General features: G+C 47.6%; 114 protein-coding genes, 1 tRNA gene, 3 pseudogenes and 1 other annotated feature (2 of these 119 running past the window's edge). Of the genes and pseudogenes, 85 read left to right on the top strand and 33 right to left on the bottom strand.

The features are described from left to right. Positions 1-1613, bottom strand: partial view of a PEP/pyruvate-binding domain-containing protein gene (locus ABDB98_RS16695; protein ID WP_438420731.1) — the 5' portion only. The gene continues 889 nt to the left of window position 1, outside the view; the window shows 1613 of its 2502 coding nt (coding positions 1-1613); it begins with the start codon at positions 1611-1613; the stop codon falls past the left edge of the window. Between the two features lie 298 nt (positions 1614-1911). Between ABDB98_RS16695 and ABDB98_RS16690 the strand changes: the two genes are divergently transcribed. From ABDB98_RS16690 to uvrA, 3 genes are all read left to right on the top strand, one after another. Continuing rightward, positions 1912-2148, top strand: a complete 237-nt coding sequence (locus tag ABDB98_RS16690; RefSeq protein ID WP_003151438.1) for a CsbA family protein — start codon at positions 1912-1914, stop codon at positions 2146-2148. A gap of 174 nt (positions 2149-2322) precedes the next feature. Continuing rightward, positions 2323-4308, top strand: a complete 1986-nt coding sequence (gene uvrB / locus ABDB98_RS16685) for an excinuclease ABC subunit UvrB (protein ID WP_438420729.1) — start codon at positions 2323-2325, stop codon at positions 4306-4308. Positions 4309-4315: 7 nt separating this feature from the next. Further along, on the top strand, positions 4316-7189 hold the full coding sequence (uvrA, locus tag ABDB98_RS16680) for an excinuclease ABC subunit UvrA (protein ID WP_049627485.1): 2874 nt from the start codon (positions 4316-4318) through the stop codon (positions 7187-7189). Positions 7190-7234: 45 nt separating this feature from the next. On the opposite strand, the gene ABDB98_RS16675 is transcribed toward uvrA, so the two are convergent. Further along, positions 7235-7474, bottom strand: a complete 240-nt coding sequence (locus ABDB98_RS16675) for a hypothetical protein (RefSeq protein WP_016937799.1) — start codon at positions 7472-7474, stop codon at positions 7235-7237. Between the two features lie 200 nt (positions 7475-7674). On the opposite strand from ABDB98_RS16675, the gene ABDB98_RS16670 reads away from it, so the two are divergent. From ABDB98_RS16670 to ABDB98_RS16645, 6 genes are all read left to right on the top strand, one after another. Then, entirely contained in the window at positions 7675-8001 is a 327-nt protein-coding gene (locus tag ABDB98_RS16670; RefSeq protein WP_016937800.1) for a hypothetical protein, read from the top strand. A 24-nt stretch (positions 8002-8025) separates the two neighbouring features. Further along, positions 8026-9123 carry a DUF4097 family beta strand repeat-containing protein gene (locus tag ABDB98_RS16665; RefSeq protein WP_328220950.1) on the top strand — a complete coding sequence of 366 codons (1098 nt, stop codon included), beginning with the start codon at positions 8026-8028 and terminating at the stop codon, positions 9121-9123. Between the two features lie 4 nt (positions 9124-9127). Further along, the gene (locus ABDB98_RS16660) at positions 9128-9322 is read left to right on the top strand and encodes a PspC domain-containing protein (protein WP_003151448.1); all 195 of its coding nucleotides are present in this window, start codon (positions 9128-9130) and stop codon (positions 9320-9322) included. Continuing rightward, the gene (locus ABDB98_RS16655; protein ID WP_014418984.1) at positions 9323-9682 is read left to right on the top strand and encodes a phage holin family protein; all 360 of its coding nucleotides are present in this window, start codon (positions 9323-9325) and stop codon (positions 9680-9682) included. 93 nt (positions 9683-9775) lie between these two features. After that, a complete protein-coding gene (locus ABDB98_RS16650; protein WP_438420728.1) occupies positions 9776-13645 on the top strand; it encodes a metallophosphoesterase in 3870 nt (1289 codons plus the stop codon). Between the two features lie 165 nt (positions 13646-13810). Further along, a complete protein-coding gene (locus ABDB98_RS16645) occupies positions 13811-14386 on the top strand; it encodes a TetR/AcrR family transcriptional regulator (RefSeq protein WP_438420727.1) in 576 nt (191 codons plus the stop codon). Between the two features lie 133 nt (positions 14387-14519). Here the strand turns inward: ABDB98_RS16645 and ABDB98_RS16640 are convergent, their stop codons facing one another. Genes ABDB98_RS16640 through nagA form a run of 3 tightly spaced genes read right to left on the bottom strand, consistent with a single transcriptional unit; the run spans position 14520 to position 17177 of the window. Then, entirely contained in the window at positions 14520-15251 is a 732-nt protein-coding gene (locus ABDB98_RS16640) for a GntR family transcriptional regulator (protein WP_438420726.1), read from the bottom strand. Between the two features lie 13 nt (positions 15252-15264). Then, a complete protein-coding gene (gene nagB / locus ABDB98_RS16635; RefSeq protein ID WP_438422164.1) occupies positions 15265-15990 on the bottom strand; it encodes a glucosamine-6-phosphate deaminase in 726 nt (241 codons plus the stop codon). After that, on the bottom strand, positions 15987-17177 hold the full coding sequence (nagA, locus tag ABDB98_RS16630; RefSeq protein WP_438420725.1) for an N-acetylglucosamine-6-phosphate deacetylase: 1191 nt from the start codon (positions 17175-17177) through the stop codon (positions 15987-15989). The genes nagB and nagA overlap by 4 nt, the downstream gene beginning before the upstream one ends. A gap of 169 nt (positions 17178-17346) precedes the next feature. Here nagA and hprK point away from each other — a divergent pair, with 169 nt between their 5' ends. Genes hprK through ABDB98_RS16610 form a run of 4 tightly spaced genes read left to right on the top strand, consistent with a single transcriptional unit; the run spans position 17347 to position 20307 of the window. Beyond that, positions 17347-18279 (top strand): HPr(Ser) kinase/phosphatase, encoded by a 933-nt coding sequence (gene hprK / locus ABDB98_RS16625; RefSeq protein WP_013353746.1) that lies wholly within the window; start codon positions 17347-17349, stop codon positions 18277-18279. 14 nt (positions 18280-18293) lie between these two features. Next, positions 18294-19109: a prolipoprotein diacylglyceryl transferase gene (gene lgt, locus ABDB98_RS16620; protein ID WP_016937807.1), complete on the top strand. Its 816-nt coding sequence runs from the start codon at positions 18294-18296 to the stop codon at positions 19107-19109. Positions 19110-19134: 25 nt separating this feature from the next. Then, positions 19135-19785 carry a pyrophosphatase PpaX gene (gene ppaX, locus ABDB98_RS16615; RefSeq protein ID WP_438420724.1) on the top strand — a complete coding sequence of 217 codons (651 nt, stop codon included), beginning with the start codon at positions 19135-19137 and terminating at the stop codon, positions 19783-19785. A gap of 3 nt (positions 19786-19788) precedes the next feature. Beyond that, positions 19789-20307: an acyltransferase gene (locus tag ABDB98_RS16610; protein ID WP_045925876.1), complete on the top strand. Its 519-nt coding sequence runs from the start codon at positions 19789-19791 to the stop codon at positions 20305-20307. A gap of 16 nt (positions 20308-20323) precedes the next feature. On the opposite strand, the gene ABDB98_RS16605 is transcribed toward ABDB98_RS16610, so the two are convergent. After that, a complete protein-coding gene (locus tag ABDB98_RS16605; protein WP_438420723.1) occupies positions 20324-21049 on the bottom strand; it encodes a C39 family peptidase in 726 nt (241 codons plus the stop codon). A 240-nt stretch (positions 21050-21289) separates the two neighbouring features. Between ABDB98_RS16605 and ABDB98_RS16600 the strand changes: the two genes are divergently transcribed. The 21 genes and pseudogenes from ABDB98_RS16600 (at position 21290) to ABDB98_RS16500 (ending at position 41314) form a co-directional block, all read left to right on the top strand. Next, on the top strand, positions 21290-22462 hold the full coding sequence (locus tag ABDB98_RS16600; RefSeq protein ID WP_438420722.1) for an ATP phosphoribosyltransferase regulatory subunit: 1173 nt from the start codon (positions 21290-21292) through the stop codon (positions 22460-22462). Beyond that, positions 22455-23096 (top strand): ATP phosphoribosyltransferase, encoded by a 642-nt coding sequence (gene hisG, locus ABDB98_RS16595; protein WP_045925879.1) that lies wholly within the window; start codon positions 22455-22457, stop codon positions 23094-23096. Before ABDB98_RS16600 ends, hisG begins: the two co-directional genes overlap by 8 nt. After that, positions 23093-24376 carry a histidinol dehydrogenase gene (hisD, locus tag ABDB98_RS16590; protein WP_438420721.1) on the top strand — a complete coding sequence of 428 codons (1284 nt, stop codon included), beginning with the start codon at positions 23093-23095 and terminating at the stop codon, positions 24374-24376. The genes hisG and hisD overlap by 4 nt, the downstream gene beginning before the upstream one ends. After that, complete coding sequence (gene hisB, locus ABDB98_RS16585; RefSeq protein ID WP_438420720.1) at positions 24373-24957, top strand: imidazoleglycerol-phosphate dehydratase HisB; 585 nt, start codon at positions 24373-24375, stop codon at positions 24955-24957. The genes hisD and hisB overlap by 4 nt, the downstream gene beginning before the upstream one ends. After that, complete coding sequence (hisH, locus tag ABDB98_RS16580) at positions 24958-25596, top strand: imidazole glycerol phosphate synthase subunit HisH (RefSeq protein ID WP_438420719.1); 639 nt, start codon at positions 24958-24960, stop codon at positions 25594-25596. Further along, on the top strand, positions 25593-26330 hold the full coding sequence (gene hisA, locus ABDB98_RS16575) for a 1-(5-phosphoribosyl)-5-[(5-phosphoribosylamino)methylideneamino]imidazole-4-carboxamide isomerase (protein WP_438420718.1): 738 nt from the start codon (positions 25593-25595) through the stop codon (positions 26328-26330). Before hisH ends, hisA begins: the two co-directional genes overlap by 4 nt. After that, positions 26327-27085 carry an imidazole glycerol phosphate synthase subunit HisF gene (gene hisF, locus ABDB98_RS16570; protein ID WP_047477286.1) on the top strand — a complete coding sequence of 253 codons (759 nt, stop codon included), beginning with the start codon at positions 26327-26329 and terminating at the stop codon, positions 27083-27085. Before hisA ends, hisF begins: the two co-directional genes overlap by 4 nt. After that, positions 27082-27702, top strand: coding sequence for a bifunctional phosphoribosyl-AMP cyclohydrolase/phosphoribosyl-ATP diphosphatase HisIE (gene hisIE / locus ABDB98_RS16565; protein ID WP_060964179.1), 621 nt, complete (start codon positions 27082-27084; stop codon positions 27700-27702). Before hisF ends, hisIE begins: the two co-directional genes overlap by 4 nt. Before the next feature lie 212 nt (positions 27703-27914). Beyond that, on the top strand, positions 27915-29684 hold the full coding sequence (locus tag ABDB98_RS16560; protein WP_438420717.1) for an ABC transporter ATP-binding protein: 1770 nt from the start codon (positions 27915-27917) through the stop codon (positions 29682-29684). An 88-nt stretch (positions 29685-29772) separates the two neighbouring features. Beyond that, positions 29773-30377, top strand: a pseudogene (locus ABDB98_RS16555) (hypothetical protein). 37 nt (positions 30378-30414) lie between these two features. Continuing rightward, a complete protein-coding gene (locus ABDB98_RS16550; protein WP_016937821.1) occupies positions 30415-31092 on the top strand; it encodes a response regulator transcription factor in 678 nt (225 codons plus the stop codon). Further along, a complete protein-coding gene (locus tag ABDB98_RS16545; protein ID WP_047477278.1) occupies positions 31089-32150 on the top strand; it encodes a sensor histidine kinase in 1062 nt (353 codons plus the stop codon). The genes ABDB98_RS16550 and ABDB98_RS16545 overlap by 4 nt, the downstream gene beginning before the upstream one ends. 115 nt (positions 32151-32265) lie before the next feature. Continuing rightward, positions 32266-33720, top strand: coding sequence for a tetratricopeptide repeat protein (locus tag ABDB98_RS16540; RefSeq protein WP_438420716.1), 1455 nt, complete (start codon positions 32266-32268; stop codon positions 33718-33720). Between the two features lie 396 nt (positions 33721-34116). Next, entirely contained in the window at positions 34117-35523 is a 1407-nt protein-coding gene (locus tag ABDB98_RS16535; protein WP_438420715.1) for a PcsB-like coiled-coil domain-containing protein, read from the top strand. Between the two features lie 206 nt (positions 35524-35729). Then, positions 35730-36680 carry a thioredoxin-disulfide reductase gene (gene trxB / locus ABDB98_RS16530; protein ID WP_029575303.1) on the top strand — a complete coding sequence of 317 codons (951 nt, stop codon included), beginning with the start codon at positions 35730-35732 and terminating at the stop codon, positions 36678-36680. 274 nt (positions 36681-36954) lie between these two features. Beyond that, positions 36955-37422 (top strand): 8-oxo-dGTP diphosphatase, encoded by a 468-nt coding sequence (locus ABDB98_RS16525; protein ID WP_013353727.1) that lies wholly within the window; start codon positions 36955-36957, stop codon positions 37420-37422. 25 nt (positions 37423-37447) lie between these two features. Beyond that, positions 37448-38335, top strand: a complete 888-nt coding sequence (rapZ, locus tag ABDB98_RS16520) for an RNase adapter RapZ (RefSeq protein WP_013353726.1) — start codon at positions 37448-37450, stop codon at positions 38333-38335. Next, positions 38332-39285, top strand: a complete 954-nt coding sequence (locus ABDB98_RS16515) for a gluconeogenesis factor YvcK family protein (protein WP_013353725.1) — start codon at positions 38332-38334, stop codon at positions 39283-39285. Before rapZ ends, ABDB98_RS16515 begins: the two co-directional genes overlap by 4 nt. 26 nt (positions 39286-39311) lie before the next feature. Further along, entirely contained in the window at positions 39312-40262 is a 951-nt protein-coding gene (gene whiA, locus ABDB98_RS16510; protein ID WP_007407421.1) for a DNA-binding protein WhiA, read from the top strand. A gap of 23 nt (positions 40263-40285) precedes the next feature. Further along, positions 40286-40543 (top strand): HPr family phosphocarrier protein, encoded by a 258-nt coding sequence (locus tag ABDB98_RS16505; protein WP_012118534.1) that lies wholly within the window; start codon positions 40286-40288, stop codon positions 40541-40543. Positions 40544-40567: 24 nt separating this feature from the next. Next, positions 40568-41314 (top strand): arylamine N-acetyltransferase family protein, encoded by a 747-nt coding sequence (locus ABDB98_RS16500; protein ID WP_438420714.1) that lies wholly within the window; start codon positions 40568-40570, stop codon positions 41312-41314. Between the two features lie 60 nt (positions 41315-41374). On the opposite strand, the gene ABDB98_RS16495 is transcribed toward ABDB98_RS16500, so the two are convergent. Both ABDB98_RS16495 and ABDB98_RS16490 read right to left on the bottom strand, forming a co-directional pair. Continuing rightward, entirely contained in the window at positions 41375-41839 is a 465-nt protein-coding gene (locus ABDB98_RS16495; protein WP_438420713.1) for a ribonuclease, read from the bottom strand. A gap of 130 nt (positions 41840-41969) precedes the next feature. Next, the gene (locus tag ABDB98_RS16490) at positions 41970-42962 is read right to left on the bottom strand and encodes a 2-hydroxyacid dehydrogenase (protein WP_438420712.1); all 993 of its coding nucleotides are present in this window, start codon (positions 42960-42962) and stop codon (positions 41970-41972) included. A 364-nt stretch (positions 42963-43326) separates the two neighbouring features. Between ABDB98_RS16490 and ABDB98_RS16485 the strand changes: the two genes are divergently transcribed. Together ABDB98_RS16485 and ABDB98_RS16480 are read left to right on the top strand one after the other, a co-directional pair. Beyond that, the gene (locus ABDB98_RS16485; RefSeq protein WP_095241440.1) at positions 43327-43917 is read left to right on the top strand and encodes a beta-class carbonic anhydrase; all 591 of its coding nucleotides are present in this window, start codon (positions 43327-43329) and stop codon (positions 43915-43917) included. 2 nt (positions 43918-43919) lie between these two features. Next, positions 43920-45509 carry a SulP family inorganic anion transporter gene (locus ABDB98_RS16480; protein WP_438422163.1) on the top strand — a complete coding sequence of 530 codons (1590 nt, stop codon included), beginning with the start codon at positions 43920-43922 and terminating at the stop codon, positions 45507-45509. A gap of 44 nt (positions 45510-45553) precedes the next feature. Here ABDB98_RS16480 and ABDB98_RS16475 read toward each other — a convergent pair whose 3' ends face one another. Next, on the bottom strand, positions 45554-45874 hold the full coding sequence (locus ABDB98_RS16475) for a MazG nucleotide pyrophosphohydrolase domain-containing protein (RefSeq protein ID WP_438420711.1): 321 nt from the start codon (positions 45872-45874) through the stop codon (positions 45554-45556). Between the two features lie 115 nt (positions 45875-45989). On the opposite strand from ABDB98_RS16475, the gene ABDB98_RS16470 reads away from it, so the two are divergent. Beyond that, complete coding sequence (locus ABDB98_RS16470; protein ID WP_047477263.1) at positions 45990-46565, top strand: TIGR00730 family Rossman fold protein; 576 nt, start codon at positions 45990-45992, stop codon at positions 46563-46565. Between the two features lie 8 nt (positions 46566-46573). Here ABDB98_RS16470 and ABDB98_RS16465 read toward each other — a convergent pair whose 3' ends face one another. The 4 genes from ABDB98_RS16465 to ABDB98_RS16450 all read right to left on the bottom strand — a co-directional run bounded on the left by ABDB98_RS16465 (position 46574) and on the right by ABDB98_RS16450 (position 50144). After that, the gene (locus ABDB98_RS16465; protein ID WP_438420710.1) at positions 46574-46738 is read right to left on the bottom strand and encodes a hypothetical protein; all 165 of its coding nucleotides are present in this window, start codon (positions 46736-46738) and stop codon (positions 46574-46576) included. Further along, entirely contained in the window at positions 46716-47459 is a 744-nt protein-coding gene (locus ABDB98_RS16460; RefSeq protein WP_438420709.1) for a hypothetical protein, read from the bottom strand. Before ABDB98_RS16460 ends, ABDB98_RS16465 begins: the two co-directional genes overlap by 23 nt. 134 nt (positions 47460-47593) lie before the next feature. After that, positions 47594-48970, bottom strand: a complete 1377-nt coding sequence (locus ABDB98_RS16455; protein ID WP_060964193.1) for an MFS transporter — start codon at positions 48968-48970, stop codon at positions 47594-47596. A gap of 43 nt (positions 48971-49013) precedes the next feature. Next, positions 49014-50144: a 2-methylaconitate cis-trans isomerase PrpF family protein gene (locus tag ABDB98_RS16450; protein WP_060964194.1), complete on the bottom strand. Its 1131-nt coding sequence runs from the start codon at positions 50142-50144 to the stop codon at positions 49014-49016. 173 nt (positions 50145-50317) lie between these two features. Here ABDB98_RS16450 and ABDB98_RS16445 point away from each other — a divergent pair, with 173 nt between their 5' ends. Next, positions 50318-51178, top strand: coding sequence for a LysR family transcriptional regulator (locus ABDB98_RS16445; protein WP_049627464.1), 861 nt, complete (start codon positions 50318-50320; stop codon positions 51176-51178). Positions 51179-51219: 41 nt separating this feature from the next. Here ABDB98_RS16445 and clpP read toward each other — a convergent pair whose 3' ends face one another. Further along, positions 51220-51816 (bottom strand): ATP-dependent Clp endopeptidase proteolytic subunit ClpP, encoded by a 597-nt coding sequence (gene clpP / locus ABDB98_RS16440; protein WP_003151513.1) that lies wholly within the window; start codon positions 51814-51816, stop codon positions 51220-51222. A gap of 232 nt (positions 51817-52048) precedes the next feature. Continuing rightward, the gene (locus tag ABDB98_RS16435) at positions 52049-53023 is read right to left on the bottom strand and encodes a LacI family DNA-binding transcriptional regulator (RefSeq protein ID WP_438420708.1); all 975 of its coding nucleotides are present in this window, start codon (positions 53021-53023) and stop codon (positions 52049-52051) included. Positions 53024-53386: 363 nt separating this feature from the next. Here ABDB98_RS16435 and ABDB98_RS16430 point away from each other — a divergent pair, with 363 nt between their 5' ends. From ABDB98_RS16430 to ABDB98_RS16415, 4 genes are all read left to right on the top strand, one after another. After that, complete coding sequence (locus ABDB98_RS16430) at positions 53387-54619, top strand: MFS transporter (protein WP_438420707.1); 1233 nt, start codon at positions 53387-53389, stop codon at positions 54617-54619. Positions 54620-54633: 14 nt separating this feature from the next. Continuing rightward, positions 54634-56103: a glycoside hydrolase family 32 protein gene (locus tag ABDB98_RS16425; protein ID WP_438420706.1), complete on the top strand. Its 1470-nt coding sequence runs from the start codon at positions 54634-54636 to the stop codon at positions 56101-56103. A 251-nt stretch (positions 56104-56354) separates the two neighbouring features. Next, positions 56355-56430, top strand: a tRNA-Arg gene (locus ABDB98_RS16420). Between the two features lie 464 nt (positions 56431-56894). Then, entirely contained in the window at positions 56895-57482 is a 588-nt protein-coding gene (locus ABDB98_RS16415) for a hypothetical protein (protein ID WP_053574197.1), read from the top strand. Positions 57483-57513: 31 nt separating this feature from the next. Here ABDB98_RS16415 and ABDB98_RS16410 read toward each other — a convergent pair whose 3' ends face one another. From ABDB98_RS16410 to ABDB98_RS16395, 4 genes are all read right to left on the bottom strand, one after another. Further along, positions 57514-57744 carry a hypothetical protein gene (locus ABDB98_RS16410; RefSeq protein ID WP_438420705.1) on the bottom strand — a complete coding sequence of 77 codons (231 nt, stop codon included), beginning with the start codon at positions 57742-57744 and terminating at the stop codon, positions 57514-57516. Between the two features lie 55 nt (positions 57745-57799). Further along, positions 57800-57973, bottom strand: a complete 174-nt coding sequence (locus ABDB98_RS16405; protein ID WP_438420704.1) for a hypothetical protein — start codon at positions 57971-57973, stop codon at positions 57800-57802. Between the two features lie 134 nt (positions 57974-58107). Then, the gene (locus ABDB98_RS16400) at positions 58108-58419 is read right to left on the bottom strand and encodes a hypothetical protein (protein ID WP_045925896.1); all 312 of its coding nucleotides are present in this window, start codon (positions 58417-58419) and stop codon (positions 58108-58110) included. Between the two features lie 16 nt (positions 58420-58435). Further along, entirely contained in the window at positions 58436-59863 is a 1428-nt protein-coding gene (locus ABDB98_RS16395; protein ID WP_438420703.1) for a lipase, read from the bottom strand. 51 nt (positions 59864-59914) lie between these two features. Between ABDB98_RS16395 and ABDB98_RS16390 the strand changes: the two genes are divergently transcribed. Continuing rightward, positions 59915-60229, top strand: coding sequence for a DUF1433 domain-containing protein (locus ABDB98_RS16390; RefSeq protein WP_012118522.1), 315 nt, complete (start codon positions 59915-59917; stop codon positions 60227-60229). Between the two features lie 137 nt (positions 60230-60366). Here ABDB98_RS16390 and ABDB98_RS16385 read toward each other — a convergent pair. Next, positions 60367-60495 (bottom strand): annotated as a pseudogene (locus ABDB98_RS16385) (hypothetical protein); the annotation flags it as partial. A gap of 66 nt (positions 60496-60561) precedes the next feature. Here ABDB98_RS16385 and ABDB98_RS16380 point away from each other — a divergent pair. After that, the gene (locus tag ABDB98_RS16380) at positions 60562-60906 is read left to right on the top strand and encodes a DUF1433 domain-containing protein (RefSeq protein WP_438420702.1); all 345 of its coding nucleotides are present in this window, start codon (positions 60562-60564) and stop codon (positions 60904-60906) included. A 99-nt stretch (positions 60907-61005) separates the two neighbouring features. Here ABDB98_RS16380 and ABDB98_RS16375 read toward each other — a convergent pair whose 3' ends face one another. After that, on the bottom strand, positions 61006-61131 hold the full coding sequence (locus tag ABDB98_RS16375) for a hypothetical protein (RefSeq protein WP_438422162.1): 126 nt from the start codon (positions 61129-61131) through the stop codon (positions 61006-61008). A gap of 198 nt (positions 61132-61329) precedes the next feature. On the opposite strand from ABDB98_RS16375, the gene ABDB98_RS16370 reads away from it, so the two are divergent. From ABDB98_RS16370 to ABDB98_RS16355, 4 genes and pseudogenes are all read left to right on the top strand, one after another. Beyond that, positions 61330-61617: a DUF1433 domain-containing protein gene (locus ABDB98_RS16370; protein WP_438420701.1), complete on the top strand. Its 288-nt coding sequence runs from the start codon at positions 61330-61332 to the stop codon at positions 61615-61617. A 180-nt stretch (positions 61618-61797) separates the two neighbouring features. Then, positions 61798-62082, top strand: coding sequence for a DUF1433 domain-containing protein (locus tag ABDB98_RS16365; protein WP_438420700.1), 285 nt, complete (start codon positions 61798-61800; stop codon positions 62080-62082). Between the two features lie 249 nt (positions 62083-62331). Then, positions 62332-62493, top strand: a pseudogene (locus ABDB98_RS16360) (DUF3237 family protein); the annotation flags it as partial. 21 nt (positions 62494-62514) lie between these two features. Further along, positions 62515-63003: a phenolic acid decarboxylase gene (locus tag ABDB98_RS16355; protein WP_045925902.1), complete on the top strand. Its 489-nt coding sequence runs from the start codon at positions 62515-62517 to the stop codon at positions 63001-63003. A gap of 62 nt (positions 63004-63065) precedes the next feature. Here ABDB98_RS16355 and ABDB98_RS16350 read toward each other — a convergent pair whose 3' ends face one another. Continuing rightward, positions 63066-63584 carry a GNAT family N-acetyltransferase gene (locus tag ABDB98_RS16350; RefSeq protein ID WP_438420699.1) on the bottom strand — a complete coding sequence of 173 codons (519 nt, stop codon included), beginning with the start codon at positions 63582-63584 and terminating at the stop codon, positions 63066-63068. Positions 63585-63703: 119 nt separating this feature from the next. Here ABDB98_RS16350 and ABDB98_RS16345 point away from each other — a divergent pair, with 119 nt between their 5' ends. After that, positions 63704-64333 carry a YczE/YyaS/YitT family protein gene (locus ABDB98_RS16345; RefSeq protein ID WP_438420698.1) on the top strand — a complete coding sequence of 210 codons (630 nt, stop codon included), beginning with the start codon at positions 63704-63706 and terminating at the stop codon, positions 64331-64333. Between the two features lie 102 nt (positions 64334-64435). Then, on the top strand, positions 64436-64966 hold the full coding sequence (locus ABDB98_RS16340) for a dihydrofolate reductase family protein (protein ID WP_438420697.1): 531 nt from the start codon (positions 64436-64438) through the stop codon (positions 64964-64966). Between the two features lie 29 nt (positions 64967-64995). On the opposite strand, the gene ABDB98_RS16335 is transcribed toward ABDB98_RS16340, so the two are convergent. The 3 genes from ABDB98_RS16335 to slrR all read right to left on the bottom strand — a co-directional run bounded on the left by ABDB98_RS16335 (position 64996) and on the right by slrR (position 67351). Then, positions 64996-65196 (bottom strand): hypothetical protein, encoded by a 201-nt coding sequence (locus tag ABDB98_RS16335; RefSeq protein ID WP_049627452.1) that lies wholly within the window; start codon positions 65194-65196, stop codon positions 64996-64998. Between the two features lie 155 nt (positions 65197-65351). Further along, the gene (locus ABDB98_RS16330; protein WP_438420696.1) at positions 65352-66815 is read right to left on the bottom strand and encodes a carboxylesterase/lipase family protein; all 1464 of its coding nucleotides are present in this window, start codon (positions 66813-66815) and stop codon (positions 65352-65354) included. 80 nt (positions 66816-66895) lie between these two features. Then, positions 66896-67351, bottom strand: a complete 456-nt coding sequence (slrR, locus tag ABDB98_RS16325; RefSeq protein WP_003151541.1) for an HTH-type transcriptional regulator SlrR — start codon at positions 67349-67351, stop codon at positions 66896-66898. Between the two features lie 245 nt (positions 67352-67596). Here slrR and ABDB98_RS16320 point away from each other — a divergent pair, with 245 nt between their 5' ends. The 15 genes from ABDB98_RS16320 to ABDB98_RS16250 all read left to right on the top strand — a co-directional run bounded on the left by ABDB98_RS16320 (position 67597) and on the right by ABDB98_RS16250 (position 83312). Beyond that, positions 67597-68304, top strand: coding sequence for a YveK family protein (locus ABDB98_RS16320; protein WP_060964208.1), 708 nt, complete (start codon positions 67597-67599; stop codon positions 68302-68304). Positions 68305-68309: 5 nt separating this feature from the next. Then, positions 68310-68990, top strand: coding sequence for a CpsD/CapB family tyrosine-protein kinase (locus tag ABDB98_RS16315; protein ID WP_060964209.1), 681 nt, complete (start codon positions 68310-68312; stop codon positions 68988-68990). A gap of 222 nt (positions 68991-69212) precedes the next feature. After that, a complete protein-coding gene (locus ABDB98_RS16310) occupies positions 69213-71030 on the top strand; it encodes a polysaccharide biosynthesis protein (RefSeq protein ID WP_326351454.1) in 1818 nt (605 codons plus the stop codon). A gap of 15 nt (positions 71031-71045) precedes the next feature. Then, complete coding sequence (locus ABDB98_RS16305; protein ID WP_438420694.1) at positions 71046-72185, top strand: glycosyltransferase family 4 protein; 1140 nt, start codon at positions 71046-71048, stop codon at positions 72183-72185. Continuing rightward, positions 72182-73024 (top strand): glycosyltransferase family 2 protein, encoded by an 843-nt coding sequence (locus ABDB98_RS16300; RefSeq protein ID WP_438420693.1) that lies wholly within the window; start codon positions 72182-72184, stop codon positions 73022-73024. The genes ABDB98_RS16305 and ABDB98_RS16300 overlap by 4 nt, the downstream gene beginning before the upstream one ends. Beyond that, positions 73017-74153, top strand: a complete 1137-nt coding sequence (locus tag ABDB98_RS16295; protein WP_438420692.1) for a glycosyltransferase family 1 protein — start codon at positions 73017-73019, stop codon at positions 74151-74153. Before ABDB98_RS16300 ends, ABDB98_RS16295 begins: the two co-directional genes overlap by 8 nt. Before the next feature lie 3 nt (positions 74154-74156). Further along, a complete protein-coding gene (locus ABDB98_RS16290) occupies positions 74157-75260 on the top strand; it encodes an EpsG family protein (RefSeq protein WP_047477235.1) in 1104 nt (367 codons plus the stop codon). Between the two features lie 18 nt (positions 75261-75278). Further along, a complete protein-coding gene (locus ABDB98_RS16285; protein ID WP_438420690.1) occupies positions 75279-76316 on the top strand; it encodes a glycosyltransferase family 2 protein in 1038 nt (345 codons plus the stop codon). Positions 76317-76320: 4 nt separating this feature from the next. Then, positions 76321-77397, top strand: a complete 1077-nt coding sequence (locus ABDB98_RS16280; protein ID WP_438420689.1) for a polysaccharide pyruvyl transferase family protein — start codon at positions 76321-76323, stop codon at positions 77395-77397. Continuing rightward, on the top strand, positions 77394-78428 hold the full coding sequence (locus ABDB98_RS16275; RefSeq protein WP_438420688.1) for a glycosyltransferase: 1035 nt from the start codon (positions 77394-77396) through the stop codon (positions 78426-78428). The genes ABDB98_RS16280 and ABDB98_RS16275 overlap by 4 nt, the downstream gene beginning before the upstream one ends. Beyond that, complete coding sequence (locus tag ABDB98_RS16270; protein WP_438420687.1) at positions 78425-79942, top strand: MATE family efflux transporter; 1518 nt, start codon at positions 78425-78427, stop codon at positions 79940-79942. Before ABDB98_RS16275 ends, ABDB98_RS16270 begins: the two co-directional genes overlap by 4 nt. After that, positions 79939-80547: a sugar transferase gene (locus ABDB98_RS16265; protein WP_438420686.1), complete on the top strand. Its 609-nt coding sequence runs from the start codon at positions 79939-79941 to the stop codon at positions 80545-80547. Before ABDB98_RS16270 ends, ABDB98_RS16265 begins: the two co-directional genes overlap by 4 nt. Continuing rightward, on the top strand, positions 80544-81191 hold the full coding sequence (locus ABDB98_RS16260) for an acetyltransferase (RefSeq protein WP_438420685.1): 648 nt from the start codon (positions 80544-80546) through the stop codon (positions 81189-81191). The genes ABDB98_RS16265 and ABDB98_RS16260 overlap by 4 nt, the downstream gene beginning before the upstream one ends. A gap of 4 nt (positions 81192-81195) precedes the next feature. Next, on the top strand, positions 81196-82368 hold the full coding sequence (locus ABDB98_RS16255; RefSeq protein ID WP_438420684.1) for an aminotransferase class I/II-fold pyridoxal phosphate-dependent enzyme: 1173 nt from the start codon (positions 81196-81198) through the stop codon (positions 82366-82368). Beyond that, positions 82347-83312, top strand: a complete 966-nt coding sequence (locus ABDB98_RS16250) for a polysaccharide pyruvyl transferase family protein (protein WP_438420683.1) — start codon at positions 82347-82349, stop codon at positions 83310-83312. Before ABDB98_RS16255 ends, ABDB98_RS16250 begins: the two co-directional genes overlap by 22 nt. A gap of 13 nt (positions 83313-83325) precedes the next feature. Here the strand turns inward: ABDB98_RS16250 and yvfG are convergent, their stop codons facing one another. Next, the gene (yvfG, locus tag ABDB98_RS16245) at positions 83326-83544 is read right to left on the bottom strand and encodes a protein YvfG (protein WP_003151570.1); all 219 of its coding nucleotides are present in this window, start codon (positions 83542-83544) and stop codon (positions 83326-83328) included. Positions 83545-83621: 77 nt separating this feature from the next. Here yvfG and rpoN point away from each other — a divergent pair, with 77 nt between their 5' ends. After that, on the top strand, positions 83622-84932 hold the full coding sequence (gene rpoN / locus ABDB98_RS16240) for an RNA polymerase factor sigma-54 (RefSeq protein WP_438422161.1): 1311 nt from the start codon (positions 83622-83624) through the stop codon (positions 84930-84932). 36 nt (positions 84933-84968) lie between these two features. Here rpoN and lutP read toward each other — a convergent pair whose 3' ends face one another. Beyond that, positions 84969-86645, bottom strand: a complete 1677-nt coding sequence (lutP, locus tag ABDB98_RS16235) for an L-lactate permease LutP (RefSeq protein ID WP_438420682.1) — start codon at positions 86643-86645, stop codon at positions 84969-84971. Positions 86646-86849: 204 nt separating this feature from the next. On the opposite strand from lutP, the gene ABDB98_RS16230 reads away from it, so the two are divergent. The 5 genes from ABDB98_RS16230 to ABDB98_RS16210 all read left to right on the top strand — a co-directional run bounded on the left by ABDB98_RS16230 (position 86850) and on the right by ABDB98_RS16210 (position 91858). Continuing rightward, positions 86850-87569: a FadR/GntR family transcriptional regulator gene (locus ABDB98_RS16230; protein WP_438420681.1), complete on the top strand. Its 720-nt coding sequence runs from the start codon at positions 86850-86852 to the stop codon at positions 87567-87569. Between the two features lie 30 nt (positions 87570-87599). Further along, positions 87600-88790: a PLP-dependent aminotransferase family protein gene (locus tag ABDB98_RS16225; RefSeq protein WP_438420680.1), complete on the top strand. Its 1191-nt coding sequence runs from the start codon at positions 87600-87602 to the stop codon at positions 88788-88790. Between the two features lie 171 nt (positions 88791-88961). Beyond that, complete coding sequence (locus tag ABDB98_RS16220; RefSeq protein WP_438420679.1) at positions 88962-89678, top strand: (Fe-S)-binding protein; 717 nt, start codon at positions 88962-88964, stop codon at positions 89676-89678. 27 nt (positions 89679-89705) lie between these two features. Continuing rightward, positions 89706-91136, top strand: a complete 1431-nt coding sequence (locus tag ABDB98_RS16215; RefSeq protein WP_060964225.1) for a LutB/LldF family L-lactate oxidation iron-sulfur protein — start codon at positions 89706-89708, stop codon at positions 91134-91136. Beyond that, the gene (locus ABDB98_RS16210) at positions 91136-91858 is read left to right on the top strand and encodes a LutC/YkgG family protein (RefSeq protein ID WP_438420678.1); all 723 of its coding nucleotides are present in this window, start codon (positions 91136-91138) and stop codon (positions 91856-91858) included. The genes ABDB98_RS16215 and ABDB98_RS16210 overlap by 1 nt, the downstream gene beginning before the upstream one ends. Before the next feature lie 34 nt (positions 91859-91892). Here ABDB98_RS16210 and ABDB98_RS16205 read toward each other — a convergent pair whose 3' ends face one another. The 3 genes from ABDB98_RS16205 to ABDB98_RS16195 form a co-directional block, all read right to left on the bottom strand. Continuing rightward, a complete protein-coding gene (locus ABDB98_RS16205) occupies positions 91893-93221 on the bottom strand; it encodes a GntP family permease (protein WP_438420676.1) in 1329 nt (442 codons plus the stop codon). A 26-nt stretch (positions 93222-93247) separates the two neighbouring features. Beyond that, positions 93248-94792, bottom strand: coding sequence for a gluconokinase (gene gntK, locus ABDB98_RS16200; protein WP_060964228.1), 1545 nt, complete (start codon positions 94790-94792; stop codon positions 93248-93250). A gap of 182 nt (positions 94793-94974) precedes the next feature. Further along, positions 94975-95832 carry a MurR/RpiR family transcriptional regulator gene (locus ABDB98_RS16195; protein ID WP_060964229.1) on the bottom strand — a complete coding sequence of 286 codons (858 nt, stop codon included), beginning with the start codon at positions 95830-95832 and terminating at the stop codon, positions 94975-94977. 151 nt (positions 95833-95983) lie between these two features. Between ABDB98_RS16195 and ABDB98_RS16190 the strand changes: the two genes are divergently transcribed. Both ABDB98_RS16190 and ABDB98_RS16185 read left to right on the top strand, forming a co-directional pair. Next, positions 95984-96142: a hypothetical protein gene (locus tag ABDB98_RS16190; RefSeq protein ID WP_016937878.1), complete on the top strand. Its 159-nt coding sequence runs from the start codon at positions 95984-95986 to the stop codon at positions 96140-96142. Between the two features lie 91 nt (positions 96143-96233). Next, positions 96234-96473, top strand: a binding site (T-box leader). 62 nt (positions 96474-96535) lie between these two features. Next, entirely contained in the window at positions 96536-97876 is a 1341-nt protein-coding gene (locus ABDB98_RS16185) for an amino acid permease (RefSeq protein WP_022553812.1), read from the top strand. Positions 97877-97910: 34 nt separating this feature from the next. Here ABDB98_RS16185 and ABDB98_RS16180 read toward each other — a convergent pair whose 3' ends face one another. Then, complete coding sequence (locus ABDB98_RS16180; RefSeq protein ID WP_438420675.1) at positions 97911-98828, bottom strand: DMT family transporter; 918 nt, start codon at positions 98826-98828, stop codon at positions 97911-97913. Positions 98829-98925: 97 nt separating this feature from the next. On the opposite strand from ABDB98_RS16180, the gene ABDB98_RS16175 reads away from it, so the two are divergent. Beyond that, positions 98926-99804 carry a LysR family transcriptional regulator gene (locus ABDB98_RS16175; protein ID WP_438420674.1) on the top strand — a complete coding sequence of 293 codons (879 nt, stop codon included), beginning with the start codon at positions 98926-98928 and terminating at the stop codon, positions 99802-99804. A 30-nt stretch (positions 99805-99834) separates the two neighbouring features. Here the strand turns inward: ABDB98_RS16175 and ABDB98_RS16170 are convergent, their stop codons facing one another. Continuing rightward, complete coding sequence (locus tag ABDB98_RS16170; protein WP_438420673.1) at positions 99835-100242, bottom strand: hypothetical protein; 408 nt, start codon at positions 100240-100242, stop codon at positions 99835-99837. Between the two features lie 273 nt (positions 100243-100515). On the opposite strand from ABDB98_RS16170, the gene ABDB98_RS16165 reads away from it, so the two are divergent. Next, a complete protein-coding gene (locus ABDB98_RS16165) occupies positions 100516-101523 on the top strand; it encodes an LLM class flavin-dependent oxidoreductase (protein ID WP_438420672.1) in 1008 nt (335 codons plus the stop codon). A gap of 35 nt (positions 101524-101558) precedes the next feature. Here ABDB98_RS16165 and ABDB98_RS16160 read toward each other — a convergent pair whose 3' ends face one another. Further along, positions 101559-102647 (bottom strand): GntR family transcriptional regulator, encoded by a 1089-nt coding sequence (locus ABDB98_RS16160; protein WP_438420671.1) that lies wholly within the window; start codon positions 102645-102647, stop codon positions 101559-101561. A 224-nt stretch (positions 102648-102871) separates the two neighbouring features. Here ABDB98_RS16160 and ABDB98_RS16155 point away from each other — a divergent pair, with 224 nt between their 5' ends. The 10 genes from ABDB98_RS16155 to ABDB98_RS16110 all read left to right on the top strand — a co-directional run. Beyond that, positions 102872-104266 carry a sugar porter family MFS transporter gene (locus tag ABDB98_RS16155; RefSeq protein WP_045925933.1) on the top strand — a complete coding sequence of 465 codons (1395 nt, stop codon included), beginning with the start codon at positions 102872-102874 and terminating at the stop codon, positions 104264-104266. 264 nt (positions 104267-104530) lie between these two features. Next, the gene (gene cggR / locus ABDB98_RS16150) at positions 104531-105565 is read left to right on the top strand and encodes a gapA transcriptional regulator CggR (RefSeq protein ID WP_016937886.1); all 1035 of its coding nucleotides are present in this window, start codon (positions 104531-104533) and stop codon (positions 105563-105565) included. Between the two features lie 33 nt (positions 105566-105598). Then, positions 105599-106606 (top strand): type I glyceraldehyde-3-phosphate dehydrogenase, encoded by a 1008-nt coding sequence (gene gap, locus ABDB98_RS16145; RefSeq protein WP_016937887.1) that lies wholly within the window; start codon positions 105599-105601, stop codon positions 106604-106606. A 321-nt stretch (positions 106607-106927) separates the two neighbouring features. After that, entirely contained in the window at positions 106928-108112 is a 1185-nt protein-coding gene (locus ABDB98_RS16140; RefSeq protein ID WP_060964237.1) for a phosphoglycerate kinase, read from the top strand. A 24-nt stretch (positions 108113-108136) separates the two neighbouring features. Continuing rightward, positions 108137-108898 (top strand): triose-phosphate isomerase, encoded by a 762-nt coding sequence (gene tpiA / locus ABDB98_RS16135; RefSeq protein ID WP_003151618.1) that lies wholly within the window; start codon positions 108137-108139, stop codon positions 108896-108898. Then, positions 108891-110426 carry a 2,3-bisphosphoglycerate-independent phosphoglycerate mutase gene (gene gpmI, locus ABDB98_RS16130; RefSeq protein WP_060964238.1) on the top strand — a complete coding sequence of 512 codons (1536 nt, stop codon included), beginning with the start codon at positions 108891-108893 and terminating at the stop codon, positions 110424-110426. Before tpiA ends, gpmI begins: the two co-directional genes overlap by 8 nt. A 28-nt stretch (positions 110427-110454) precedes the next feature. Beyond that, positions 110455-111747 carry a phosphopyruvate hydratase gene (gene eno, locus ABDB98_RS16125; protein ID WP_007409956.1) on the top strand — a complete coding sequence of 431 codons (1293 nt, stop codon included), beginning with the start codon at positions 110455-110457 and terminating at the stop codon, positions 111745-111747. Positions 111748-111914: 167 nt separating this feature from the next. Further along, on the top strand, positions 111915-113195 hold the full coding sequence (locus ABDB98_RS16120; RefSeq protein ID WP_438420670.1) for a M28 family peptidase: 1281 nt from the start codon (positions 111915-111917) through the stop codon (positions 113193-113195). A gap of 266 nt (positions 113196-113461) precedes the next feature. Continuing rightward, a complete protein-coding gene (locus ABDB98_RS16115; RefSeq protein ID WP_438420669.1) occupies positions 113462-114796 on the top strand; it encodes a nucleotide sugar dehydrogenase in 1335 nt (444 codons plus the stop codon). Between the two features lie 48 nt (positions 114797-114844). Further along, a protein-coding gene (locus ABDB98_RS16110; RefSeq protein ID WP_438420668.1) for a DegT/DnrJ/EryC1/StrS family aminotransferase crosses the window boundary here: on the top strand, positions 114845-115343 show its start. It continues 632 nt past the right edge of the window; the window shows 499 of its 1131 coding nt (coding positions 1-499); it begins with the start codon at positions 114845-114847; the stop codon falls past the right edge of the window.

Genomic DNA, 115343 nt, shown 5'->3' with positions numbered 1-115343 from the left:
CCGTATTCTTGTAAGAATTCGCCGACTTGTTCAAGAAAGCGTTTTCCTTCATCTGATTGCAGAAGCGTCTGATGAAGCTCGCCGGCCTGGGAAGATGTAAAGACACGCAGCAGTTCAGGGTTGTCTTTTACTTGTCCGGAAAGCAGCCAGAGCTGTCTGTCGGTTTCCAGTGATTTATTCATGACGCCGGCCAGCATTTCATACAGAAGGGAGGCGTTTTCTTTCTCAACCTGTCCGTACATGGATTCCAGTGTCATATTTAACGCAATCTGCGGAAAGACAATGTTGAAATGTTCTTCATATCCTTTTAAATAGAATTCTTGCAGGTTTCGGAACGCCTCAAGGGCAGTCTCCGGTGTATGATTTTTATGCGCCAGTCCGTCCAGCTTTTGATAAAAAGGCAGAAAGGTTTCATGAATAATATCATACATGCGGTCAGCCAAAACGGGAAAAAGCGCTTCTGACTGTTCTGCGGGCAGGTTGTCGTCGGTCTTATGCTGTCTGGAAAAAACATGGCCCTGGTGGAGCTTGACACGCTCAATCTCGATGCCCATCACAGGGAATGTCTTCGTGCCTTCTTTGAGGCCGTATTCTAAAGCAGGCACAATGAGAGAGGCGAATAACGGGCTGATGGGGCCTTCTATATTGGACTCCATATTGAGCCAAAAATCTTTCTGGTCCCGAGGCGTCATAATAAATTCCCGTTCTTCATCTGCCGCTTTCTGATCCTGCGCGATCGTTGTAATCGGTCTGGCCTGAAGCAGATACAGCTTATTTTCGGCAAATCCGAATTCGAGATCCACGGGATAACCGTACAGTTCTTCCGTCTTTATCGTCAGCATGGCAAGTTCTTTGATGCTCTCGTCATCGAGGCAGAAGCGGTTTCTCATGTCAGCCGACGTTTCTTTTTCGGTCACGCCTTCCTTTTGAGAAACGATATACATTTCTTTTAAACCGATTTCTTTGTCAATCCGGAATGTGTCTTTATTGACGATAAATGTGTCGGGTGTCACACTTCCGGACACGATTGCTTCTCCGAGACCGTAGCTCGCGCTGATCATCAGTTCTCCGTCATCATGTGTGACGGGGTTTCGGCTGAAAATGACCCCTGACACCTCAGAATTGATCAGTCCTTGGACGACAACACCCATTAGCGGTTCTGCAGTGTCATTGTTCATTTTCTCTTTATAACCGCTGACCCGCGCCGAAAAGAAGGAAGCCCAGCATTCTTTCACTTTTCCGAGAAACTCTTCTTCTGTTTTGATATTTAAATAGGTTTCGTACTGGCCCGCGAAAGAAGCGCCTTCAAGATCTTCGGACGCAGACGAGGAACGTACGGCAACAGAGGCGTATGATTCTCTCAATTCATAAAAAGAGGCAATCAGCTCATCGCGGAGCTCTTTTGAAAACGTGCCGTTTAAAATGGCGCGCTCCATCTCTTCCTCATCTGCCTGAAGCCGGTTATCTTCCATAAAACGCGTCAGGGCATTTGTCTGAATGACAAAACCATCGGGAACGGGCAGGCCGTTTTTCGTCAGTTTAATCAGGTTCATTCCTTTTGCGCCTGCTGAGCGGCTCGATTCTTCCGCTTTTTGAAATCGTACTGAATACATGCGGTATAACCCCCTTTTTCTTCATCCAAGAAAATGATAGTAAACACTATCATTACATTGTAAAGAGAGAGGAAGAAACTGTCAAAGACACAAAGACCTAATCCTTCTCCTCCTTTCGGCTGAAGAAAGGCAATTTGGTTCATTTCATTAATGGTTCAATAGATTTACATTCACATTTTTTCTGACAGATGATTGAAGACTGCTGAAAAAGGGTATTGTGATAGCAGGGGAACGATTGTCCGATTCTTCATTTTTTACTATAATCAGATGAGATGAAGAATTCCCGAGGAGGGTTTTTGTGATTACAAAAGCCGTTTTTGCATTATGTTTCCCTTTTATGCTGGTCGTCCTTTTTACGCGGGTCACTTTTAACCATTATGTGGCGATCGCTCTCACAGCCGCACTGCTTTTCGCATCCTATTTAAAAGGTTACACCGAAACGTATTTTATCGTTGGATTGGATGTCGTATCACTGGTAGCCGGCGGGCTGTACATGGCCAAAAAAGAAGCAGACAAAAAGAAAGACAATGCCTGACATGGTGAATATGAAATGGAAGCCTGCTTTTACGCCATAAAAGCAGGTTTTTTATACAAAAATTGACTTGGTAAAAATAAACCATCGAACTTTAGTTCGTATTTTTAGTGATTTTGCCCGTCATTGTGTTACTATATCAATAGGAAGATTTCGTAAAGAAACGGAGGCTTTTTTGTGAAAGATCGTTTTGAGTTAGTCTCGAAATATCAGCCCCAGGGAGATCAGCCGCAAGCGATTGAGAAGCTTGTCAAAGGCATACAGGAAGGCAGAAAACACCAGACTCTCCTGGGTGCGACAGGGACGGGCAAAACCTTTACCGTGTCCAATCTGATTAAAGAAGTCAATAAGCCGACACTGGTCATTGCCCATAACAAAACCCTTGCCGGACAGCTGTACAGCGAGTTTAAGGAGTTTTTTCCGAACAACGCTGTCGAATATTTTGTCAGCTACTACGATTACTATCAGCCGGAGGCGTATGTGCCTCAAACGGATACTTTTATAGAGAAAGACGCAAGCATTAACGATGAAATTGATAAACTGCGGCACTCCGCGACATCCTCTCTGTTTGAACGGAGAGATGTCATTATCATTGCGAGTGTGTCATGCATATACGGTCTCGGTTCGCCTGAAGAATACCGGGAGATGGTCGTGTCGCTCAGACCGGAAATGGAGATTGAGCGGAACGAGCTGCTGAGAAAGCTAGTGGATATCCAGTATGCCCGCAATGATATCGACTTTAAGCGGGGGACGTTCCGCGTGCGCGGCGACGTTGTGGAAATTTTCCCGGCTTCCCGTGACGAACATTGTATCAGAGTGGAATTTTTCGGAGACGAAATAGAGCGGATCAGAGAAGTTGACGCTTTGACCGGAGAGATTCTCGGCGACCGCGATCATGTCGCGATTTTCCCGGCTTCCCACTTCGTCACCCGGGCGGAAAAGATGGAAAAAGCGATTCTGAACATTGAACAGGAGCTTGAGGAGCGCTTGAAAGTCATGCGCGAAAACGGCAAGCTCCTTGAAGCGCAGCGGCTTGAGCAGCGGACGAGATATGATCTTGAAATGATGCGAGAAATGGGTTTCTGTTCGGGCATTGAGAACTATTCAAGACACTTGACGCTCCGTCCTCCGGGCTCTACGCCGTATACGCTGCTTGATTATTTTCCGGACGATTTTATGATCGTCGTTGATGAATCACACGTGACGATTCCGCAGGTGCGCGGCATGTTCAACGGTGACCAGGCAAGAAAACAGGTGCTTGTCGATCATGGGTTCCGCCTGCCGTCAGCGCTTGACAACCGTCCGCTCCGATTCGAGGAATTTGAGAAACATATGCACAATATCGTGTACGTGTCGGCTACTCCGGGACCGTATGAGATTGAGCATACGCCGGAAATGATCGAACAGATCATCAGGCCGACGGGACTGCTCGACCCTCTCATTGACGTCCGGCCGATTGAAGGACAGATTGATGATCTGATCGGCGAGATTCAGGCGAGGATAGAACGGAATGAGCGCGTGCTCGTAACGACATTAACGAAAAAAATGTCAGAGGATCTGACCGATTATCTGAAAGAAATCGGCATCAAGGTCAATTATCTGCATTCCGAGATTAAGACGCTTGAACGGATTGAAATCATCCGTGACCTCCGGCTCGGAAAATATGATGTGCTGGTCGGCATCAACCTGCTGAGGGAAGGTCTTGATATTCCGGAAGTGTCGCTTGTCGCCATTCTGGATGCGGATAAAGAAGGCTTCCTCCGTTCTGAGCGTTCGCTGATTCAGACGATCGGACGGGCGGCGAGAAACGCAGAAGGCCGGGTCATCATGTATGCCGATAAAATCACGCATTCGATGGAAATCGCGATGAATGAAACGAAGCGCCGCCGGGAACAGCAGGAGCGTTTTAACGAAATCCACGGCATTACGCCGCAAACGATCAATAAGGAAATCCGCGATGTGATCCGCGCGACGCAGGCCGCTGAGGATAAAGAAGAATACAAAACAAAAGCCGCGCCTAAGCTGACGAAGCTGACGAAGAAAGAACGCCAGAAAGTCGTTGAGCAAATGGAGCATGAAATGAAAGAAGCGGCCAGAGCGCTTGATTTCGAGCGGGCGGCAGAGCTTCGTGATTTACTGTTAGAGCTAAAAGCGGAAGGATGATGAACACATGGCAATTGACCGGATCGAGGTGAAAGGGGCAAGGGCGCACAATTTAAAAAACATTGATGTAACGATTCCGCGGGATCAGCTCGTCGTCGTGACGGGCCTGTCCGGATCGGGAAAATCATCCCTTGCTTTTGACACCATTTACGCGGAAGGACAGAGACGGTATGTTGAATCGCTTTCTGCCTATGCACGCCAATTTTTAGGGCAGATGGATAAGCCGGACGTTGATGCGATCGAAGGGCTTTCTCCGGCCATCAGCATTGACCAGAAAACGACAAGCCGCAATCCGCGGTCAACCGTCGGAACGGTAACGGAGATTTATGATTATCTCCGGCTCTTATACGCGAGAGTCGGTAAGCCGCACTGTCCGGAGCACGGCATCGAAATTACGTCGCAAACGATTGAACAGATGGTTGACCGGATTCTTGAATATCCTGAGCGGACGAAGCTTCAAGTGCTTGCGCCGATGGTCTCAGGCAGAAAAGGCGCCCATGTTAAGGTCCTTGACCAAATCAGAAAGCAAGGGTATGTAAGGGTGCGGATTGACGGAGAAATGGCCGAGCTTTCCGACGATATTGAACTTGAAAAAAACAAAAAGCATTCCATTGAAGTAGTCATTGACCGGATTGTCGTCAAGGAAGGCGTTGCCGCCCGGCTTTCCGACTCACTGGAAACCGCCCTCCGCTTAGGAGAAGGCCGTGTCATGATAGATGTCATCGGCCAGGAAGAGCTGATGTTCAGCGAGCATCACGCCTGCCCGATTTGCGGTTTTTCCATCGGAGAGCTTGAGCCCCGGCTGTTTTCGTTTAACAGCCCGTTCGGCGCTTGTCCGACTTGCGACGGTCTCGGTTTGAAGTTGGAAGTGGACCCGGAGCTCGTCATTCCAAATCCCGAGCTCTCATTAAAAGAACACGCCATCGCACCGTGGACGCCGATCAGTTCCCAATATTATCCGCAGCTGCTTCAGGCGGTCTGCCGCCATTACGGCATTGATATGGAGACTCCGGTCAAAGACCTGCCGAAGCATCAGCTTGATAAAGTGCTGTACGGCAGCGGCAATGAACGGATCTACTTTAAATACGAGAATGATTTCGGACAAGTGCGGGAGAATGAAATTGAATTTGAAGGCGTGCTGCGCAATATTGAGAGGCGGTATAAAGAGACAAGCTCCGATTATATCCGTGAACAGATGGAGCAATATATGTCACAGAAGCCGTGCCCGACCTGCAAAGGCTACCGGCTGAAGAAAGAAGCGCTGGCCGTTTTGGTCAACGGACGCCACATCGGAACCATTACCGAACTTTCCGTCGGCGATGCGCTGGAATTTTTCAAAAACCTGACGCTGTCTGAGAAAGATATGCAGATTGCAGATTTAATTTTAAGAGAAATTGTGGAACGGCTCAGTTTCTTAGATAAAGTCGGTCTTGATTATCTGACGCTGAGCCGGGCGGCGGGTACGCTGTCAGGCGGCGAAGCCCAGCGTATCAGGCTTGCGACGCAGATCGGCTCCCGTTTGTCAGGCGTCCTGTACATTCTTGATGAGCCGTCCATCGGTCTTCACCAGCGTGACAATGACCGTCTGATCAGCGCGCTGAAAAACATGAGAGATCTCGGCAACACACTGATTGTCGTCGAGCATGATGAAGATACGATGATGGCTGCCGATTATCTGATAGATATCGGACCGGGCGCCGGCATTCACGGCGGCCGCGTCATATCGGCGGGCACGCCTGAAGAAGTGATGAATGATGCGGATTCTCTGACCGGACGTTATTTGTCAGGGGCTCAATTCATCCCGATGCCTCCTGAGAGAAGAAAACCTGACGGCCGATACATTGAAATCAAAGGCGCTACGGAAAACAACCTGAAAAAAGCGAATGCCAAATTCCCGCTCGGCACTTTTACGGCGGTGACAGGGGTATCCGGTTCCGGAAAAAGCACGCTTGTGAATGAAATTCTGCATAAGGCGCTTGCGCAAAAGCTTCATAAAGCCAAAGCGAAACCGGGAAGCCATAAAGAGATCAAAGGCCTCGACCATCTTGATAAGGTGATCGATATCGACCAGGCGCCGATCGGCCGGACGCCGAGATCAAATCCGGCAACTTACACGGGTGTGTTTGATGACATCCGCGATGTGTTCGCGCAGACAAATGAAGCAAAGGTGCGCGGCTACAAAAAAGGCCGATTCAGCTTTAATGTGAAAGGCGGGCGCTGTGAAGCCTGCCGCGGCGACGGCATCATCAAAATTGAGATGCATTTCCTTCCTGACGTGTACGTCCCGTGCGAAGTGTGTCACGGCAAACGTTACAACCGGGAAACGCTTGAGGTCACATACAAAGGAAAAAGCATTTCTGATGTTCTGGATATGACGGTGGAAGATGCTCTGTCTTTCTTTGAAAATATCCCGAAAATCAAACGCAAGCTTCAAACGCTTGCCGATGTCGGACTCGGGTATGTGACGCTCGGCCAGCCTGCGACGACGCTCTCAGGCGGAGAAGCGCAGCGCGTCAAGCTCGCTTCCGAACTGCATAAGCGCTCCACCGGCCGGACGCTGTATATTCTGGACGAACCGACGACAGGCCTCCACGTTGATGATATCGCAAGGCTTTTAGTTGTGCTTCAAAGACTCGTCGATAACGGAGATACCGTTTTGGTTATTGAACACAATCTCGATATCATTAAAACGGCGGACTACATCGTCGATCTCGGACCTGAAGGCGGCGCGGGCGGCGGCACGATCGTAGCCTCCGGGACGCCTGAAGAAATTGTCGAAGTGAAAGAATCATATACGGGCCGCTATCTGAAACCGGTAATGGAACGTGATAAAAAACGGATGAAAGCATTGCTGGCCGAAAAAGAAACGGCAGCCACTTAACAGATAAAACAACAGCCCAAAACCGATCGGTTTTGGGCTGTTGTGCTACAGGCTTTTCTTCTGTTGGGGAAGCTGTCTGCTTAAATGCATTAAATCCTGCAGAATATGAGTGCTGCTGCTGTCCAGCAGCACTTTTATATATTGAATATCATGAGAAATGGGAAGAGGCGCCGCCTTGATCTGTTCCAGTTCAGCCAGCATTTCGCTGTTCATTCTTTTCTGTTCGCGAATCAATTTTCGCAGACTTTCTTCCGTTACTTGGTCGTTTCCGGGATCTTTCTCCATTTGGTATGTCCTCCTTGCATACGGTCAGGCTTTGTTACATATTGTAATCGGTTAGGGGAAAAGATTCTATAGTGAAATCTCTGAAATGAAAAATTACGTATAACGAAGCATGTCCTTTAGCATGAAAATGAAACCCGCCCATTCGTCATACGTATGTATAATGAAGGGTCTTTTACATTACCGCACAGGGAGTGTTTTTATTGAATCGAAACCAAGCGATCATCGCATCCATCTGTTATTTCAGCGTGTTTTTCGCGCCTCTTATTCTTCCGATTGTGGCTTACTTCGTCGTCGATGAAAAAGAGACGAAGAGGCATGCCATGCGCGCCCTGATTTCTCACATCATTCCGTTTGCGGGATTGCTGATTGTGATCGCCGGTGTTGTCGGAGGAGCAATTACGGCTCAGGGGGAGAGTATGGTTCCGGTTTTTGTTATGATAGCAGGAGCAGCTGTTTACTTTCTGATCCTCATCGGAATGGTCATTTGGAATATCGTGCAGGGAATAAAGGTATTACGCCAGGTGTAAGAAAAGTCGGGGGAGGAGTTTTATATGAAACAGGAGAAAGAACGGATTTTAAAGCTTGTGGAAGAAGGCAGGCTGACGGCGCAGGAAGCTTTGACGCTCATTGAAAAACTGGATCATGAATATAAAGAAAAAGAAGAGCAGATCACCGCATTATCAACGGAGGTCCAGGAACCTGCGGAAGATTTCAAAAGCGGGACAAAAGAAAGCCAAAAGCCGTCGATCGGTGCTAAGCTGTTCGATTGGATTGATTCGGCTGTCAAAAAAGTGAAGGAAGCGGATCTGGATCTGAATTTCGGCCACGCACACGACGTGCAGCATATTTTTCAATTTAAAGACAGTGAATTCTCAGCCATTGATATGCAGATTGCAAACGGCAGCGTCAATATCGTACCGTGGGCGGATGAAGATGTCAGAGCGGAGTGCCAGGCGAAAGTGTACCGGGCGGACAGTCAGGAGGCGGCGCGCACCGCATTTCTCCAGCATATTGAGTGCGAAATGAAGGGCAATAAGTTTTTTGTCCGCACGGAAAAGAAAACGATGAAAACCAATGTCACGCTTTATGTTCCTCAGAAAGAGTACGATAAGATAAGGGTGAAACTGTTTAACGGACCGATCAGAGGGGAACATTTACATGTAAAAGAATTCTCGGCGAAAACGACAAACGGCGTCCTGTCATTCTCTCATCTGACGGCTGAGAAAGCGTCGGCGGAAACGGCTAACGGACAAATCAAGCTGGCCGGCCATCAATGCGGCGCGATCGAAGCGGAAACAATTAACGGCTTGATTGATTTGCGCGGATCGAGTGAATCTATTGACGTCCAAAGCTTTAACGGCAATATCATCCTTACCGTGACAGCGCCGCACTGCCGCTCCATCTACACAAAAACGACGACCGGAAATGTGGAGATCGCCCTGCCTGATGACTCGGCGGTGAAAGCGGAGCTCAAAAGCAATCTCGGTTCTCTCAGCCACGAGCTGATTGATGCGGAGATTTTAAAGGAAAAGAATGATACCATTCAAAAAGAACTGATGCTGGAATCAAATCAAGGCCATGATCAGCATCTTTCGATTTTCTCAGAATCGTTAACAGGAGCCATTAAGCTCAAGCATACTCAGAGGTGATTGGATGAAAAGACTTTACCGTTCAGAAAAAAACCGTAAAATCGCCGGTGTCGTCGGCGGTTTGGCGGAGTACATCAACATGGATGCGTCGCTTTTGCGCATCATAACCGTTGTATTAGCGCTTGTCACGAGCGGAATCGTGCCAATTGTATATATTATCTGGTGTTTTGTTGTACCTTTAGAAGGAGATTTGAAATAAATGATCAAATGGGCAGTCAGCATTTTAGTAAATGCTTTATTATTAATCGTTATCGCGGGATATTTTGATTCCGTCCATATCAGCAGTATCGGAGCGGCTGTCATCGCCAGTGTGATTCTTTCTGTGTTAAATGTGCTGATCAAACCGATCATCGTCATATTGACATTGCCTGTCACGGTTGTGACCCTCGGCCTTTTTCTGTTTGTCATCAACGCCATTACGTTAATGATGACCGCTGCCTTAATGGGAGACAGCTTTCAGATTGACGGGTTCGGCACCGCCATTTGGGCATCCGTCGTGCTTTCCGTTTTCCACTTGCTGATTCAAAAAGGCATATTGGAGCCGCTTAGAAAAGGATAAAAAAAGAGCTGTCCCCGAGAGGGCAGCTTTTTTATGTGCGGTTACATAAGCGGAGGCCTCCTGACGCAACATAATGCATAGGGAGGTAATGAGATGAAACTTGTGATGACGCTCTTTTTTCTGATTGGTTTGCTTTGTGTGAGTCCTTCTGCGGGTGCGGCGCGCAAAGAATCGGCAATCCCGGTGAATCAGCAGGAATTCGGACAGCCGCCTCATTACATACCGCTTCTGGAGAATCCTCCCCAAATCGAAGTAAAGGCGGAAATGAAAAGAAACCTGTTCATACAGGCTCATGTACAGAATGCCGATTATCAAGCGTTTTCGGCGTTTCTTTTTTATAAACAAAGCAATGAGCTGGGATATAAGATGGTGCCGATGGAGCCCGCTCCAGGCGCAATCCGGCTGTTTACGGCCCAGGTTTCAAAACGGGATATCTGGAATGGAGAATTGGAATATTACCTCGTTTTCACCAACGGCAGACAGCGGGCGGAATCGGAGAAAAAGCGGCTGAAGCTGGACGGCTATCAAGCCGATTTGAATCATATTCCCGAGCTGATGATTACGGAGCTTGCCGTTGATACGAAAAATGAAGACGGCGCTGATGCCTATGAATTTATCGAGGTGTATAACACGACGGACAGACCCATTCACTTTAAGGATTATCATATCCGCTACCGCTACCCGAAGGAAGGGCCGGATTCAGATGTGATATGGAGGCCGAAAGAAGATATTGTCATTCCGTCAGGCGGCGCTTATGTGTTTTGGCTGAGACGCGCCGCATCAGAACTGACGGCAGATGATTTCAACCGCTATTACGGAACCCGCCTGAAGGAGGGAAAACATCTCGCCGTCATCGAAGGGACGGACGGAATGTCCAATGCCCGCCCGCGGACGGTGGTGCTGTCAGCAAACACCGGAAAAACCATCGCCTCAGCGCATTACAGAAAACATGCATTCCGCCGGCTGACTTCTTTGCTGTACAAATATCCGCTGAACGGAACGGGAGAATTGCTGAAGATCTCCACAAGCGAACATAAGCCGTCACCGGGCTCCGTTTTTCAGGCGCAGATCCCTCAGCAGAAAAGAGTGATCAAACCGGACAAGGAAAAACCGGTCATTGAAGACCTTACAGACAAAAAGCCGGTCCGGCCGGCAGAAAGCATTGAATTAAAAGCGGACATCCGGGACAAAAACCTTGTCAAAACAGCCGCGTTTTATTACAGAACCAATGAGAACAAACCATTCAAACGAATTCTGGCTGAAAAAGACCGCAACGACAGCTTATACCGTCACATTATTTATTCCCCGGAACTGCTCGGCCAGGATCAGCTGGAGTATTATATCGCAGCCGGTGACGGGGAAAATGAAGCAAAAACACCCGTCAAGATGATTGACATTGAACAGACGAGTAAATCACACGGACTCAGAATGAACATTGAACCGGAAGATACGATTTCGGGCACCTATCTGCTCAAAGCCACATCTGACGCCGGCACGGATAAGATCAAGCTGTGGATTGACGGCAAGCGGCAGGAGACCCGGCCGGCGCTGGAAAAAGAGGTCTATTTCGCCTTCGATGCCCGGAAAACCAATCTTTATTTCAAAAACACCGTCATGATGGAAAACGAGGTGCTGCACATTTTTGACGATCCGGCTCATCGCTACAGAACGTACTCGGTTCTGCTTCCGGAACGTCTGCTGCAAAAAGGGGGCAAAACGCAGAAAGTATCTATCCGCGCGGGCTCAAAGGTTTCTCCGTATGACACGGGGGAGAATCGGGATGATTTTATCGTGAAAAATGCCCGCCTGGTGCTTTCAGACGGAACGTTGATCAAAGACGGGAAGCGGGATCCTGATGAGCAGCTGTTTATCGGTGACGGCAAGCGGGCGAATCAGAGCATGACCTTCTCATTCAGCCTGCCGGATCATTTATTTACGTCGCGGCTTTTGCCATGGAATACGGCGAAGCTTTCTGAAGGCTATCACCAGATTTTTGTAAGCGACGGTGAGGAGCAGCTCAGTCAGTCTGTGCGGGTGGACAATACAGGCCCGAAAATTGTTCCGGGGATCAAAGAAGGCGCGACATTGAAAGGTAACTTTGAGCTGAAAGCGGACATCCGTGATAAATGGAGCAAGGTGGAAGAAGTCAAAGCGTTTTTGGACGGAGAAAGCATCACGCTCCCGCATCATACGTCATCAGCCGATCTTAAGCCCGGAAAGCATACGCTTACCATCACTGCGGCAGACCTTGCCGGAAATGAAACAACGTCCGTCCGCACCTTCCATATCAAACGGGAGGAGCCGGATCAGCCGGAGCTTGCCGATCAAAACATTAGCGCCCATAAAGCGAAGCTGTCCGTGCGGGTAAAAGATCCGACGAAGGATGAGATGAATGTATCATTTTACCGGGGATTCCGTTACACCGCGCGGAATCCGGGCAGCGTGAGAGTGTATAAACACGCCTCATTAACAGAACCGCCGCAAGGCATAAAAGAAAATGAAATGCCGTTTACACTGCCGGAAATGAACCGTATCTCGGCAAATGACGGAAAAACAGTCTCGTCAGAAAGCAAGGAACGTTTCCCTTATCACCGATTTGAAGTAACCGTTGACCCGTCTATTGACGAAACGGACCTGGCCGAAGCGGTCTGGAAAGGAAGCTCTCTGCCCGGCCGAAAGGTAACCATGTATATTTGGAATTACCGGACAAGCCGCTGGCAGGAGGCGGACAGCGTCCTTGCCAAAAATAAAAAGCCGTTTACGTTAAAAGCTGCCGTGTCTGCAGCGGATGCGGTGAAAAACTCAAAGATGAATGTCATCGTGCAGGATCAAATCCCGGCAAAAGGCAATTACTCATTTGTCTGGATGTCCGATACACAGTATTACGCACAAGGGCACCCGAACATTTTTGACAAAATGACGGAGTGGATCAAAGAAAATAAGGAAAAGCACAATATCAAATATGTCTTTCATACCGGCGATATCGTCGATGATTCAATGGTGATGAAACAGTGGAAAAACGCCGATCACTCCATGCGGACACTTGATAAGGCGGGGATTCCGTACGGAGTGCTTGCCGGCAATCATGACGTCGGCCATAAAGACGGCACATACCGAACCTTCGGGGATTTCTTCGGAAGCCGCCGTTTTGAAAAGAACATGCATTACGGCGGGTCATACAAAAATAACCGCGGGCATTATGATCTGCTGTCGGCAAGCGGGAACGATTTTATTATGATTTATATGGGCTGGGGCATTGCGGATCAAGAGATTGACTGGATCAATCAAGTGCTTAAGCAATATCCGGACCGAACCGCCATATTATGTTTTCATGAGTATTTGCTTGTGAGCGGAAACCGAAGCCCGATCGGGGAGACGATCTATCAAAAAGTCGTTAAGCCGAATCGCAATGTGGCGATGGTATTGAGCGGCCATTATCATAATGCTGTGAAAAAAACCGATGCCCTTGACGATGACGGCGACGGAAAACCGGACCGCCTCGTTCATCAAATTCTGACCGACTATCAGGATGGTCCTGAAGGGGGACAAGGCTATATGCGCATCATGCAATTCGATCAGGCCGCCAATCAGGTTCACATGTTCTCCTACTCGCCGTATACGGATGACATCAATTACTATGACACCGATCTGTTCGCTGATAAAGACGAATTTTCAGCTGAAATGGATTTACAGCCGAAAATGAAAAAGGTAGCGACCGATTATTTTGAATGCAACGTTTATACGAACGAACTGCTCGGTCATCAAAAACACGTAAAAAGCGGAAAAACCGCAGAGTGGGTCTGGGACGGCCTGCAGCCGGAATCGGTTTATTACTGGTACACCGTCGTCAAAGATCCGTACAACGGCAAAACAATATCACCGATCTGGATGTTCAAAACGGGAAATACGCCTTATGCTCCAGCTCCGGATCAGCTTGATTTCAGGCATGTCTCCAACCCATAACAGTGAAATACCGCCTGCTGATCGCTCAGAACGGAATCTGACGGTCAGCAGGATTTTTTCTGTACGGAAATGGCGGCGCCCTGCTGTGATAAGTGCTTTTGACTTTTTTATGTCCCTTTTCTATACTAAAATCGATTGGTTTTCTTAAATGCAGGAGGAAACATAATGAACAGTAAAACCGGGACAAAAGAAAGAATTATTCAAACCTCTGCATATCTTTTTCAGATTCAGGGATACCATGCGACAGGTTTGAATCAAATTATAAAAGAGAGCGGAGCACCCAGAGGGTCTGTGTATCATCACTTTCCAAACGGAAAAGAAGAACTCGCCATTGCGGCAATCAGACATACGGGAAGATGCGTTGAAAAGCAAATACAGAATAGCATGTCTCAATTCGGGGACCCTGTAGAAGCCATTCAGCACTTTATTCATGTAACGGCTGAACAGTTTAATGATCCTCAGAATATTGAGGGCGTGCCGGTTGGATTGCTGGCGGGTGAGACCGCTCTGATCAATGAAACGTTAAGATGCACATGTGTTGAAGTGTTCAAGAAGTGGACGGATGTGTTTGCGGCAAAATTTCTTGAGCATGGGTTTGAACAAGAGGAAGCAGAGAAGCTTGGGATGACAATCAACTCGATGATTGAAGGCGCAATCATGTTTTCACTGGCTCATAAAAACAAAGAACCGCTGCTGCTGATTTCAAAGCAGGTTCCGTATATTGTCCAAAACAGAGGGTAGCATTTTAGTACTCTTTTCTTTATGAAAAATAGATACCAGAACCCTAGCCTCTCGTTTTGACAGAGTCATAGAGAATTGATTTGAAAATGGCAGATCAAAAAAACATCTCCAACCCGTAACGGTTGGAGATGTTTCATTTCACCCTGTCCATATAATGCACAAATGTGTAGCGGTCGCCTCTGTAGGCGGATTTGACATGCTCAAAGGCAGTGCCGTCCTGCAGATAAGTGGTCCGCTTGATATAGAGGACGGGCGCGCCGGGCTGGATACCGAGCAGTTCGGCTTCTTCCTCGGAAGCTGTTCCCGGTTCAAGCTCTTGTTTGGCGCGTGAAATCGGCATCTGATTGTACGCTTCAATATGCTCATACATGGATGATTGAAAATGGGAGGCATCCAATTTCCCTGCCTTGTCAAACGGGATGTACGAGGCTTCAATCGCCATCGGGATATCATTCGCCAGCCGGACGCGGATAATTTTATGAAGCGTTGCCGGACAGCCGCATCCCAGGATAGAAGATAATTCTTCCGTCGCCTGAATCAGCTGGTATTCGGCAAGTCTGCTCCCCGGCTTCATGCCCCGGCTTCTCATATCTTCGGTGAAGCTTGTCAGCCCTTGAAGCGGCTGCTCCATCTTCAGTTTGCTGACGAACGTTCCCCGGCCTTTCTGTCTGTATAAAAATCCTTCATTCACCAAATTGGAAAGCGCCTGGCGCACCGTCATGCGGCTGATGCCGAATTGTTCGGCGTATTCCCGTTCCGACGGAAGCAGCGCATCCGCTTTCAGCTCGCCGTTTTTGATTTGGGTTTTCAATTGTTCCATAATCTGAAAGTAAATCGGAATCGGAGATTGTTTATCAATCTGCATAGGTCAAATCCTTTCAATCGCCGCCCGCAGCCTCTTCATCAATCAAGACCGTCACATCCGGGTGTTCGTGCAGGGCGGAGGCGGGGAATGCTTCACTGACGCGCCCGTCCAGAAGCTGCTTCACCGCTTGGGCCTTGCTTTTTCCGGATGCCATGATCAAAATCCGTTTGCCGGACAAGATCGTCCTGATCCCCATTGTCACAGCTTTTTCAGGAACTTGATCGATTGACGGAAAGTACCGCGCATTCGCCCGTCTTGTCTCTTCATTCAGCTCAACGACATGGGTTCGGGATTCAAATGGCGTCCCGGGCTCATTAAAGCCGATATGGCCGTTGTGTCCGATGCCTAAAAGCTGAATATCCGCTCCGCCGAGTGTTTGAATCAATCGGTCATAGCGTTCGCATTCAGCATCAAGATCGTCTGCCCGTCCGTCAGGGAGAAAGCGGCGGTCCTTTCGGCTGTCGATATGTGCAAAAAAATGTGTATTCATATAATAATGATAGCTGTTTTTGTCCTCGGGAGAAAGCCCGGCGTATTCATCAAGGTTGATCGTCGTGACATCCCGGAATGACAGGCCCTCGGAGCGGTGCATCCGCACAAGCTCTTTGTATACGCCTTCAGGGGTGCCGCCCGTCGCAAGCCCGAGAACGGCATCCGGCTTTTGTTTAACTGTTTCAGCAATTATCTCTGCGGCTTTTTCACTTAATTCTTCATAATGTCTGCATGTGATGACGTTCATGTCCAATCAGCTCCTCCTGAGATATATGCGGTGTTTCCTCGGCAAATCGTTGCCAGCACGCCGCACTGTCCGTCTGTCAAAACAACGTCGGCGTCTTTTCCTTCCGCAAGGCTTCCTTTACGGTCAAAAATGCCGAGCCGGCGGGCTGCATTTGCCGCTGTCATATTAGCTATATCCAGCCATGAGCAGTTCGTAAACCTGCGCATGAGCGCCGCGCCTTCATTCATTTTTAAAATGGAACCGGCCAGCGTCCCGTCAGAAAGAAGCGCTTTGTCTCCGCAAACGGTGACTCTTTGTCCGCCGAATTCGTATTCTCCGTCCTTAAGCCCTTTTGCCCGCATCGAGTCTGTAATCATGATCAGGTTTTGGCTTCCTTTCGCCAAATAGGCAAGCTTTACAGCCAAAGGATGAGAATGAATGCCGTCAGTGATCAGCTCCGCCGTGATGCGCCCGCAGGCGAGAGCCGTACCGATGCCCCCCGGCTCACGGTGGTGAAAGGAGCTCATGGCGTTGAAAAGGTGCGTCATGTGCAGCGCTCCGGCATCCGCCGCTTTTTCTAAAAGATCGGCTCCCGCGTCTGTGTGTCCCATTGACGGGATGATGTTCCGGTTTTTTAAATAACGGATCAGGCTGAAATCAGGATCTTCTTCCGGCGCAAGCGTCACGATTTTGATCAGCCCTCCGGAGAGACGCTCCCATTTCTGAAAGAGCCCGGCATCAGCAGGCGTAATCCATTGTTTCGGCTGTGCTCCCGCTTTTTTCGGAGAGACAAACGGCCCTTCTAAATGAATGCCGATCAACTCAGCGCCTTTATGAGCCTGCGGTGAGGAGTCCGTCCATTCCTTGGCGTTTTCGAGCGCTTTTTCAATGTTTTCATGCTGCTGTGTGATCGTGGTCGCTAGAAAAGAGGTTGTTCCTTCTTCGGGCAGCCGGGCGGACATTGTATCAAGAGCCGCGAGATCGGCATCCATCGTATCCGCGCCGTATCCGCCGTGAATGTGGATATCTATCATTCCGGGAAGCGCATACGAACCCGCGGGCGCCTTCCATTCCTTCTCATACGTTTCTTGCGGTCTTGTTTGACCCGCGTAAGAAATGATGCCGTCTTTTATGCCGAGAAATCCGTTTCGGATGATTTCTTCTTCTGTTACGATGTCCGCACCGCTGATTAACAAGCTTTCAGCCACTTTAAAACACGCCTTCCTTGTTAGTTGTTAGTTTTATTTTACTCTTTTTCAGACTAGTTATCTAGACCAGTTATGCCGGAATTGTATAAATCTGTTTTGGTTCAGACGGTAAAGTGATAAAATATAACTGTTCAAAGCTCGGAACATCCCAGAACAGGAGGAACATATCTTGGCAAAGGTTCGGACCAAAGACGTAATGGAGCAGTTCCATTTAGAATTGATCAGCGGAGAAGAAGGGATTAACCGCCCGATTACGATGAGTGATTTATCACGGCCAGGTATTGAAATCGCCGGTTATTTTACATATTACCCGAGAGAACGGGTGCAGCTTTTAGGAAAAACGGAGCTGTCATTTTTCGATCAGCTTCCTGAGGAGGATAAAAAACAGCGGATGGAATCGCTGTGCACCGATGTGACGCCGGCTATCATCCTTTCCAGAGATATGCCGATCCCGCCGGAGCTTGTAGAAGCATCCGAGAAAAACGGCGTGCCGGTGCTGAGATCCCCTCTGAAAACAACCAGACTGTCAAGCCGGCTGACGAATTTTCTTGAGAGCCGTCTCGCGCCCACAACCGCCATTCACGGCGTGCTTGTGGATATATACGGCGTCGGTGTGCTCATCACGGGAAAAAGCGGCGTCGGTAAAAGTGAAACGGCCCTGGAGCTCGTCAAACGCGGCCATCGGCTTGTCGCGGATGACTGCGTCGAAATCCGACAGGAGGATCAGGATACGCTCGTCGGGAATGCGCCTGATCTGATTGAGCATCTGCTTGAAATCAGGGGTCTCGGCATTATAAATGTCATGACGCTGTTCGGAGCGGGCGCCGTCAGAAGCAATAAGAGAATTACAATCGTCATGGACCTTGAGCTTTGGGAGCAAGGGAAGCAATACGACCGTCTCGGACTTGAAGAGGAAAAAATGAAAATCATTGATACGGAAATTACAAAACTGACCATTCCAGTCCGCCCTGGGCGAAATCTCGCCGTTATTATCGAAGTTGCGGCGATGAACTTCAGATTGAAGCGGATGGGTTTAAATGCTGCCGAGCAATTTACGAATAAGCTGGCGGATGTCATTGAAGACGGCGAACAAGACGAATAGGAGTTGGCAATAATATGAACGAAGCAGGAACACCGATCAATCCGATTGCCTTGCAGCTCGGGCCTTTATCCGTGCACTGGTACGGGATCATTATCGGCGCGGGTGCGTTATTAGGGCTTTGGATGGCCATGAGGGAAAGTGAAAAGCGGGGGCTGAAAAAGGACATTTTTATTGATCTTGTTCTTTTCGCCATCCCGATCGCAATCATTTGCGCACGGGCATACTATGTGCTTTTCGAGTGGAGCTATTACTCGGAACACCCCGGGGAAATCATTAAAATTTGGAAAGGCGGCATCGCGATTCACGGCGGATTAATCGGCGCGATCGCAACGGGCGTTGTTTTTTCAAAAGTAAGAGGGATCTCATTCTGGAAGCTGGCGGATATTGCCGCGCCGAGTATTCTGCTCGGTCAGGCCATCGGGCGCTGGGGAAACTTTATCAACCAGGAGGCTCACGGCGAAGCGGTCAGCCGTTCATTTTTGGAAAGTCTTCACCTTCCGGATTTCATCATTAATCAGATGTACATAGACGGACATTATTATCACCCGACGTTTCTATATGAATCGCTGTGGAGCTTTGCGGGTGTCGTGATTCTGCTTCTGCTCCGCCGCGTGAACCTGCGCAGGGGCAATCTGTTTTTGACGTATATCATCTGGTATTCGATCGGCAGATACTTTATTGAAGGAATGCGCACGGACAGCCTGATGCTCACGAGCCAGCTTCGAATCGCTCAGGTCATTTCCATTGTGCTGATTGTTCTTGCGATTATTTTAATGGTTTTCAGACGCGTTAAAGGGTATGCCGATAAGCGGTATGCGGATACGGACTGACGTCTGAAATCGGAAAGGACATAAGATGACTGATAAACGTTTAACCGCCATTTTATTCGATCTCGACGGTACGCTGATTGACACGAATGAACTGATTATCACTTCTTATCTTCATACGCTTGATCATTATTGCCCGGGGCAGTATAAACGGGAAGATGTGCTTCCGTTTATCGGCCCGCCTCTGTACGAAACATTTTCAGGCATTGATGCCGAAAAGTGCGATGACATGATCAGCATGTACAGGGCATTCAATCATGAGAAGCACGATGAGCTCGTCACGGAGTACGAAACGGTTTATGAAACGCTCGATGAATTGAAAAAAGCGGGCTATCAGCTCGGTATTGTCACCACAAAGCTGAGGGATACAGTCAATATGGGATTGAAGCTGACAGGCATCGGGCGGTTTTTCGATACTGTCGTCACGCTTGATGATGTAAAGCATCCGAAGCCTGATCCCGAACCTGTGCGGCTTGCGCTCAGCCGGCTGGGGTGCGATGCGTCGGAGGCCATGATGGTCGGTGACAATTATCACGATGTCATGGCGGGCAAAAACGCCGGCACAAAAACAGCCGGCGTGGCGTGGACGATTAAAGGCGCACAGGCGCTTTCCGCGTATGAACCCGATTATATGCTTGAGAAAATGAGTGATTTATTGCACATTACCGGAGTGAAGTGATCCGTGAGAAAAACAGACCGCCATCCGGTTGCAGGTGCAAATTCATTGTGGCATGTATATCAGACGGTTCCCTTTCTGAAGGTGATGAAAAACTTCATCATTATCCAGATTGCAAGGTATACGCCGTTTCTAAGCGTGAAGAACTGGCTGTACCGAACCTTTTTGAAAATGAATGTCGGAAAACAAACCTCTTTCGCGCTGATGGTGATGCCGGATATTATGTTTCCTGAAAAAATCACTGTCGGAGAAAACAGCATCATCGGCTACAATACGACGATTTTGGCTCATGAATATTTAATACATGAGTACCGGACCGGTGATGTCACAATCGGTGACGAGGTAATGATCGGGGCAAACACAACGATTCTGCCCGGCGTCACCATCGGGAGCGGAGCCGTTGTATCAGCCGGCACGCTGGTGCATAAAGATGTCCCGGCCGGGGCGTTTGTCGGAGGAAATCCGATGAAGCTGATCTATACGCACGAAGAAATGAAAAAACGAATGGAAAACCCCGCTGATTAACGTCAGCGGGGTTTTTTTATGACTTGATTACAATGGCCTGGCTGCCCATCTGCTTCCAGGCTTTTTCGAATTCAGTCCGGTCCGTTTTTCTGTTTTTATAGCCGTAAGGGTCATTGACGTATACATAATCGTGATCATAACCGGTGACGGCTACGCTGTGCATGCTGTACGTGATGTCGACCTTTCCGTTCGGCGTATTCCAAGTCTGCATTTGATCAACCGGTTTAAAGGAAGTGGTGATAATCACCCAGACCGGCCGTCCCTTTTCAAGCTGGCGGTACACAGCAGAAATGTCTTTTCCCGTCAGGTCGTATACTTTGTTTCCCGCATACTCTTTGGCCAGTTTAACAATCGGCTCATGATAAACGCCTAAACCCGGGCCGTTTTCCATGTCTCCGGCAAATCCTTCATTCGGATCTCCTTTCAGCCCGCTGCTGTATGTGAGCGGAACTTTATTGATTCGATCCGCCAATGTATTTTTTGATACATGATATCCGGCATTGTTCAAAATCATAGCAAGGCTTGTCACCTCACAGCCATTGTACAGTCTGGGTGAATCCATCTGTCTGTACAGAACGACATTGAGCGGTGACGCGCTCCCTTTTAACGGTGTTTTCTCATCAGGCTCGTCGGACTGCTGATTGAAAAGATTCAAATGAATATCGTTTGTATAGATGTTATATCCCAGATAGACAAGGACGGCTGTCAGAATCAGCACACATAATGTTCCAAGCGTCTTCATTATCAATTCTTCTCCCTTGTTTCTGTTGAAGCTATTCTATGTATTATAGCACTTCTGCTCAATATGATTAGATGGTTCTGTTATGTTTACAGATTTGTTCATGATTTAGTCATCAATATGGGAAAGAATAGGCGGACATTGGGCATTGCAATCCATTCTTTTATCTGCTAACATATTATCATATTAGCGAACTAAAGGATTCGGAATTTTCCTTCAGACAAAGCGGAGGTGCAAAAGGGAATGTTTATGTTTGAGAAACCGCATGGCATGAGAGATACGCTTCCCGGTTTATACGAAGCAAAGAAGAAAGTCCGTTCCACACTGACGGATTTAATTGATAAATGGGGTTATCAGTTTATGGAGACTCCGACCCTCGAATTCTATGAAACAGTGGGTGCCCAGTCAGCCATTGAAGAACAGCAGCTGTTTAAGCTTCTCGATCAGGACGGAAAAACGCTTGTGCTTCGGCCTGACATGACCGGACCGATTGCCCGGGTGGCGGCGTCTAAGCTGCACAAAAATAATCATCCGCTCAGAGCGGGATACGCGGCAAGCGTCTACCGCGCTCAAGAACGGGAAGGCGGACGTCCGGCTGAATTCGAACAGGTCGGCGCGGAGCTGATCGGTGACGGATCAACAAGCGCGGACGCTGAGGTGATTGCACTCGCGGCCGGCGCTTTGAAAAACGCGGGATTGCACCGATTTAAAATCGCGATCGGCCATGCAGGGCTCGCAGATGAGCTGTTTGTCGAGGTGCTGGGCAATGCCGAGCGGGCGGATGTTCTGCGGCGCTTTCTCTTTGAAAAGAATTATGTGGGGTACAGAGAACATGTCAAATCGCTCCCGCTTTCTTCAATAGACAAAAGCCGGCTGCTCGGACTTTTGGAATTGCGGGGCGGAAAAGAGATCTGCGCCAAAGCGGAGGAGATCATCGGCATCTCCAGGCAAAGCGTGATTCAGGAGCTGGAAGACCTATGGGACATTCTTGAAGATTACGGGTGTGCCGAGCATATCCGCCTTGATCTGAACATGGTCAGCCATATGAGTTATTACACGGGAATTTTATTCGAAGTGTATGCGGCAAATGTCGGGTTTGTCATCGGAAGCGGCGGCCGCTATAACAATCTTCTCGGCCATTTCGGCAGCCCTGCTCCCGCCACGGGCTTCGGACTCCGTATCGACAGGCTGATTGAAGCGCTCGGCATCCAGGAAGAAACAAGCGAGGCGGACGCCGTTATTTTCAGCAAGGAGCAGCGGGCGCAGGCCATTTTATTCGCGGAGGAAGAAAGGGCAAGAGGCAGAAAGGTCGTCCTGCAGGATTTGGCGGGCGTTGAAAATATCGATCATATGACAAAATCATTCACAAACGTCACATACTTTATCGGTGCCAGAAAGGAAGAGCAAAATGGGTAAGGTACTCACAATGGCAATGCCAAAAGGGCGGATATTCGAAGAAGCGGCCGGATTGCTGCGGCAGGCCGGATACAGGCTGCCCGAGGAGTTTGAGGAATCAAGAAAGCTGATCATCGACGTTCCTGAAGAAAATCTCCGCTTTATTTTAGCGAAGCCGATGGACGTCACGACTTATGTCGAACATGGCGTCGCTGATGCCGGTATTGCCGGAAAGGATGTCATGCTTGAAGAAGAGCGTGACGTGTATGAGGTGCTCGATCTGAATATCAGCAAATGCCATCTCGCCGTTGCGGGGCTTCCGGGAGCGGATTGGAACGGTGTCGCCCCGAGGATTGCGACGAAATATCCGAATGTTGCGTCAAGTTATTTCAGAGAGCAGGGCGAGCAGGTGGAAATCATTAAGCTGAACGGCTCCATTGAGCTGGCGCCTTTAATCGGGCTTGCTGACAGAATCGTGGATATCGTATCAACAGGGCGGACATTAAAGGAAAACGGACTGGTTGAATCAGAACACATTTGTGACATCACATCGCGTTTTATCGTCAATCCGGTCAGCTACCGCATGAAGGATGACGTCATCGACGAAATGGCTGCCAGGCTGGCAAGGGTTGTGGAAGGAGAAACGGCAAAATGAAAATAACCGTAATAAAAAAAAGCGAGCGTTTTTCACTGAAGCGTTCCATTGACAGCGGAACCGAAGAGCAGCGGAAAACCGTCAGGGCGATTATTGAAGACGTCAGAAAAAACGGCGACAAAGCCGTTTTGACCTATACAAAAACATTTGACGGCATCAGCCTGGACCGGTTGGCGGTGAGCGCAGAAGAAATCGCAGAGGCGTACCGACAGCTTGATGATCAGCTGCTAGAAGTGATCAAGCAGGCAATTGCCAATATTAAAGAATATCACGAGCGCCAGCTGCAATCCTCTTGGTTTTACCATCGTAAAGACGGCACGATGCTCGGGCAGAAAATAACGGCGATTGATTCCGCGGGCGTATATGTGCCGGGCGGGACGGCCGCTTATCCGTCTTCCGTTTTGATGAATGTCATCCCCGCTCTCGCTGCGGGAGTGGGGCGGATCGTTCTCGTCAGTCCGCCGGGAAAAGACGGCCGCCTTTCGCCGGGCGTTCTGGCGGCGGCGTCTGAGCTCGGCATAAAGGAAATTTACAAAGCGGGAGGCGCGCAGGCGATTGCCGCGCTCGCTTACGGAACCGAAACGATACAGCCTGTTGATAAGATTACAGGTCCCGGCAATATTTTTGTGGCGCTGGCGAAGCGCGAAGTCTTCGGTGATGTGGATATTGACATGATAGCCGGGCCAAGCGAAATCGCAGTCCTGGCAGACGATACGGCGGTGCCCGAAGAAGTTGCCGCGGATCTGCTTTCTCAGGCCGAACACGATATGCTCAGCTCAAGCGTGCTTGTCACCGACTCACGGAAGCTTGCAGAAGCGGTATCAGATGAAGTGGATAAACAGCTTCAGACGCTGCCGCGTAAAGAAATCGCCGAAGCGTCGATCAGGGATCACGGCCATATTTACATCGCGGAAACGATGGAGGATGCGGTGGACACAGTGAACGCGCTGGCGCCTGAGCATTTAGAAATCATGACGCATTCGCCGGAGGCTTTGCTTGGAAGCATCAGGCACGCGGGAGCGATTTTCTTAGGACGATACAGTGCTGAACCGGTCGGCGATTATTTTGCGGGACCGAATCATGTTCTGCCGACAAACGGGACGGCGCGGTTTTCAAGCCCGCTGAATGTCACGGATTTTCAAAAGAAATCGAGCATCATCTCATACAGCCGGAAGGCATTTGAAACCCACGCGGACAGCATTGCCGCCTTTGCGAGACTGGAAGGGCTTGAAGCGCACGCGAGATCGATTGAAGCGAGAAACGGAGGAAATGACCGATGAGAAAAGCGGAACGCGCCAGAAAAACAAATGAGACGGATATTAAGCTGGCTTTCGGTATTGACGGAGAAGGAAAAGCCGATATCAGCACGGATGTGCCGTTTATGACTCATATGCTTGATTTGTTTACAAAGCACGGACAATTCGATTTAACCGTTGACGCAAAGGGCGATACGGAGATAGATGATCACCACACGACTGAAGATATCGGCATCTGCTTAGGGCAGGCTTTTTTGGAGGCGCTCGGTGATAAAAAAGGAATCAAACGGTACGGATCAGCGCTTGTGCCGATGGACGAAGCGCTCGCCCAAGTCGCCGTAGACCTGAGCAACCGGCCGCACCTTGAGATGCGCGGTGCATTTCTGCAAGCGAAAGTCGGAACGTTTGATACCGAGCTGATACATGAATTCTTATGGAAACTGGCGCTCGAAGCGAGAATGAATCTGCACGTCATCGTTCATTACGGCACGAATACGCATCATATGATAGAAGCCGTGTTTAAGGCGCTTGGCAGAGCGCTGGACGAAGCGTCATCCATTGACCCGCGCGTCAAAGGTGTGCCGTCTACGAAAGGGATTCTGTAAATGATCGGTGTAATTGATTACGGAATGGGCAATTTATTCAGCGTGTCGAAGGCGCTGGAACGCGTCGGCGTCCCGTATGTCGTTTCAGACCGGCCGGAAGAGCTCGAAAAAGCGGATGCTTTTATTCTCCCCGGTGTCGGATCATTCAGTGACGCCATGGACAATTTACGCAGCACGAAGCTTGATCAATTCATTGGCCGCATGGTTGATGAGGGGAAGCTGCTTCTCGGCATCTGCCTCGGCATGCAGCTCATTTTCGAAGAAAGCAGCGAAAACGGCTCTGCAAAAGGACTTGGTTTATTAGCCGGAAAAGCAGTGAGACTCAAAGACAGGGATGCCGAAGGAAATAAGCTGAAGGTGCCGCATATGGGCTGGAACCGGCTGACGGTTCACCAAACATCTCCTTTGCTTTCGGAAGCGGGAGAAGGCTTTGTTTACTTTGTCCATTCCTATTATATAGACGGGATGGAAGAAGGCGATCTTCTGGCAAGCGCTGAGTACGGCGTTCGTGTTCCTGCGGTCGTCGGGAAACGCAATGTCTTCGGAGCGCAGTTTCACCCGGAAAAAAGCGGCGAGGCCGGAATGGCGATCTTAACGCAATTTACAAAAATGGCAGCGGAACAGAAGGTGAAGAAATGAATGCTTTTACATTATATCCGGCAATCGATATGAGAAACGGCAAATGCGTCCGCCTCATTCAAGGTGATTACGGCAAGGAAACGATCTACGGAGACTCACCTTTAGACATGGCGGCGCAATTTGCACAAGAAGGTGCCGAATGGATTCATCTCGTGGATCTTGACGGTGCGAAAGAGGGCACGAAAGTAAACGACAGGCATGTTCTGGACATCGTCCGGCAGCTTGATGTCAAGGTTGAGATCGGCGGCGGGATTCGTTCTGAAGCTGATGTATACGGCTACTTATCACAAGGCGCTGATCGCGTCATTCTCGGCAGCTCGGCCGTTTCCGATCCGGCGTTTGTGAAAAGCATGCTGAAACAATACGGCGGGAAAATCGCCATCGGTCTCGATGCAAGAAACGGATATGTCTCGACGGAAGGGTGGCTGGAAACATCTTCGGTAAGAGCGTCCGATCTGGGCCGTGAATTGGCGGAGGAAGGAGCGGAAACCTTCATTTTCACGGATATTGCGACTGACGGCATGCTGTCAGGTCCGAACATTGAAAGCACCGTTCAGCTCGCAAAAGCAACGGGGAAAAACGTCATTGCCTCAGGTGGTGTCAGCTCAGTCGCCGATCTCAAAGCGCTGGCCCGCTGCAAAGACACCGGTGTATCGGGAGCGATTATCGGAAAAGCGCTGTATACAAAACAATTTTCATTGGCTGAAGCACTCAGCGGGGTGAAGGACGCATGATCACGAAACGAATCATTCCGTGTCTCGATGTGAAAGAAGGACGCGTCGTCAAGGGCATTCAATTTCTCGGTCTGAAGGATGCGGGCGATCCTGTCGAACTGGCCGAAGCCTATGACAGGGAGGGCGCTGACGAGCTTGTTTTTCTCGACATTTCCGCCTCTCATGAAGGCCGGAAGACGATGGCTGACGTCGTGGAGCAGGTTGCGGCAAAACTGGCGATTCCGTTTACGGTCGGCGGCGGAATCAATCAATTAAGCGATATGAAACGAATGCTTCGCGCAGGCGCTGATAAAGTATCCGTTAATACAGCGGCCGTCCTCCGTCCCGAGCTGATTACGGAAGGAGCGGATTTTTTCGGCTCGCAATGCATCGTAGCGGCGATCGACGCAAAGTATGACGAAGATTCGGATTGCTATAAAGTGTACACACACGGGGGCAGAAAGAAAACCGAGTGGGAAGTCACGGCTTGGGCAAAAGAAGCCGTCAAACGGGGAGCGGGTGAAATCCTGCTGACAAGCATGGACGCTGACGGTGAGAAAACAGGCTTTAACCATACGCTTACAAAACTTGTCTCACGTGCCGTCCCGGTGCCCGTCATTGCGTCAGGGGGAGCCGGCAGCGCGCGCCATATGCTTGAAGCCTTCACGATCGGTGAAGCGGACGCCGCGCTTGCAGCTTCCATTTTCCATTACAAAGAGACATCTATAAAAGAAGTGAAAGATTATATGAAGAAACACGGGGTGAATGTGAGATGAAACAGGCAGATGAACTGCGGTTTGACGAGGCCGGACTGATTCCCGCCATCGTGCAGGATGCGGCAAGCAAAGAAGTACTGACACTGGCTTATATGAATCGTGAATCCTACGAAAAAACGATAGAAACGAAAGAAACCTGGTTTTACAGCCGTTCACGCGGGGAGCTGTGGCATAAAGGAGCAACGTCGGGGAATACCCAAAAGGTGAAAGCCATCCGCTATGATTGCGATCAAGATGCCCTTGTCGTGCTTGCGGAGCCTTCAGGACCCGCATGCCATAAGGGAAGCTACAGCTGCTTTTCTCCGGAAAAAGCGGACGCGCAGGATCGTTTCGGCATCTTAAATGAACTGGAAAGCGTAATCGCCAAACGGCAGGCGGAGATGCCTGAGGGAGCCTACACAACGTATCTGTTTCGGGAAGGCGTCGATAAAATTCTCAAAAAAGTCGGTGAAGAAGCCGCAGAGGTGATCATCGCCGCGAAAAACCGCGACCATGAAGAATTAAAATGGGAAGCGGCAGATTTGCTGTATCATTTGCTCGTTCTTCTGCGTGAACAGTCGCTTCCTTTAGACGACGTGCTTGACGTTCTTGCGAAACGCCATTCAGCATCTGAGTAAAACAAACCTCACGGAGAGCTCCGTGAGGTTTTTAAATATGCCCGAACTTAAACATTCAATAAAATATTCCTTATTTCGCAACCGGAGGCAGATGAATTTGATAATATTGACTAATAGAGTTTATTTTGGTTTTTATCAAAAATGTACGTTTTGTTCATATTCCGTTCATGCACATCCGTTATAGTATAAACAGTGATATAGGAGGAAAACATATGCCGAATAAACAACCAAAACCTAAAGGGAAATTTAGCTCATTCTTTTCATTAGTCAAAAAAACAAAACCATCCTACGGAATGCTGGCCTTCGCACTGTCTCTCAGTATTGTGACAACGCTCGTCAGCCTGTTGATTCCGCTGTTGACAAAGCAGCTCGTCGACGGCTTTTCCATGTCGTCGCTGTCAGGCGTGCAAATCGGAATCATCGCAGCCGTGTTTATCGTACAGGCCGCATTAAGCGCCTACGCCACCTATGCCCTGAACTACAGCGGCCAGAAAATCATCTCGGGGCTGCGTGATTTGTTGTGGCAGAAATTAATTAAACTGCCTGTCTCTTATTTTGACAAAAACGCCACGGGAGAAACGATCAGCCGTGTTACCAATGACACAATGGTGGTAAAAGAGCTGATCACAAACAATATCAGCGGATTTATTACCGGAATCATTTCCGTTATCGGGTCACTGACGATCTTATTTTTCATGAACTGGAAGCTCACATTGCTCGTGCTGATCGTCGTGCCGCTGGCTGCGGTGATTTTAGTGCCGATCGGCCGGAAAATGTTTAAAATTTCTCGGGAAACACAGGATGAGACGGCGAGATTCACCGGATTATTAAACCACATCCTCCCGGAAATCAGACTTGTGAAAGCCTCAAACGCTGAAGAAGCGGAATACGGCCGCGGGAAAGCTGGCATCATGGCGCTCTTTAAACTCGGGCTGCGTGAGGCGAAGGTGCAGTCGCTCGTAGGCCCGCTTATTACACTTGTATTAATGGCGGCGCTGGTCGCTGTCATCGGGTACGGCGGAATGCAGGTGTCATCCGGTGAACTGACAGCCGGCGCGCTCGTTGCCTTTATTCTGTATTTGTTTCAGATCATTATGCCGATGGGCCAGATCACTTCATTTTTTACACAGCTTCAAAAATCCGTCGGCGCTACGGAACGGATGATTCACATTCTTGCAGAAAAAGAAGAAGATATCCAAACCGGAAAGATCATTGAAAACGCAGATCAGCCGATTAAGCTTGAACAAGTCTCATTCGGCTACAAAAAAGATCAAACCATCTTAAAAGACATTACGGCAACGATTGAGGCCGGCAAAGTCACCGCGATTGTCGGACCGAGCGGCGGCGGGAAAACAACGTTATTTAAGCTGCTGGAACGATTCTACAATCCGACGGCCGGCAGCATCCTGCTCGGAAACGAACCGATTGATGCGTATTCTCTTGAATCATGGCGGGAGCATATCGGCTACGTGTCGCAAGAAAGCCCGTTAATGTCAGGAACCATTCGCGATAATATCTGCTACGGATTAAAATGCGAGGTGACTGATGAGGAACTGAGGCAAGCGGCTGACATGGCCTACGCCCTGCAATTTATTGAAGACTTACCGAAGAAATTTGAAACCGAGGTCGGTGAACGGGGGATTATGCTTTCAGGCGGACAGCGCCAGCGCATTGCCATTGCCAGAGCACTTCTCCGCAATCCGAGTATTCTGATGCTTGATGAAGCGACATCCAGTCTGGACAGCCAATCTGAAAAATGGGTGCAGCAGGCGCTCGAAGTCTTAATGGAAGGGCGCACCACGATTGTGATTGCCCACCGTTTATCCACGGTTGTGGATGCAGATCAGCTTCTCTTTGTCGAACAGGGGGAAATCACCGGACGGGGCACACACCATGAATTAATGGCATCCCATTCGCTGTACCGCGATTTTGCGGAACAGCAGCTGAAGCTGAATGCCGATTTAGAAAACAAAGCTGTGTAAAGGAAGACTTTAGGAATAGAAAGCAGCTGAAAAAGCTGCTTTTTATTTTGCAGCCGGAGTCCTATTCATTGGAATCGGGGGTTAAATCATGAAAAAACGCACAAAGATTTTTTATTGTCACGCTGCCGTGCTGCTCGTAATCATGACTGCCGGGTGTACGGGCGGTAACGATGAAGAGCCGGGCCGTTCTTCAAGTCCGGCCGGGGGAAGCAGCATAAACAAGGCTGAAACAGCATCGGCGGCAGAAAAAAACGAAGCCGTAAACAAAGATTCACATCACATCTCTGCGGACAAAAGCGAACCAGACAGCATCGCGGCAGATTATTCTCCTCTGCAAATTGAATATGCCCGCGTCTGGCTGCAGCTTGGAGAAAATCAGCAGATAGATGAATTGAACGTTCGCCGCATTCCGGCCGGAGCACTCGTCAATCCTGACGATCATACGAGCGCCCGCTATCCGAAAGATGTTACTCAGTTAGCCGGTTCCCGTTTAGTTGATGGGTCGGTCACTTACAGCAGCAACGGCGACGGCACCATTCAGGTATACAATGTTCCTTTGCGCTGGGAGTCTTCGAAAAATGCGTAATGAAAGAAGTGACGGAGGAGATGATCCGCCATACAAAAAAAGTGTATGTCGATACAGGAGACAATGAAAAGATCAGACGGCTTATAAAAATCATGTCGATTCATTAAAAGATGATGAGTGAAAAAATCAGAAGGAGGGATTTTTATGGCTGTCATATTGGTTGCGGATGATGACCGTCATATCCGTGAGCTTGTCCGCCTTATGATGGAGCAGAGCGGCTTTGACGTCGCAGAAGCTGAAGACGGAGAAGCGGCGGTGCGGCTGATAGAATCAACACCTGTTGATCTTGTCATACTGGATGTGATGATGCCGAAAATGGACGGGTTTGAAGTCAGTGAAGCCGTCCGCAGCTTTACGGACATTCCGATTTTGATGCTGACGGCAAAAGGCGAAACACTGGACAAAGTGCAAGGTTTTACTTCCGGAGCGGACGATTATCTCGTCAAACCGTTTGAGCCGCTTGAGCTTGAAGCGAGGGTCAAAGCATTGCTGAAACGGTACCGGATCACCGCTGAAAAACTGCTGACCGTCGGAACGGTCACATTAGATAAGCAATCCCGCACCGTAACGCGCGGCGGCGGGGCGGGAATGACACTGCCCCGGCGCGAATTTGAGCTTTTATTCAAGCTCGCCAGTTACCCGAATAAGACGTTTTCCAGAGAACATTTAATAGAAGATATTTGGGGCTTTGATTATGAAGGTGATGAGCGGACGGTTGACGTGCATATTAAAAGGCTGAGAGAACGGTTTCCGGAAAAAGACTATCCCTTTGCCATTCATACGGTGCGGGGGCTCGGCTATCGGTTTGTGGTGACAGGATGAAACGGATCTTCAGAACGGCTGGAAAAATCATCATCCTTCTCACTGTCACCGCATTCTTATGGCTGGCGGCCCACCTGATCGTTCAGGGATTCGGTCTCATATGGCCGATTTTGCTTGTGCCCTACGTCCAGCAGATTCTCACGCTTTGGCTTGTTTTCGGCCTGCTGTTTGTCACGATGTTTATTTTTTCAAAGTCAGCACGTGAAAGACATCATGCGATCTGGGATTCGCTGACCGCCACGATCAAGCAAATGTCGAGCGGCAACTTCACCGCGGCCGCCTCCAGAAAAATGGAGAAGATTGAACGGGACCACCCCGTGACGAAATTGGCTGATGAACTGTCGACACTTGCCGCGGAACTGAGCGAAATGGAAAAACTGAAACAAGAATTTATTTCGAACGTTTCCCATGAAATCCAAACCCCGCTTACTTCATTAAAGGGATACGCGCACCTCCTGAAAAAACCGGATTTATCATATGAGGAGCGGGGGCGCTACTTACACATCATCGAGACAGAGACAGAACGATTATCAAAAATCAGTGAAAATCTGCTGAAGCTCACTGCACTCGAACGCCAAACCGAACCGATACAAAAAAAACCGTTCCGCATTGACAAACAGCTGCGGCGCACCATATTGACCTGTGAGCCTGAGTGGTCCGCCAAACAGATTGAATTTCTCATTGATTTACAGGAATCGTATGTGTACGGAGATGAAGCGCTGCTCAGCCAAGTATGGATGAATCTGATTCACAATGCCGTGAAGTTTACCGGTGAGGGAGGCCGCATTTCCGTTAAAATTGTTGATTTGCCGGAGGCGGCGGCTGTCGAAATCGCCGACAACGGAATCGGAATGGAGCCTGAGCAGGCGGAGCGCGTATTTGAACGGTTTTATAAAGCGGACAAGGCGAGAAACGCAGGGGGCAGCGGCCTCGGCCTGTCCATCGCCAAAAAAATCGCCGAGCTGCACGGCGGTTCGATAGAGGTAGAAAGCAAGCGCGGCGAAGGAACCCTTTTCCGCGTCACCCTTCCTGCCGATCCGCATGAAAAAAACAGCTAAAATCTGGTCGAACCAGCCAGTAAAAAACGAAGCTGATTCTGTCTTTTGAACTATTGAGGCGAAACCGTTTTATGGTATACTACTGACGGTAATACGTATAAAACGGAGGATATTTGTGGGAAAACACACTTCTGAACATAAAAAGCACGCACAAATTGTCCAGCTGCTTCAGGATGGACAATATTTTTTTCATAAAGGCTTAAAAGCATATAAAGAGCGGAATTTAAAACGGGCCAGCAAACTGATTCAGAGGGCCGTTCACCTTGAGCCGAATGATTCCGAAATGCTGTCCCGGCTGGCCGTCATTTATTCTGAAATGGGCCACTACCAGCAGTCAAATGAGCTGTTCGACTTTATTATGGTGAACCTGAAAGAAGAAATGCCCGAGTGTCATTACTTTAAAGCGAACAATTTCGCGCATTTGGGGCTCTTTCAGGAAGCATACAAAGAAGCCGCGGCTTATTCAGATGCCGAACCGGAGGGAGAATTCAGCGAAGAGATAGAAAATCTGATGGAGCTTTTGGATTTCGGTGAAGCGGGTGAAAACGAATCGCTCTATGATCAGGATGAATTGCTGATCAGGCAGGACCGGGCAAAAACGCTTCTTGAGAGCGGCCAGCTTCATGAAGCGGTTGTCATGCTTGAAGAGATTACAGCCGATTATCCCGAGCTTTGGTCCGCATACAACAACCTTGCGCTCGCTTACTTTTACTCAGGCAATGTCACAAAAGCGAAACAGACGGTATTCGAAGTGCTTGAGAAAAATGAAGGCAATCTCCATGCCTTGTGCAACTACCTGGTATTCTGCTATTACGAGAGAGAAGATGAAAAAGTCGGGGAATTGAGCGAAAGGCTCTCCAATGTGTATCCGATTTTATTCGAACAGCGCTACAAGCTGGGGGCAACGCTGGCGCTTGTCGGCAGACATGATCTCGGCTATAAATGGCTCCGGTCACTCTACAAAAGCGGGTTTGAAGGCGACGACACGTTTTATTACTGGCTGGCCGCCTCAGCCTACGGGACAGGCCGCACAGCATTTGCCGAAACCATTTGGAGAAAGGCCGAAACCGAATTTCCCGAATCAGACCGGTCCGCGCCTTGGGCGGAACGGCAGGAACCGCTGCCTGCTGCACTTGAACAGCGGCTCGCCGCCTATTATATCAGCAGCGCTAAAGGAGAGCGGAACCAGCTTGAAAAAGTTCTGACGGCAAAACGCGCTGCTTCACCGTTTGAACAAGACTTCGTCAGACTGCTGCTTTCCGGTGAAGAAGGCGCTTCAGGCGTTTCTCATGATGCCTTGTTCACGTATCGGACGGTCAAACTGCTGGAGAAAGCGGAAGCCGGCAGTTTAAAGACTGACGTCATGAGCTGCTGGGTTTTTCACGTCATTCAGCACATCCGCGCCGCCGCTGCCGTACAGAATGAGCGGGCATGGGCCGCAGCCATCGCATACGTATGGAAAGAAGCGAACGGCGAAAAAACGACGAAAAAAGATACGGCCGCCGTTTACGGTGTATCTCCGGCAACACTGTCAAAATACATCAGACAAATAGATGATATATTGGAATAAAACCGATTCTTTCTATATAAAGAGTCGGTTCTTTTTTTATCAGAAAGGGGCAAAACAGAACTTTACTGCCGGAAAAAGAGATTTTTATACGTCTTTTTTTGCTTTTTGAACCGAAATCAGGCCGCCAGCACCGTTTATTTTGCAAAATATGAGATTTGCAATCACATTGAAATATAACTGTAATAAAAATTGTCGAAACATGATGGTATAATGATTCTCGTACATAAGAGATTAGTTTATTTTACATGTGCTGTATAATCTATACCAATTTAAAAGATTAAAAGATTCATACATAAAAATCATCAGCCTCACGGGTTTGTGAGGAAGCGTAACTTTGATGTTCATAATAGAATTCCAAATGAGAACAGGTTTAAAGTAAAAGGGAGGAAAGAAAAAGTGAAAAAGAGTTTATTAACACTTGGTTTGGCTTCCGTCATCGGGACAAGCAGTTTTTTGATCCCATTTACAAAAACTGCATCGGCGGAAACATTAGACAGCAAAAAAGCAAAAATCGAAAGCAAGCAATCTGAGGTGGCTTCAAGCCTTGATGCAAAAGAAAAGGAATTGTCTAAACTTCAGGACAAGCAGGCTAAGATTGAAAAAGAACTGAAAGACATTAACGCAAAAGCGTTGGATACAAGTAATAAAATTGAAGATAAAAAAGCTGAAAACGAAAAAACGAAAAAGCGCATCGCTGATTTGAAAAAAGAAATCAAAGAAACAGAAGCGCGTATTGAAAAACGCAATGAAATCCTGAAAAAACGCGTTCGTTCTTTACAGGAAAACGGCGGTTCTCAAGGATACATAGATGTTCTTTTAGGAGCGACAAGCTTCGGGGACTTCATTTCACGTGCGACTGCGGTATCTTCTATCGTTGATGCTGATAAAGACCTGATCAAACAGCAGGAGCAGGATAAAGCGAAACTCGAAGATGCGGAAGCTGAGCTTAACGTGAAGCTGAAAAAAGTCCAGGATGACCTTGCGAAGCTAGAGTCTATGCAAAAAGACCTGAACAAACAGCTTGATCAGAAAGACAAGCTTTTCGACGAAGCGAAAAACGGCCAGAAAAAAGCGGCTGCCGCTATCTCTGATCTGAAAAAAGAAGCGTCACAGCTTGCAAACGCAAAAGCGGACACTGAAAAAGAACAGAAGCGCATTAAAGCTGAGCAGGCTGCAGCGGCTGCCCTGATCAAAAAGCAGGAAGAAGCGCAAAAAGCCTCTGAAGACCAAAACCAAACAGATGACAGCCAGCCGGCAGCGGTTAAAACTGTGAAAAAAGCGGCTGTTTCAACATCATCTGATTCATCTGACAGCTCAAGCAAATCGGGCACTTCAGGCGGCTCATCTCATAACAGCGGCGGTTCAGATGATTCTGACGGCGGATCTGTTATCTCAAATTCAGGCGGTATTGAAGGCGCGATCAGCGTAGGATCAAGCCTTGTGGGTCAATCTCCGTACAAATTCGGCGGCGGACGCACACAGTCTGATATTGACAACCGTATTTTTGACTGTTCTTCATTCGTACGCTGGGCTTATGCTAACGCAGGGGTTAACCTCGGACCTGTAAGCGGCACAAGCACAGATACGCTAATCGGAAGAGGTAAAGCAGTCAGCGCGTCTGACATGAAACGCGGAGACTTAGTATTCTTCGATACGTATAAAACAAACGGCCACGTCGGCATCTACTTGGGTAACGGAACGTTCCTGAACGATAATACATCTCACGGTGTATCCATCGATTCTATGAGCAACCCTTACTGGAAAAAAGTATTCAACGGCAATGTAAGACGTGTCGTGCAATAATGAATAAGACAAGGGCCTTCCATCCCGGAAGGCTCTTTCTTTATTTGTATACCCGCTCAGGAGATGCCTAATCACGTTTTCTCAGAAAAATGAGCAAAAAAATAGCGAATTGCCCTCAGATTTAATAGGATATGGGTAAGGAATACGATTGATGGGGATTCTTATTCATATAGGGTGCGCCCCATTTCGAAAAGGAGTGAATCATGGTGTCAGAAGAAAAAATTTATGATGTGATCATTATCGGCGCGGGTCCGGCGGGGATGACCGCTGCCGTTTATACATCACGAGCGAACTTATCCACATTAATGATCGAAAGAGGAATTCCGGGCGGCCAGATGGCCAACACAGAGGACGTTGAAAACTATCCGGGTTTTGAAAGCATTCTCGGCCCTGAACTTTCTAATAAAATGTTTGAACATGCGAAAAAATTCGGTGCGGAATATGCGTACGGCGATATTAAAGAAATCGTCGACGGCAAAGAATATAAAACGGTCAAAGCCGGTTCAAAAGAATATAAAGCGCGCGCCATCGTCATTTCTGCCGGAGCGGAATACAAAAAGATCGGCGTTCCCGGGGAAAAAGAACTTGGCGGCCGCGGCGTATCGTACTGTGCGGTATGTGACGGCGCATTCTTTAAAAATAAAGAGCTTGTCGTAGTCGGCGGCGGAGACTCGGCTGTGGAAGAAGGCGTCTATCTGACACGCTTCGCTTCAAAAGTCACCATCGTTCACAGACGTGATAAATTGCGTGCGCAAAGCATTCTTCAGGCGCGTGCCTTTGACAATGACAAAATTGATTTCGAATGGAATAAAACCGTAAAAGAAATCCATGAAGAAAACGGAAAAGTCGGCAGACTGACACTTGTGGATACTGTGACGGGAGAAGAGGAAGAATTCAAAGCTGACGGCGTCTTTATTTATATCGGCATGCTTCCGCTTTCTAAACCGTTCGAAAACTTGGGCATCACAAATGAAGAAGGCTACATTGAAACAAATGATCAAATGGAAACGAAAGTTCCCGGCATTTTCGCTGCGGGAGACATCCGTGAAAAATCACTCCGCCAGATCGTTACGGCGACAGGTGACGGAAGTATTGCGGCCCAAAGCGTTCAGCATTATGTGGAAGAGCTTCAGGAAACGCTCAAAACCGTTAAATAATCGCTGTAATGTTCAGTTTTTGAATCGTTACTGTGTTTTAATTACGCTGTAACACGGGTGAAATACTGATGTTTTAAGATGAATGTAGTAATTGACCCCCTTTTTATATGAATACACCTTGGCACGGATTCCAGTATCCGTGCCCTTTTTTTGTGAATTTTTGTTTTCTGTCAAATAAAAGAAAAGGATGTCGGTGTCTCTGCATTGTGAGAGACATGCCGAAACGGTATAATGAAGAGACGATGATTTGTTGAGAAGGTTAGGTGACGTACTTGTGCAAAGAGTGACAAATTGTGTGCTGCAGACAGATGATCAGGTTCTCCTTCTCCAAAAGCCGAGACGGGGCTGGTGGGTCGCACCCGGCGGGAAGATGGAGAGCGGTGAATCAGTCAGAGACTCCGTCATCAGAGAGTACAGAGAAGAGACGGGAATTTATATCTTAAATCCGCAGTTAAAAGGCGTGTTTACCTTTATTATTAAGGAACAGGAACAAATCGTGTCAGAGTGGATGATGTTTACTTTTGTCGCCGATTCCTACACGGGGCGGAATGTCGCTGAATCTGAGGAAGGCATTTTGAAGTGGCATGACGTAAAAGATATCCACAGCCTTCCGATGGCGCCCGGAGACGGACATATCCTTGATTTTATGATCAAGGGCCAAGGGCTTTTGCACGGCACCTTTACGTATACGCCGGACTTCGAGCTGCTCAGCTATCGTTTAGATCCGCAGCTTATCAAATAAAAGAAAGACCTCAGGGGGGAGAAAGATGAGTGTGAATGAAAATCATGATATTCAGCTCGTCATCATAACGGGAATGTCTGGAGCGGGGAAAACCGTCGCCATTCAAAGCTTTGAGGATCTCGGCTATTTTTGCGTCGACAATCTGCCGCCTTCCTTGCTGCCGAAATTTTTGGAACTGATGAAAGAATCAAGTTCAAAAATGAGCAAGGTCGCACTTGTCATGGATCTGCGGGGACGTGAATTTTTTGACAGGCTGATTGAGGCGCTGGATGAAATGGCGGAAAATCCGTGGATTACACCGCGCATTCTCTTTTTAGATGCGAAGGATTCCATCCTTGTGACGAGATACAAAGAAACGAGACGTTCTCATCCGCTGGCCGCTACCGGGCTTCCTCTCGAAGGAATCGCACTGGAGCGCCAGCTGCTTGAAGAATTGAAAGGGCGCTCTCAGCTGATCTATGACACGTCGGATATGAAACCGCGTGATCTGCGTGAAAAAATCGTGGCGCATTTCGCCACGAACCAAGGTGAGACCTTTACAGTGAACGTGATGTCATTCGGTTTCAAATACGGCCTTCCGATAGATGCCGATCTCGTGTTTGATGTAAGGTTTCTGCCGAATCCGTTCTACATTGAAAGCATGAGGCCGCTTACGGGGAAAGATGAGGAAGTCTCATCTTATGTGATGAAGTGGAATGAAACACAAAAGTTTATCGAAAAGCTTGTTGATCTGCTCGGCTTTATGCTTCCGTCTTATAAGCGGGAAGGAAAAAGCCAGCTTGTCATCGCGATCGGCTGTACGGGCGGCCAGCATCGCTCTGTTACACTCGCTGAGTATCTGGCTGATTACTTTAAAAAGGATTTCTATACTCATGTTACTCACCGGGACATTGAAAAGAGAAGCAGGAAATGAATAAGAAGCCGAAAATCGCAATCTTCGGAGGCGGAACGGGTTTGTCCGTGCTGCTCCGCGGATTAAAGCATAAGCCCGTTGATATTACGGCGATTGTGACCGTTGCCGATGACGGCGGAAGTTCAGGCCGTCTGCGGGATGAACTTCAAATTCCGCCGCCGGGTGACATCCGTAACGTACTGGCTGCTTTGTCAGATGTTGAGCCGCTCGTTGAAAACCTGTTTCAGCACCGTTTCAACAAAGGAAGCGACTTAACCGGACATTCGCTCGGCAATTTGATTTTGGCAGCGATGACGAATATAACCGGTGATTTCTTTCACGCTGTCACCGAAATGAGCAAAGTGCTGAATGTCCGCGGCAGAGTATTGCCGGCTGCCAACACAAGCGTCGTTCTTCATGCCGAAATGGAGGACGGGCAGGTCGTCTCCGGAGAATCGACCATTCCTTCTTACGGCCAGCGCATTAAACGGGTGTTTCTGACGCCTGAAAAAATTGATCCGCTGCCGGAGACGATTGACGTGATCCGCCAGGCCGACTTAATCATTATCGGCCCGGGAAGCCTGTATACAAGCATTCTCCCGAACCTGCTCGTGCCGAAAATCGGAGAGGAAGTCGTCAAGGCTGCGGCCAAAAAAGTATATATCTGCAATGTCATGACGCAGCCCGGCGAAACGCTTCAATACAGCGCAGCCGACCACGTTAAGGCGCTGAACGATCATATGGAGCAGCCGTTTATCGATACGATTTTAATCAATAATGAAGATATCCCTGACGAAATCAAAAGCAAATATGCGAAAGAGCTGGCCCGGCCCGTTGAATTTAACGTTGAAAAGCTGAAAGCCATGGGGCTTGAAGTGATCAGAGACCAGATTATCACGTATAAAAATGGCGTAATCCGTCACGATACACATAAAGTGGCTTCTCTTCTCGTCGATTTATTAAGGGACTAGAGGTCTTTTGAAATGAGGTGGCTAATATGTCATTTGCATCGGAAACCAAAAAAGAACTGACGAATCTGGAAGTGAAGGACTGCTGCGCCAAGGCGGAGCTGTCCGCGCTGATTCGGATGAACGGTTCATTGTCATTTTCAAACCGCCATCTCGTGCTTGACGTTCAAACCGAAAATGCGGCGATTGCGCGCCGCATTTATACATTGCTGAAGAAACAATATGATGTATCGGTCGAACTGTTAGTCAGAAAAAAAATGCGGCTGAAAAAAAACAATGTTTATATTGTACGCTTTTCTGAAAATGCAAAGCTGATTTTAGAGGAATTGAAAATCCTCGGAGAGAACTTTGTATTTGAACGGAATATTTCTGAGGAACTGGTGGCGAAACGCTGCTGCAAACGTTCTTATATGAGAGGGGCGTTTTTGGCGGGGGGATCTGTGAATAATCCTGAAACATCGTCATACCACTTGGAAATCTTCTCGCTTTATAAGGAACATAACGATTCATTATGCGCGCTGCTGAATGAGTTCCATCTGAACAGCAAAACGCTTGAACGGAAAAAAGGCTATATTACGTACTTAAAAGAGGCGGAAAAAATCACTGAATTTTTGAATGTCATCGGCGCCCACAATTCACTGCTGCGCTTTGAAGATGTGCGGATTGTCAGAGATATGAGAAATTCGGTGAACCGCCTCGTCAATTGTGAAACAGCAAACTTAAACAAAACCATCGGGGCTTCGCTCAGACAAGTGGAAAATATTAAATACATTGATGAACGGATCGGTCTTGAAGCGCTGCCGGAAAAGCTTCGCGAAATTGCGCAGCTGCGGATTGATTATCAGGAAGTCACGCTGAAAGAACTTGGGGAAATGGTTGCAAGCGGGAAAATCAGCAAATCCGGCATCAATCACAGGCTGAGAAAGCTCGATGAAATTGCAGAACAGCTGCGTACAGGACAAAGCATCACTTTGAAATAACCGTAACGAAAAGGGGAGATCTTATGGTTCAGGAGAAAGTGGAAGTGCGTTTAAAGACGGGATTGCAGGCGCGTCCCGCTGCATTGTTTGTACAGGAGGCAAATCGCTTTGCATCAGATGTGTTTCTTGAGAAAAACGGCAAGAAAGTGAACGCCAAAAGCATTATGGGATTAATGAGTCTGGCGGTCAGCACGGGGACGGAAGTCACTCTGATCGCTGAAGGCGACGATGAAAAGGAAGCGCTGGAAAAGTTGTCCGCTTATGTGCAGGAGGAAGTGTAAACACTTTGTAAGGGGGACGGGACGATGAATGAGTTTCTGAAAGATTGTTATCAAACGATAGGCTGGGAAAAGGATTCCCTCGATTTCAGCAACCTGCCGGAGTTTTTAAAGGCGCTCGCGTATCGGTTTCCGTTTGAAAATCGCGCGGTTTTGTCCAAAAAAGAATATGACCTCACGAAAGAAGGACTGTGGCGGCACATGGTGAAGGAGCCTCATGGCGGCCTTTGTTATGACTTGAACGGACTGCTTTATTTCATCCTGAAAGATGCCGGATTTGATGTCAAATTGATCCGCGGAACGGTCTGGAAAAACGGCTGGGCGCTGCCCGGCACACATGCGGCCGTCCTTCTTTCCGCCGGGGGGAATGAGTACATCGCTGATGCAGGCTTCGGCCTCAATCTCGCCATGCAGCCTGTGCCGATGTCGGGAGATGAGACGGTATCAGCGGCCGGCGCGTTCCGCGTGAGGATAGAAGAGACGGAATTCGGGACATACGTGCTTGAAATGAACAAAGGGGACGGCTGGCAGACAGGTTACGCATTTTCGCTTGAAGAAATCGATGAAAAGGACCTCAAGTCTATGAAACAAACAATCTTTGAACATGAACGCTCTCCTTTCAACAAACGCCTGCTTGCTTCTAAGCGGACACCGGAAGGGCACATGGTTCTGTCTGAACGCAATATAACAATAAAAAAACACGATGGCACGGCGGAAAACAGCAGAATAGACCGATCAGAGTTTGAAGAAAAATTCACTGCTCATTTTATATGAAGCTTGCAGGTTCTCTGCAAAAAAACGGCCTCCCGCAGGGAAGCCGTTTTTTGTATGTGTTTATCTCATTTTCGTAAAGGTTTTATAATGATCTGTCGTCTTATAAATCAGCCAGTCGCTTGAGTAAAGGATCCGGTCTGAATTTCTGAAGCCTGATGTATAGTTAATATCCGCTTCACGCCACGTCCGCCCGCTTTTGGCCGGGAGTTTGCCTTCCCTGTTTGAGAAGATGTCTCCGCCGATGCTTTTCCCCGGAGCGACGTCTGCAAGGTTCCCTTTTGATGCTACCCAGCCGAGGGCCTGTGCCTCTGATTTTGTAATGTAATTATCAGGAAGTTTATGATATGTCAGAAGATAATCCGCAACCCCGTCAAATGTGTTGATAACCTGTGCTTCTGTGTGTGCCTTGTGAGACGGTGTTTCCGTCTTGGCATTCGTTGAAAACAGTATCCCCGCCGCCGAGAAAAGCACCAGTAAACATACGGAAATCCATGATAAACGTTTTTTCAAAGCAATACCTCCCATTTTTCATCATGTGAAGCTGATTCCTTTTCATTGTATCAGCATCGAGAGAAAGGAATAGAAAGAATTTAAAAATAGTACTTTTGATCTATCGAAAAATAAACCCCGGCTGAACCAACCGGGATTTTTCCTCTCATTGAAATTCTTTCGTGAGGTTTTTCGGTGTTTTTCCGTATACGGCGTCAATCATGTTTTGGGCGGCTTGCTTGAACATATTCAAACGGATTTTAGCCGTTGCTGACCCGATATGCGGAAGCAATGTGACGTTTTCAAGCTGCAGGAGCGGATTGTCTTCGCCGATCGGCTCTTTTTCAAATACATCTAAACCGGCGCCTTTTATCCATCCCTCCTGCAATGCGCGGATGAGCGCTTTTTCATCAACCGTCTTTCCCCGGGAAATATTGACGAAAAATGCCGTATCTTTCATCATTTTAAATTCCCGTTCTCCTATCATATGATACGTTTCGTCAGTAAGCGGCGTAATTAAAAGCACGAAGTCTGACGTTTTCAGCAGTGTATCTAAGTCGGCATATGTAACGCCGAGCGCTTTCTCAGCATCCGGTTTTCTGCTGCGGTTATAGTACAGCACGTCCATATCGAAGCCGAATTTTGCCCGTTTGGCTGCTTGTTCACCGATTCTGCCCATGCCGATAATGCCTAATGTCTGATGGTGGACATCCATACCGAAAAGGGATTCTTCCTCAACAGTTCCCCATTTGCCGGCCCGGATGAATCGATCCAATTCGGCAACCCGTCTGGCGGAAGACAGGATTAATGAAAAAGCCAGATCAGCGACCGTGTCATCCAAGGTGTACGGCGTATGTGTGCCGACGACCCCGCGTCTTTTCATTTCTTCTATATTAAAATTATCGTAGCCGACTGAATTGTTGCTGACGACTTTCAGTTTCGGCGCGTGATCCAGCAAATCACTGTCAATCGCCGTTCCGGATGTCAGCAGCCCTTCAGCATCCTTCATTTTCTCGTACAATTCTTCTTTTGAAATGGTATCTTCTTTCCAGATGTCATAGCGGCAATACTCGCCTATCATTTGTTCGACTTCCGGCGGTATCGGTTTTGCGATGAATACATATGGTTTCAACGGGGCTTCTCCTCCTTTGTCTTTCATCTCTATTTTATTATATAAGAGAAGCGGTAAAGTGAGAAATATTCAAACGCGTTCGGTGAATTTCTGGTTCTTTTGAACCCAAAATGAAAAGAAGAAGAGATATACATGTGTGATTTCTCCAATCCGTAACAGAATCCGCCTATATTTCTGAAGGCAAAAGCGCGGGACCGCTGTTTTCAAAAGCTTTATAGGTTTGTATAAAGATAAATTTTATTATTTTTGAAAGATATAAATGAATATAATCTGAATTTACAGTTAAATTATCGTGTCTTTTTTTGAAAGCGCTTTTGAGGCCTTTTTCTGTGCTATAATTCCTTACTGTAAGCTGGGTAAGAAGGCTTGCAATACAATCGGATGGGAGATGATTAGAAAAATGGTTTCTTTATCAAGCATTTTGGAGCACAACCAGCAGTTTGTCCAAGAAAGGAAATATGAACCTTACCAAACGACAAAATTCCCGAAAAAAAAGCTTGTCATCGTATCCTGTATGGATACAAGGCTGACGGAGCTTCTGCCGCAGGCGATGGGACTCAGAAACGGCGATGCCAAAATCATAAAAAACGCGGGAGCCATTGTTTCTCACCCATTTGGAAGTGTCATGCGGAGTATTTTGGTTGCCGTTTATGAACTGCAGGCTGAGGAAGTCTGCATCGTAGGTCACCGCGAGTGCGGGATGTCGGGATTGAATGCGGCTTCCATATTAAATAAAGCAAAAGAGCGCGGCGTGGAGGAGAAATGTCTCAGCCTTTTGCAGCATGCGGGAGTCGATTTGGAGACATGGCTGTCCGGTTTTCACAGCGTCGAGGAAAGCGTGGCTCACAGCGTGAATATGGTCAGGCACCATCCGCTCCTGCCTGAAGAGGTGCCGGTGCACGGGCTGGTGATTGATCCGGGGACGGGGACGCTGGATGTTGTTGTTGACGGCTATGAAACAGTCAAAGGGGGATGCAGCTGACCATGCAATTTTCCGGCAGATATCGTGGATACAATTTGCAGAAATTTCAGAAAGACTTGGTCGCAGGAATTGTCGTCGGAATTGTAGCCATTCCTCTGGGCATGGCCTTTGCCATCGCCTCCGGGGTCGGTCCGGAATACGGGCTTTATACCGTTATTGTGGCCGGAATTCTGATTTCGCTGCTGGGCGGCTCTAAATATCAGATCGGAGGGCCTACGGGGGCGTTTGTTCCCATTTTATTTGCCATTGTGATGCAGTATGGTTTTGAGAATTTACTTGTAGCCGGTTTCATGGCAGGCGTGATGCTCGTCCTGTTCGGCGTATTTAAGCTCGGGAAGATTATGAAATTCGTGCCGAAGCCGGTGATCGTCGGATTTACGGCCGGAATCGCGGTGCTGATTTTCTCAGAGCAGATCGCCCATTTTCTCGGTCTGCGCGATATTCAAAAGCATGAAAGCTTTATCCTTAACATTGCGGAGATCGGCAAAAAGATCGGAACCTTTAATTTGTACAGCATTTTGATCGCGGGAATTGCTTTGGCCATTTTGCTGTTATCAGCGAGACTGATGCCGAAGATTCCGGGTGCACTTGTGGCGCTGCTTGTATCTACAGCCGCGGCGGTCGTGTTTTTCCCTGACAAGATGGCGACAATCGGTTCTGCTTACGGAGAGATTCCGCGGCAGCTACCGGCTTTTCAGCTACCGGATTTCTCAATTGATAACATGATCATGATGTTTCCGTCAGCTCTGATCATTGCGCTTCTCGGCGGGCTTGAATCCATATTATCGGCAATGGTCGCGGATAATATGAAGGGATCACGGCATGACAGCAATAGGGAGCTTGTCGGGCAGGGCATCGCCAATATGGCCGCGCCGCTTTTCGGCGGCATACCGGCAACGGGAGCGATTGCGCGGACCGCAACAAATATTAAAAACGGCGCAGTTTCTCCGATTTCCGGTGTTGTCCACGGAGTCACCGTCCTCCTCGTCCTGCTCGTCTTCGCCCCGCTTGCCGTTCACGTACCGCTGGCAAGCATGGCACCGGTATTGATGGTTGTGGCTTGGAACATGAGTGAACGGAGGGAAGTCGCCAATATGATGCGGCTGAAAAACACTGATTCATTCGTACTTGCGGCAACCTTTTTACTGACGGTTCTGTTTGATTTAATCATCGGCGTGTCTGCCGGTCTCGTGCTCGCCTTTGTTTTCTTTATCAGAAAAATGAGCGAATCGACAAGCGTCAAAACACCGCATGCCGCCGTCAAATCGGTTAAAAACGATTCGTCCGTCAGCACATATTCCATTGAAGGGCCGCTGTTTTTCGGTTCGATTGATTCATTGGAATCATCATTGCTGGAGAGGCTTCAGGAAAAGCCGAAAACGCTTATCCTGCTGATGAATAATGTGCATTACATGGATACTTCCGCAGAAGCGGTGCTGGGGAATGTCATGAACCGGATCAAACGCCATAACGGCAGATTGATGATCGTCGGATTGCAGTCTCAGCCGAGGGAGCTGATCCGAAAGACGGGGCTGTTTCATAAAATCGGAAAACAGCACTTCTTTGAGCATCAGGACGAGATAACGGGATAAATTCAGGTGCGGCCTGTCCATGAAAAAGCGGACAGGCCGTGTTTTTATTCGGTTTCAAAACGTTTAATCAGTTTTTCCTGATGGGCTCTCATCGCATCTTCTAAGGTGATTCCGTACTTATCGGCGAGGATGGCGAGGTTTCCGAGGACGTCACCCATTTCTTCCATCAGCTCCTGCCTGCGTTCTGACTGGGGCGCGTCCTTTTCATCCGGCCGGTCCCTGCCGATTTCATATGCTCTTACCGCCCGGGCGAGCTCACCCGCTTCTTCCATTAAAAAGCCGATTCTGATAAATGGTCCGTACGCTGTCCATCCTCTTTTTTCGTAAAAGTCTTTCAGCCATTGTTCTGTTTCAGCGATCTGCATGTGAAACACTCCTTATGTCCTGTATGATTCTTATTGATATTATCATATAGAGATGGGACAATATATAGTGTATTTTGATTTATTGATGTACATATATAGATGCGGAGATGAAAAAATGAAAACGATTTGTGTATTTGCGGGATCAAATCCGGGGGTAAATGAAGAATACAAACGCAAAGCGGCCGAACTCGGTGAATATATGGCGGAGCAGGGAATCGCCCTTGTTTACGGCGGTTCACGGGTCGGTCTGATGGGAACCGTTGCCGACGCGTTAATGGCAGGCGGCGGAAAAGCTGTCGGCGTCATGCCGAGCGGACTGTTCAGCGGAGAGATTGTTCACCAAAATCTGACGGAGCTGATTGAAGTCAGCGGCATGCATGAACGGAAAGCGAAAATGAGTGAACTTGCCGACGGGTACATTGCCATGCCCGGGGGCTTCGGAACTTATGAAGAGTTATTTGAAGTGCTGTGCTGGGCGCAAATCGGCATTCATCAAAAACCAATCGGACTTTACAATGTGAACGGGTATTTTGAGCCGATGATGAAGATGGTCAAGTACAGCATTCAGGAAGGATTTTCGAATGAGTCTCATTTGAAGCTGATCCACAGCTCCTCCCGCCCGGATGAGCTGATTGAGCAGATGAATCGGTATACATACCCGATTTTAGATAAGAAATGGCGGGAATTGTAAGGAAGATCCTATAAGCAGCCGTCAGTATCAAGATGAATCAGCTCCCATTGTCCGGAGCTGTTTTTTCTCAGCTGTTTGGCTAACACGTCTGTACCATTCGTGAGCTGAAAATAGACAAAACGGTAATGACCGCCGTCTGTTCCGTCAAAATCAATTGTTTTGACATAACCCATTCTGCCGAATGGGCCACCTTTTTTTAATAAGCTTGCACCAGCTGCCAAATTTGATATCAAGGCTGGTTTCTGCATTGTGCTGCCACAAATGGTAAGCGGCACACAAAAAATCTTCACCATACCAAGTTATTCGTCCGATCTGAAACCGGCCATGGTGTTTTTCCAACTGGACAATACCGTGATAATAAGCGAAAAATGTGACGCTTTGATTTGAACCTTGAATGGTTTCGATCTCAACGAAATAGCGCAAGTTTTCAAGCTGATTCAATTTGATCAGGTGGGTCTGGCCGATACCTTCAAATGAGGCAAGAAAAGCTTTGTAGGAATGTTTCTTACGGCAGGCCGGAGAGAAAAAGGCATAGGCAAGCGGAAAAGGAATGCGGGCCTGGCCGACTGTACCGCATCCCCCGGCTTTTTCGTCCGTAAGATTTTCGGCTTCACGTAAAATACTAAAATAATGTAAGATCGTTTTTTCCGGAGCCAAAGTGAGGGATTGGGGCAGATGAATGTTTTTCCAAGGCCTATCAATATAAGGATTAAAAAAGGAACTTTCAATTGCTGTGTTCAGGACAGGCAGACAAGAGGGTCTGAAATATGTTTCGGCATCAACTGCTCTGAAGGAAGATGGTTCGGCGGTTGCATCTAAACCATTCTGATCGGAAAGTTCTCCGCCCATAAAATACCTTTTCTTTCTGGGGAAAAGCCGTTTTCTCCATCTCATGCGTATCACGCCCTTTCTTAAAGATAAGACATATGTATGAGAATAAGGTGAGAAAGAGACTGCGGTTGAGATTGAAAGAAGAACATCCATTTCCTCTGAGGAGATGGATGTTTTGCGGTTTGAGGTGTATGCGTTTACAACTTTTGCTGCGCGAATGTGTCTTCTGATATGAAATCATCCTGCTGCATCTTTTGTTTTTTTGACCCGATTCCAAAAATACCGACTGTCAGTGCACAAAGGAGCCAGCAGCCTGTAAAGAACAAGAAAACACTTAAAAATCCGTAGCCTGAATATAGGAAACTGACGACAAAGGGACCGGCTACATTCGCAAGACGTCCCACACCGTAAGTGAGGCCATTTCCAGACGCCCTGGCTTCAACCGGATATAATTCCGGCGTATAAGCATATGCGATCGAACTGAACGTACGCTCAAACATATGCATGAGAAATCCGCATATGACAATGACCATCGGCAAAGGATTGATGCCGTAAATGAATCCAAGCGCCATAATAATGAACGATAAAACAGAAATGGCCCACTTTCGATCCACACGGTCAGAGATTTGCGACGCGATGAGAGCGCCGAGCGGGGCACCGATCGTTCCCAGAGTGACGTATACGATAGACTCATCCATTGATACGCCTTCTTTCACCAAAAGGGTGGGAACCCACGTGCCAAAGCCTTGAATGGCAATCGTGGAAGCTGCCCACATCGTCATTAAAACAACAGTTCTTCCTGCTAAAGGCTTTTGAAATAACGTCCGATATGGAACGGATTTTACAGCGGTTTTTCTGCTTTTTAGAGCCGGAGCCGGTTCAGGCAGTTCACCCTTTTCTTTTTCTATTTTTGCTTCAAGCTCAAGCAGAATACGGTGTGCCTGTTCGCTTTTTCCTTTCGTATCCAGCCATTTCGGTGATTCTTCCAGTTTTCTGGCGATCAGCGGAAAAAAAATACCGACCGCGCCGAATAGAAAGATAAACCGCCAGCCGTAAGAGGCGGACGGCACAACCAATTTAGCCACCCAGCCGGCTGCAGGAATTCCGCATATGCCTATCGTAATACAGATTGCCTGGTATTTCCCCTTGGCTGCTGATGGGAAAAATTCGCTGATATACGTACTGGCCACAATCGTCGTGGCGCCGATACCCAAACTCGTAAGAAATCTAAAAACACCGAGTATTTCTGGATTCCAAGACAGAGAAGAGAGGAGGGAGAAGAAAGAGAAAAAGGTGACAACCAGAATTAAACCTTTTTTCCTTCCGAAACGGTCTGAAAACCATCCTCCGGCAGAGGCGCCGATAAACATTCCGAAATAGGAGACAGACGTAATAAAAGCGATGGTATGAGTGGATATGTTCCATTCCTTTAAAAGTGAAGGCGCCGCATATGAAAACGTATTTAAATCAATAAAATCAAAAAAGTAAGCGAATGAAAGGATAACGAGCACCGCTTGATGAGCCCTTGAAAAAGGCAGTCTGTTCAGTCGATTAGACACGTTTACATTGATCATCTCGTATTCCTCCGTTTATCTTTGACTTGTCTGGGGGCTTGTATTAACCAATGTGATTCAGCGTATTCATGTTGTAACTTTGTTTAGTAAACACATAGCCTTCAGAGATTTTTCTTGCTGTGCGTACTACTTTAATCGTTGTTCCGTCTGGATCAGCATCTGCTTCGGTTTTTAAAATGCCGCTTGGATGCCCTAATCGGATCGTTTTTCCGGAGAATGAAAATTCAGATAATATCGTATCCTGCAATAACATGCCGGCGGTCGTGCATACCGCCCCTGTAATGGCTAAAGCTTGATGCGGTTTTTGCATGGACATCATACGAATGACAAGGTCCATTTCATGAGCGTGTCTCTTTATCCCTTTTGTATCAATATAATCCGCTGGGGATGAGATTAAAGTCAGTTTTGGTACGGCCGGTGATTTTGCCGAAGCCTCATGTCTCGGAGCGAATCTGCATTTTTCGGCTGCAATTGATCGGATTATTTCGAGCTTTTCCAATATATCCGGAGTATATTCGTCCGGAAGTTCTATGCCGGTAAGCCCCGCGTCCTCTGCTTTTACAAAGACAAGCGGATTGGCGTAATCAATAATCGATACGGAGATATTCCCATACGGTGTATCGAGAACATCAATAGGCTGACCGGTCGGAAACAGTTTTCCGGTCACCGCCCCTTCAGCCTGGTGAAATGAAAGATAAATAGGAGAAGCTGTACCTGGAACCCCCGGAATCGAGCAGTCTCCCTGATAATGAAATGTTCCGTTTTTGACTTCAACTTCTGCTGCGATCACTTTTTGAGTGTTCGTGTTTAAAATTCTGACTGTTGTCACCGGCTCTTCAGCCTGAACGAGCCCCTTCTCAATAGCATAAGGGCCTACGGCAGAAGAAATATTTCCGCAATTGCCTTTGAAGTCGGTAAATTTATCAGTGAGACTGACCTGCGCAAATGTATACTCAACATCTGCGTCCTTTCTGGCAGATTTCTTAATAATGGCTGCCTTGCTTGTGAGAGAATGGCCGCCGCCGAGGCCGTCAATTTGTCTCTCGTCAGGACTTCCCATGATGTCTAAAAGAAAATCGCTCCATAGGTTTGTATCGTCTGGCATGTCTTTTTGAAGAATAAAAACGCCTTTGCTGGTGCCGCCTCTCATGACGGTTACAGGAACTTTTTCCATGCTGTCTCATCCTTACATCATTTTGTGTGGATAAAAAGGTACCGGTCCCTTTGGAAAATATCGTATGATAAATAAGGATTATAAGTAAAACATATAATTTTTATAAAGTTGAATAAAAAACTTTTATAATAGGAGAAAATTTTATAGCAGAAAAATATTTTGGGGGATTTTATATGGATGAAAAGGATTGGGCTGTACTCATAACATTATTCGAGGAAAAAAATATGACGAAGGCGGCGGAGCGGTTATATATGACACAGCCGGCATTAAGTTATCGGCTCAAAAACCTGGAATCGCAATTCGGAGTGCGCCTCTTTTATAAAAGAAAAAAAGGGATGGAATTCACTTCAGAAGGTGAATATCTGGTTGAATATTCGAAAGAGATGCTGCAGGAATTCAGAAAAATGAAGGATGATATGCTCAATATGAGTCATGAAGTCAGCGGGGTTCTCAGATTAGGAGTCTCAAGCAATTTTGCTCAGTACAAGCTCCCGGCGATTCTAAAACGGTTTTCTGATCAGTATCCGTCTGTTCAATTCCACGTCAATACGGGATGGAGTGCGAAGGTGATGGATCTGCTTCATCATTCGGGGGTACACCTTGGGATTATGAGGGGAAATTATGATTGGCAAGGGGAAAAACAACTGTTAAATGAAGAGAGGCTGTACCTTATTTCAAAAACTGAAATCAACAGTGAGGACCTGCCCAAATTGCCGATGATTTATTATCAAACTGATGCTTCTTTGAAAAGTCTGATTCAAAAATGGTGGAATAATCAATTTACTGAACCGCCTTTCATTGCAATGGAGGTAGACAGACAGGAAACCTGTAAAGAGATGGTGAAAAACGGCCTCGGTTATTCTGTTGTGCCGGAAATCTGTCTTCAGCCTTCTGATGAATTATACACATTGGCGCTGTCCTATAAAAATAACGAGCCTGTGATACGTGATACGTGGCTTATGTATGATTCTTCAGCGTTAGAATTGTCTGTCGTCAAAGCATTCATTACTTTTTTGAATGAAGATAGAACATAAAAAAACCTGCAAGAGTTTGAAACTCTCTTGCAGGCAGGATATTACTTCTGGTCTTCCGTATTGCGTGTCAGCACTTTATCGATTAAGCCGTATTCTAAAGCTTCATCAGCTGATTTGAAGTTGTCGCGGTCTGTATCACGCTCGATCACTTCAAGCGGCTGGCCGGTACGTTCAGCAAGCACTTTGTTTAATTTATCGCGAAGCAAGAGAATGCGTTTTGCCGCGATTTCAATTTCTGTCGCCTGTCCTTGCGCTCCGCCAAGCGGCTGGTGAATCATGACTTCACTGTTAGGAAGCGCGTAACGTTTGCCTTTTTCACCGGCTGCAAGTAAAAATGCTCCCATAGAAGCGGCCATCCCGATGCAGATTGTAGATACTTTCGGTTTAATGAACTGCATTGTATCGTAGATTGCCATACCGGCAGTGATTGATCCGCCAGGGCTGTTAATGTAAATGGAAATATCTTTTTCAGGGTCTTCCGCTTCAAGGAATAAAAGCTGTGACACGATGGAGTTCGCAACGTTGTCATCAATCGCAGATCCAAGCATGATAATACGGTCCTTCAAAAGACGGGAGTAAATGTCATAAGCTCTTTCTCCGCGGTTCGTTTGTTCAATGACTGTAGGTATTAAATTCATAATGCTCCTCCTTCACCTTTTAGGTAAGTATGTATTTACATGATACATTTTTGGTCAATAAAGGTCAAACAAAACGCTGACCAAAATGCCAACCTTTTCTTCTAACACCATTTTTCCCAGAAAACAAAAAGTTCAAACAGCAAAGTAAAAATGGGTATTAACAACGCCGGCGCTTGAGAAAATGATATGGCCTGAGCAGCCGAAATAGAACGCTGGCGTGCCGTACGGCTGATTAAGTTGTCTGACCTTCCAGAAACCTCACCGGCAAATACGTTTCCAGCGGCAAATCATCAAATTCGCCTTCAATTTCTTTTACTAAAATCTCGATGGCTGTTTTGGAAATCAATTCGATCGGCTGCTGGATGGTTGTCAATTCCGGAAGAATCGATTGAATGGTTTCGGTGCCGTCATAACCGATCACTTTTAATTGAGTCGGGATGTCTTTTCCCCGTTTTTTGGCCTCGGTCATGACTGCTGCCGCCATCAGATCATCACTGGCAAAAATGCCGTCGGTGTCAGGCTGTTCATCGAATAACGATGAAATGATGTCGTGGTCATGTTGATAAAAGGGTACTTCATATGTAATGGGCTGCCTTCCGTGTTTACGCATGACATCTTCGTATGCTTTTCTTCTGAGGTTTGCCGGTGTTTCGAGTTCAAGCGGGCCGTTGATATGGACGATGTGCCGGCACCCTTTTTCGATCAGCAGTTCCGCCGCTTTTTTTCCGCCGTCATAGTTGTCTGAGCCGACGACGGGAATTGAATCCGATAAGAAATGATCAATGGCGACAATCGGCAGATTTTGCTTATGATAATTGAGAATTCCCCGGTTGTAAGTCACGGCGATCACGCCGTCCACTTGGTTTCTTATCAGCATCTCCACATATTTTTCTTCTTTATCCTTTCGATGTAAACTGTTGCAAAGCAGCAGTTTGTAGCCCATGGACGTACAAATGCTTTCAATATGAAAAGCGAGTTCGCCGAAAAACGGGTTGCCGGAGTTCGGGATGATAAGCCCTATTAAATTGGTTCTTTTACGGAATAAAGAGCGGGCGAGATCGTTTGGAAAGTAATTGATTTCTTCCATCGCCTTGTACACTTTTTCTTTTGTTTTTTCGCTGATATAGCCGCGGTTATTTAATACCCGCGAAACGGTTGTAGAGGAAACCCCCGCTATTTTTGCAACATCGTGAATGTTAGGCTTCATTCCCTTGCCCTCCTGCTTTACTGAAATGGCTTACAATTCTCGTCACGCACTTATTTTAGAGAATCGGGCTGACATGCGCAAGGAAATTCCATATTTCTGCTAGGGGTGCGTTTTGTTTGATTTGAATAATCAGAAAATTTTATGTCAACCGATTGACATATGAAACCGGTTGACATAAAATTCTTTATGAAAGCGCTTTACAAAGAGGGTGAATGGAAGTGACGGATGCTGTTCGCGTAATGCAGCTAAAGGAAGTACCGGACAGCTCCGTAAAGAAAGCGCTTACTTTATAGCGAGAAAGAATGACGTGGCTCAGCGGTTCGGGAACGTGGATGAAAAGGTCCTATTAAAGGAGCGGTGAAAATGAAAAACGCAAAAAGTCTGTATTGGAAACTGAGTGCTTATTTTTTCTTTTTCTTTTTTACTTGGTCTTCCAGCTATTCTTTATTTGCGATTTGGCTGGGGCAGGAAATCAATTTAAACGGGTCAGCGACAGGCATTATTTTTTCTTTAAACGCCGTATTCGCCTTGTGCATGCAGCCTCTTTACGGTTTTATTTCTGACAAATTGGGGCTGAAGAAAAAGATCTTATTTATGATCAGCTTTCTTCTCCTATTTACAGGTCCGTTTTATATTTTCATCTATGGACCGCTTTTACAGTACAATGTCTTTCTTGGCGCCATTGTCGGAGGCCTGTATTTGGGAGCCGGCTTTTTGGCGGGGATAGGCGCGATTGAAACGTACATTGAAAAGGTCAGCCGAAAATATCATTTCGAATATGGAAAATCAAGAATGTGGGGCTCACTGGGCTGGGCGGCGGCTGCATTTTTTGCAGGGCAGCTTTTCAATATCAACCCCAATATCAACTTCTGGATCGCATCTGTTTCAGCCGTCATTTTAACGGCCATTATCATGTCTGTAAAAATCGAAATGACCGACCACGAGAAAAACAGAGCGGATTCGGTCCGGTTAAAAGATGTGGGGCGGCTCTTTTTATTAAAGGATTTTTGGTTTTTTATGATGTACATTATCGGCGTGACCTGCATTTACGGCGTATATGATCAGCAGTTCCCGATCTATTATGCGTCTTTGTTTCCTTCAGTGGCGATAGGCAACCAAGTATTCGGCTATCTTAATTCAGTCCAGGTATTTTTGGAAGCCGGCATGATGTTTCTTGCGCCTTTTATCGTCAATAAGTTCGGAGCGAAAAAGAGTTTGATTTTAGCGGGGTTTTTAATGGCTTTCCGCATCGTCGGGTCCGGAATTGCAGTTGAGCCTGTAGGGATTTCATCAATGAAACTCATCCATGCACTGGAACTGCCGATTATGCTGATCGCCGTTTTTAAATATTTGGCGGCCAATTTCGATACGCGTCTGTCGTCCGTCCTTTATCTCGTCGGTTTTCAATTTGCATCTCAGGCAGGCGCGTCGATTCTGTCGCCGCTTGCGGGAGGATTATATGACAGTGCGGGGTTCCGGCAAACCTATCTCATCATGGGAATGGTCGTCTTTGTTTTTACCGTCATCTCCATATTTACTTTATTGGGCCCGAAACAAAACAGCAGGCGTGTCCAGCATCTGCAAAAAATCGGATAGAGAGGATGTTACAAATGGATAGAATTCAGCAGGCGGAGGAAGCTTTGAAGGAAGCCGAGGGTAAAGTGAAACAAAGATATCGGCTGGGGTACCATATTATGCCCCGGGCGAATTGGATCAATGATCCGAACGGGCTTATTCAGTTTAAAGGTGAATACCACGTCTTTTTTCAGCATCATCCGTATGATGAGCATTGGGGGCCGATGCATTGGGGACATGTAAAGAGTAAAGATCTCATTCATTGGGAGCACCTGCCGGTTGCCTTAGCTCCGGGTGATGCATTTGATCAAAGCGGCTGTTTTTCGGGAAGCGCGGCCGATGATAACGGACGCCTTACTTTAATCTATACAGGTCATAATATGATTGATCAAGAGAAAGACCTTTTCTATCAAACTCAAAATATTGCGGTCAGCCAAGATGGGGTTGTGTTTGAAAAGCTTCAGGAAAACCCGGTTATCGCGGCACCGCCGGAAGACAGCGCCCGTCATTTCCGCGATCCGAAAGTATGGAAGCATCGCGATGAGTGGTATATGATCATCGGCAACTCCACAAAAGAAAACGTCGGACGGGTCGTTTTATACCGTTCATCTGATTTGCGTGATTGGGAATACGCAGGTGTTCTCGCCCAAAGCGACGGTCATCTCGGCTATATGTGGGAATGTCCGGATTTCTTTGAATTAGGCGGCAAACATGTCCTGCTGATTTCGCCACAGGGTATTGAAGCGAACGGCGATTCATATAACAATTTACATCAAACTGGTTATTTAATCGGTGACTATAATGATGAAACAAATACATTTACACATGGCGCTTTTACAGAGCTGGATTACGGCCATGACTTTTACGCCGTGCAAACATTACTGGATGATAAGGGACGCAGAATTGCTATCGGCTGGATGGATATGTGGGAATCTGAGATGCCGACAAAAGCGGACGGATGGTGCGGTGCATTGACGCTGCCGCGAGAACTGACATTGCGTGATGATCATAAACTTTTGATGAATCCCGCGGAAGAAACCAAACAGCTGCGAACAAAGGAATACCGGGAATGTGCCGGCCGGCAGGTATCAGGGAGTTACGTGGCAAAGACGTCCGAAGACCTGCTTGAAGCCCGAGTCGTGTTTGATATCAACGATTGTGATGCCGAATCGGCAGGTTTTAAGATTCGCGGCCTTGGTGAAGAAGAACTTGTACTTAAGTACAATCTAACGGATGAAAAATTGACACTTGATTGCACCAAAATGGGGAAAGCGAAAGACGGTGTGAGAAGAGTGCGGCTGGATGCAAGCGGCAAGCTGGCGCTGCGGATATTTATTGACAGATCTTCGATTGAAGTATTCGCCAATCATGGAGAAGCAACAATGACAAGCCGTATCTATCCGAAAGAGGGCAGATTGGGGCTTGAGCTGTTTTCTGAGAAAGGCGCTGTAAAGGTTGAGGAATTCACCTATTGGACGTTAAAAGACATTTGGAAAAAAAGCTGAAACGTGCTTTTTCTGAAGTGGCTGGAAAAGTACTGAGCAGCTGAAATGACTGATCGTATCAGGCGTGTGAACCTTTTGAAAACCAAGCCGTTATGCGGGGCGGGATTATGCTGCATGGGGACGCTGCATAATCCCGTTACTATACATACATCACTGCAGCATAAGCGCCGTAAAGTTCACTATTATTGAAAAAGTGTTGCTTTCTGCGCGTGTCTTTATTATAATATAAAGGTATCTGATTGAAAAAACGTGCGCTCGTAGCTCAGTTGGATAGAGCGGTGGTTTCCGGTACCACGTCTGTCGGGGGTTCGAATCCCTCCGAGCGCGTCATAAGCATTAGATAGCTTTAAATTAATAAAGCTTAAAGAAGTCGAAAACCCTTGCCGCGCAAGGGTTTTTCTTTGTTTCGATGGACTTATTGGGAACCCGATAAAGCGTTAAAAAACGTTATTATTTCATTTTGTTTTACGCAATCTTTGCACATGGCTTTGAGTCGTATCAATACTAGCAAGTCCTAATCGTTTTGATACATCATAAATGGATTTTATCTTGTTTGGTGAAAAACTAAAAATATCAATCCAACTATAAAGCCGATCGTTGAAAAGATTGTATGATAATGATTGTTACCAATGTCTTAAAATGAAAGCGTCGTTGATTAATAGAAAAAAGCTCCTTCTTATTTTAGAGAGGCTTAACTAATATATTAATAGAACTTTAAAATGTAAAACGGGGTTTCGATTTAATTGGTAAATATGATAATATTTAACATGTAATAAAATTGGCAGAAAGGAATGAGGAAGTTGAAGAGTAGTGCGATTATCATTTTGTCGTCGGTCGCTCTTTTGGTCACTGTCCTGTTAAGCACTCCTGCCAACACCGTAGAAGCAAAATCAATCATGAAGAATTTAACTTCGGAAGAGAAGATCAGCGAAGCATTAAAACAAGTTACTGAGGCTGATTACGAAAAAGCAGAGAAATTTGTTCAAAGTGCATTAAAACTCAACGATGATTTTACATACACCATAGATGTTGAAAAAGCTAAACAAATTGGCTATTCAAGCGAAGAATTATTTAATATGTCGATGTTTTATGAAAGTATTCCGAGCAAACAAGTAAAATGGTTAGAGGAAAACAAAGGTGAAAAAGTTGAAATCAACGGGGATGCCTCAGCGACATTTGTACCAGCTATCCCTTGGGTAGTTTATATTGCTTTGCAAGAGTTGCTTGCCCTTTTGACAGCAATCGGGCTTGCTGGATTAGCTCAACAGTTTTTGAAAGAAGTCTATAATGCTGGAATGAATAAAGCGTGCAGAAAATTTGCGAAGAAAAACAAATATATAAAGAGTTTCTGTAAGGCAAACGGTTATCCAACCAAATAAGAAAAAGCCTCCTGTAAGGGAGGCTTTTATATTATCTCAGCACAAGCCATAATGCCGTAACGACAGCAACCATAAAGTAATCTCCGTCAGTAAGCTTAGTACCATTTTTAATTAAGACGTTCGCAACCCAATTGGCTTTTGTTCCTTCTGACGCATTGAGAGCTACCTTCTTACCAACATTGTAATAAACCACTTTAAATAAATAATACACTAACGTACAGAACAAAAAGAGCAATATGAACTTTCCTATGAACAATAACACGCTTCAATCACTCCTTCCTTACAATACCCCTTATTTTACCAAATGAGGATTTTGTTTAAAAGAGGATATAGCCTATCCGAAAAAAATCCTGCTCGTTTAGTGTCCCGGTGGCTTTTCCTGCAGCGTGGCGGTTTATCCTTTTTCCAAGCGTGCCGTTTTTAGCAGCTTGAACATCGTCAAGAATACGCGCGATCTGATACAATAAACCCCTTGTTTTGTTAATGTTCATGATAAGCTTCTTTTATTCTCCCGTTCTCACTTCCCGCCGGATACTCATTCCGACTGATGGATCACATTTTAGATTCAACATGTTCTTTTGCAAAAGGATTATCAAAAAACCTTATATATCAACGTTCTTTTATTTTACCTTGTTTTGAAACTGTTAATGAATGTGTCTCTGTTATTTTCGGTGCCGGCAATCAGCCGCGCACTTTCACTGATCCGCTGTGCGAGAGCTTTTTGCGCCTTGCCTTCGAAGCTGTTCAATAAAGCTGAGTAAACTTCATATAATTCATCTTTCAATGTGTCCATTTCGAATGTCGGTTTCAGCGTTTGGCGCACTGTTTCCAGTTTTGTTCCCGCTGCCTGCGTCATAACGGTTTTCAGCATCTGCCGCTGCAGCCTTTTCTTCATCGGGTCGTCCTTGTGTTCTAGAAGTTCGTCTAATGTCGGCATTATGTATCCACCTCTATCATCTTAACCAGTTTGCGAGCATCTGGTCTTTTTCCTGAAATTTGTCCGCTATTTTATGTAAGAATCCGCCGATCTCTTCAAGGTCTGTGATCGCCGCCTGCAAAGAATCAATAAACGCCTGCTCAGCCTGAGTGTCGTAAAAAATCGGGCCTTTGTCGTAGGATTGCGCAATATCTTCAATTGTATTGGTCACGTCCTGTGCTTGAAGCTGATCAAACAAGCCGTGTCCGACTTGGCCGTAAAATTCGGTTTTCAGCTCGGCAATTTTTTCATCGTGCTCCTGATAGGCGTTCTGCGCTTCTTTTTTCATCGTCCGCAAATCCTCAGTCATGGCCTGCACCTTTTCAGCCAGCTTCTTTGCATTTTTCGGCGTTACTTTTATCGCGTCTCCGCTTCCGATCGCACCGGCCGGCAGAAGAGCGCCGAGGTTTTTGTCAAAGACTAATTCATCTCCGTTCGGATTTGTGATGTTTCCGTTTCGGTCAAATATGAAATTCGCTTCGTTTAAGCCGTGTGTATCCGGATTTCTCAGAATGACGGTAGTAAAGAAATAAGCGAGATTCTTGCTGATCTGCTCGTTTAAGTTCCCATCAAGCCGCTGCTTTCGGCTGAACTGTGAGAGTGAGGGGTTTTTCGTATAAATCGTTGTCCCGTTGTGGCGGTCATATTCATTCCAATAACCTGCCCCGACCATGTCGTCCGGATTGATAATTGACCGGATGTAAGGATCGTATAGGCCGCTGTTGATGTCTTTCTGTGTTTCCTCATCGTGCAGTTTCACGACGGAAGGACTGTTAAACGCGACGGCATAAATATCATTATTCACCGCGCTGTATTCGGCCTCAGCGCCGCCGAGTGAATGGCCGGTTGTTGAAATAATTGTTGACGTTCCGGCATACTTTTTCTTTAAGCTGCGTACCAGCTGATCGGCTTGATCGATTTGCGATGTTTTCGTAATGAGTTTATAGTTTCCGGTTATAAGCATCGTGTCTTGAGAATGTGTGCCGTTATATTTTCCGAGTGTTTTAGACGTATCCTTCGCGTCCTTTTCAACGATATAATGAGCTTCTTTTTTGGGGTCGCTTCCAAAAACAATATTCCCGCCGTCCGCTTTTACGCCGTCATTGATCGGGTCTTTTCCGATATCGGTTCCGGCAAAGGCGACGACCACGTTTTCGGGGTTTTTTGATTTTATCCATTTTCCGTTTTTGGTCTTGATGCCTTTTGAGAATACAAAGGCATCAAGACCCGTATCAGAATCCTGCTTCACTTTCTCAACGTACCAATATGACGTCTTACTTATTTTATAAGGAGTTTTATATTTCATATGCAGGGCTAACATTTTATAATGGTAAGCTGCTTGACTCAAACGGTAATATTCTTTATCTGTGACATTAGAGACTGTTATTTCTTTTCCTTTTGGCATATATACATCACCTTTCTTATATTGTAAAATAGTTCCGAAAGGATGATACGCATGAGAAAATACATTATTATCCTAATTGTTATAATTATAGCAGTGGGAGGTTTTTTCGTGAAGCGTCAATATGATAAACATAAAAACGAAGAAAAACTTGTGATTGAGGCGCAAGAGCACATGAAGAATTACTTAAAAAAAGACTATAAAAATGTACAGGAAGTTCATTTTTCAAAAGACTACAATATCGATCCGACAGGCGGAGTTGAAGTTTCAGGCTACATAAATAATAATAAAGAAAAAGAATTTTCCGGTATATATGATCCAACGAACAAGGAGATAGGTATTTCAGTGGTCAATGCCGAAGAAAGGTAAAATACCCACCTCAGGATGAGTGGGTATTTATTTTGTTTAATTATCTACAAAATTCGTGATATGTTTCTCATACAGTTATCTCATTTGTCGAAGCATCCCCGATATTAACGGTAACCGCATACAAATATAATGACAACTCAACGATAGGAAAAACGTCGGATCAGCATTTTACTCGCTTTAAGTTCCAATCTTAACTTGTCAGCAACCATCGCGATGAATTCTGAATTGGTTAGCTTTGCTTTTGACATGCTTAAAGTATATTCATATCAAGTTTTCGCTCATTTCGTTTACTTAAAAACGACAGTTATTTATAGGAAAGGGTTGATTTCCAAATGAAAAAGAAAAAGTACATAATTACCCTTATTTTAATAATTATAGCAGTTGGGGGACTTTTTATGAAGCATCAGTATGATCAAAAGGAAAAAGAGATTGCGTTATTCGAAGAAGCCCGGAGTCATATGGAAAAGTTTTTAACAACGACCTATAAAAATGCGGATGATATCCATTTTTCTGAGGATTATTATATTAATCCAATGGGTGGTATTAGTGTTAAGGGTTATACTAACGGAGAAAAAGAGTTTGAAGGTCTATATGATCCAAACAATAAAGAAATATTATCATATACGGTTGATGCCGAACCCAAAGAAGAATGTAAAGATAAGCTTTGTACAAGATAAATTAGCCAGCTCAATCGAGCTAGGCTAATTTTGTTTTATTGCTCTTCCTCTATCTCCTCGACATAAAACAAATCTTCCATAGGGACATCTAATCCTATGTTAATAATGAATAGTGTTGTGATAGATATCATATCTTGTATTTGTTTTAAATCTGCTTATCGCAGCCTCAGTAGAACCAACTAAATCAGCCAATTCCTTCTGGCTTTGAATTCCCTTCTCCTTCATCACTTCACATTTAACCTAGATCTAACTAACGCTTATAAAAAAGTATTCTCGATCATTGATACTTGATACATTGATGTTTTTTAGACATGTACAACACCCCAAGGTTGATGTAAATTTAATCTAAGAAAGGATGAGTTTGTGAAGAGATACAAAATTGCCCTAATATTTGTGATAACTATAGCGTCAGGAAGTATCTACATGAAGTACCACCATGATAAAAAAGAAGCAGAACAAGCACTTTTTATCCAAGCGAAAAATAAAATGGAAAGCTATATAAAAGCTAATTACAAAAATATAAAGCAAATTACATACAATAACGATTATAAAATAAATCCTATGGGTGGTATTTCCGTGAAGGGGTACTTGAATGGTAATAAGGAAAAAGAATTTTTTGGACTTTATGACAAAACGAATGATGAAATAGGAGTTTCGTCAGTCGATGCGGAAGAGAAACCCGAATGTCAGGAAAAAGAATGTGAATACTAAAAAGACGCTGGAATAAAGAAGTACTCTGGATTGCCGCTTATATGATCCTCTGTGGACACTGAAGAAAAATCTTAAGACGCCTAAATGCACCGGATGTCACCGGCCATTTTTTCTAGTCCGCGAATGAAAAAATATATTATGATCTTCATGGTTATCTTTATAGCAGCCGGAGGTTTTATAATGAAGAGTATGAATGATAAAAATGTTCAGGCTGAAGAGATAAAGATTGCTCAAGAACGAATGGAGAAATTTATCAAAGCGAATTATGAAGGAATACATAACGTTACATTTAAAGATAAATACGAAACAGATCCAATGGGCGGGATAGAGGTATTTGGCTATTACAACGATGATACATCAAATAAATTTGACGGTATTTATGATAAGGCAAATGACAAGATCATGGGGCACTCAATAGACGCTGTCATAAAGAAAGAATGCAGAGATAAAGATTGCGATTATTAATAAAGACGCTCGTCTGGTATGAGCATACACTAAACAAAAAAGACAAGGGTTCGGCATGTGCCGCCCTTGTCTTTTTTGTTGAACACCTCTTTTTTCGGGTAAACTTTATCAGAGGCAGCTCATTATTTGACAGTCCATTTTAACAGCGTTACAATTAAACGTGTAAATAGTTACATGTTTAAATAAACATAATATCTCGGGAGGTGATACGTTCTTGAATGAACCATCTTTAAAAAAGTCATCAATGATTCAGTGAACCGCATCATTGATCCCGAGCATGTTTATTTCTGCACTGTGCCTATGTTTGAAACAAGCAGTGAGGCATATCAGTTTCTGCAGGACCGGCTGTTTATCGGGGCTGCGGTCAGATTGTCGGATGACATTCGGTTGGATATTTATGAAGTTCAATAATGATATGGAGAGTGAGTCGACATGGAAAACTTTATCGGAAGCCATATGATTTACACGTATGAAAACGGCTGGGAGTATGAAATTTATATTAAAAATGATCATACGATCGACTATCGGATTCATAGCGGTATGGTAGGCGGACGCTGGGTGCGCGACCAAGAAGTGAATATCGTAAAGCTGACAGAAGGCGTATATAAAGTGTCATGGACTGAACCGACAGGCACAGACGTTTCATTAAACTTTATGCCGAATGAAAAACGGATGCACGGGATTATTTTCTTCCCGAAATGGGTGCATGAGCATCCGGAAATCACGGTATGCTACCAAAATGATTACATTGATGTGATGAAAGAGTCACGTGAGAAATATGAGACGTATCCTAAATATGTCGTTCCTGAGTTTGCTGATATTACGTATCTCAACAATGCGGGAATCAATAACGAATCATTGATTTCAGAAGCGCCGTACGAAGGAATGACAGATGATATTCGCGCAGGAAAATTAAAATAATAGAAAAAACCCGGCTCAGCTGCCGGGTTTTTTGTGTATGAAATCAGGAAATCCTGCGGTTTTTACGACAGGGTCTTCGTCATAATAAAGTCGATTTGTTCATCATCCCCCATATAAAAAGAGTGTTCTCCCGTTTGGACAAACCCCATTTTTTTATAAAAGGCGATTGCGTTTTCGTTTTTTTCCCATACGCCAAGCCAGATTTTCTTTTTGTTGTGTTCGGCAGCGATTTTCACAGCTTCATTCAGCAGATATTTGCCAAGCCCGTGTTTCTGGTGGTTTTTTCTTATATAAATTCTCTCAATTTCCAGAGAATCATCACCCATTTTTTCTGATTGAGCTTCATCCATGTTGATTTTTACATATCCCGCAAGATCATCATCATAATAGACAAAATAGAATTGTGAAGACCGATTGGCTAATTCCGTTTTCAGCTGTTCAGAGCGGAATGCATTTTCCAAATAAGCCTTCATATTTTCAAGTGAATTTTGATCTGTAAATGTATCATTGAATGTTTCAATGCTTATCTCACGGAGTGCTGTTATATCGTCGAGGCTGCATTTTTTTAATCTGATGCTCATGTTCATACAGCTCCTTTCTTATTTATGAAATATTGTAATTGCAATAAAAATACCGTATATTAAACATAACGTGATTTTATTGTATTTGCAACATAAAACACAAAAATGAGGCCGGTAAAATGAAATATGTTTTTTATGTTTTGGGAATCATCATATTAACTTTTGGTATTTCTGTCACGATTCAATCTGATCTTGGAACGTCGCCTTTCGATGCGCTAATCGTGGGGCTGTCTGTACATGCCGGGCTGACTGTGGGAAGCTGGGAAATCATCATAGCTTTCCTGTTAATATGCTGCAATTCAATGTTAAAAAGACAAAGACCGGAATTTTCAGGGATGATTACGGCGTTTATAACGGGAATCGGGATTGATATGTGGCTATTTTTCCTGCATCGTTTTATAGTGCCTGAACCATGGTACGAAAAAGCGGGTTGTTTTGCCATCGGTTTGGTTGTGATCGGGATTGGAACGGCGGCTTATCTGCACACAAATTTCGCACCGATCCCGGTTGACCGGTTAACGTTGATTATCCGCGAATTAACAGGAAGAAGCATCTTTTTTTCAAGAACGGTCATTTACTTCGTGTTTTTCATATTGGCATTGATCTTAAAAGGTCCGGTCGGTATCGGGACGTTATTCACCGTTTGTTTAGGAGGACTCATCCTTCATTTCTTTATGCCGATTACCGGAAGATGGATAGACGGTATCTTAACAGCATCTCAAAAGCAGAAAGAAACGAAAAATCTGTGATAGCCTTTAATGATCTTAGAATCTCCTCTATACTCCTTTTCATCCGGAGCTTACGGTATAATTGGTTTGTATGAACTTGTAAAAAAGGGGGAGGGATTTTTCATGGGCGGTCAAAGAAAGCTCGTTTTTTACGGTGCTGTCAGCGCAGATGGCTATCTTGCGCGGGAAAATCATTCTTTGGATTGGTTAATCGGGACTGAAGGTGAAGAAGACACTGATTATGCAGCTTTCTATGAATCTGTCGATACAATCATCATGGGCAGAAAAACATATGATGAAATGATGACGTTATTTCCCGAGGAGTTTCTGTATAAGGGAAAAGAGTGCTATGTGTTTTCGCGGACATTGACCGGGCGTACTGAAGATGTGCGGTTTATTCATGAAGAGCCTGCCGGTTTTATACAAGCGTTGAAACGACAAGAAGGCAAGCGGATTTGGATTGTCGGCGGGAGTGATTTGCTGCACCCGGTTTTGGAGGAAAAACTTGTCGATGAGTTTATCATTCAGATCGCCCCCGTTCTGCTCGGCCGGGGAATTCCGTTATTCAAACCCGGAGACCGGGAGACCGGGCTGAAGCTGACTGATGTCCGGCGCTATAAACAATTTGCGGAATTGCATTATGAAGTGAGATAAATGAAATAAAAGAAAGAAACCCAGTAAGGTTACCGGGTTTCTTTTTCATGTTTGTTTTTATGTTTTGAAATTGTGTGGGCCGGCCCGTATGAAAATCCTGCAGCCATGATGACAGCCCCTATCCACCTCACGGCATAGAAATCAGTGTCGCGCAGGAAGACAACTGAAACTAAGATCATCAGCGCCCCGATGATAACGGCAGCTGTGCCGATAATACTTGATTTCTCCATATAAAAACTCCTTTATGAATGGTTAGATGATCAGTTATAAAGGAATATAACATATAAGGGTTAATATGGAAAATGGTATCTGCGAAGTCGAATGACTGAGGTCTGAACTGGGATGAAAACGAAACCCCAAGGGAACCTGATCCCTTGGGGGTTTTTTATGCTTGAAACAGGATGCGGCGTTTGGCAGAATCGGGATCACTTTCCGTCGAGATGGCTGTGTTGAAAATGAGCGTCTCACGCGAGCCTGTTTCATACTGAGGCCAATGGAGCTGATCGGTGTCCGGGTTTCCTTTTTTCGCAAAGGCCAGCCATGCGGATTGCATCAGCCTGGAGAGCTCTTTTACATCTTCACCGAGCGGTTTCTGCAGCGTCTTTTTCAAAGAATCAAAGTTTCCGAACACAAACGGCAATTCCAGAGCGTGAACCGCTTTATGAAACGGCGGTGTTTCGCCATGCCAGTCAAAGCGGTACATCCAGATCGGTGCGAATCGCGACTGTCCTTGTGCGAAAGCGACAGCCGGCCGCCAGAATATCAGATCCGTCATCATATCAATTTGTCCCGTTAAGGAATGAGGATATAAGGGTGCCGCTTGCAAATAGCCCTCTTCTCCAAGGTGATGGCGCAAATAATCGGCGTGCTCCCGCTCGGAATGAACAGGTGAATCAGGGGTGAAAAATAAATATCCTTCATCCCGATTGGTGCCGATAAGTATCGGTATGCCTTCTGCCGCACCGCCGTGAATCGCTTTTTCAGGTTCCTCCGGCAATGTGGCCGGATCTATGGCCGGCTGATAAAAAAGATGAAAAATATTCTGTCCCTTTACACTGTTCACTTTTCCGGCAGCTGTGAGAATGTCATCTGTCGGGAGGGTATGCAGTTTGCTCATGTCATCTGTCTTAATACCGGCCTCGCTGATAAAAGTCTCGGCAATGTCTTTTGCCATATCAGCAGTCATCGTCTGAGAGGCCCCGCTTTCTAAAATGGCTTTATGAAACAGGCCTTTTGCGCCAGGCATTGCCATAAGGGAGGCGATGCTCATGCCGCCTGCCGATTCACCAAATACCGTGACGTTATCAGGGTCCCCTCCAAAAGCGGAAATATTGTCCTTCACCCAGCGCAGCGCGGCGATCTGATCGAGCAGGCCGATATTGCCGGGATATGCGTCATGAATAGAAGACAAATGTAAAAAACCGAACGGTCCGAGCCTGTAATTAAGTGTCACCACAATGACATCTCCTTCAGCGGCAAGAGCAGACCCGTCGTAAATCGGTTCGCTTCCGGCGCCTAAAAAAAATGCGCCGCCGTGAATCCATACCATGACAGGCCGTTTCACACCCTCTGATTCTGGGGCGAACACATTCAGGTAAAGGCAATCTTCAGATTGAGGCGGAACATCTCCAGAAAACGACATGGACAGCAAATCAGCCGGCTGCGGACAAACCGGTCCGAACGCGTCGGCATGTTTTACGCCGTCCCAAGGTGCGGGCGGCTCCGGCGCTTTAAATCTCAGCTCTCCGACGGGCGGCTTGGCGTAAGGGATGCCCTTCCATGTGCGGACACCGCGGCCGGCAGTTCCTTTTAATGTGCCGCAGCGGGTTTGAACGGTGAGTACAGTCATGACTTCATCCCCTTTTTTCTTTTCATTATATACAGAGATGAAGACATGAAGCGAATGAAATCCCTTTCACCTGCATATGATCAGTAACGCTTTCGTTCTAAAAATGACCTGACTTCCTGAACGGACAAGCCGAGTTCTTTTGCTTCCTGCATCAGCGCTTTCCATTCCTCAATGTTAGATTCAGTCAGTTTTCTGTTGCGGTAGGGTGCGGGCTCCGGCCGTTTTTCAGTCAGTTTGTTCGTAAAGGTGAACAGTTCTTCTTTCGGCATGCCTGACTGCACGGCCTGCACGAGATGAATGCGCCACTCATCTTCCGTGCCTCCCATATGATGCAGCATCGTTTCGGCATCAAAAAGCTCCGTCAGATCGACTTGAAGGGTGGCGGACACTTTTTTAAGAAATTGGATGGACGGATTTGAGTGAACCCCCCGTTCTATCTTGCTTAAATAAGATTTAGAGACTCCCGCTTCGACTGCTAGCTGATTAATAGAGTAGCCTTTTCTTCTGCGGTATAAACGTATTATTCTTCCAATCATTGTGCTGAATTCTCCCCTGCATACTGACATTTTTTCGTTCATTATAAGAAATTTTTCGTTCTTTATAAAATTTAAAATTGAAAGGTAAGTGCAGTAAATAAGAGGAAAATCACGATAATGTTCTCTAAAAAGAACCAAATGGCTTAATTTGAAATTTTCAAATTTCGAGCTTTTCTTTTATAATCCAATCATTAACAGAAGGGGGCGTTTAAGCCTGATGCAATAAGGATGAGGCTGTATATTACATGAATGAGAATATGAGTTTTAAAGAATTATTTGACATTATTAAGCACAGATTTTTACTGATTTTTATCATGACAGCAGCGGTGACGCTGATAACAGGATACATCCAATTCCGGGTGATTTCGCCCGTTTATCAGGCGTCGACACAAGTGCTCATTCATGAAACAAGCGGTGAAAAAAATTCAAATCTCAGCGACGTTCAGCTGAATCTTCATTACAGCACCACGTTTCAAACGATAATGAAAAGCCCGGTTGTGCTTGAGAAAGTGAAACAGACGCTGCATCTTTCTGAGACGGCATCCGCTTTAAAAGCGAAGATCACGACAAGCAGCGAAACCGATTCAGAAATCATCACCGCAGCGGTGCAGGATGAGAATCCGAAAAAGGCCGCCGCTATAGCGAACACGCTGATGAAGACATTTAAAAAAGAAGTCCGCGACAGGATGAATATAAAAGGCGTCGTCGTTTTGTCTGAGGCGAAAGCATCGGAAAGCCCGATGGTCAAGCCTTCGCGCATCCGGAATATCATGATGGCATTCGGTGCGGCTCTTATGGCCGGTGTGACGCTTGCGTTTTTTCTCCACTTTCTTGATGAAACCGTTAAGAGCGAGCGGCAGCTCAGCGAAAAAACGGACTTACCCGTTTTAGGGGTTGTGTATGATATCAAAAATCAGCAGACACGGTCTGATGAAAAACATTTCGGGGAGTGAGGCGTTTGGGATTCAGAAAAAAGAAGTCAAGACGGGGATTGGCTCAAATATCTGTTTTACATCACAAATCATTGGTGGCTGAACAATACCGCACCATTCGGACAAATATTGAGTTTTCCTCTGTCCAGACCCATCTGCGCTCCATTCTCGTCACTTCTTCCGTTCCGGGAGAAGGAAAATCATTCAGCGCCGCCAATCTTGCCGCGGTATTTGCGCAGCAGGAGAAAAAGGTGCTGCTCGTCGATGCGGATTTACGAAAACCGACGATACACGAGACTTATCAGCTTGAAAATGTACAAGGCCTTACGAATGTGTTAGTCGGAAACGCTTCCCTTGATGAAACTGTGCAAAAAACGCTGATTGACAACCTCTATGTTCTAACGAGCGGGCCGACGCCGCCGAATCCGGCAGAGCTTTTGTCATCAAAGGCGATGGGAGAGCTGATTCAGGAGATGTACAGCCGGTACAGTCTTGTTATTTTCGACTCACCTCCGCTTTTGGCGGTGGCTGACGGACAGATTTTAGCGAACCAGACGGATGGAAGCGTTCTCGTCGTCTTGAGCGGAAAAACGAAAATGGATACCGTCCAAAAGGCGAAAGACGCGCTCCAGCAGTCAAAGGCGAAGCTTCTGGGCGCGCTGCTGAATAAAAAGAAGATCAAAAAAACAGAGCACTACTCGTATTGAGCGGTGCAGGTGATGTCTCCTTACCTTTATCAACGGAGGCACTCGGCTCTGCTGTGGGCAGCGGTTTCTGCTGCCTTAGATGCTGGTCGTCGGTGGCGGGGTGTGAGGACGGGTTAAATGCCCAATTTATCTTAAGATGATGCATTGTTATCGGCTTAGCTGTTATGCCAGTTTTTTTACGAAAACCGTATCAGCTAAACCGATAAATGAGGAGGGGAAAGATTGACTTACCGGAGAAGACTTTCAATGATTTTTGCATTGGATACGTATCTCGTTTTACTTTCCGTTGTTATAGGATATCAATTTTTTGAGGATTCTTATCACTTTTATGACTCCGGAGCGTTATTGCTGACCGCCGTGAGCATGCTGATCAGCCACCATGTATGCGCTTTTATGTTTCATCAGTATAAGCAGGTATGGACGTATACGGGAATAGGTGAGCTGCTTGATCTGCTGAAGGGGATCACTCTGTCCGCAGCCGTGACAGCCGCCGTCCAATACGGGGTGTTCCACACGATTTTGTTCCGGCTTTTAGCCGTCAGCTGGATGATTCAGCTATTGTTTATCGGAGGAAGCCGGATGATTTCGCGCGTGCTGAAAGAAACGATCGGCAGGAAGCAAAATGACTCTTCCCGGGCGCTGATCATCGGCGCGGGCGCAGGGGGAACGCTGCTCGCCCGTCAGCTTACGCAGAAAAATGATCTCGGGATCATGCCGGTGGCTTTTATTGATGATGATCAGACGAAGCATAAGCTCAAAATTATGGGCCTGCCCGTCATCGGCGGAAAAGAAAGCATTATGCCGGCGGTGCAGAGGCTGAGAATTCATCATATCATCATCGCCATTCCGTCTCTTTGCCCCCATGAGCTCCAGACGCTGTACAAAGAATGTGTGCAGACGGGCGCCCATATTAAAATCATGCCGCAATTTGATGAGATCCTGCTCGGAACGCAGGCTGCCGGACACATCAGGGATGTAAAAGCCGAAGATCTCCTCGGCAGAAAGCCGGTCACCCTTGATACGAGCAAAATTTCTGACAGCATAAAGGGGAAAACGATTCTGGTCACGGGCGCCGGCGGCTCTATCGGTTCTGAAATCTGCCGCCAGATCAGCGCGTTTCTTCCGCATGAAATCGTCCTTCTCGGCCACGGGGAGAACAGCATTTATTCGGTGCATAACGAACTGTCCGCACGCTTTGGCAAAGAGGTGCTTTTTCACGCGGAGATTGCCGATATTCAGGACAGAGATAAAATCTTTACGTTGATGAAGAAATATGAGCCGCACGTCGTCTATCATGCGGCCGCTCATAAACATGTGCCGTTAATGGAACATAATCCGGAAGAAGCCGTCAAAAACAATATTATCGGCACGAAAAATGTCGCCGAAGCCGCCGATATGTGCGGAACGGAAACATTCGTGCTGATTTCTTCTGACAAAGCGGTCAATCCGGCCAATGTCATGGGCGCGACGAAGCGGTTTGCGGAAATGGTCATCATGAACCTCGGAAAGGTCAGCCGCACCAAATTCGCCGCCGTCCGTTTCGGAAATGTGCTCGGAAGCCGCGGCAGCGTCATTCCGATTTTTAAAAAGCAGATTGAAAAAGGCGGACCCGTCACCGTCACGCATCCGGCGATGACAAGATATTTTATGACGATTCCCGAAGCGTCAAGACTCGTCATTCAGGCGGGGGCGCTTGCAAAAGGGCGGCAGATTTTCGTTCTGGATATGGGAGAGCCTGTCAAAATCGTCGACTTGGCAAAAAACCTGATTCATTTATCAGGCTATACGACAGAACAGATTCCCATTGAATTCTCCGGCATCCGCCCGGGAGAAAAGATGTATGAAGAACTGCTGAATCATAATGAAGTACATACGGAACAGATTTTTCCGAAAATCCATATCGGGAAAGCGATCGACGGGGATTGGGCCGTGCTCATCCGTTTTATGGAGGAATTCAGCCGTCTGCCTGAAGATGAGCTGAGAAAACGGCTGTTTGAGGCGATTGAATCAGTACATGAAGAAGCTGCCGCAGGCGTGTGATGGGAGGACAGAAAGATGACGAAAAAAGTATTATTTTGCGCCACTGTCGATTATCATTTTAAAGCCTTTCACCTTCCGTATTTTCAATGGTTTCAGGATATGGGCTGGGAGGTGCACGTCGCGGCAGGCGGTCATATGAACCTTCCGTTCGTTGATAAAAAGTTTTCCATTCCGATCCGGCGCTCCCCGTTTCATCCCGAAAATCTTTCTGTTTACAGGCGGCTGAAGCAGCTCATTCAAGACAACGGCTATGACATGATTCACTGTCATACGCCGGTCGGCGGCGTACTCACCCGCCTTGCTGCGAGACAAGCGCGCCAAAAAGGGACAAAGGTGCTGTACACCGCGCACGGCTTTCACTTCTGCGACGGAGCGCCTCTGAAAAACTGGCTTCTTTATTACCCGATCGAAAAATTTCTCTCTTCTTATACGGATTGTCTCATTACCATTAATGAAGAAGATTTCGAACGGGCCAAGCAAATGAAAAAAATGGATTGCGACGCGAAAAAAATACACGGCATCGGTGTTAATACAGACAGGTTCCGCCCTGTGAGCCGGGGAGAAAGTGAACGGCTGAGAGAAAAACACGGCTTCAGCGCCGGGGAATTTATCCTCGTATATCCCGCCGAATTAAACGGCAACAAAAATCAGGGTATCCTCATTGAGTCTGCGGCCTTGCTGAAGCGCAGCATCCCGGAGCTGAAACTCGTATTTGCCGGAGAAGGCGCGATGGAAGAGCCGTACAGAAAAAAGGCTGAATCACTCGGGGTATCCGACATTGTGCGATTTTACGGTTTTTGCCGCGACATTCATGAGCTGATTCAGCTTGCCGATCTGTCTGTCGCCTCAAGCATCCGCGAAGGGCTCGGTATGAATCTGCTTGAAGGGATGGCTGCCGAAAAGCCCGTCGTTGCCGCGGACAACAGAGGGCACCGCGAGATTATTGAAGACGGTGTGAATGGTTTTCTCGTGCCGGCCGGAGACAGCGCGGCGTTTGCCGATCGTATTGAAAAGCTGTACCGCTCCCCCGGCCTGCGAAAAGCAATGGGGCAAAAAGGGCGCAGGACGGCGGAAAGTTTTTCAGAAACACGCACGGTAAAGGAAATGGCGCATATTTACGCCGGTTATATGGATAAAAAGGAGAAAAGCGTATGAATGCAGGAGCACAACCGAAAATTTCCGTTATCATGGGGATTTATAATTGCGAACAGACTTTAGCGGAGAGCATTGAATCCATCCTGAGCCAATCTTACAAGAATTGGGAGCTGATTATGTGTGATGACGCGTCAACTGACGGAACGTATCAGATTGCGCGCCGCTACGCGGACCATTACAGCGACCGGATCACGCTGATTCAAAATAAGACAAACAAGCGGCTTGCCGCTTCGCTGAACCGCTGTCTGACATACGCAACGGGGGATTATATCGCCAGACAGGACGGTGATGACATCTCCAACCCGAGAAGACTGGAAAAACAGGCCGCTTTCTTAAACAAGCACGCCCACTATCAAGTCGTCGGCACGGGGATGCTCGTATTTGACGAATTCGGCGTAAGGGGCGCCCGGCTTTTGCCGCCCGTGCCGAAACCGGGAATTATGGCGAAAGGCACACCGTTCTGCCACGGCACCATTATGATGCGGGCCGAAGCGTACAATACGCTCGGCGGCTACCGGTCAGTCAGGCGGACGCGGCGGATGGAGGATATCGATTTGTGGCTGCGCTTTTTTGAAGCGGGTTTCCGAGGGTACAACCTTCAGGAAACGCTGTATAAAGTCAGAGAGGACAGCGATGCATTCAAAAGGAGATCGTTTACGTATTCCATTGATAACGCGGTGCTCGTTTTTCAGGCGTGCAGACGGCTGAAGCTGCCGCTTTCCCATTACGTGTATATCGCAAAACCGCTCATCCGCGCTATAACCCCGCCCGCGGTCATGAACCGTTATCATAAAAACAGGGACGTCCGCCAAAAAGAAGGGCTTGCCGAACATGACTGACAAGCCGGCGCGGGTGCTGCACATCTTCAGCGGGATGAATAGAGGCGGCGCAGAAACGATGATGATGAATTTGTACCGGAAGATGGACAGAACGAAGGTGCAGTTTGACTTTTTAACCCATAGGAACGATCCGTGCGCTTATGATGAGGAAATTCTTGCTCTCGGCGGACGGCTTTTTTATGTGCCGAGCATCGGCAGCACAAACCCGATTACTTTTGTGAAACAGGTCAAACGGGTGATTCAGGAAAAAGGACCGTTTGCCGCCGTGCATGCTCATACCGATTTTCAGTCGGGATTTATCGCATTGGCCGCTCGTTTAGCAGGCGTCCCCGTGCGGATCTGTCATTCGCACAGTACATCGTGGCGGGGGCGGTCGTCCGGGCTTGGCAAGATGCAGATGTTTGTGTTCAGGCGGCTGATTACGGCAAATGCCACCGCGCTGTGCGCCTGCGGAGAAGAGGCGGGCCGTTTCTTATTCGGAAAACAAAAAGACGTGCGGCTTTTGCCGAACGGCATTGATCTTGATTTATTTGCCGGCGGACGCGCGGACATAGAATCTGAAAAAAGGAAGCGGGGCATTGCCGCCGGCCGATTGGTGATCGGTCATATCGGCCGCTTTACAGAGGAGAAAAACCACGAATTTCTGCTCCGGCTGGCCGCTGATATGAAAGAGCGGGGCATCGGTTTACAGCTGATCCTCGCCGGAGACGGTCTGCTTCGCACCGATATGGAAAAGCTGGCGGAGAAGCTGGGGCTTGATGGTGCTGTGCGTTTTATCGGTGTGGAAGATCGCGTTCATGATCTGCTGAAAACGCTGGATGTATTTGTCATGCCGTCTCTTTATGAGGGGCTGCCCGTCACGCTCGTTGAAGCGCAGGCCTCCGGGGTGCCGTGCGTCATATCAGACGGCATTACAGAAGAAGCCGATGCCGGGCTCGGGCTGGTCAAAAGGCTCAGCCTCAAAGAACCGCTTGAACAATGGGCATCCGCGATTTTGCGGGCAGCTGAGGCGCCAAAGCCTGGCAGGGCGCGCATTAAAGAAACCCTCGGACGGCTGGGATATGACGCGGGAGAGAATGCGGGGGCTGTGATGAAGCTTTACAATATGAACTGTGAAAAGGAACAGTAACGAATGATTGTATATGTAGTCAATATGGGAATTGTTTATATTTGGTCATGGTTCGCAAAAATGTGCGGCGGGCGTGATCAATCGCTTTCAACCGGATACCGGCCGAATCAGCTCGTCATGCTCGTTCCGCTGCTATCGCTTGTATTGGTTTCCGGTTTGCGTTACAGAGTCGGGACGGATTTTCAGACGTACGCGCTGATGTACAAACTGGCGGGAAATTACGGGAGCATATGGGAGATCTTCGGGTTCGGAGCGAAAAAAGCAGCCGTTGATCCGGGATTTACCGCTCTTATCTGGCTCATGAATTTTATCACGAAAGATCCGCAAATTATGTATTTCACCGTGGCGGTCGTGACGTGCAGCTTTATTTTAAAGGGGCTCGTTGAGTTCGGACGTCCATTTGAACTGAGTGTGTTTTTGTTTTTGGGCACGTATCATTATTACGCTTCCTTTAACGGAATCAGGCAGTATATGGTGGCGGCTGTTTTGTTTTGGGCCGTCCGCTATGTGATAAATGGAAGCTGGAAGCGTTATATGTCCATCGTGCTGTTGTGTTCGCTCTTTCATTCCTCGGCCTTAATCATGATTCCGGTTTATTTCATTGTCAGAAGAAGAGCCTGGTCGCCCGCGATTTTCGGGCTGTCGGCCTTGTTTCTTCTCATGACGTTTCTGTATCAGAAGTTCATTTCGCTGTTTGTCGTCGTGCTGGAAAACAGTTCGTACGGCCATTATGAGAAATGGCTGATGACCAACACGAACGGGATGAACGTCGTAAAAATCGCGGTGCTGCTTCTGCCGCTGTTTTTGGCTTTTTGCTACCGGGAGCGGCTGCGGAAGCTCTGGCCTGACATTGATGTCATCGTGAATTTCTGTCTGCTGGGTCTGCTTTTCGGTCTGCTGGCGACAAAGGATGTTATTTTTGCCCGGTTTAATATATATTTCGGCCTTTACCAAATGATCCTGATCCCTTATTTTGTGAGGATTTTTGATGAAAAATCGAATGCGCTGATCTATATCGCCATTATTGTCTGTTATTTTCTTTACAGCTATTTGCTTATGCCGGTCGATTCGTCTGTGCTTCCGTACAGAACGATTTTTTCCCGGTAATGAATACTGGAGGTTTATATGGAAACACCCGCGGTCAGTTTATTAATTGCTGTGTATAATACGGAATCTTATTTAGAAAGATGCTTAGATTCATTGCTCAATCAGTCGCTCGCCAATATCGAAATCATCGCCGTCAATGACGGGTCAACAGATCAAAGCCCGGACATTCTTGAAACCTATCAGAAGCGGGATGAGAGAATCCGGGTCATTCATCAGCAAAACCGGGGACTCGGCGCGGTCCGCAACAAGGGGATTGAGGCGGCGCGCGGCGAGTTTATCGCTTTTATTGATGCGGACGACTGGGTTGAACCCGACTATTGCCTGCGCATGTATGAAAAAGCGAAGGCATCTCAGGCTGATCTCGTGATTTGCGAATATGCGGCCGAATTTGCGGATACAGGGAAAACCGCCGTTTCAACGATCGCTTCAGCCTACGATGGCCGCCCGAAACAGCTGTACCTGAAAGATTTATTTGAAGGAAGAGTCAGCGGATTTTCATGGAACAAGCTGTACAAAAGGGCCATGATCGAACAGCATCGGCTGCGCTTTCCGCTTCGGGATGAGCTTGAGCACGTGGAGGACCAGTACTTCAGCCTTCGGGCGCATGTATTTGCCGGGGCGGTTTCGTACGTGGATCAGCCGCTCTATCATTATCGGATTCACTTGACTTCCATTGTGCAAAGCTATCAGAAAAAGCTGTTTGACTCAGGTCTCGTTCTCTATCGGCTGAACGAGGCTTTTTTGCGTGAAAACGGCTGCTTACAGGAATACCGGCAGGAGCTTGATTATTTTATCGTCCAGCATGGAACGGTCTGCCTGCTGAATGAATGGAAGCGGAACAACGGCGGCCGGTTCTCCGAAAAATGGCGGAATATCAGCCGGATATGCGCTGATCCCGTGTTTCGGCTGAGTCTTTCCAAAACCGGAACGGAGCCGTTTGACGCCAAACGCTCATGCCTTCTGCTTTTGGCGAGGCTGAAGCTGATTCCGTTCGTATCGCTGGCATCAGCCGCGTATCAGCGGGCAATCGAGTACAAAATGAAAATCAGAGGGTGAAGACATGTCGATACAATCTTTAAAAATCAATCTCGCGGAATGGCTTTTGCTAAAGGTCAAATACCCGTCCCAATTTCATTTCGGAACGGCAGCGGACAGGGCGGAGCATACAGCGGCAAGAAAAAAGATCATTCTGACGCTGCTTCCGTCCCACGATAATCTCGGTGATCATGCCATCGCCTACGCAAGCAAAACGTTTCTTGAACGGGAATATCCCGATTTTGACCTGATTGAGGTCGATATGAAGGATATTTACAGGTCCGCAAAAGCGCTGATCAAAAAGCGCCATCCCGATGATATGGTATTCATCATCGGCGGCGGGAACATAGGGGATTTGTACCGGTATGAGGAATGGACGCGCCGTTTTATTATAAAAACATTCCGGCAGTATCGGATCGTTCAGCTTCCGGCGACGGCTCACTTTTCTGATTCAAAAAAGGGGCGGAAGGAACTGAAACGCGCCCAAAAAGTGTACAATGCGCATCCCGATCTTCTGCTGATGGCGAGAGATGAGACGACGTATCAATGGATGAAGCGGCATTTTCCCGGAAAAACTGTGCTCAAACAGCCTGATATGGTCTTATATTTGGATAAAAGCGAGCGGCGCATCCCGCGGGAAGGGATCTACCTTTGTTTACGGGAGGATAAGGAGAGTGCGCTGACAGCTGAGGAAAGAACGATGGTAAAAGAAGCTTTGAAAAAAGAGTACGGAGAGCTGCATACCTTTACCACGACGGTCGGCCGAAGGGTCAGCCGCCATACACGCGAAGGGGAGCTGGAGGCGCTGTGGAATACGCTGAAAGGCGCGGAGGCGGTTGTCACTGACAGGCTTCACGGGATGATTTTTTGCGCGCTGACGAAAACGCCTTGTGTCGTCATTCGTTCGTTTGATCATAAAGTGATGGAAGGCTTTCAATGGCTGAAACATATACCGAACATGACACTGCTTGAACGTCCGGAGCCTGAAACCGTGACGGCCGCTGTAAACGGGCTGCTGAGCGGCAAGCATGAGGCAGGCGATTCTTTGCGCAGTGTTTATTTTGCCGGACTGCGCTCGAAAATCAGCGGTGATGCCCAATGAACGCGCCGCTTGTGAGCGTGATCGTCCCGATGTATAAGACAGAGCCTTTTATTGAAGAATGCGCGGTATCTTTAACAAAACAGACGCTGAGAGACATCGAAATCATTTTCGTCAATGACGGCTCACCGGATCAGTCCGGCCGGATTGCCGAACAATTCGCCGCAGAAGATGCGAGAATCCGGGTGATTCATAAAGAAAACGGCGGCCTCAGCTCGGCCCGCAATGCCGGAATAAAAGCCGCCCGCGGCCGTTATATCGGTTTTGCAGACGGCGATGACTATGTGGCGGAAACGATGTTCGAGCGGCTTTATGAAGAAGCGGAGAAGAACCGGCTTGATATCGCCGGCTGCGGTTATTACAAAGAAACGCCGTCTAAAGAAAGAACGTATATGCCGCCGTCCCTTCCGCCGGGCCGCGTCTTCACGGCGGCTGAGATGACTGCATTGCTGACCCGCGCGCACGAACATCGGTTTATTTGGTATGTGTGGCGCTATATATACCGGAGAGAAGCGCTGCAAGGGCTGTTGTTCCATGAAGATATCCGGTTTGCCGAAGATTCTCCTTTTAACTTGGCAGCGTTCCGGCAAGCCTCGCGTGTCAAAGTGATAGATGAAGGGCTGTACGTGTACCGGGAAAACCCGCAAAGCCTTACAGAAACACCGTTTAAGCCTCACTTAGATGACGAACTTCAGAAGCAATATGAAGCGAAAATGGCTTTTTATGAGGCGAACGGGCTGACGGACGCCTGCCGGGACGATATCGATACGTATTTGTGCAAGCATCAGATCCCGATGCTGATCGCCAACGCATGCGCCGCCCCGCAGCCGTCACATCAGATTACGGCGCACATCGGCAGAATTTTGACGTATGACATGGTAAAAACGGCGGTGCGCAGCACGCCGTGCCGGCATAAACAGCTGCTGGCGGGGGAGCGTGTGGTGCTCGGTCTGTGCAAAATGCGCCTTCCGCTTCTTCTGCATGCATTTTTCGAACGGAAATCGAAAGAGAAAGGCAGTGCGGAAGGAGCATGAAATTTGCCATTAATTTCGGCGCCAATGTGACGGCGTTTTTACTATCGGTGTTTTTATCAGTGTGGATGACGCCCTTTATTGTGAAAACATTAGGTGTGGAGGCTTTTGGATTTGTCCATCTGACACAGAATATCATTAACTATTTCTCAATTATTACCGTTGCGCTGAGCTCTGTCGTTGTGAGGTTTTTCACCGTCGCCGCCCACAGGGGCAACAGGGATGAGGCCAATGCGTATGTAAGCAATTATTTAGCCGCGTCTGCCGTGATATCTCTCTTGCTCGCTGTGCCGCTCGCCGGGACGGCTTTTTTTATTGACAAGATCATGAATGTGCCGGCCGGGCTGGTTACGGATGTGAGGCTCTCTATCGTCATCGGCAGTGTGCTGTTTATGCTGACGTTTTTGACGGCGGGATTCGCGACGGGGCCGTTTTTTGCCAACAAGCTTTATATCACAAGTTCTATTCAGGCCGTGCAAATGCTAGTCAGGGTGCTGTGTGTGCTCGCTCTGTTTACGTGCCTGCCGCCGAAGATCTGGCAGATCCAGCTTTCGGCTTTAGCGGGAGCCGTCTGTGCTGCGGTGCTGACGTTTTTCTTTTTTAAGAAATTGATTCCGTGGTTTTCTTTCAGCCGTAAAACCTTGTCATTACAGACGAGCAAAGTGCTGTTTTCAGCCGGTGCCTGGAGCTCTGTCAACCAGATCGGCGTGCTGCTGTTTCTGCAGATTGACCTCATGACGGCCAACCTCGTGCTGGGGCCGTCTGAAGCGGGTGTCTATGCCGCGATTATTCAATTTCCGCTCCTGCTCAGAAGTCTTGCCGGGACGCTTGCTTCGCTGTTTGCGCCGGTTTTGACTTCCTGCTATTCAAAAGGCGATATGGAAGGCCTCCTGTCTTACGCCAATAAGGCCGTGCGGCTGAACGGGCTTCTGCTCGCGCTTCCCGCGGCATTATTGGGAGGGCTTGCGGAACCGTTTCTGGCGATTTGGCTGGGCCCGTCATTTGTACAGACGGCGCCGCTTTTATACATTCACGCCGGGTACTTGGCGGTCAGTCTCTCTGTCATGCCGCTTTTTTACGTATGGACGGCTTTTAATAAACAAAAAACGCCCGCCGTCGTTACTTTATGCTTAGGCGGACTGAATGTCATATTGGCCGTGGTTCTCAGCGGACCGGCTCATCTCGGCCTGTACGGCATCACAATTGCCGGTGCAGTCTCTCTCATTTTGAAAAACGCCGTCTTCACGCCGCTGTATGTTTCGCATATTACCGGCTTTCAGAAAACCGCGTTTTACAAAGGCATGTTCGGTCCGTTGGCGGCGGCCGCATTTGCCTGGGCTGTCTGCCGGGGTATCCGGCTGTTTTCACCGCTTGACAGCTGGGCCGGTCTGATCGCCGCGGGGCTTGCCGTATGCATGAGCTATGCCGCATTCGCTTTTTTCTTCATTTGTACGAAAGAAGAAAGGCGGCTTGCTTTACAGAAATGCCGAAAAGTGAAAGGAGCTGTTCAGATTTGAAGGCGAAACGTGTATTTGATATAGCGGCCGCGATGTTGTTATTGTGCGGCACAAGCGCCATTCTTCTCTTCGCCATGGCAGCCGTCAGATGCGCCATCGGGTCTCCCGTATTATTCAAACAGACGAGACCAGGGCATAACGGGCGTCCGTTTACGTTGTATAAACTCAGGACGATGACGGATGCGCGTGATGAAAACGGTGTGCTGCTTCCGGATCATCTCCGTCTGACCAAAACGGGGAAGCTGATCAGAAAACTGAGCATCGATGAGCTTCCCCAGCTTTTTAATGTGATTAAAGGCGATATCAGTCTTGTCGGCCCCCGCCCTTTGCTGATGGATTATCTGCCGCTTTATACGGCGGAGCAGGCGCGGCGGCACGAGGTGAAACCGGGAATTACGGGCTGGGCGCAGATTAACGGGAGAAACGCGATTTCCTGGGAAGAGAAATTCAAGCTTGACGTGTGGTATGTCGACAACCGCTCATTCCTTCTCGACTTAAAGATTCTGCTTTTAACGGTGAAAAAAGTTCTCGTATCAGAAGGCATACACCAAGACGGCCAAGTGACGGTAAAGCGCTTCACAGGCAGCGGAGATATGTCATCGTGAAAAAGGTCGTGCTGATTGGAAACGGCGGACACGGAAAAGTGGTGAAGGAAATCGTGCAGGCCCGTTCCGATATGGAGCTTGCGGGCGTATTGGACGACGGATTCAGCGGTTTTGCCGTTCGGGCCGGTTTATATACGGGCCGGACGAAAGACGTGCACATGCTTCTGCAACTCGTCCCCGAAGCCGTGTTCACGTTATGCATCGGACATAACGGTGTCAGAAAGCAGCTTGCTGAAACGCTTGGGATCGAACATGACAATTATGCCGCACTCATTCACCCAAGGGCAATCGTCAGTGAAACGGCCTCCGTCGGACACGGAACGGTTGTGATGGCGGGCGCCGTCATTCAGGCGGGCGCTGACATCGGCGCCCATTGCATCATCAATACGGGTGCGGTTGCCGATCATGACAATGCAATCGGAGATTACGTCCATCTTTCACCGCGCGCGGCGCTTGCCGGCGGAGTGAAAGTCGGGGAAGGAGCGCACGTCGGAATCGGCGCGTCCGTCATACCGCAGATGGACATCGGCCCTTGGTCCGTGATCGGTGCGGGGGCTGCCGTCATCAGCCGGATTCCCGGCCATGTGACGGCGGTCGGTGTTCCAGCCCGCGTCATCTCCTCTATTCATAATGAAAAAGGATGATTTCATGCATACAAACAAACGGATTTATTTGTCTCCGCCGCATATGAGCGGAAAAGAACAGGAATACATCGCGGAAGCCTTCCGTTCCAATTGGATTGCGCCGCTCGGTCCGCTCGTCAATTCGTTTGAAGCGCGGCTGGCGGAATATGCGGGAGTGAAAAGCGCGGCGGCCGTAAGCTCGGGAACGGCGGCCATCCATCTTGCCCTGCGGCTTGCGGGTGTGAAAAAAGGAGACGCTGTATTTTGCCCCTCCTTTACATTTGTCGCCACGGCGAATCCGATTGTGTACGAGCAGGCAGAGCCCATTTTTATTGATTCGGAATGGGAGACGTGGAACATGTCGCCCGATGCGCTTGAGCGGGCGCTCCGGGATGCAAAACGGCGCGGCAGGCTCCCGAAAGCGGTGATCGCCGTCAATCTTTACGGCCAAAGCGCAAAAATGGATGAACTCATGAGTCTTTGCGATGCATATGGCGTCTGTCTGATTGAAGATGCTGCCGAGTCTTTAGGATCAACATATAAAGGCAGGCAGAGCGGCACATTCGGCCGTTTCGGCATTTATTCCTTTAACGGAAACAAAATCATTACAACATCGGGAGGCGGCATGCTCGTGTCTGACGATGAAGCCGCGATTGAAAAAGCGAGGTTTCTTGCGTCACAGGCGAGAGATGCCGCCGTTCATTACCAGCACAGCGAGCTCGGTTATAACTACAGACTCAGCAACATTCTCGCAGGTGTGGGTATATCACAGCTGGAAGTGCTCGAAGATCGTGTCCGGGCGAGGAGAGACATTTTTCACAGGTATCGGGAAGCGCTGGAAACGTATCCGGGAATCCGCATGATGCCGGAGCTTGAAGGAACGGTTTCAAACCGCTGGCTCACGGCTCTGACGCTTGATAACGGCGTGACGCCGGAAGAAGCCGTCGCTTGTCTTGCAAAACACAATATTGAGGCCCGTCCGTTGTGGAAACCGCTGCATACGCAGCCGCTTTTCTCGTCTTCTGTCTTTTATCCTCACAGTGAAGATGAGCGGGTCTCTGAGAATCTTTTCAGCCGGGGGATTTGTCTGCCGTCCGGATCTGACTTGTCTATTGATGAGCAGCAGCGTGTCATTGACGCACTTGCGCACCTGTTTGAAACGAAAGGGGAGAAAACATGGACAGCCGCCATGTCATGAGCCGATTAAAAGAGACGCTGGCAGGTCTGCTCAGCGTCATACCGCCCAAGTCTGACATCATGTATGCCGACTATCCCCTCTACGGAAATGTAGGGGATTTATTAATTATGAAAGGGACGGAGGCGTTTTTTAAAGCGCACGGCATCCGCGTGAAACAGCGCTGGAATCCGGATAATTTTCCATTCGGGCGCCGGGCGGGCAAAGAAACGATCATCGTCTGCCAGGGAGGCGGGAATTTCGGGGATCTCTACCCGTACTATCAGACGTTCAGAGAAAGAATCGTCAAAGCCTTTCCGGAAAACAGGATCGTCATTCTGCCGCAAACCATCTATTATCAGGATAAAACACGGCTGCGAAAGACAGCGGCGCTTTTTGCGGAGCACAAGGATCTGCACCTGTTTACGAGAGAGCATGTGTCATACGAAACCGCGAAACGCTTTTTTTCGGCAAATCATATCGGGCTTATGCCGGATATGGCCCATCAGCTGTATCCGATCCGGACGGCAGCGGCTCCGTCACGCGGCAAGCTTCATTTTATCCGCACGGACGGGGAAATCAATCCGAATCTGCAAACCGATTCTTCCGTTGAAAGCTGCGACTGGCAGCATGTGCTGTCAGCAAGCGACCGCCGGGGGATCGCTTTTTTCCAAACGCTGAATGTTTTGAATAAAAAAGCGGGAAACCCGCTGCCGATTGCGCGGTTTTGGAAACTCTATTCCGATTTCTTAACGAAAAAAGCGGTCCTGTTTTTCAGCAGGTACGAATCGGTGGAAACGTCAAGGCTTCACGGCCACATTCTGTCCTCGCTTCTCGGGAAACCAAATACCGTCATTGATAATTCATACGGGAAAAACGCCAACTATTATCACACTTGGATGCACGAAGCGCCGGACGTCCGTCTGATCGGGGAAACCGCCGGCACGAAGGAAAACCTTCCGCTTTGAATGAGCGGAAGGTTTATTTTGTTTCTCCACGTTTTACTTTGTTATATGCCTCATCCAAATGCTGAATTCTTTTGAGCACAACCGAGTTCTTTGTCAGCTGATCCTGGACAAGGGTTGAGACGACGGAGCGGTAATAGCTGTTCATCGCATGAATTCGGTCTTCATTCGGATTCATTTCAATATGCTGTGTAAAGTTTTCAATAAAATACGGAACAGAAAAAAGTTCTGACATCTATAAAGCAACTCCTTTTAATAAGTATATACGGTATGAAACCAATCATGTACAATGAAAAAAGGGGAGTGAGCATGATGGATATGAAACTTCAGCAAACACAAATGTTAAAGCCTCAATTAACGCAAGAGCTTAAACAGGCCATCGCATTACTCGGATACAATTCCGCGGAACTGGCCGGATATATTGATGAGCTCTCACTGGAAAACCCTCTGATTGAACGAAAGGAAACAGACACGCCGCCACTATCTTACCATAAAACAAGTAAAAACAGGATGAAAGAACGGGACGGAAGCCAGCAGATCAGACTTACGCGCAAAACGCTGCAGGATTCGCTCAAACAGCAGGCCTTGGACATGAAGCTGTCCGATGATGAGAAGAAAATTTTTAATTATCTGATATATTCTTTGGATTCAAACGGATATTTAAATGAGGACATACAAGCTGCTGCCGACCATGTATCCGCATCATTGGAGGAGACGGAAGCGGTTCTCGCAAAGCTTCAATCGCTTGAGCCCGCGGGAATCGGCGCTAGGTCTTTGCAGGAATGCATCCTTCTTCAGCTCCGCCGTCTGCCTGAGCGGAACGAACAGGCGGAATGGATTGCCGGCGCCTATTTTGAGCTATTTGCAAGAAAGAACTGGAAAGCGCTTACAATAAAGACGGGCATTCCGCTGAAAGACATTCAGGACATCTTTGACATGATCAGCGCGCTTGATCCGAGGCCGGGGCTCCGTTATGCGCATGAGGAGCCGGGTTTTTACGTGGAACCGGATATTTTCATCACGGTGAAAAACGGCACCATTCAAGCGCGGCTCAACAACCGTTCGTTCCCTGACATCCAGCTTCATGCCCATTACCAGCCGCTATTGTCAGCCGCCGGATGCCGTGATACGAAAAATTATCTGTCGGCGAAATATCAGGAATGGCGCTGGCTGAACCGGGCGTTATCGCAAAGAAAACAAACCATCACGAGAATCATCGGCGTCCTGACTGAACGGCAGGCATCCTTTTTTCTCACAGGAAAAAGCGGAATGCAGCCGCTGACCTTAAGAGAGGTGGCGGAAACGCTGGAGCTCCACGAATCAACGATCAGCCGGGCAATTAAAGGGAAGTACGTTCAGACGCCGTACGGACTGTATGAAATGAAAACATTTTTCTCAGCGAAAGCTGAATCATCGGGAGACGGCGGCGCCTCCAATTATGCCGTAAAAGCCCATCTGGAAGCATTGGTCCGTAAAGAAGATAAAAAGAAACCTTTTTCAGACCAAAAGCTTGCCGATCTGCTGCACGAACAACATGACATCCGAATCTCCAGACGCACCGTCGCCAAATACCGTGACCAATTAAATATCCCGCCGTCATCTGCGCGAAAACGGTACAGCTGAAACCTCCCCGAGCCATACCCGGGGAGGTTCTCCGTGTTACGGGATCATCCATGAAAACAGATGATGCTGTAAAAATGTCATGAGACAGACGAGCAAAAGCAAAAACAGACTGTGCTTAATCGTAAAGCGGAAAAGGTCTGATTCCTTGCCCGCCAGACCGACAGCGGCACAGGCAACCGCAATGGATTGCGGAGAAATCATTTTTCCGGTGACACCGCCTGATGAATTGGCGGCGACGGAGAGAACCGGTTCCATCCCGACAGAGAGCGCCGTCACCTTTTGCAATCCGCCGAATAACAGATTGGCCGACGTATCAGAGCCGGTAATAAACACGCCGAGCCAGCCGAGCACCGGTGAAAAAAAGGTAAACATCGCGCCCGTCATGGCAAGCGCAAGACCGAGTGTCGTGCTCATGCCGGAAGCATTCGTCACATAAGCAAAGCCGACAACAGAAACGATGGTGACGATCGGAAGCGTCAATTCCTTCACCGTTTCTATAAACGCCCCGCCCCATGCCTTCCACGACATGCCGAGTGCGAACTTGGAGATGACGGCGGCAATCAGAATCGCCGTGCCCGCTGAACCGAGAAGCTCAAGCTTGTACACCGCTTCAATCGGCGTGCCGTCCGCCTGAAGAATTTGCTGATTTACAAATGGGACGGGAGGCGTGAAAGTCAATGCTCGCCCGGCTGCATTCAGCCAGGAAAGCCAAATTGACGTTCCTTCATAATGGCCGGTCAGGGCGGCCTTCACGCCGGGAATCCCCCAAACGGATATCATGGCCGTCAGAAGAAGAAAAGGAGACCACGCTTTAAATATTTGAGCGCCTCCGTACACGGCCGGCACCCCGTCGATGGACGCTGCTGATTCCCGTTCTGCCGCGAAACGAAAGGCCGTTTTCGGTTTCCAAAACTTTAAAAACACAGCGAGCGCGGCCATGGAAACCAGCGCTGACAGCACATCCGGCAGTTCAGGCCCTAAAAAGTTCGAGCTTGCGTACTGCACGGCTGCAAAGGAGACGCCGGAAACAAGAATGGCCGGCCATACTTCAAAAGCCTTTTTAAACCCGCTCATCAAAATGATTAAATAAAGCGGTATAAACACGGATAAAAACGGCAGCTGCCGGCCGACCATTTGGGAAATGTCCATAGCCGGTATCCCGGTCGGACCTTCGACGGCGGTAATCGGAATGCCGATCGCCCCAAAGGCAACAGGCGCCGTATTGGCAATCAGGCAAATCCCCGCCGCATAAAGCGGCTGAAAACCAAGTCCGACAAGCAAAGCGGCCGAGATCGCGACGGGAGCGCCGAAACCGGCGGCGCCTTCTAAAAACGCCCCGAAAGAAAAGGCGATGAGCAGCGCCTGCAAACGCCGGTCATCTGTAATGGACAGCACTGAACTCCGGATAATCTCAAATTGTCCCGTTTTCACGGTGATTTTATACAAAAAGACCGATGTGACGATAATCCAGCCGATCGGAAGCAGACCGTACACCGCTCCCTGCGAAGCCGACAGCACCGCTTTTTCCGCCGGCATGCCGTACACAAATACAGCGATTAAAAGCGAAACGGCTAACGTCAAAAGCCCCGCTATGTACCCCTTCATCCGTTTCACCGCAAGCGCCCAAAAAAAGAAGATCATCGGCACGAGCGCGCAAGCTGCCGATAAGAGCAAATTTCCCCCTAATGGAGCATACCCCTGTGTCCATTGCATCCCTAAAAAACCCCTCCTTATGTCATACAAGCGATTACTTTTATGATAAGGTCATCTGATGACCGGGTTAATTAGCATTATATTTTGAAAGTTTTGAAAATACAATCCTTTTCTTGAACAAATTGTCTGAACCTGTCGGCGGTGCGAAAAAAGAAGTATAATAGACGATAAACATCAAGATTCACAAGTGACGGGGTGATCGCGTTGAAATATAAACAAATTAAAACGAAAAAAATCTACGAAGAAATCGCTGATGCATTGCTGGAGAAGATAAAAGCGGGCGAGCTTAAGCCGGGTGAAAAGCTTGATTCCGTTCAGGCGCTTTCCGAGAGCTTTCAGGTCAGCCGCTCGGCGGTCAGAGAAGCGCTGTCAGCTTTAAAAGCGATGGGGCTTGTCGACATGAAGCAGGGAGAAGGCACATACATAAGAGAATTTGAGCCGTCCCATATTTCCCAGCCGCTTTCTTCCGCTCTCTTAATGAAAAAAGAGGATGTCAAACAGCTGCTCGAAGTCAGAAAGCTGCTTGAACTCGGCGTCGCCGCCATGGCCGCTGAAAAACGCACCGAAGAGGATTTACAAAAAATCCGCCAGGCCCTCATGGAGATGAAAGACATCGACGGAGACGAAGAATTGGGCGAAAAAGCAGATTTCTCCTTTCACATGGCGCTGGCGGAAGCATCACAAAACGGCCTGCTCAAGCATCTCATGAATCATGTCTCTGCGCTTCTTTTGGAAACGATGAGAGAAACGAGAAGAATCTGGCTGTTTTCTAAACGAACGAGCGTGCAGCGATTGTATGAAGAGCATGAACGCATATACAGCGCCGTCGCCGCCGGAGACGCGGATGAAGCGGAAGCTGCGATGACCGTGCACCTGACGAATGTGGAAGAAGTGCTGGGGGCTTATTTTGAAGAAAATGTATAGAAGCTGACTTGTGAAAGGGGATATGATCACATGCAGGCCGAATCTTTTTTTCCTGACCATGTAAAGAAAGCTTTGACAAACGATCCTCCCGGGGAGTGGATGCCGGCTGTTCCAAAAGCGTGCATCCCTCTGCATTCCGGCTATCCCGATCCCGCGCTCGTTCCTGCTAAGGAGCTGAAAGAAGCCGCGTCCCGCCTTCTGGATGAGGAGCGCGATCTGCCGCTGCATTATATGGGAAGCCCGAGGCCGGCCGTTTTGAAAAAGCAGATTCAAGAACGGTTATCCTTCCGCGGCATTCGCTGCCGTGACGATGAGCTGCTCGTGACCTCCGGCGCCTGTCAGGCGATAGATCTGGCAGCCCGGGTTTTCCTCGATGAACAAACCGCCGTTGCCGCAGAAGCTCCGGCTTACATGGAAGCGCTTGAGATTTTTAAAAATTACACACCGCATATGATGAGCATTCCGGCAGATCAAGACGGTCTGCAAACAGAAACATTAGCCTTCATGCTTGAGGAAAGAAAACGCAAAGGGCTTGTGCTTCCGCGTCTTCTTTACACGATACCCGCTTTTCAGAATCCTGCGGGAACCGTGATGTCAGCGAAGCGGAGAACCCGCCTGCTTCAGCTTGCCGACACATATAATTTTCTCATCTTGGAGGATGACGCATACGGCGAGCTCGGATTCAAGGATATCCCGCCGTCATTGAAAGCCATGGATCAGAACGGCCGGGTGCTGTACGCCGGTTCATTTTCAAAAGTCATCGCCCCGGGTCTGAGAATCGGCTGGATTGCAGGGGACGCTGCATTCATCAAGGCATTGTCTTGGTTTAAAAAAGACTTGGATCATCCATTTTCTCAAGCGGTGACCGCCGTCTATTTGGAACAAACGAATGTTGAAGAACGGCTCGCCGCCTTGCGTAAAGCATACCGGAGCAAACGTGACGTTTTGATCGCCGCATTAAAGCAATATCTGCCGGAGTCCGCATCCTGGCACGTGCCGGACGGCGGTTATTTTGTCTGGGTGAAAGTGCCGGGGGCGGATACGTCCGCACTTCTGGAGCGGGCTCTTTCTCACGGTGTTTCCTATGTACCCGGTAAATATTTTTTTCTGCATCAGGAAGATGGCGCAGAATATCTCCGCCTGTCGTTCAGTTACGCAGGGAAAGCCGCGCTAATAGAGGGGGTCCAACGGCTGGGACGCCTGCTGGAAAATAAGGTGTAAAGAAGAAGCATTAAGGCTTCTCTTTTTTTGCTCTTAGCGCATCGGATAAAAGGATTTTTCAGAAAAACCTTCCAATCCATATTCAGAATAGTGTAGGATATTTATAGAGCTTTCCAAAATCAGGTCATCAGATGACCGGATCACATATTGAGGATGAAAGAGGGGTTCATCATGAAAGTCTCATTATTTGTCACGTGCCTTGTGGATATGTTCCAGACCAATGTCGGAAAGGCGACGGTTGAGGTGCTGGAACGGCTCGGGTGTGAGGTGGATTTTCCCGAGGGTCAGATTTGCTGCGGGCAGCCCGCATACAACAGCGGGTATGTGACGGACGCAAAAAAAGCGATGAAGCAGATGATTGCCGCGTTTGAGGAAGCGGAGTACGTCGTCAGTCCGTCAGGTTCCTGTACGACGATGTTCCGTGAATATCCGCATCTGTTTCAGGACGATCCGAAGTGGGCGGAAAAAGCGCAGCAGCTTGCGGATAAAACGTATGAGTTAACAGATTTTATCGTCAATGTTCTCGGGGTGGAGGATGTCGGGGCGGTACTGCACAAAAAAGCGACATTACATACGTCGTGCCACATGACAAGGCTGCTCGGCGTGTCGGAGGAGCCGATGAAGCTTTTGCGCCATGTAAAGGGGCTTGATTTTACTTCGCTTCCCGGAAAACATCAATGCTGCGGATTCGGAGGAACGTTTTCAGTGAAAATGGCGCAAATCTCTGAGCAAATGGTGGATGAAAAGGTCGCCTGCGTGGAAGACACGGAAGCCGAGGTGCTGATCGGGGCGGATTGCGGCTGTCTGATGAATATCGGCGGGCGTCTTGATCGTAAGGATAAAAACGTCAGAGTCATGCACATCGCCGAAGTGCTGAACAGCAGATAACACGAGAAACCACAAGGGGGTAAAATCATGGCGATGAAAATCGGTACCGCGGCTTTTAAAGAGCGGGTATCAGAAGGAATAGATAATGAGTTTATGAGAGGAGCCGTCTCCGGAGCGCAGGAACGGCTCAGGACGAGAAGGCTTCAGGCGGCAGAGGAATTGGGAAACTGGGAGGATTGGCGTTCCCATGCGGAGGAAATCAGGCAGCATGTGCTGGACAATCTTGATTTCTATTTAGAACAGCTCGCCGAAAACGTCGCCAAAAGAGGGGGACACGTATTTTTCGCCGAAACGGCGGAAGAAGCGTCCTCCTATATCCGCGATGTCATCCGGCAGAAAAACGCCAAAAAAATCGTAAAATCCAAATCTATGGTGACAGAAGAAATCAATATGAACGAAGTGCTTGAAGAAGAGGGCTGTGAAGTCACAGAAACGGATCTCGGCGAATATATTCTCCAGATTGACGATCACGATCCGCCGTCACATATCGTTGCTCCCGCTCTTCACAAAAACAAAGAGCAGATTCGTGACGTGTTTAAAGAGAGACTCGAATACAAACAGACCGAAAAACCGGAAGAGCTCGTCATGCATGCGCGCAGCGTCCTCCGGAAAAAATTTCTCGAAGCGGATGTCGGCATCACGGGCTGCAACTTTGCAATCGCAGATACGGGATCGGTCAGTCTCGTGACAAATGAAGGAAACGGCCGCCTTGTGTCCGCGCTGCCGAAGACGCAGATCACCGTGATGGGAATGGAGCGGATCGTTCCTTCATTTTCTGAGTTTGAAGTGCTTGTCAGCATGCTGACGAGAAGTGCGGTCGGCCAGCGGCTTACAAGTTACATTACGGCGCTGACGGGCCCCCGGCAGGAGGGAGAAGCAGACGGGCCGGAGGAATTCCACCTCGTGGTCGTGGATAACGGGCGTTCCCGCATACTCGGCACGGAATTTCAATCAGTGCTGCAATGTATCCGCTGCGCCGCCTGCATCAATGTCTGTCCCGTATACCGGCATGTCGGCGGACACTCGTACGGTTCCATCTATTCGGGTCCGATCGGCGCCGTCTTATCGCCCCTTCTCGGCGGATATGATGAGTATAAGGAGCTCCCGTACGCATCTTCCTTATGCGCGGCCTGTACGGAAGCGTGTCCTGTTAAAATTCCGCTGCACGAGCTGCTGCTCAAGCATCGGCAGAACATCGTGGAAAAAGAGGGCAAAGCGCCGTTTGGCGAAAAACTGGCCATGAAAGCCTTCGGGATCGGCTCGTCATCCCCGTCCCTTTATAAAATGGGATCAAAATGGGCGCCTGCCGCCATGACGCCGTTTACGGAAGATGACAAAATATCAAAAGGGCCGGGGCCGTTAAAGGGATGGACCGCAGTCCGGGACTTCCCGGCGCCGCATAAATCGAGATTCAGAGATTGGTTTTTTGACCGGGAAAAACAAAAGGGGGAAGAATGATGATGAAAGGGACGGTTAAACATCAGGAATCCTTTTTAAACCGGATCGCTGAACGTCTGGGCAGAGAGCGCAGAAAAGCAGGCGTGTCCCTGCCTGAATGGAAGTACCAGCCTCAATATGAAACGCATGCGGGCTGTACGGAAGATGATCTTGTCACGATGCTGAAAGACCACTGCGTCAACATTCATACCGAGCTGATCGAAACGGATGCCGCCGGGCTGTACGCCGCTTTGCGCATGCAGGTGGACCGTTTTGAAGGAGGGCCTGTCATCATTCCGAACGACAGCCGGTTTGAAACATACGGCCTGCAGACTCTTATGTCGGAAGAGTGGCCGGATGAAGGCATTCCGGTTTGGGAATGGGATGCGGAACAAGGAGCGAAAAATATTGAAAAAGCGGAACAAGCGAATGTAGGCATTACATTCAGCGAGATTACGCTTGCTGAATCAGCCACCGTCGTTTTGTATGCGTCAGAGCATGCCGGCCGATCAGTCAGCCTGCTTCCGACTACCTATATCGCAATCATCCCGAAATCTTCCATTGTACCGAGAATGACGCAGGCCAGCGATATACTGAAACAGCAGATCAGAGACGGCGTCACCGTTCCTTCCTGCATCAACTATATTACCGGACCGAGCAACTCGGCCGATATCGAAATGGACTTGGTTGTCGGCGTCCACGGACCCGTGAAAGCCGCTTATATCCTTGTTAATGACCGATAAAAAACAACCCCCGGCCAAAACCGGGGGTTGTTTTTTATATAAACGCGTTAATGATCATAATAAAACAAATCGCACTGACAGAAATAATCGTTTCCATCGCCGTCCATGTCAGGAACGTTTCTTTCACGGTCATTCCGAAATACTCTTTAATGAGCCAGAAACCGGAGTCGTTGACGTGAGAAAGAATCAAAGAGCCCGCTCCCGTTGCCAAAACAAGAAGCTCGCTGCTGACCCCCGGCATGACAGATGCAATCGGTGCAACAATACCGGCCGCCGTCATCATGGCGACAGTCGCTGAACCTGTCGCGACACGGATGACCGCCGCGATCGTCCAGCTTAAAAGAACGGGAGAGAAGCTCGAATGCTTCGCCATGTCTGCGATATACGTGCCGACGCCTGAATCAATCAGAACGTTGTTAAAAGCGCCGCCGGCTCCGATCACGAGCAGAATGGAGGCGATCGGTCCCAGACAGTCATTGCTGAATTTTAAAATGCTTTCTCTGTTAAAGCCCTGATAAAATCCAAGACTGAAAAAGGAGTAAACCGTGGCGATCAAAAGCGCCGTGACAGGGTCGCCGATAAATTTAAAAGTGTCATAGAGCGCGCTTTTTTCCGGAAGCGCAATTTCGGCAAGCGTTGCCATAAGCATCAGAATCACCGGTACTAATATCGTAAACAATGTATTTGCGAATCCCGGAAGCTTGCGTTTTTCATTCCGTTCAATAAATTGTTTTTTTAACAGTTCGGGGACGGATTTGTGAATGCGCTTACCGATCCATTTTCCGTAAAGCGGACCTGCGATGATAGCAGTCGGAATGCCGACGATTAAAGAATACACAATCGTTTTTCCGACATTGGCGTGATAAATGCCGACAGCCGCCATCGCCGCCGGGTGGGGCGGAACCAATCCGTGCACGACGGAAAGTCCCGCAAGGAGCGGAATTCCGATCGTCACTAATGAAACACCGGTTTCAATCGCAATCGTAAACAGAAGCGGCACGAGCAGGACGAAGCCGACCTGGAAAAAGACCGGGATGCCGACGATAAAAGCGACGGCCACCATCGCCCAATGCACTTTCTTTTTGCCGAAACGGCCGATCAGGGTGTGGGCGATCCGCTCCGCACCGCCTGATTCAGCCATCATTTTTCCGAGCATCGTGCCGAGGGCCAGCACGATCGCAAGCAGAGACAGCGTATTGCCGAGCCCGGTTTTCATCGAAGTGATAATGTCCGGCAGCTTCATGCCAGCTGCAAAACCGACAAGAATGGATGTAATCAAAAGACTGATAAAAGGATTTAACTTAGCGACCGTAATCAATAAGAGTAAAACGATAATAGCGGCAATGACTATAAACAGTAACATGACCTTTTCACCCTTTCAAAGAAGAATTATCGGCTTTGTTTGAGCTGAAATTCACTGATGACGTCAAATTCATCTTTGAGCTTGTCATACAGCCGCTCGTATAAGTAAAACAGCTCAATATATGTTTCGCTGTTTTTGACATTCGGTTCATGACGGTGAGAAATTCTGATCCAGTCCTGAACATCCTCAATCTGTTCCATTTCGCCAATGCTGTGTAAAGCGAGGACGGCAGCTCCGAGCGCCGATGCCTCATAACTTTCCGGAACGAGGACTTCCCGTCCCATCGTATCGGACAAAATCTGCCTCCACAGCGGCGATCTCGCAAACCCTCCGGATGCCCGCACATCTTTTGCGGGGCCCGCCAAATCTCTCAGTGCGACACCGATCGAAAAGACGCTCATGATGACGCCTTCCAGCACTGCTCTGATAAAATGCTCCCGTTTATGGCGGAGGCTGATGCCGAAAAACGTTCCGCGGGCATTCGGATTCCAAAACGGCGCGCGCTCTCCTGATAAAAACGGAAGAAACAGCAGACCATCAGAGCCTGCGGGCACTTTATCCGCGATATCAATCATTAAATCGTACGGATCAATGCCAAGCCGCTTCGCCGTTTCGACCTCAGGAGAAGCGAACTCATCACGAAGCCAGCGCAGCATAATGCCTCCGTTATTCGTCGGTCCTCCGATGACCCAATGCTTGTCAGTCAGCGCATAACAGAACGTCCGCGCTTTTTCATCCGTCACCGGCTTATCCGTCACCGAACGTACGGCTCCGCTTGTTCCGATCGTAACGGCTACCTCGCCTTTGCCGATCGCGCCTACTCCCAGATTGGCGAGCACGCCGTCATTTGCGCCGATGATAAACGGAGTATCCGCATGAATGCCCATCCGTGCCGCGATTTCCGGTGCAAGGCCGCATAGCTGGTGAGTGGTCGGCACGAGGTCCGACAGCTGATCTTCCCGGATTCCGGCAATCCGGAGCGCTTCTTCATCCCATGAAAGCGTCTCTAAACGGAACAGCCCCGTTGCCGAAGCAATCGAATAATCAACGACATAAGTTCCGAAAAACTCGTGCAAAATATATTCCTTAATACTGATGAATTTGGCGGCTTTCGCGAAAGTCTCCTTATCCTGTTCTCTCATCCACACAATTTTGGAAAGGGGAGACATCGGGTGAATCGGTGTGCCCGTTCTTTTATAAATATCGAAACCGTTCATTTCTTTTAAAATCCGTTTTGATTGCTCGGCGCTGCGGTTGTCCGCCCAAATGATGCTTTTGGTCAGCAGGCCGCCGTTTTGATCGACAGCAATCAATGAGTGCATGGCGGTGCTGATACCGATTGCCAGCAGGTTGTCCGGGCTCAGTCCGGCCTTTGTGACGGCGCCTCTGATGCTCGCGATAACAGCTTCCAAAATGTGCTCGGGATCCTGCTCGGCCCATGCCGGCTTCTGTTGTATTAAATCATAGTGAACCGAATGTTTGGATAGCACTTTGCCTCTTGGTCCGAACAGAACGGCTTTCGTGCTGGTCGTGCCGATATCCAGACCGATAACAGCTTGGGTTTCCTTCATAATATATCCCGCCTACTCTAATTGAATAATAAGATAGATTGATAATGTATGCCCTTACAAAGTCAATTATAGGAATAATTTTTTTATAAATCAACGATAGAGAAGAAAATTTTTTTCACAAAATTGCCTCAATTCCCGCTGTATCGGCTTTTCTCTTTGAAAAATAAATATTCAGAAAACGGTTACAAACGTTTGTGCGCGATCATTTTTCTGATTTGCTGCAAGTTGGCGAGCGTTTTCTCCTGCCGCAGACGTGCCGTTGCGAAATAAAGTGTATCAATGACCGTCAGCTGGGCGAGTCTTGCGGACATCGCTTCCGTTCGAAAGGCCGTCTCCCTTGTTGATGTATACAGCACAACGTCAGAAATCTGGGTGAGCGGCGACTTTTGGTAGCTTGTAATGCCGATCGTGCCCGCGCCGAGCGATTTGGCCGTTTTTACCGCGTCGAGCACATCTTTGTTGCTCCCCGAGTGAGAAATCCCAATGACTGCGCTTCCGGGACCGAGAAGACCCGCTGACATCGCCTGAAAGTGAGAGTCCGTGTGAGCGATGCAGTTTATGCCCGTGCGCATAAACTTATGATACGCATCTGTGGCGATCAGCCCGGAGCCGCCGTTTCCGTAAAATTCGATTCTGTCTGCGCCGTGAATCATCTCTGCCGCTTTTTCAACATCGGCCGGATCTAACAACTGAAACGTATCGGTCAGGCCGGAAATATTTGCGCGGAAAACTTTTTGGATGATGACTTCGGTATCGTCATCAGGGCTCATTTCTTCATGAATGTGCTGCACAGGCTCCTGAACGATTTCCTGAGCAAGCGCGATTTTCAAATCCTGATAGCCGGAAAAACCGAGCCGCTTGCACAGCCTGAAAATCGTCGCTTCAGAGCTTTTCGTTTTTTCCGCCAGCTGAATGATAGAGAGATGAACCACGTCTTTCGGTTCCTTCACGATATGGTCTGCAATCGCTCTCAATTTTGGCGACAAGCCTTTGCTGGCTGCCTGAATCTTCCCGATACTGCTTGAATTGACAGGGGTCATGCTATAACCTCCCTATTCGAATGTAAACGCATACTTTTATGATAAAGCAAGTTTCAATATAAGGAAAACAGAATTTTAAAATTGTTTTTTCGATTTGGCGTATAAAAAAAAGAGAAAGGCCGCCGATGATAGAAAGTGAGGAGGCATCTGGATGAAAAAAGCATGGATTCTCGTCATATCCTTCGGCATTGCGCTTGCGCTGTTTTTATACGCAAACACTAAGGTGAAAGCGGAAAGCGCGGCACCCGGAAAGCAAAGCCTTGTTTCCGGATTTCAGCTGAGATTTTCGAATGACCGGGAAGGACAATAGACGGAAAAAATTAGTATTGACTTTAAAATTAGAAGACTGTATATTATGTTACTATATTCAGAAAATAAAAACTCAAGAGATTCATTTAACATAAAACACTGTGAACGGGAGCAGTAAAAGAATCCAGTCAGAAGAAGAGAGCCGCGGGGTGGTGCAACGCGGACTGATTGTTCTTTGAACTCGCCCGGAAGTGGCAGGGCGGAACGGAATTGTCGGAATATTCCCTATGTCCTAACGGCTGACCTTCGTTAAAAGGTTTTTAAGCTGGATTCCGGATATTCGGGATCAACAAGAGTGGTACCGCGGCTGCCTGAGGCACGCCGTCTCTTTTCTAAAAAGAGGCGGCGTGCTTTTTTATGTGATGAACACTTTTTGCGAGAGGGCGTGTGATAGATGGAAAAGGACAAGCAAACGTTGAAACGGACGATGTCGTCCAGACACATTATGATGATGGCGCTTGGAGGCGCAATCGGGGCCGGGCTCTTTAAAGGCAGCAGCACGGCGATTGATGAAGCCGGGCCTTCCGTGCTGCTGGCCTACCTCCTCGGCGGAATCATTCTGCTGTTTATTATGCAGGGGCTGGCCGAAATGGCCGTCAGAAACAAACATGCAAGGACGTTCCGTGATTTGGTTCAGCAGTCTCTCGGATCGTACGCTGCATACTTTTTAGACTGGATCTATTGGAAAATGTGGGTGCTCAATATTGCCGCGGAGGCGGTCGTAGCCGCCATTTTCATTCAATATTGGCTGCCGGAATGTCCGATATGGATACTCGCTTTGATTATTTCTATCGTGGTGACGGTCGTAAACATGCTTTCTGTGAAGCTGTTTGCCGAGACGGAGTACTGGCTCGCGCTCATTAAAATTACAGTGATTGTCATCTTTATTTTATGCGGAATTCTGCTATTATTTTTCTCATTCGGCAATCACACGGCGCCGGGGCTGTCTCATTTAACGGATCACGGAGGATTTTTCCCGCATGGAGCGGGGGGCGTCATCACGGCGATGCTCGTCGTGATCTACTCATACGGCGGAACGGAAATCATCGGCGTCACGCTGGCGGAGACAAAAAATCCCGAAAAGGTGATTCCGAAAGCTGTCCGAAGCACGTTAACGCGGATTGTCGCTTTTTACTTGCTGCCGTTTTTCATCATCGTCAGCCTGATTCCTTGGAATCAAGTCAACAGCGTTCCAGAAAGCCCGTTTGTCATAGTATTTAAGATGATCGGAATTCCGGGTGCCGACCATATTATGAATGCCGTCATTCTTCTTGCGATTATCTCGTCTATGAACTCGGGATTATACGGGTCATCCCGCGTCTTATTTACGCAGGCTTCTGACGGCCGGGTGCCGAAAATCTTTTCAAAACTATCGAAGAAAAAGGTTCCCGTCTATGCGATTCTGACTTGTACGTCATTTTTATATGTAGGCGTCCTGATTTCTTTATTTGCAGGAAGCCAGACGTTTAATTATTTGATGGGTTCACTCGGCTATACCGTGCTGTTCATCTGGCTGATTATCGGATTCGCCCATTTGAAATCAAGAAAACATTCAACAGAACAGCCGGCTTATTACGTCAAATGGTTCCCGTACACGACATGGTTCGCGGTGCTTGCGCTTTTGGCCATCCTGATCGGCGTAATTGCGACGACATCCATTGTCATCACATGCATCACCGCGGCCATCTACCTGCTTATTACGGCTGCGTATCTCGTGAAAGGGAGACGTCAATAAATAAAAAAACTCTTGCCCCGCGGCAAGAGTTTTTTTAATGAGCGGCCTTTTTTTCTGCGGCCAAAGCAGGTGTTTTCAGTCTCTTCGGTGTTATATTCACCAAACAAATGCTTGTGACAATCAGAAGCAGTCCGGCTAAAAGGCTGACGGTCAGCGGCTCATGCAGGAATATCGAGCTGACGACAATGGATATGAGCGGGATCAGGAAGGTGTAAGAGGCAACCTTGCTTGCTTCCCCTGAACCAACAAGCGTAAAAAAGGCGAGCCAGCCGAGCGCGATGACAAATACCGAAATGAACAGAAGGCTCAGAATAAACGGAGCTTTCCATTGAATCGCTGAAAAGCTTTCTGAAAAACTGCCGGAGCTGACAAGCAGCACGCCGCCGATCAGAAGCTGAAGAGCGACCATCCAGATCGAGTCCGCGCGTCCGCCCGTTCTTTTAACATATACCGTGCCGAGCGCCCAGCTGACTGCGGAGCCTAAGGCCAAAAGAATGCCGGCGACGGAAATATGACCTCCGAAACCGGCTGCACTGATGACGGCGACACCGGCAAAGCCCAGAATAAGCCCGGCGATTTTCAAAGGATACATCGATTCGCCGAGCCACAGCCAAGAAAAAACACCCATTAAAACCGGCTGGAAAAACACGATGGCTGAAAATAAGCCGGCAGGCAGGTAATTCAAGCCGACCGTTTGCAGACCGTAAAATAAAGTAATATTTAAAATAGCAGAGATAAGATAGATCGGCCACGTTTCTTTAAAACGCAGCTTTTTAAAACGGGGCAGCGCCACCATTAATAATAGAAGTCCGCCGATCAGCGTGCGGATTCCGGCAAACAGAAGTGGCGGCGAATAGGCGAGCGCGGCCTTTGTCAGCGGCCAGTTAATCCCCCATACCGTAACTAAAAACGCCAGCATGAGAGCTGTCTGTATTTTCGAAAGCTGTTTCACGTCGTTCACTCCTTGTAGAACAATTCCATCATATGATACGGTAATCAGCAAGATAAATAAAATGAATCTTTTTTATAAGGAGCATAAGTAAAACGTTATGACGATTACACAACTGCGGGTTTTTGTTCAAATCGCTGAAACGGGAAGTTTTACGAAAGCGGGGCAGGCGTTGAATATGACGCAGCCCGCCGTCAGCCATGCCATCTCGGCGCTTGAGTCAGAGCTCGGCATTAAGCTGATCATCCGCGAGCGCCGCAACGGCTTAAGGCTCACGGACACGGGCGCAAAAATTCTCGTCCATATCAGAGAGGTGCTCAAAGGCATAGAAAAAGCCGAGCAGCTGGCGGCCGCGGAAAGAGGGCTTGAACAGGGAACGATTCACGTCGGGACATTTCCGGCCGCTTCCGCTTATTTCATTCCAAAGCTGATCAGCATGTTTAAAAAGCGGTATCCGAAGCTTGAATTGGTGCTTCATGAAGGAACGGTCAACGAAGTAAAGGAATGGCTCCGCTCCCGGGTAATAGACGTAGGTATTACTCTTTTTCCTACGGAAGACATGGAATATCTGCCGCTGAAAAAAGATAAAATGGCCGTCGTGCTTAGAAATGATCATCCGCTTTGCAGCTGTGAGGCAATCTCTCTGAAAGACCTTGACTGCCAGCCGATGATTATCTGTGACGGAGGATACGAATCACCGCTTATTGATATGTTTAGGGAGGCAGGATCTGTGCTGACTGCCGCATTCACTGTTTACAACGTCAATACGTCCATCAGCATGATTAAAGAAGGGCTGGGAATCGCGATATTGTCACAAATGTCTATGTCGGGAATATCGCTGCCGGACAATGTCGTGACGAGAGAATTGAATCAGGCGGTGTACCGCGATGTTCTGCTTGCCGTTCCTTCCATAAAGGAAGCTTCATTGGCGGCAAAACTTTTTATTCAAATCGCGCAGGAACTCACAAAGAATGAATAAAAGACCCTAATCATCTTAGGGTCCTGAATCTTATCGGTTAATTTTAAAAGAGTTTGTCGTATTGACAAGTTTTGAACCGCTGAACGTGGCTTTGACACGATAATAACCTGTCTTGCATCCTTTTAAAGAGAATGACTTAGTCACCCTTACTGAGAAAGAGAAGGTTGTTTTTTTGCAAGTCGTCCATTTCTTTCCGGACTTTCGCTGTAAGTATAGGTTTCCTTTAAAGGTTCGATTTGACGGATACGCTGTACTGAGAGTAAAATCGACAGTTTTCGCTTTTTTCGTGTAGTAGGAGGCATCGGTAGATCCGCTTACATTTAAATGCTGCTGAGTGCCGTCATAAAAGTCTGCAGCGTATGCCTTATCGGTGTTTCCTGTAAAAAAGATTGCTGCCAGTAAAGCTGTTGTGAGTGCCATTAAGAGTTTTTTACGCATATAGAATGACTTCCTTCCTATTCAATATCATACATATCTTAACATTATTGGATCTGTTCTTTCAACGATAGATTTTCACTTTTATAGGATGAAAAGCTTATCATATCTGAATGTAATAGATTCATTCATACAGAGTTCATCAGTGATAACCGCTGATTGATTGTTCGAAGATCATCGAATCAAATTGTTTAACTCACGTGAAAAGCTGTGGTAAGGTGTGTGGTAGAGACCTTGTTTAAGATCTGCTTACACTAAACCATAAAGGAGAAAACGATGGCTGAACATACATTGAAAGATACTGCGTTTTCCGTATTGAATTTATCGCCGGTCGTACAGGGGGGAACGGTTGCTGAATCGTTCCGCAACAGCATGGATTTAGCGCGCCGCGCCGAGGAGTGGGGCTATAACCGCTATTGGCTGGCGGAGCATCATAATATAGAAGGCGTCGCCAGTTCGGCAACGTCAGTGCTGATCGGCTACATCGCCGGCGGCACGAAAAAAATCCGCGTCGGTTCAGGCGGCATTATGCTGCCGAATCATTCGTCACTTATAATCGCGGAGCAATTCGGAACCCTTGAAACGTTATATCCGGGGCGGATTGACCTCGGACTCGGGCGTGCGCCTGGAACCGACCAATTAACGGCGAGAGCCTTAAGAAGAAACATAAACAGCGGGGAGGATTTCCCGGAGCAGCTTGAAGAATTGAGAAATTACTTCAAACCGACAGGCAATGTGCGCAATCAAGTCCGCGCCATTCCGGGCGAAGGGCTGGACGTGCCGATCTGGCTTCTGGGCTCAAGCGGCTTCAGCGCACGCCTTGCCGGAGAGCTCGGGCTTCCGTTCGCCTTTGCGGCTCACTTCTCACCGAAAAACACCGTGCCGGCTCTTGAGTTATACCGAAGCTCCTTCCGTCCGTCAGACGTACTGGATAAACCGTACGCGATGGTCGGCGTCACCGTCATTGCCGCAGACACGGATGAAAAGGCGGAGCATCTGGCGACATCGCATTATCAAAGATTTTTAGACCTCGTCCGCGGCACGCCGAACCAGCTGAAGCCCCCTGTTGAAGACATGGATCAAATCTGGTCGCCGTATGAAAAAGCGATGGTCAATGAACAGCTCAGTTCAACGATCGTCGGCGGACCGGACCGGGTAAAGGAAAAGCTGGAAAGCTTCATCCGGACAACACAGGCGGATGAAATCATGGTCAATTCAGAAAGCTTTGAGCATGCCGACAGAATGCGGTCGTTTGAAATCATCGCCGAATTAAAAAACAGCTGATCAAAAAAAGCAATGTGCGCAGCACATTGCTTTTTTCATTCGCCGATCCGCCTGACGGAATTCCGGATGACGAGTTCCGGTTCATAGACGACGTCATCTTGCTTCGGTTTTTTATGTTCTAAGCAGTCGATGACGTATTTTGCCGCCGCTTTCCCCATAATGGATTTCGGGTGCTTGACAGAGGTGAGCTTCACCTCGGAAATCTGGGCGAAATGGGAATCATCATAGCCCATGACTGACACGTCATCAGGCACCTTTAAGCCGAATTCTCTGAGAAGATTAATCGTCTTCAGCGCAATTTCATCATTATAACAAAGAATGGCCGTCGGGTATGACCCGCTGTTTTGCTCAAGGGTATCCTTAATCTTTTGGAGAAGCACGGTTTCTTTTCCCTCAGTCGTGTAAGTCACGATCATGTCCGGAGACGGGAAGACTCCGCGCTCCCGATGCGCCTGCAGATAGCCATTCATCCGTTTGACGCCCTGCGTGTCATCCGCTTTAAAAATTCCCATAATGTGCGTGTGGCCGAGGGACATGACGTATTCGCAAGCCATCATGCCGCCTTTGACATCATTGACGGAAAAGCTCGGTGCGGCCAGCTCCGCATAAGAAGCGTTAATCATGGCAAACGGAATGCCGTTTTTCTCCAGATTGAGATAATAGCCGATGTTGGGCGTCTGCAGCGCGCTTTTCGTAGGCTCGACAATCAGCCCGTCTATATTTTTAGACAGCAGGTTTTCAAGGCCCCGTCGTTCACTTTCTGTATTGTTATTGGTGCTCGTCAGCAGCATGGAATAGCCTTGTTCGCTTAAATAAGATTCGATTCCCCTGATGATGCTCGGGAAAATATAGTCTGATATGTACGTTGTAATGACGCCGATCGTTTTGTTTGAATGCATGGCTGATTTCGCCGTGCGTGAAGCGACAAAGGTGCCTCCGCCCTGAACGCTGTACAGCAGTCCCTGCGAGACCAAATCCCCGATCGCTTTTCTGATGGTATGGCGGCTGACGCCGAACTGCTGCATCAACTCATTTTCCGTAGGCAGCTTTTGGTCAGGCTGTATTTTCCCTTGATTCAGCCATGAACAAATTTCTTCTTTTACTTGAGCATATTTCGGTAGCATATCAATTCCTCCAAAATGTATACGGACAAATTCCAGTATAACATAGTAAGCCCTTTCATCAAGTCGTAAAAACAATTGACAGATTCTGAAAAACTGCTTATTCTTTATTTGTACGTACTAATTTTCCTTATTTTTAGATAAAATTCTTTATAAGTACGTACAAATGTAACAGTGCTCTGTTTTGTAAGCGTTTTTATTCTATTATTCGCGGGAGGGTAAAATTCATGAAGAATCACCCGGCACCAATTGGCTCAAATGTACCTGTCACTCGAGAGCATTCGAAGTGGTTTGTCATTCTTATCTCATGCGCGGCCGGACTGGGAGGGCTTTTGTACGGTTATGACACGGCGGTGATTTCCGGCGCTATCGGTTTTCTGAAAGACTTGTACCGTTTAAGTCCTTTTATGGAAGGGCTCGTGATTTCAAGCATTATGATCGGCGGTGTTTTCGGCGTCGGGATTTCAGGATTTTTGAGTGACCGTTTCGGACGGAGAAAGGTTCTGATGGCAGCGGCCCTTTTGTTTGCAGTGTCAGCGGTTGTCTCTGCGCTTTCTCAAAGTGTGTCTTCCTTAATTATCGCCAGAATCATCGGCGGTCTGGGAATCGGAATGGGCTCCTCGCTTTCTGTCACCTATATTACCGAAGCCGCTCCGCCGGCCATACGCGGCAGTCTTTCCTCACTATATCAGCTGTTTACGATATTAGGGATCTCCGGCACTTATTTTATTAACCTCGCCGTCCAGCAGTCCGGCTCATATGAATGGGGGGTGCACACCGGCTGGCGGTGGATGCTCGCTTACGGCATGATTCCGTCCGTCATCTTTTTTATCGTGCTGCTTATCGTGCCGGAAAGTCCGCGCTGGCTTGCAAAAGCGGGGCGCAGGAATGAAGCTCTCGCCGTGCTGACGCGCATTAACGGCGAGCAGACCGCGAAAGAAGAAATCAAACAAATCGAAACGTCTTTACAATTAGAAAAAATGGGATCATTGTCTCAGCTGTTTAAACCGGGGCTGAGAAAAGCGCTTGTGATCGGAATTCTGCTGGCTTTGTTCAATCAGGTCATCGGCATGAACGCGATTACGTATTACGGGCCGGAGATCTTCAAAATGATGGGCTTCGGGCAAAATGCGGGGTTTGTCACGACATGCATCGTCGGTGTCGTCGAAGTGATTTTCACCATTATTGCGGTTCTTTTAGTCGATAAAGTTGGCCGGAAAAAGCTGATGGGGGTCGGATCAGCCTTTATGGCGCTGTTTATGATCTTAATCGGGGCATCCTTTTATTTTCAGCTTGCAAGCGGGCCGGCTTTAGTCGTCATTATATTAGGATTCGTCGCCGCTTTCTGCGTTTCAGTCGGGCCGATTACGTGGATCATGATTTCAGAAATCTTTCCGAACCACCTCCGCGCACGCGCCGCCGGTATCGCGACGATATTCCTGTGGGGGGCGAACTGGGCGATCGGCCAATTCGTGCCGATGATGATCAGCGGGCTGGGTCTCGCGTACACTTTCTGGATATTCGCCGTCATTAATATTCTCTGTTTCTTGTTTGTCGTGACGATCTGCCCTGAGACGAAAAATAAATCATTAGAGGAAATAGAAAAACTCTGGATAAAATGAAAGCGTTTTACGACGAAAGTCCGCTCCGGCGGGCTTTCGTCTGTCACCTTCAGTCTGTTTCTGTATATAATGACTGTATCAAGGAGATACTGGTAAATCCTGCGAAGAATGTCGAGGAATTGACCTTTAACAGTTGAATTAACAAAGTCATCCTGTTAAAATAATTAAAGAAAGCAGACATAATTTTTTTTGGCTATGATGGGACGTTTTTTGTCATAGCGGGACATTTTCTGTCCAGTATGAATAGGAAGGAACGTTTGAGTCATGAACCAGTTAATACAAGCTCAAAAAAAATTATTGCCTGATCTTTTGCTTGTCATGCAGAAAAGATTTGAAATCTTGCAGTATATCAGGCTTACCGAACCAATCGGCCGCAGAAGTCTCGCAGCCAGTCTCGGATTGACCGAGCGCGTTCTCAGAAGTGAGGTTCAGTTTTTGAAAGAACAGAATCTCATTGATATTAAAACAAACGGCATGACAATGACGGAAGAAGGCTATTCACTGCTTTCGATTCTGGAAGATACGATGAAGGATGTTTTAGGATTGACGCTTTTGGAAAAGACATTAAAAGAGCGGCTTAATCTGAAAGACGCCATTATCGTCTCCGGAGACAGCGACCAATCTCCTTGGGTCAAAAAAGAATTAGGGAGAGCGGCCGTTGCGTGTATGAAAAAGAGATTTTCAGGCAAAAATATCGTCGCTGTAACCGGCGGTACGACAATTGAAGCCGTCGCCGATATGATGACGCCGGATTCTAAAAACCGCGAGCTTTTGTTTGTGCCTGCAAGAGGCGGTTTAGGCGAAGACGTGAAAAACCAGGCGAACACCATATGCGCGCATATGGCGGAAAAGGCTTCAGGCACTTACCGGCTTTTGTTCGTTCCCGGACAGCTGTCACAAGGCGCCTATTCATCTATTATTGAAGAACCTTCCGTAAAAGAGGTGCTTCAGACGATTAAATCAGCGAGTATGCTCATTCACGGAATCGGCGAAGCTAGAACAATGGCGGAGCGAAGAAACACACCTTTGGAAGATTTGAAGAAAATAGATGACAATCATGCGGTGACAGAGGCATTCGGCTACTACTTTAATGCGGACGGAGAAGTCGTTCACAAGGTGCATTCAGTCGGAATGCAGCTCGATGACCTCGATGCCATTCCCGACATTATCGCGGTAGCGGGCGGATCATCAAAAGCAGAAGCAATCGAAGCATATTTTAAAAAGCAGCGAAACACGGTTCTCGTCACGGACGAAGGAGCCGCAAAGAAGTTATTAAGGGATAACAGTCCCTCAATATAAATATCTCTCACTTATTAAAAGGAGGAAATAATCATGGCAGTAAAAGTCGGTATTAACGGTTTTGGTCGTATTGGACGTAACGTATTCCGCGCAGCATTAAACAATCCTGAAGTTGAGGTAGTGGCGGTTAACGATTTAACAGACGCTAACATGCTTGCTCATCTTTTACAATATGATTCCGTACACGGAAAATTAGACGCAGAAGTTAAAGTTGACGGCAGCAACCTTGTTGTTAACGGCAAAACAATCGAAGTTTCTGCTGAGCGCGATCCTGCGAAACTCAGCTGGGGCAAACAAGGCGTTGAAATCGTAGTTGAATCTACTGGTTTCTTCACAAAACGCGCAGACGCTGCGAAACATTTAGAAGCCGGCGCGAAAAAAGTCATCATCTCTGCACCTGCTAACGAAGAAGATATCACAATCGTTATGGGTGTTAACGAAGATAAATACGATGCGGCTAACCACGATGTTATCTCTAACGCATCTTGCACAACAAACTGCCTTGCGCCGTTTGCAAAAGTACTTAACGACAAATTCGGCATCAAACGCGGTATGATGACAACTGTTCACTCTTACACAAATGATCAGCAAATCCTTGATCTTCCGCACAAAGACTACCGTCGTGCGCGTGCAGCAGCTGAAAACATCATCCCAACATCAACTGGTGCTGCTAAAGCAGTTTCTCTAGTTCTTCCTGAACTAAAAGGCAAACTGAACGGCGGAGCTATGCGTGTGCCGACTCCAAACGTTTCTCTTGTTGACTTAGTTGCTGAACTTAACAAAGACGTAACGGTTGAAGACGTAAACGCAGCTCTTAAAGAAGCGGCTGAAGGCGATCTTAAAGGAATCCTTGGCTACAGCGAAGAGCCATTAGTATCCGGAGACTACAACGGCAATGCTAACTCTTCTACAATCGATGCTCTTTCTACAATGGTTATGGAAGGCAGCATGGTAAAAGTAATCTCTTGGTACGATAACGAAAGCGGCTACTCTAACCGCGTTGTTGACCTTGCAGCTTACATCGCAAAACAAGGTCTTTAATTCATAGCTCCCGGAAAGGGCCGGACTTGGTTCTTTCGGACAGAAACGCTATAATGAAAGCGGACAAGGGAAGGGGACGGACTCCCTTTCCCTTTTTCCATGAGAACCGGCTTTCAGAAAGCGCCGGATTGCTGCAGAACGTCCGCGTTTTGCAGTTTCAGCGGCACTTTCGTTTTCTCAGCCGCCTGCCCTGGCTCAGAAGACGATCTGCCCCGTGCCCGGAAGCTGCAATCTGCCCCGCGGCGGAAGCATCATAAGGCGGTTTCACGTTTCACGTTTTTCGTGCTATGCAAACCATTTTGAAGGAGGATCTCCTAAGGCATGAATAAAAAAACAGTAAAAGACATCGACGTAAAAGGCAAAGTCGTATTCTGCCGCGTTGACTTTAACGTTCCAATGAAAGACGGGGAAGTAACAGACGATACTCGTATCCGCGCTGCGCTTCCGACAATCAAACACCTTGCAGACCAAGGCGCGAAAGTCCTTCTTGCGAGCCACTTAGGCCGCCCGAAAGGCGAAGTGGTTGAGGAGCTTCGTTTAACTCCTGTCGCTGCACGCTTAGGCGAACTGCTTGGCAAAGAAGTGAAAAAAGCAGATGAAGCTTACGGTGATGCTGTAAAAGCACAAATTTCTGATATGAAGGACGGAGACGTTCTTGTATTGGAAAACGTACGTTTCTACCCTGGCGAAGAGAAAAATGATCCTGAGCTTGCTAAAGCATTTGCTGAGCTTGCGGATGTATATGTCAATGACGCATTCGGTGCTGCCCACCGTGCTCACGCATCTACAGCCGGAATTGCCGAGCATCTCCCGGCGGTTGCAGGATTCCTGATGGAAAAAGAGCTTGATGTACTTGGAAAAGCGGTGTCTAACCCTGACCGCCCGTTCACGGCAATCATCGGCGGAGCGAAAGTAAAAGACAAAATCGGCGTCATCGAAAGTCTGCTTGATAAAGTGGACAACCTGATCATCGGCGGAGGTCTTGCTTACACATTCGTTAAAGCGCTTGGCTATGAAGTCGGTAAATCTCTTCTTGAAGAAGATAAAGTCGAGCTTGCAAAATCATTCATGGACCGCGCGAAAGAAAAAGGCGTTAAATTCTATATGCCGGAAGACGTTCTCGTTGCTGATGATTTCTCTAACGATGCAAACGTTCAAATCGTGCCGATCTCTGAGATTCCAAGTGATTTAGAAGCCATCGACATTGGTACGAAAACACGCGAAACGTATGCTGACGTTATCAAAAACAGCAAACTTGTCGTGTGGAACGGACCGATGGGCGTATTCGAAATCGACTTGTTCGCTCAAGGCACAAAAGCGGTTGCAGAAGCATTGGCAGAGGCTAATGATACATACTCTGTCATCGGCGGAGGAGACTCTGCGGCAGCCGTTGAAAAATTCGGCCTTGCTGACAAAATGAGCCACATCTCAACAGGCGGCGGCGCATCCCTTGAATTCATGGAAGGCAAAGAGCTTCCAGGGGTAGCTGCACTGAACGATAAATAAAACTGCTATAAGGAAGTGGAACAGATGAGAAAACCAATTATAGCCGGTAACTGGAAAATGAACAAAACACTCGGCGAGGCTGTCAGCTTCGTTGAAGAAGTGAAATCTTCCATTCCAGCAGCAGACAAAGCGGAAGCCGTTGTTTGCGCACCAGCGCTTTTCTTAGAAAAGCTGACTTCTGCTGTTAAAGGAACTGACTTAAAAGTCGGCGCCCAAAACATGCATTTTGAAGAAAACGGTGCGTTCACAGGCGAAATCAGCCCGGTCGCTCTGAAAGACCTTGGCGTGGATTACTGCGTCATCGGCCACTCTGAGCGCCGTGAAATGTTCGCTGAAACAGATGAAACTGTTAACAAAAAAGCGCATGCCGCTTTCAAACACGGCATTGTGCCGATCATTTGCGTAGGTGAAACGCTTGAAGAGCGCGAAGCCGGAAAAACAAATGATCTTGTTGCCGATCAAGTGAAAAAAGGTCTTGCGGGTCTTTCTGAAGAGCAAGTTGCTGCTTCCGTTATTGCGTACGAGCCAATCTGGGCAATCGGAACAGGCAAATCTTCTACAGCGAAAGACGCTAACGACGTCTGCGCGCATATCCGTAAAGTCGTTGCTGAAAGCTTCAGCCAGGAAACTGCTGACAAGCTCCGCATTCAATACGGCGGCAGCGTAAAACCTGCAAATATTAAAGAATATATGGCAGAGTCCGATATTGACGGTGCTTTGGTCGGCGGCGCAAGCCTTGAACCGCAGTCATTCGTTCAATTATTGGAGGAAGGTCAATATGAGTAAAAAACCAGCTGCACTCATCATTCTTGATGGGTTCGGATTACGCAATGAAACAGTCGGAAACGCAGTCGCACAAGCGAAAAAACCGAATTTCGACCGTTATTGGAACCAATACCCTCATCAGACGCTGACGGCATCAGGCGAAGCAGTCGGACTGCCTGAAGGACAGATGGGGAACTCTGAGGTCGGACATTTGAATATCGGCGCAGGACGTATTGTGTACCAAAGCTTAACACGCGTGAACGTTGCCATCCGCGAAGGCGAATTCGAACGCAATCAAACGTTCCTTGACGCCATCAAAAACGCGAAAGACAACGGCAAAGCGTTGCACCTGTTCGGTCTTCTTTCTGACGGGGGCGTACACAGTCACATCAATCATTTATTCGCCCTGCTCAAGCTTGCGAAAAGTGAAGGGCTGACGAAGGTGTATATCCACGGTTTCCTCGACGGCCGCGATGTAGGTCCGCAAACGGCGAAAACTTACATTCAGCAGCTGAATGAGCAGATCGAAGAAATCGGCGTCGGCGAAATCGCCAGCATTTCCGGACGCTACTACTCCATGGACCGCGACAAACGCTGGGATCGTGTAGAAAAAGCGTACCGCGCAATGGCTTACGGTGAAGGCCCGTCTTACCGCAGCGCGATGGATGTCGTCGACGATTCTTATGCGAACGGCATTCATGATGAATTCGTCATTCCGTCCGTCATCACAAAAGAAAACGGTGAACCCGTTGCGAAAATTCATGACGGCGATTCTGTGATTTTCTATAATTTCAGACCTGACCGCGCCATCCAGATTTCGAACACGTTTACCAACAAAGATTTCCGCGATTTCGACCGCGGTGAACATCATCCGAAAAACCTGTATTTCGTCTGCCTGACTCACTTCAGTGAATCTGTTGACGGATATGTGGCTTTTAAACCGGTAAACCTTGACAATACGGTTGGTGAAGTATTAGCACAGCACGGGTTAAAACAGCTTCGCATTGCAGAAACTGAAAAGTATCCGCACGTTACGTTCTTTATGAGCGGCGGCCGCGAAGAAGAATTCCCGGGCGAAGAGCGCATCCTTATTAACTCGCCGAAGGTCGCGACATATGACCTGAAGCCTGAAATGAGTGCGTATGAAGTGAAGGATGCTCTTGTAAAAGAAATCGCGGCTGACAAGCATGACGCGATCATCCTGAACTTTGCAAACCCTGACATGGTCGGCCACTCCGGAATGGTCGAACCGACGATTAAAGCAATTGAAGCAGTGGACGAGTGCTTAGGCGAAGTGGTTGACGCCATCATCGCCAAAGGCGGACATGCCATCATTACCGCTGATCACGGTAATGCAGACATTCTGATTACAGAATCAGGCGAACCGCACACTGCCCATACGACAAACCCAGTCCCTGTCATTGTGACGAAAGAAGGCGTGACGCTGCGCGAAGGCGGAATCCTAGGCGACCTTGCACCAACGTTATTAGACCTTCTCGGTGTTGAAAAACCGAAAGAAATGACCGGAACATCTTTAATTCAAAAATAAGCGTAAATCAAAAGGAGAGACAAAACTCATGCCATACATTGTTGATGTTTATGCACGCGAAGTCCTTGACTCCCGCGGCAACCCGACAGTTGAAGTTGAAGTATATACAGAAACAGGAGCTTTCGGCCGCGCATTAGTGCCAAGCGGAGCTTCTACAGGCGAATACGAAGCGGTTGAGCTTCGTGACGGCGACAAAGACCGTTACCTTGGAAAAGGCGTGTTAACTGCTGTTAACAACGTAAACGAAATCATTTCTCCAGAGCTTCTCGGCTTTGATGTAACAGAACAAAACGCAATCGATCAGCTTTTAATCGAGCTTGACGGAACTGAAAACAAAGGCAAACTCGGTGCGAACGCAATCCTTGGCGTATCTATGGCTTGTGCACGCGCAGCTGCTGATTTCTTACAGATCCCTCTTTATCAGTACCTTGGAGGCTTCAACTCAAAAACGCTTCCTGTACCGATGATGAACATCGTAAACGGCGGAGAGCATGCTGACAACAACGTAGACATTCAAGAATTCATGATTATGCCTGTAGGCGCGCCTAACTTCCGTGAAGCGCTTCGCATGGGCGCTCAAATCTTCCACAGCCTGAAATCAGTTCTTTCTGCTAAAGGCATGAACACAGCTGTAGGTGACGAAGGCGGATTCGCTCCGAACCTTGGTTCTAACGAAGAAGCGCTTCAAACAATCGTTGAAGCAATCGAAAAAGCCGGCTTCAAACCTGGCGAAGAAGTGAAACTTGCTATGGATGCTGCATCTTCTGAGTTCTACAACAAAGAAGACGGCAAATACCATCTGTCTGGCGAAGGCGTTGTGAAAACATCTGCTGAAATGGTTGACTGGTATGAAGAAATGGTTTCTAAATACCCAATCATCTCTATCGAAGACGGACTTGACGAAAACGACTGGGAAGGCCACAAACTTCTTACAGAGCGTCTTGGCAAAAAAGTTCAGCTTGTCGGTGACGACCTTTTCGTTACAAACACGAAAAAGCTTGCTGAAGGTATTAAAAACGGCGTAGGCAACTCTATCCTGATCAAAGTAAACCAAATCGGTACATTGACTGAAACATTCGATGCGATCGAAATGGCGAAACGCGCAGGCTACACTGCTGTTATCTCTCACCGTTCTGGTGAAACTGAAGACAGCACAATCGCTGACATCGCTGTGGCAACGAACGCAGGACAAATCAAAACAGGTGCTCCGTCCCGTACGGACCGTGTTGCGAAATACAACCAGCTTCTTCGCATCGAAGATCAGTTGGCTGAAACTGCTCAATACCACGGTATCAACTCTTTCTATAACTTGAATAAGTAATCAAAGGCCGCCGGGAGATATTCTCCCGGCGTTTTTTTATGCTTCCGGGCTTTTCCCTCCTTTTTCATCATCTTCATTTGGTCAATTATATTCATTTTCCTCCTTTTTAAAGGAATCAGTGTTCATGAATCGAAAGGGAAGAGGTGTTACTAAGAGGAGGGATTAAGATGAAATTTTCATTCATGTCAGCCGCGGTGGCAGCGAGCGTCATATGGGGCGCAGCTGCCGGGCCGCTGTCCGAAATTCACGCACATTCAACAATGACGGAGCCGGTTTTTGATGCCGATGAGGCATTGGACACCATGCGTGATCTGAGTGAAACCATCGGACCGCGGGAAACAGGAACGGCTAAAGAAAAAGAAGCGGCTGAATACATATCGAATCGCCTGAAGGCTCAGGGCGCCGCTGTCAAAGTACAGACATTTCAATTGAAAAAGTACTTTTCAGGTTCAGTCACAGCAGGAGATCATGAATTCCCGCTCCGCTCCGCTGATCAATCCGCTGTTAAAAAAGAGCTCAGAATAGAAGGCGGAATTTTTGACGGCGGCTTCGGATTGCGAAATGACGTAACAGGAGCCAAGGGAAAGATCGCAGTGATACGTGAAGGAAAGATTCCTGTTTCTGAAAAAGTAAAGCATGCCGAACAAGCGGGAGCCAAGGCAGTCATCATTTATAACCAGAAAACAAAACCGCTCGCTGTCCGCCCGCACAGCGGGAAAGAAACATCGATACCGGCAGCGGGTATGAAAAAAGAAGACGGTGAAGCATTGCTGCAAGAAAAGCAGGCAGTCATCCAGTTTAAAGACTATAAAAACCGCACCTCACAAAACATCATAGGTACGCGTAAAGCGGCACAGGCCAATCCTTCTTCTGCTGACATTATTTATGTCACAGCGCATTATGACAGCGTAAATGGGGCGCCCGGAGCGGACGATAACGCCTCAGGCACATCAGCTGTTTTGGAAATAAGCAAGCAGTTTACACACATCCCGAAAGACAAAGAAATCCGCTTTATCCTGTTCGGTGCAGAAGAATTATGGTCTGCGGGTTCATCTTATTACGTCAGTACACTCACGAACAATGAAAGAAAGCACAGCCAAGCCAACTTTAATGCCGATATGATTGCGACGGACTGGAAAGAAGCCAGTCAAATGTGTATCACCACTCCCGACGGCCGGGAAAACCCGAGTGTCCGCTATGCTGAAAAAGCTGCTGAAAAATCCCGGCTGGTCAAGCCAAGCCTGATTCAGCTCGGTTACTCAGACCATGTCTCTTTTTATGAAGCGGGGATTCCGTCGGCTAACTGGATTTGGCTCAGCCCCGATACAAATGAGCCCGGGCCTTGGTATCACACCGAGAAGGATGATATGAAGCACGTCAGCAAAGAACGATTAGAAAAAGCGGGAGCGCTCGTTTCCGCTGCTGTAACTGAGGCAGTGAAAGAATAAAAAAAACAGGCTTCGGCCTGTTTTTTTTATTGTTTTCAGTATATTCATTCAATTGGGGGAGATTTTCTTACTTGTTACCAAATAAGTACCATTTAACAGGATTTTATTTTATAAATAAAAGAAAAATAAATAGATAATACCCAATTCACAAAAGGATATAAAACTCATTTATCAAATTTTTACTTTTGTTATAATTGCGATATCGATCGATATTTGTTTTAAATTGTAAAAAACAATACTCTTTCTAATCTATTAGGGGGCGAAAAATGAATACTGTCACAAAGGAAGCCAGCAACCTCGATCAAAAACGGCTGTTACATCTGATTGAAACAAAGCAGGCGATAGTAGGCGTGTTAGGCATGGGATATGTGGGATTCCCTCTTGCGCTGGAATGTGTCGATAAAGGATACAGCGTTATCGGATTCGACAAAAACAGTGAAAAGATTTCCTTGTTAGCCGCAGGAAGCAGCCATATTCAAGATATAGAGGACGATAGACTGAACGCTGCTTTACAAACAAAACGATTTCAAGTCAGTGCCGACATGTCGCTCATCCAAAAATGCGACATCATTGTGATATGTGTGCCGACACCCCTGGACAAAAAAGATAAGATCCCCGATTTAACCTACATCGACAGTGCAGTTGACAGCATGATTGCTTATGGAAGGCAGCATCAGCTTTTAATTTTAGAAAGCACTACTTATCCTGGAACGACGAAAAAAAAGATTGCCGACAGAATGGCATCAAGCCGCGGCATGAAAATAGGAAAAGACTTTTTTACGGCTTATTCACCGGAAAGAATCGATCCGGGCAACAGTCAATATGAAGTATCAGATATTCCTAAAGTAGTCGGCGGGATTACACAGACTTGCACAGAACTCGCCTCAGCATTTTACAGCACCATCGTTACCAGCATTCACCCGGTCACCTCACCTGAAGTAGCTGAAACAGCTAAACTCCTGGAGAATACCTATCGTTATGTCAATATAGCTCTTATTAATGAAATGGCGCTTAACTGCCGTGAACTCGACATTGATATATGGGAAGTCATCTGCGCGGCGGACACGAAGCCGTTCGGTTTTCAAAAATTTATCCCGGGCCCCGGGGTCGGAGGCCATTGTATCCCGATTGATCCTTTTTACTTCAAATGGATTGCGAATGAAAAAGGGCTGCAGACCAAATTAATTGACCTGGCGGACGAAATCAATTCCCGCATGCCGATTTCTGTCTCTGATTATGCCGTGAAACTGGCGGGCAAAGACAAATGCAGCATGTTAATAATAGGCGCCGCCTACAAAAAAAACACAAATGATCCCCGGGAATCTTCGGTGTTTACGATCATGGAAGAATTGATGCGTAAGGGATGCACGATTGATTATCACGATCCGTTTATCAGCGAGATCCGTTTGAATGACGGCAGCCGCAAACAATCTGTCCCTTTCACAAAAGAACAAATCAATCAATACGACGTCATCATCATTCACACAGACCACGATGTGATTGACTACAGTATTTTGAGGGATGCCTCACCGATTATCTTTGACACAAGAAATGTATGCAGGGAAAAATCAGCTGACAATTGCAGGGTTGTCACTTTATAGGAGGGAACGGTCATTAGTAATCGATTTATCTCTTTTCACAGACCTGATATGACAAACGAAGAAATCGCAAGCGTCACCGAAACCATTCAATCGGGCTGGATTTCGAAAGGCCCGAAGGTAATCGATTTTGAAAAAAAACTGGGAGAATATATTGGAGCCGAACACGTCATCAGCTGTAATTCAGGCACTGCTGCCTTACATATGGCTTTATTGGCGCTCGGGGTGGGAGAAGGCGATGAAGTCATCGTGCCGAGTTTCACATTCTGTTCCAGTGTAAATGTTATCCTGCATGCCGGAGCCGTTCCTGTGTTTGCGGATATATGCGAGAAAAGTCTATGTGCAGATCCTGAGGATGTCAGGAAGAAAATAACGCCGCGTACAAAAGCGGTTATTGCGGTTCACTTTGCAGGCTACCCGGCTGATCTGGAAAACTTGCAGTCCATTTGTAAAGAACACGGATTGTACCTGATTGAAGATGCCGCTCATGCGCTGGGAACAAAATATAACGGCAGCATGATCGGCACCCACGGCGATGCCGTGTGCTTCA

Origin of the sequence: Bacillus siamensis (genome assembly GCF_051628075.1) — a bacterium.
Lineage (GTDB): Bacteria > Bacillota > Bacilli > Bacillales > Bacillaceae > Bacillus > Bacillus siamensis.
The sequence above is the reverse complement of the archived record's forward strand: the minus strand, read 5'-3'. Positions and strand labels throughout refer to the sequence as shown.

Bases quoted from the DNA above. Each gene is read 5' to 3' on its own strand.
- ABDB98_RS16175 (WP_438420674.1), top strand. From the start codon at position 98,926: ATGACGATTACACAACTGCGGGTTTTTGTTCAAATCGCTGAAACGGGA.
- ppaX (WP_438420724.1), top strand. From the start codon at position 19,135: ATGACTGATAAACGTTTAACCGCCATTTTATTCGATCTCGACGGTACG.
- ABDB98_RS16185 (WP_022553812.1), top strand. From the start codon at position 96,536: ATGGAAAAGGACAAGCAAACGTTGAAACGGACGATGTCGTCCAGACAC.
- eno (WP_007409956.1), top strand. From the start codon at position 110,455: ATGCCATACATTGTTGATGTTTATGCACGCGAAGTCCTTGACTCCCGC.
- ABDB98_RS16300 (WP_438420693.1), top strand. From the start codon at position 72,182: ATGAATGCAGGAGCACAACCGAAAATTTCCGTTATCATGGGGATTTAT.
- hisB (WP_438420720.1), top strand. From the start codon at position 24,373: ATGAGAAAAGCGGAACGCGCCAGAAAAACAAATGAGACGGATATTAAG.
- ABDB98_RS16170 (WP_438420673.1), bottom strand. From the start codon at position 100,242: ATGCGTAAAAAACTCTTAATGGCACTCACAACAGCTTTACTGGCAGCA.
- ABDB98_RS16295 (WP_438420692.1), top strand. From the start codon at position 73,017: ATGACTGACAAGCCGGCGCGGGTGCTGCACATCTTCAGCGGGATGAAT.
- ABDB98_RS16395 (WP_438420703.1), bottom strand. From the start codon at position 59,863: ATGCCAAAAGGAAAAGAAATAACAGTCTCTAATGTCACAGATAAAGAA.
- ABDB98_RS16655 (WP_014418984.1), top strand. From the start codon at position 9,323: ATGATCAAATGGGCAGTCAGCATTTTAGTAAATGCTTTATTATTAATC.
- ABDB98_RS16455 (WP_060964193.1), bottom strand. From the start codon at position 48,970: ATGATCAATGTAAACGTGTCTAATCGACTGAACAGACTGCCTTTTTCA.
- ABDB98_RS16380 (WP_438420702.1), top strand. From the start codon at position 60,562: ATGAAAAAGAAAAAGTACATAATTACCCTTATTTTAATAATTATAGCA.
- hisD (WP_438420721.1), top strand. From the start codon at position 23,093: ATGAAAATAACCGTAATAAAAAAAAGCGAGCGTTTTTCACTGAAGCGT.
- ABDB98_RS16365 (WP_438420700.1), top strand. From the start codon at position 61,798: ATGAAGAGTATGAATGATAAAAATGTTCAGGCTGAAGAGATAAAGATT.
- ABDB98_RS16220 (WP_438420679.1), top strand. From the start codon at position 88,962: ATGAAAGTCTCATTATTTGTCACGTGCCTTGTGGATATGTTCCAGACC.
- ABDB98_RS16375 (WP_438422162.1), bottom strand. From the start codon at position 61,131: ATGAAGGAGAAGGGAATTCAAAGCCAGAAGGAATTGGCTGATTTAGTT.
- ABDB98_RS16645 (WP_438420727.1), top strand. From the start codon at position 13,811: ATGAACAGTAAAACCGGGACAAAAGAAAGAATTATTCAAACCTCTGCA.
- gap (WP_016937887.1), top strand. From the start codon at position 105,599: ATGGCAGTAAAAGTCGGTATTAACGGTTTTGGTCGTATTGGACGTAAC.
- ABDB98_RS16210 (WP_438420678.1), top strand. From the start codon at position 91,136: ATGATGAAAGGGACGGTTAAACATCAGGAATCCTTTTTAAACCGGATC.
- ABDB98_RS16345 (WP_438420698.1), top strand. From the start codon at position 63,704: ATGAAATATGTTTTTTATGTTTTGGGAATCATCATATTAACTTTTGGT.
- rapZ (WP_013353726.1), top strand. From the start codon at position 37,448: ATGAGTGTGAATGAAAATCATGATATTCAGCTCGTCATCATAACGGGA.
- ABDB98_RS16675 (WP_016937799.1), bottom strand. From the start codon at position 7,474: ATGGAGAAAGATCCCGGAAACGACCAAGTAACGGAAGAAAGTCTGCGA.
- yvfG (WP_003151570.1), bottom strand. From the start codon at position 83,544: ATGTCAGAACTTTTTTCTGTTCCGTATTTTATTGAAAACTTTACACAG.
- ABDB98_RS16225 (WP_438420680.1), top strand. From the start codon at position 87,600: ATGCAGGCCGAATCTTTTTTTCCTGACCATGTAAAGAAAGCTTTGACA.
- ABDB98_RS16480 (WP_438422163.1), top strand. From the start codon at position 43,920: ATGCAATTTTCCGGCAGATATCGTGGATACAATTTGCAGAAATTTCAG.
- clpP (WP_003151513.1), bottom strand. From the start codon at position 51,816: ATGAATTTAATACCTACAGTCATTGAACAAACGAACCGCGGAGAAAGA.
- ABDB98_RS16650 (WP_438420728.1), top strand. From the start codon at position 9,776: ATGAAACTTGTGATGACGCTCTTTTTTCTGATTGGTTTGCTTTGTGTG.
- ABDB98_RS16285 (WP_438420690.1), top strand. From the start codon at position 75,279: ATGGAAACACCCGCGGTCAGTTTATTAATTGCTGTGTATAATACGGAA.
- ABDB98_RS16275 (WP_438420688.1), top strand. From the start codon at position 77,394: ATGAACGCGCCGCTTGTGAGCGTGATCGTCCCGATGTATAAGACAGAG.
- ABDB98_RS16140 (WP_060964237.1), top strand. From the start codon at position 106,928: ATGAATAAAAAAACAGTAAAAGACATCGACGTAAAAGGCAAAGTCGTA.
- hisF (WP_047477286.1), top strand. From the start codon at position 26,327: ATGATCACGAAACGAATCATTCCGTGTCTCGATGTGAAAGAAGGACGC.
- nagB (WP_438422164.1), bottom strand. From the start codon at position 15,990: ATGAACGTCATCACATGCAGACATTATGAAGAATTAAGTGAAAAAGCC.
- ABDB98_RS16450 (WP_060964194.1), bottom strand. From the start codon at position 50,144: ATGGAAAAAGTTCCTGTAACCGTCATGAGAGGCGGCACCAGCAAAGGC.
- ABDB98_RS16435 (WP_438420708.1), bottom strand. From the start codon at position 53,023: ATGAAGCCTAACATTCACGATGTTGCAAAAATAGCGGGGGTTTCCTCT.
- ABDB98_RS16400 (WP_045925896.1), bottom strand. From the start codon at position 58,419: ATGCCGACATTAGACGAACTTCTAGAACACAAGGACGACCCGATGAAG.
- ABDB98_RS16330 (WP_438420696.1), bottom strand. From the start codon at position 66,815: ATGACTGTACTCACCGTTCAAACCCGCTGCGGCACATTAAAAGGAACT.
- ABDB98_RS16155 (WP_045925933.1), top strand. From the start codon at position 102,872: ATGAAGAATCACCCGGCACCAATTGGCTCAAATGTACCTGTCACTCGA.
- hisH (WP_438420719.1), top strand. From the start codon at position 24,958: ATGATCGGTGTAATTGATTACGGAATGGGCAATTTATTCAGCGTGTCG.
- ABDB98_RS16215 (WP_060964225.1), top strand. From the start codon at position 89,706: ATGGCGATGAAAATCGGTACCGCGGCTTTTAAAGAGCGGGTATCAGAA.
- ABDB98_RS16160 (WP_438420671.1), bottom strand. From the start codon at position 102,647: ATGCTACCGAAATATGCTCAAGTAAAAGAAGAAATTTGTTCATGGCTG.
- ABDB98_RS16490 (WP_438420712.1), bottom strand. From the start codon at position 42,962: ATGAAAGACAAAGGAGGAGAAGCCCCGTTGAAACCATATGTATTCATC.
- ABDB98_RS16350 (WP_438420699.1), bottom strand. From the start codon at position 63,584: ATGAGCATCAGATTAAAAAAATGCAGCCTCGACGATATAACAGCACTC.
- ABDB98_RS16255 (WP_438420684.1), top strand. From the start codon at position 81,196: ATGCATACAAACAAACGGATTTATTTGTCTCCGCCGCATATGAGCGGA.
- ABDB98_RS16320 (WP_060964208.1), top strand. From the start codon at position 67,597: ATGAATGAGAATATGAGTTTTAAAGAATTATTTGACATTATTAAGCAC.
- cggR (WP_016937886.1), top strand. From the start codon at position 104,531: ATGAACCAGTTAATACAAGCTCAAAAAAAATTATTGCCTGATCTTTTG.
- ABDB98_RS16515 (WP_013353725.1), top strand. From the start codon at position 38,332: ATGAATAAGAAGCCGAAAATCGCAATCTTCGGAGGCGGAACGGGTTTG.
- ABDB98_RS16545 (WP_047477278.1), top strand. From the start codon at position 31,089: ATGAAACGGATCTTCAGAACGGCTGGAAAAATCATCATCCTTCTCACT.
- ABDB98_RS16560 (WP_438420717.1), top strand. From the start codon at position 27,915: ATGCCGAATAAACAACCAAAACCTAAAGGGAAATTTAGCTCATTCTTT.
- ABDB98_RS16500 (WP_438420714.1), top strand. From the start codon at position 40,568: ATGAATGAGTTTCTGAAAGATTGTTATCAAACGATAGGCTGGGAAAAG.
- ABDB98_RS16390 (WP_012118522.1), top strand. From the start codon at position 59,915: ATGAGAAAATACATTATTATCCTAATTGTTATAATTATAGCAGTGGGA.
- ABDB98_RS16445 (WP_049627464.1), top strand. From the start codon at position 50,318: ATGGATGAAAAGGATTGGGCTGTACTCATAACATTATTCGAGGAAAAA.
- hisG (WP_045925879.1), top strand. From the start codon at position 22,455: ATGGGTAAGGTACTCACAATGGCAATGCCAAAAGGGCGGATATTCGAA.
- ABDB98_RS16205 (WP_438420676.1), bottom strand. From the start codon at position 93,221: ATGTTACTGTTTATAGTCATTGCCGCTATTATCGTTTTACTCTTATTG.
- gntK (WP_060964228.1), bottom strand. From the start codon at position 94,792: ATGAAGGAAACCCAAGCTGTTATCGGTCTGGATATCGGCACGACCAGC.
- ABDB98_RS16120 (WP_438420670.1), top strand. From the start codon at position 111,915: ATGAAATTTTCATTCATGTCAGCCGCGGTGGCAGCGAGCGTCATATGG.
- gpmI (WP_060964238.1), top strand. From the start codon at position 108,891: ATGAGTAAAAAACCAGCTGCACTCATCATTCTTGATGGGTTCGGATTA.
- ABDB98_RS16495 (WP_438420713.1), bottom strand. From the start codon at position 41,839: ATGGGAGGTATTGCTTTGAAAAAACGTTTATCATGGATTTCCGTATGT.
- ABDB98_RS16280 (WP_438420689.1), top strand. From the start codon at position 76,321: ATGTCGATACAATCTTTAAAAATCAATCTCGCGGAATGGCTTTTGCTA.
- ABDB98_RS16335 (WP_049627452.1), bottom strand. From the start codon at position 65,196: ATGGAGAAATCAAGTATTATCGGCACAGCTGCCGTTATCATCGGGGCG.
- ABDB98_RS16340 (WP_438420697.1), top strand. From the start codon at position 64,436: ATGGGCGGTCAAAGAAAGCTCGTTTTTTACGGTGCTGTCAGCGCAGAT.
- ABDB98_RS16290 (WP_047477235.1), top strand. From the start codon at position 74,157: ATGATTGTATATGTAGTCAATATGGGAATTGTTTATATTTGGTCATGG.
- uvrA (WP_049627485.1), top strand. From the start codon at position 4,316: ATGGCAATTGACCGGATCGAGGTGAAAGGGGCAAGGGCGCACAATTTA.
- ABDB98_RS16370 (WP_438420701.1), top strand. From the start codon at position 61,330: ATGAAGTACCACCATGATAAAAAAGAAGCAGAACAAGCACTTTTTATC.
- ABDB98_RS16550 (WP_016937821.1), top strand. From the start codon at position 30,415: ATGGCTGTCATATTGGTTGCGGATGATGACCGTCATATCCGTGAGCTT.
- ABDB98_RS16270 (WP_438420687.1), top strand. From the start codon at position 78,425: ATGAAATTTGCCATTAATTTCGGCGCCAATGTGACGGCGTTTTTACTA.
- ABDB98_RS16600 (WP_438420722.1), top strand. From the start codon at position 21,290: ATGTTTATGTTTGAGAAACCGCATGGCATGAGAGATACGCTTCCCGGT.
- ABDB98_RS16430 (WP_438420707.1), top strand. From the start codon at position 53,387: ATGAAAAACGCAAAAAGTCTGTATTGGAAACTGAGTGCTTATTTTTTC.
- hisIE (WP_060964179.1), top strand. From the start codon at position 27,082: ATGAAACAGGCAGATGAACTGCGGTTTGACGAGGCCGGACTGATTCCC.
- tpiA (WP_003151618.1), top strand. From the start codon at position 108,137: ATGAGAAAACCAATTATAGCCGGTAACTGGAAAATGAACAAAACACTC.
- ABDB98_RS16115 (WP_438420669.1), top strand. From the start codon at position 113,462: ATGAATACTGTCACAAAGGAAGCCAGCAACCTCGATCAAAAACGGCTG.
- ABDB98_RS16475 (WP_438420711.1), bottom strand. From the start codon at position 45,874: ATGCAGATCGCTGAAACAGAACAATGGCTGAAAGACTTTTACGAAAAA.
- ABDB98_RS16465 (WP_438420710.1), bottom strand. From the start codon at position 46,738: ATGGGTTATGTCAAAACAATTGATTTTGACGGAACAGACGGCGGTCAT.
- ABDB98_RS16470 (WP_047477263.1), top strand. From the start codon at position 45,990: ATGAAAACGATTTGTGTATTTGCGGGATCAAATCCGGGGGTAAATGAA.
- ABDB98_RS16305 (WP_438420694.1), top strand. From the start codon at position 71,046: ATGACGAAAAAAGTATTATTTTGCGCCACTGTCGATTATCATTTTAAA.
- hisA (WP_438420718.1), top strand. From the start codon at position 25,593: ATGAATGCTTTTACATTATATCCGGCAATCGATATGAGAAACGGCAAA.
- ABDB98_RS16415 (WP_053574197.1), top strand. From the start codon at position 56,895: ATGAGGAAGTTGAAGAGTAGTGCGATTATCATTTTGTCGTCGGTCGCT.
- ABDB98_RS16460 (WP_438420709.1), bottom strand. From the start codon at position 47,459: ATGAGATGGAGAAAACGGCTTTTCCCCAGAAAGAAAAGGTATTTTATG.
- slrR (WP_003151541.1), bottom strand. From the start codon at position 67,351: ATGATTGGAAGAATAATACGTTTATACCGCAGAAGAAAAGGCTACTCT.
- ABDB98_RS16355 (WP_045925902.1), top strand. From the start codon at position 62,515: ATGGAAAACTTTATCGGAAGCCATATGATTTACACGTATGAAAACGGC.
- whiA (WP_007407421.1), top strand. From the start codon at position 39,312: ATGTCATTTGCATCGGAAACCAAAAAAGAACTGACGAATCTGGAAGTG.
- rpoN (WP_438422161.1), top strand. From the start codon at position 83,622: ATGGATATGAAACTTCAGCAAACACAAATGTTAAAGCCTCAATTAACG.
- ABDB98_RS16505 (WP_012118534.1), top strand. From the start codon at position 40,286: ATGGTTCAGGAGAAAGTGGAAGTGCGTTTAAAGACGGGATTGCAGGCG.
- ABDB98_RS16665 (WP_328220950.1), top strand. From the start codon at position 8,026: ATGAAACAGGAGAAAGAACGGATTTTAAAGCTTGTGGAAGAAGGCAGG.
- lutP (WP_438420682.1), bottom strand. From the start codon at position 86,645: ATGCAATGGACACAGGGGTATGCTCCATTAGGGGGAAATTTGCTCTTA.
- ABDB98_RS16195 (WP_060964229.1), bottom strand. From the start codon at position 95,832: ATGACCCCTGTCAATTCAAGCAGTATCGGGAAGATTCAGGCAGCCAGC.
- ABDB98_RS16425 (WP_438420706.1), top strand. From the start codon at position 54,634: ATGGATAGAATTCAGCAGGCGGAGGAAGCTTTGAAGGAAGCCGAGGGT.
- ABDB98_RS16605 (WP_438420723.1), bottom strand. From the start codon at position 21,049: ATGAAGACGCTTGGAACATTATGTGTGCTGATTCTGACAGCCGTCCTT.
- ABDB98_RS16640 (WP_438420726.1), bottom strand. From the start codon at position 15,251: ATGCAGATTGATAAACAATCTCCGATTCCGATTTACTTTCAGATTATG.
- ABDB98_RS16250 (WP_438420683.1), top strand. From the start codon at position 82,347: ATGGACAGCCGCCATGTCATGAGCCGATTAAAAGAGACGCTGGCAGGT.
- ABDB98_RS16660 (WP_003151448.1), top strand. From the start codon at position 9,128: ATGAAAAGACTTTACCGTTCAGAAAAAAACCGTAAAATCGCCGGTGTC.
- ABDB98_RS16190 (WP_016937878.1), top strand. From the start codon at position 95,984: ATGAAAAAAGCATGGATTCTCGTCATATCCTTCGGCATTGCGCTTGCG.
- ABDB98_RS16405 (WP_438420704.1), bottom strand. From the start codon at position 57,973: ATGAACATTAACAAAACAAGGGGTTTATTGTATCAGATCGCGCGTATT.
- ABDB98_RS16165 (WP_438420672.1), top strand. From the start codon at position 100,516: ATGGCTGAACATACATTGAAAGATACTGCGTTTTCCGTATTGAATTTA.
- lgt (WP_016937807.1), top strand. From the start codon at position 18,294: ATGAACGAAGCAGGAACACCGATCAATCCGATTGCCTTGCAGCTCGGG.